General features: G+C 41.1%; 59 protein-coding genes, 3 pseudogenes and 1 riboswitch. Of the genes and pseudogenes, 9 read left to right on the forward strand and 53 right to left on the reverse strand.

Features of this window, described 5'->3' with window-relative positions; all coding sequences use genetic code 11:
- Positions 1–315: 315 nt before the first annotated feature.
- From QZ995_RS09110 to QZ995_RS09215, 22 genes are all read right to left on the reverse strand, one after another.
- Positions 316–1512 carry an MFS transporter gene (locus QZ995_RS09110; RefSeq protein ID WP_301805818.1) on the reverse strand — a complete coding sequence of 399 codons (1197 nt, stop codon included), beginning with the start codon at positions 1510–1512 and terminating at the stop codon, positions 316–318.
- Between the two features lie 481 nt (positions 1513–1993).
- Complete coding sequence (locus QZ995_RS09115; protein WP_301805821.1) at positions 1994–3817, reverse strand: ABC transporter ATP-binding protein; 1824 nt, start codon at positions 3815–3817, stop codon at positions 1994–1996.
- Between the two features lie 871 nt (positions 3818–4688).
- Complete coding sequence (locus QZ995_RS09120) at positions 4689–5093, reverse strand: hypothetical protein (protein WP_301805824.1); 405 nt, start codon at positions 5091–5093, stop codon at positions 4689–4691.
- Complete coding sequence (locus QZ995_RS09125; protein ID WP_301805827.1) at positions 5093–5530, reverse strand: hypothetical protein; 438 nt, start codon at positions 5528–5530, stop codon at positions 5093–5095. Before QZ995_RS09125 ends, QZ995_RS09120 begins: the two co-directional genes overlap by 1 nt.
- A complete protein-coding gene (locus tag QZ995_RS09130; RefSeq protein ID WP_301805829.1) occupies positions 5505–6032 on the reverse strand; it encodes a MauE/DoxX family redox-associated membrane protein in 528 nt (175 codons plus the stop codon). Before QZ995_RS09130 ends, QZ995_RS09125 begins: the two co-directional genes overlap by 26 nt.
- Positions 6033–6047: 15 nt before the next feature.
- On the reverse strand, positions 6048–6491 hold the full coding sequence (locus tag QZ995_RS09135) for a TlpA family protein disulfide reductase (protein WP_212930784.1): 444 nt from the start codon (positions 6489–6491) through the stop codon (positions 6048–6050).
- A 13-nt stretch (positions 6492–6504) separates the two neighbouring features.
- Positions 6505–6984, reverse strand: coding sequence for a TlpA family protein disulfide reductase (locus tag QZ995_RS09140; RefSeq protein ID WP_301805831.1), 480 nt, complete (start codon positions 6982–6984; stop codon positions 6505–6507).
- Between the two features lie 281 nt (positions 6985–7265).
- A complete protein-coding gene (locus QZ995_RS09145) occupies positions 7266–8498 on the reverse strand; it encodes a M20 metallopeptidase family protein (RefSeq protein ID WP_301805833.1) in 1233 nt (410 codons plus the stop codon).
- A gap of 214 nt (positions 8499–8712) precedes the next feature.
- Positions 8713–9171 carry a cupin domain-containing protein gene (locus tag QZ995_RS09150; protein ID WP_301805836.1) on the reverse strand — a complete coding sequence of 153 codons (459 nt, stop codon included), beginning with the start codon at positions 9169–9171 and terminating at the stop codon, positions 8713–8715.
- The gene (eutH, locus tag QZ995_RS09155) at positions 9172–10272 is read right to left on the reverse strand and encodes an ethanolamine utilization protein EutH (RefSeq protein ID WP_301805839.1); all 1101 of its coding nucleotides are present in this window, start codon (positions 10270–10272) and stop codon (positions 9172–9174) included.
- Complete coding sequence (locus tag QZ995_RS09160; protein ID WP_064016589.1) at positions 10269–10559, reverse strand: EutN/CcmL family microcompartment protein; 291 nt, start codon at positions 10557–10559, stop codon at positions 10269–10271. Before QZ995_RS09160 ends, eutH begins: the two co-directional genes overlap by 4 nt.
- Positions 10556–11359 (reverse strand): hypothetical protein, encoded by an 804-nt coding sequence (locus QZ995_RS09165; protein ID WP_301805842.1) that lies wholly within the window; start codon positions 11357–11359, stop codon positions 10556–10558. The genes QZ995_RS09160 and QZ995_RS09165 overlap by 4 nt, the downstream gene beginning before the upstream one ends.
- A gap of 5 nt (positions 11360–11364) precedes the next feature.
- Positions 11365–11991, reverse strand: coding sequence for a phosphate propanoyltransferase (pduL, locus tag QZ995_RS09170; RefSeq protein ID WP_366919688.1), 627 nt, complete (start codon positions 11989–11991; stop codon positions 11365–11367).
- A 117-nt stretch (positions 11992–12108) separates the two neighbouring features.
- Entirely contained in the window at positions 12109–12402 is a 294-nt protein-coding gene (eutM, locus tag QZ995_RS09175; RefSeq protein WP_003336346.1) for an ethanolamine utilization microcompartment protein EutM, read from the reverse strand.
- Positions 12403–12445: 43 nt separating this feature from the next.
- Positions 12446–13927 (reverse strand): acetaldehyde dehydrogenase (acetylating), encoded by a 1482-nt coding sequence (locus QZ995_RS09180; protein ID WP_301805850.1) that lies wholly within the window; start codon positions 13925–13927, stop codon positions 12446–12448.
- On the reverse strand, positions 13924–14577 hold the full coding sequence (locus QZ995_RS09185) for a BMC domain-containing protein (RefSeq protein ID WP_301805854.1): 654 nt from the start codon (positions 14575–14577) through the stop codon (positions 13924–13926). Before QZ995_RS09185 ends, QZ995_RS09180 begins: the two co-directional genes overlap by 4 nt.
- Positions 14578–14593: 16 nt before the next feature.
- A complete protein-coding gene (gene eutL, locus QZ995_RS09190; protein ID WP_031415192.1) occupies positions 14594–15247 on the reverse strand; it encodes an ethanolamine utilization microcompartment protein EutL in 654 nt (217 codons plus the stop codon).
- Positions 15248–15278: 31 nt separating this feature from the next.
- Complete coding sequence (eutC, locus tag QZ995_RS09195; protein WP_437124725.1) at positions 15279–16211, reverse strand: ethanolamine ammonia-lyase subunit EutC; 933 nt, start codon at positions 16209–16211, stop codon at positions 15279–15281.
- A 17-nt stretch (positions 16212–16228) separates the two neighbouring features.
- Positions 16229–17593: an ethanolamine ammonia-lyase subunit EutB gene (locus QZ995_RS09200; RefSeq protein ID WP_301805859.1), complete on the reverse strand. Its 1365-nt coding sequence runs from the start codon at positions 17591–17593 to the stop codon at positions 16229–16231.
- A gap of 19 nt (positions 17594–17612) precedes the next feature.
- Positions 17613–19046, reverse strand: coding sequence for an ethanolamine ammonia-lyase reactivating factor EutA (gene eutA / locus QZ995_RS09205; RefSeq protein ID WP_301805860.1), 1434 nt, complete (start codon positions 19044–19046; stop codon positions 17613–17615).
- 12 nt (positions 19047–19058) lie between these two features.
- Positions 19059–19499 carry a EutP/PduV family microcompartment system protein gene (locus QZ995_RS09210; protein WP_301805863.1) on the reverse strand — a complete coding sequence of 147 codons (441 nt, stop codon included), beginning with the start codon at positions 19497–19499 and terminating at the stop codon, positions 19059–19061.
- A gap of 2 nt (positions 19500–19501) precedes the next feature.
- A complete protein-coding gene (locus tag QZ995_RS09215) occupies positions 19502–19855 on the reverse strand; it encodes a BMC domain-containing protein (protein ID WP_003339475.1) in 354 nt (117 codons plus the stop codon).
- A 198-nt stretch (positions 19856–20053) separates the two neighbouring features.
- On the opposite strand from QZ995_RS09215, the gene QZ995_RS09220 reads away from it, so the two are divergent.
- Both QZ995_RS09220 and mgtA read left to right on the forward strand, forming a co-directional pair.
- Positions 20054–21211 carry a 1-propanol dehydrogenase PduQ gene (locus QZ995_RS09220; protein WP_301805868.1) on the forward strand — a complete coding sequence of 386 codons (1158 nt, stop codon included), beginning with the start codon at positions 20054–20056 and terminating at the stop codon, positions 21209–21211.
- A gap of 62 nt (positions 21212–21273) precedes the next feature.
- Positions 21274–21449: riboswitch (M-box (ykoK) riboswitch) on the forward strand.
- A gap of 323 nt (positions 21450–21772) precedes the next feature.
- Entirely contained in the window at positions 21773–24376 is a 2604-nt protein-coding gene (mgtA, locus tag QZ995_RS09225) for a magnesium-translocating P-type ATPase (protein ID WP_301805873.1), read from the forward strand.
- A 199-nt stretch (positions 24377–24575) separates the two neighbouring features.
- Here mgtA and QZ995_RS09230 read toward each other — a convergent pair whose 3' ends face one another.
- From QZ995_RS09230 to QZ995_RS09250, 5 genes and pseudogenes are all read right to left on the reverse strand, one after another.
- Positions 24576–24950 carry a DUF423 domain-containing protein gene (locus tag QZ995_RS09230; RefSeq protein WP_301805875.1) on the reverse strand — a complete coding sequence of 125 codons (375 nt, stop codon included), beginning with the start codon at positions 24948–24950 and terminating at the stop codon, positions 24576–24578.
- Between the two features lie 196 nt (positions 24951–25146).
- A pseudogene (locus tag QZ995_RS09235) lies at positions 25147–26014 on the reverse strand (DMT family transporter).
- A gap of 186 nt (positions 26015–26200) precedes the next feature.
- The gene (locus QZ995_RS09240) at positions 26201–26809 is read right to left on the reverse strand and encodes a GNAT family N-acetyltransferase (RefSeq protein ID WP_301805967.1); all 609 of its coding nucleotides are present in this window, start codon (positions 26807–26809) and stop codon (positions 26201–26203) included.
- A gap of 24 nt (positions 26810–26833) precedes the next feature.
- Positions 26834–27700 carry an AraC family transcriptional regulator gene (locus QZ995_RS09245; RefSeq protein WP_301805878.1) on the reverse strand — a complete coding sequence of 289 codons (867 nt, stop codon included), beginning with the start codon at positions 27698–27700 and terminating at the stop codon, positions 26834–26836.
- Positions 27701–27875: 175 nt separating this feature from the next.
- The gene (locus tag QZ995_RS09250; RefSeq protein ID WP_301805880.1) at positions 27876–28739 is read right to left on the reverse strand and encodes a hypothetical protein; all 864 of its coding nucleotides are present in this window, start codon (positions 28737–28739) and stop codon (positions 27876–27878) included.
- Between the two features lie 510 nt (positions 28740–29249).
- Here QZ995_RS09250 and QZ995_RS09255 point away from each other — a divergent pair.
- Both QZ995_RS09255 and QZ995_RS09260 read left to right on the forward strand, forming a co-directional pair.
- Positions 29250–30297, forward strand: a pseudogene (locus QZ995_RS09255) (IS1595 family transposase).
- Positions 30298–30780, forward strand: a complete 483-nt coding sequence (locus tag QZ995_RS09260) for an HXXEE domain-containing protein (protein WP_301805881.1) — start codon at positions 30298–30300, stop codon at positions 30778–30780.
- A 242-nt stretch (positions 30781–31022) separates the two neighbouring features.
- Here the strand turns inward: QZ995_RS09260 and QZ995_RS09265 are convergent, their stop codons facing one another.
- The 10 genes and pseudogenes from QZ995_RS09265 to QZ995_RS09310 all read right to left on the reverse strand — a co-directional run bounded on the left by QZ995_RS09265 (position 31023) and on the right by QZ995_RS09310 (position 40163).
- On the reverse strand, positions 31023–31238 hold the full coding sequence (locus QZ995_RS09265) for a hypothetical protein (protein WP_301805883.1): 216 nt from the start codon (positions 31236–31238) through the stop codon (positions 31023–31025).
- Between the two features lie 147 nt (positions 31239–31385).
- The gene (locus QZ995_RS09270; RefSeq protein WP_301805884.1) at positions 31386–31601 is read right to left on the reverse strand and encodes a hypothetical protein; all 216 of its coding nucleotides are present in this window, start codon (positions 31599–31601) and stop codon (positions 31386–31388) included.
- Between the two features lie 969 nt (positions 31602–32570).
- Positions 32571–33923 (reverse strand): glycosyltransferase family 2 protein, encoded by a 1353-nt coding sequence (locus tag QZ995_RS09275; RefSeq protein WP_301805885.1) that lies wholly within the window; start codon positions 33921–33923, stop codon positions 32571–32573.
- 204 nt (positions 33924–34127) lie between these two features.
- A pseudogene (locus QZ995_RS09280) lies at positions 34128–34276 on the reverse strand (IS5/IS1182 family transposase); the annotation flags it as partial.
- A 267-nt stretch (positions 34277–34543) separates the two neighbouring features.
- Positions 34544–34945 (reverse strand): hypothetical protein, encoded by a 402-nt coding sequence (locus QZ995_RS09285; RefSeq protein ID WP_301805886.1) that lies wholly within the window; start codon positions 34943–34945, stop codon positions 34544–34546.
- Positions 34946–34975: 30 nt separating this feature from the next.
- Positions 34976–35230, reverse strand: a complete 255-nt coding sequence (locus tag QZ995_RS09290; RefSeq protein ID WP_301805889.1) for a hypothetical protein — start codon at positions 35228–35230, stop codon at positions 34976–34978.
- Between the two features lie 7 nt (positions 35231–35237).
- The gene (locus QZ995_RS09295; protein ID WP_301805894.1) at positions 35238–35495 is read right to left on the reverse strand and encodes a hypothetical protein; all 258 of its coding nucleotides are present in this window, start codon (positions 35493–35495) and stop codon (positions 35238–35240) included.
- Between the two features lie 1405 nt (positions 35496–36900).
- A complete protein-coding gene (locus QZ995_RS09300) occupies positions 36901–37986 on the reverse strand; it encodes a BclA C-terminal domain-containing protein (RefSeq protein WP_301805896.1) in 1086 nt (361 codons plus the stop codon).
- Positions 37987–38563: 577 nt separating this feature from the next.
- Positions 38564–39604: a BclA C-terminal domain-containing protein gene (locus tag QZ995_RS09305; RefSeq protein ID WP_301805898.1), complete on the reverse strand. Its 1041-nt coding sequence runs from the start codon at positions 39602–39604 to the stop codon at positions 38564–38566.
- A 112-nt stretch (positions 39605–39716) separates the two neighbouring features.
- Positions 39717–40163: a hypothetical protein gene (locus QZ995_RS09310; protein ID WP_301805899.1), complete on the reverse strand. Its 447-nt coding sequence runs from the start codon at positions 40161–40163 to the stop codon at positions 39717–39719.
- A 376-nt stretch (positions 40164–40539) separates the two neighbouring features.
- Here QZ995_RS09310 and QZ995_RS09315 point away from each other — a divergent pair, with 376 nt between their 5' ends.
- A complete protein-coding gene (locus QZ995_RS09315) occupies positions 40540–41364 on the forward strand; it encodes a hypothetical protein (protein WP_301805901.1) in 825 nt (274 codons plus the stop codon).
- Between the two features lie 153 nt (positions 41365–41517).
- On the opposite strand, the gene QZ995_RS09320 is transcribed toward QZ995_RS09315, so the two are convergent.
- The 4 genes from QZ995_RS09320 to fdhF all read right to left on the reverse strand — a co-directional run bounded on the left by QZ995_RS09320 (position 41518) and on the right by fdhF (position 47802).
- Positions 41518–42507 carry an acrylyl-CoA reductase family protein gene (locus tag QZ995_RS09320; RefSeq protein ID WP_301805903.1) on the reverse strand — a complete coding sequence of 330 codons (990 nt, stop codon included), beginning with the start codon at positions 42505–42507 and terminating at the stop codon, positions 41518–41520.
- A 184-nt stretch (positions 42508–42691) separates the two neighbouring features.
- Positions 42692–43891: a dicarboxylate/amino acid:cation symporter gene (locus QZ995_RS09325; RefSeq protein WP_301805969.1), complete on the reverse strand. Its 1200-nt coding sequence runs from the start codon at positions 43889–43891 to the stop codon at positions 42692–42694.
- Between the two features lie 471 nt (positions 43892–44362).
- A complete protein-coding gene (locus QZ995_RS09330) occupies positions 44363–44857 on the reverse strand; it encodes a DUF1641 domain-containing protein (RefSeq protein ID WP_301805904.1) in 495 nt (164 codons plus the stop codon).
- Positions 44857–47802: a formate dehydrogenase subunit alpha gene (fdhF, locus tag QZ995_RS09335; RefSeq protein ID WP_301805971.1), complete on the reverse strand. Its 2946-nt coding sequence runs from the start codon at positions 47800–47802 to the stop codon at positions 44857–44859. The genes QZ995_RS09330 and fdhF overlap by 1 nt, the downstream gene beginning before the upstream one ends.
- A gap of 415 nt (positions 47803–48217) precedes the next feature.
- Between fdhF and QZ995_RS09340 the strand changes: the two genes are divergently transcribed.
- Together QZ995_RS09340 and QZ995_RS09345 are read left to right on the forward strand one after the other, a co-directional pair.
- A complete protein-coding gene (locus QZ995_RS09340) occupies positions 48218–48610 on the forward strand; it encodes an AT hook motif family protein (protein WP_301805905.1) in 393 nt (130 codons plus the stop codon).
- A gap of 30 nt (positions 48611–48640) precedes the next feature.
- Positions 48641–50092, forward strand: coding sequence for an MFS transporter (locus QZ995_RS09345; protein ID WP_301805908.1), 1452 nt, complete (start codon positions 48641–48643; stop codon positions 50090–50092).
- Between the two features lie 235 nt (positions 50093–50327).
- On the opposite strand, the gene QZ995_RS09350 is transcribed toward QZ995_RS09345, so the two are convergent.
- From QZ995_RS09350 to QZ995_RS09405, 12 genes are all read right to left on the reverse strand, one after another.
- Positions 50328–62930 (reverse strand): non-ribosomal peptide synthetase, encoded by a 12603-nt coding sequence (locus QZ995_RS09350; protein WP_301805911.1) that lies wholly within the window; start codon positions 62928–62930, stop codon positions 50328–50330.
- A gap of 179 nt (positions 62931–63109) precedes the next feature.
- A complete protein-coding gene (locus QZ995_RS09355) occupies positions 63110–99682 on the reverse strand; it encodes a non-ribosomal peptide synthase/polyketide synthase (protein ID WP_301805914.1) in 36573 nt (12190 codons plus the stop codon).
- 534 nt (positions 99683–100216) lie between these two features.
- Positions 100217–102007, reverse strand: a complete 1791-nt coding sequence (locus QZ995_RS09360) for an ABC transporter ATP-binding protein (RefSeq protein WP_301805917.1) — start codon at positions 102005–102007, stop codon at positions 100217–100219.
- A gap of 14 nt (positions 102008–102021) precedes the next feature.
- Positions 102022–103815, reverse strand: a complete 1794-nt coding sequence (locus QZ995_RS09365) for an ABC transporter ATP-binding protein (RefSeq protein WP_301805919.1) — start codon at positions 103813–103815, stop codon at positions 102022–102024.
- A gap of 853 nt (positions 103816–104668) precedes the next feature.
- Complete coding sequence (locus QZ995_RS09370; protein WP_301805922.1) at positions 104669–104800, reverse strand: hypothetical protein; 132 nt, start codon at positions 104798–104800, stop codon at positions 104669–104671.
- A gap of 214 nt (positions 104801–105014) precedes the next feature.
- Positions 105015–105821: an inositol monophosphatase family protein gene (locus QZ995_RS09375; protein WP_301805925.1), complete on the reverse strand. Its 807-nt coding sequence runs from the start codon at positions 105819–105821 to the stop codon at positions 105015–105017.
- 464 nt (positions 105822–106285) lie between these two features.
- On the reverse strand, positions 106286–107668 hold the full coding sequence (locus tag QZ995_RS09380; RefSeq protein ID WP_301805928.1) for a ribonuclease H-like domain-containing protein: 1383 nt from the start codon (positions 107666–107668) through the stop codon (positions 106286–106288).
- Positions 107658–109940 (reverse strand): DEAD/DEAH box helicase, encoded by a 2283-nt coding sequence (locus QZ995_RS09385; protein WP_301805931.1) that lies wholly within the window; start codon positions 109938–109940, stop codon positions 107658–107660. Before QZ995_RS09385 ends, QZ995_RS09380 begins: the two co-directional genes overlap by 11 nt.
- A 186-nt stretch (positions 109941–110126) precedes the next feature.
- Complete coding sequence (locus tag QZ995_RS09390) at positions 110127–110555, reverse strand: Rrf2 family transcriptional regulator (RefSeq protein ID WP_301805934.1); 429 nt, start codon at positions 110553–110555, stop codon at positions 110127–110129.
- A gap of 177 nt (positions 110556–110732) precedes the next feature.
- The gene (locus tag QZ995_RS09395) at positions 110733–111731 is read right to left on the reverse strand and encodes an inorganic phosphate transporter (RefSeq protein WP_064016223.1); all 999 of its coding nucleotides are present in this window, start codon (positions 111729–111731) and stop codon (positions 110733–110735) included.
- A gap of 17 nt (positions 111732–111748) precedes the next feature.
- Positions 111749–112369: a DUF47 domain-containing protein gene (locus tag QZ995_RS09400; RefSeq protein ID WP_301805937.1), complete on the reverse strand. Its 621-nt coding sequence runs from the start codon at positions 112367–112369 to the stop codon at positions 111749–111751.
- A 36-nt stretch (positions 112370–112405) separates the two neighbouring features.
- Positions 112406–112993: a TetR/AcrR family transcriptional regulator gene (locus QZ995_RS09405; protein ID WP_003336302.1), complete on the reverse strand. Its 588-nt coding sequence runs from the start codon at positions 112991–112993 to the stop codon at positions 112406–112408.
- A gap of 378 nt (positions 112994–113371) precedes the next feature.
- Here QZ995_RS09405 and QZ995_RS09410 point away from each other — a divergent pair, with 378 nt between their 5' ends.
- A complete protein-coding gene (locus QZ995_RS09410) occupies positions 113372–113452 on the forward strand; it encodes a hypothetical protein (protein ID WP_301805974.1) in 81 nt (26 codons plus the stop codon).
- A gap of 221 nt (positions 113453–113673) precedes the next feature.
- On the forward strand, positions 113674–115248 hold the full coding sequence (locus QZ995_RS09415; protein ID WP_301805939.1) for an FAD-dependent oxidoreductase: 1575 nt from the start codon (positions 113674–113676) through the stop codon (positions 115246–115248).
- Positions 115249–115343: the final 95 nt, after the last annotated feature.

Consider the following 115343-nt stretch of genomic DNA (forward strand, 5'->3'; position numbering starts at 1 on the left):
TTCACTCCTTTCAAAAGGGAACCAATCGTATATCAATTCTTACAATTCGTTTTATAAAGTCCTTTCATTCGAAACATTCTTTGAAATAAAAAAGCCTGCTGCCTCTTTACAAGACCTGACTACAGAGCGAAGTATAGCATTACAACGAGTAGTTTGCCATTCCTTCGATCAATCTGCCACAAGAAAGCCAAACATCCTAAAGCATCAGGAAGGAAATTTATCTTAATCGGGAACACTGTGCATACAAAAAATGGTGGCAATCGTAGTTACACGAAAACTACAATTCCACCATTTCTCTTTTACTTGCCGATAACATTAGTTGTTCTTGACCGAGATTGGTTCAACCACAAGCCCACGATGCGTACTCCAGACATAAATCGTCAACATAGCAACTACAAGGAATCCTACCCAATAAGGAGCTTCCGGCTGAATTCGGTATAATGCCGTTCCAACGATGGGTGCTACAAAAGAGCCCACCCCTGTTGCCGCCGTAGTCAAGCCTGCTGCTGCCCCCTGTTCCTCTTCTCCCGATGCCATCGAGACACCTGCTGTATAACCCGGCATGGCGAATCCGCCTCCAACACCCAGTAGTAAAAAAGCGAGGATAAAACTGAATAAATTGCTAATGAAAACAAGAAGCAACAGTCCTCCCCCCAGTATCGGCAGACCGATGCGAAGCAAGGTACGCGGCATGAAGGCGCGTTTCCGAATGACTACCATTTGGATCAATGCCATCATAAAACCGACACAAAACAAACTGATTCCAACCCACAGTGCTGTATCTGTGGAATTTAATTCAAATTTATCCTGAACATAAAAGCCTGCTGTCACCTGTAGCATAACGATGGCGCTCATCATACACAAGGCAATCAATAAATAAGGCCGTATACCTGGCTTACGTAGATTAAGCTTGTTTCTATTGCCAGATGACTTTGGTGTAAAACGCGGAATACGCAGATACACCAAAAGAGCAGCAAATAATGATAGAACAGCAGCAACCACAATGGGAAACAGGAGATGAATCCCTGATAATGCTGCCCCCATGGCTGGACCGATCAGAAAACCAATTCCACTCGCCGCACCAATCATCGCCATTCCCGCTGAGCGTTCATGCAATGAAGTTAAATCGGCCATCAGTGCTTGCCCGGAGGAAGTCATTGCGGGGAAAAACAGACCAAACAGCATCCGTGAAAGCAACAATAGGATAAAAAGCAAAGTCAGCTCTGTTCTCCCCTGTAAACCAATCCAAGAGAGCCAAGCAAAAAGCACCAAACTAAACGTAAACCCAACCAAACCAATAATCATAATCGGTTTGCGACCGAACCGATCACTTTGCTTCCCCCATATGGGAGCACCAAGTAACAAGATGAGGGCGGAAGCTGAAATGATCCAGCCTGCATGCATTTCATCGAGTCCCATCTCTCGAATTAATGGAGCCAGCACCGGATTAATAACTCCTAGGCCGATGTAACAAATCATTAATGACAAGAAAATAACACGTTTCGGTTCCATATAACCACCTCGATTAGTACTTGTATTTCTTGCAGCATTCTGTTCGTTGCAATTGCTTCAAAAACTCGACAGTAAAAGAGAATACCCCCTATTGCTGTTACCTTTTTGTGCATCTAAAAGCAACTTCTGCCCCATTAAGCTCTGACAGCCTTCCTAATACTACAAATCTGTATTTATTATCAATAAAAATTAAATGCTGTTCCGCCAGTAAACGGATGATTCTTAACGTTTAACGGATTATTTTCTATCAGATAAAACAAAAATTTGATTGAACTCACACTTAGCTATGCCCCTTCCAAATCAGAAGCCCTACCGAGTTTACTTATGTTATTGCATAGAAAAAGCCCATTTGTTATACAAAAGCCACCTCATGTAAGGAGCTAATGACAAACAAATGAGCTAATCAGGAATTTAGGTTACATTTTTGCCTTGAGAAAATAGCATCTCTTTTGGATTTTTTCAAATCATCTGCCCAGCGTTCTTACACTGTCGCATGCTCAGCTTCCGCATACCATTGTGCTTGCGACCGGAACATCTCTGCATACTCTCCATTTCTTTGCATCAGCTCCTCATGATTGCCTTCTTCAACCAGTTTGCCGTCTTTAAGAACCAAAATCCGATCAACATTTTTACAGCTTCCAAGTCTGTGAGTGATGAAAATAGCGGTTTTATTATCTGTAATCTCAATAAATTTTTCTAGAAGCTGTGCTTCAGCAATCGGATCTAATGCAGCTGTTGGCTCATCGAGAATAATAACCTCGGCTGGCTTAAACAATGCTCTGCTCAAAGCAATTTTTTGCCACTGGCCTCCAGAAATATCTTGTCCTCCAGCAAAGGATGTACCCAATTCAGTATCGTAGCCTTTTGACAGCTGTTTAATGACTTCATCTGCTCCTGTTTGACTGGTTGCACTCCTTAACCGTTCTTGATTATTGATATGTTGCACATCGGCTATCCCAATGTTTTCTTTGACTGTCAGGTTATAGGATACGAAATCTTGGAAAATAGCACTAATAATGTGTCTCATAGATACATGCTTAATATTGTGTTGATCATAATAAATATTACCTCCAGATACTTTGTAGAGTCCGACTAAACATTTGATTAACGTACTCTTACCCGCACCATTTTTTCCTACAATAGCAATCTTTTCTCCTTTATTAATCTGAAACGAAATGTTATGTAACGCTGGTTTTGTACGATTGGGAAAAGTAAAAGTCAGATTCTCGACCCGGATCCTTTCCTTTAGAGAAAATGTATGATCCACCGCCAGCTCCTGCTCTTCCTCTTCTAGTTCCATAAAATCAAAGAAATCCTTAATATAGAGGGTTTCGTTATATAGCTGCCCTAAATTATAGGCAATGAATTGAATAAGTGATATGGCAGAGCTAATGGCCTGTGATATTGATACATAGTCACCAATGGTTAGTTTCCCTTGACTTCCGAACCAAAGGAGCACAGCAATAAAAGCAGTTTCTGCAAAACTATTTATCCCGCCTTTCCCAAGCTCTGCCGAGACACTTTTTTTACGAAGCTGATAAACGGAATCCTCATATTTCCAATAGGTATTTCCCCATTTTTCTTGTAAATAATTCGTATGACCAAAAATACGCAATTCCTTAGCCGTATCACGTTCAATTAGCAGGCGATACAAATAGAAAATTAAACGATTGGTGCTTGTGAACTCCCGAGCTTGCGTATATTGCTTTTTACCAAGCCAGGTAGTGATGATAATAGGCGGAAATACCAGCAATAAAATACAGGTAAATAGAATCCAATGTAGTTGAACTAATATATACAAATAGCCTATTAAGGTTATTACATTTTTTACGACATCTAATACAGAGAAGCTCATTTTAAGACCTCGAGCTCCTATCCCAGCCGAAGCTCTATGTAGGTAATTATAATTTTCTGGATTTTCAAAGAAAAGTAGTGGCAGCTTAGAGGATTTTTCAATGATCAGCTTGTCAAAATAATAGCTTACCTTTTGAGACATGCGTAATCGTATCAAATCATCAAGATTATTTATAAAAAGCCCCACAACAACTAGCACCATCTGTAAAACTAGAAGGAACACTCCTTCGGTAAGGTCGGCGTTCTTGTTAATGATATCCATCGTCGTATTGACCAATGTTTTGGTTAGATAGATTTGTAAAAGAGGGATGACTGCTTTCATGATAGCCATCGAAATCGTTGTGATCATTAAAAGAGAAGTACACTTCCATATTAAAGGAAAGACCTTTTTCGTACACTGCAATGAAAATAAAATGCCCCAATCCTTCTTATCGGAACGCGATGAAGACATACAATCACCTCTTTCCTGTTTCATTATGGAAATGAAAGCTCCCTATCAAGAATGATAGGGAGTCTTCACTATAGGTTACTATCTAGCAACAACCTGCGTAATAACTTTGATCCCAATAGCAATCTGTTGTACTACCGCTTTTGCAACGTACGTAAACATGTCTCCATTTATTTGTTTTGCTACCGCATTTTACTGAATCGCATGTGTAATTATCATTGCAGCTTCCAATTGCAGTCCATCCTGAAGGGCATCCCATATCCAATACCTCCTTTAAATTTACACCTCATAGAATTCCATCATCATTTCATTCCGTGTAAAGCTGGTATGTACATCCCTTTTTTCATTACAGGAAATCGAATATTGGCAAACGACATCTATCGGTGAAAGCATTCCTTTTTCCTAAAATTCTAAAATAGAGGGATTACTTCCTATCAACCAGCTTTACTTTGCTACTTAGCAGCATCCTGCGTAGTAACTTTGATCCCAATAGCAATCTGTTGTACTACCTTTTTGGCAACGTACGTAAACATGTCTCCATCTATTTGTTTTGTTACCGCATTTTACTGAGTCGCATGTGTAATTATCATTGCAACTCCCAATAGCAGTCCATCCTGAAGGGCATCCCATTTCTTTCACCTCCTTTCAAATTTTCTTTGCTTCAACGTTACTACTCAGCAGCAGCCTGATTTGTACTGGTCATAATCGTGGCATTCAGTTGTACTACCTTTTTGGCAACGTACGTATATTTCTCTATATTCAGTTTTCGGTTCAGTACCGCATTCTAGAAAGACGCAACTGTATTTATCATTGCAACTTCCAATTGCAATCCATCCTACAGGGCATCCCATGTCTTTCACCTCCTTTCGATTTCCTATTCCTCACAGAACACGCTTACATAGCTTTCTGCCATTAATTCATTATCAATATAAAGCCGGTATGTATACACCCCTTCTTCCACTACAGGAAATCGAATATTTGCACGTATGTCGATCCCTGGAACCATCCCTTCTTTTCTAAAATTTTTGAGTGGGGGAAGTTCTTCATGACAAACCAATCGATTCTCTTGGTCCAAAACTTGAATAGATGGTTGCAGTGGCGGTGTATCCTCCTCAAAAAACACTTTCACAAGTACATCTGTGATAACGGCCGCTGGGAGTATTGGAACCGTAATAGCGTTTAGCACTTTTTCAACAGAGTGCATTTTTTCATACTCATGAAAATGAACCTTCTCAGCAATAATCATTTGTATTTTGAATGTGTCAAGCATAGTTTGCATCAGCTTATTAATTCCTCCTTTTCTGTCATAACAAACCGTAAGTACTCGTACGAATCCGAAAAATGAAATATCTTTTGATGTCTTTGCACAAGTACAGGATTATTATGTAGCAGAGGTGTAAACCAAGAAAACGAATTACTGTTTACAACAAGATGATTTTTCCATAATTTCGATTTGATAGTAATAAGCCAATCCGGAGCAGAAAAAAATACGATTATTTTTTTATTTTCACCTTGAGCCAGCAATTGATCTAGGCTCTTAAAATTAGGAGAAGCATAGTCCACAAGGATTATAGTAGAAAAGCTTGTTCCTAGCTGCTTTTGTAATGTGCGGATCAATCTCACTTCATGAATGAGGCGTTTCTTTGCTAACCAGACTCTTATGGAGATCATGAATAGCACAATAATCCCGCTAAAAATGATAAGTACGTTTATCATCGGCCGTAAGCTCCCTTACTTGTTTAGCTTCGCTCCAAATATCATAGGCGATTACAAAACAGACGATCATAGCTCCAGAGACTATCGATTCATCCAGTGAGAAGGTACGAGTGGGAAGAAACAATTTCCCTATCAACAAAGCAATCAGAACAAGATTTCGAACAATCGGAAATTTATTCAAGGAATGCACCTTGCCAAAGCATCCACAATCAGCCGCTTCACTAATCTTACGTTTTCTTTTAATAAACAGGATAAAGAAAGACAGCATAAGAATAACCAAAATTTCTTTCCATATGTATGCGCTACCACTTGTGAAGAGTAGGAAAATAGAAATTTCAGATATCAGCAACAGACAGGCTGAAATAGCTGTAAGCTGATAAGGGATCATTTGATAAGAGTGTATTTGTAACCTTAGATCATGAAAATGATAAACCTTCATATAAAAGGATAGAAAAAAGACTACAGCTATTATCATGTCTATGACATAGGTCAATACGGTCATACTCCAACCTTCCCATCATGTAATGAGTTGAAATAAACTATCTGTATCAGTTGAATGTATTCCTTTGATAACCTTTCCGTTTTTATCAATAAAGTACGAGAAAGGTGTAAACGGTATCCGTAAATCATCATAGCTGCCAGCATACGATAGAATTGGAAAATGAAATTCATGATATTTTGCTATCTCATCATTGTCCTCTGGTGTACCATCACTTACAAGTATAAAATTATCTGTATATCCTTTGAGAAACGCTGGAATTTGAGGTAATAAATCAATACAAAGAATGCAACTCAAAGAGATAAAACAAAATACACAGTTCGCTGAAGAATCATACTTCATTCCCAGCTTCTCAACAGGAAAATCTTCTCCTATACTGAAAGGCACAATCTCTCCGCTACTGCTTTCATTATTACTACTCTTCTTCTTCGTAAATAAATCTTTAAAATTTATACGACTCACAAAAGTTCCCCTCCTATGACAATATCCGGCGTAATGGTTCCATTAATTTGTTAAACCAATATAAGTCGGAGCACCCATTTGTAGAAAGAACTTGTCCAAGCTTGTTAATCGCATAACCCCTTGGCATGAAATAAACATTTAACTTTCGCGTAATCAATTCTTTTGGAACTGAGTAAATGTGTTCAATGCGATCCGTGAAGGCCGCCTTCATTAATTCAAAATTTTCCGGACTAGTATGAATTAAAACCGCAATATTGATTCCTGGATTCTCCTGAGTAAATTCATCCAAGGCTTCCATCGAAGCTAAGCAGGATTCGCAATCCGTGCTATAACACATCAACAGAAGGTAATCTGAAATAAGATCATACAGTTTTAGCTCTTTCGCTTGGTCTTCATAAATCTTAACATTTGGAATATAATCCCCGACTTTCAGCATTTCAAGTTTTTTATCCTTATAAAATTTTCTGTGGGCTGGTGTTTCTACGACACTCACAGTATTCCTCCTTTTATTGCGTATGGATTAGAATAGTAGGTAGGAAAATTAATTTGGATATATTTTCCTCTTATGTAATTATTTTACATCTAATATAAATAAATGTAAACTGTTTTTTCCAAATTTTACTTCTTTATTTTTTCCTTTATGCATATGCATTCTCTTCGTTTAGGATAAGGGAAACTATGTTTCTTTCAAAAACCAAAAAAAGAGAAGCCTCTTTTCACTCCGTTCTATCAAACAGAATGCCTATAAAAAGCCTCTCTTTTTATGATTTTTGCTCAAGACACTGAGTCTGTTATTCTCACCTTCGCTTCCTGTAACTTTGGAAGTACTTTCCCCTCCGTCAGATAATTCATAACAGCAGAAATAAAGAGCTTACCAGCCACAAGCATAGAGCGTTCATCTACGTCAAACATTGGGTGGTGATGTGGATAATTCGCCTGAATTTCTGGGTTTCGCCCTCCTACATAAAAGAATGTACCAGGTATTTTTTTTAGATAATAAGCAAAATCCTCCGCACCCATTCGAGCCTCTAGTATCTCTGTATGCTCCTCACCTACTAAAAGCTTGGCAAGCTGATGAATACGCTGTGTCTCTGTCTCATCGTTACAAACGGCTGGATAGCCCCGTTCATAGTCGATTGTGAACGTTGCCCCCGCCCCTTCACAGGTCGTTTTAGTAATTTGTTCAAGTGAGGTTTCAATCCTTTGGCGAACGTTTTCATCAAAGGTCCGTACCGTTCCTGATAAAGTAACGCTTTGCGGGATTACATTAAACGCTTTACCCGCGTGAAAGCTCCCCACTGTTAACACTGCCGCTTGAAGAGGATCGATCCGTCTGCTAACAATTTGCTGCAGGTTTAAGACCAGTTGGCTTCCAATCACTAACGGATCGATCGCTTTATGTGGATACGCGCCATGACCTCCTTTACCCGTTATCTCAATATAGAATGAATCTGCCGCGGCCATCATATAACCCGATTTTACTCCAACAACTCCTACAGGCTGATCTGATGAGACGTGGGCACCGTAAATAACATCTACACCATCAAGGCATCCCGCTTCAATCATGGAAACTGCACCACCTGGCAATAATTCTTCTGCAAACTGGTGAATAAAAACTACAGTCCCGGGTAAGTCGTCACGATACTCACTCAAAACCTTCGCGACACCAAGTAAACCCGCAGTGTGAATATCATGACCGCATGCATGCATCACCCCAGGTATCCGTGATTTATAGATAACATCCTTTTCATCCTGAATGGGCAGAGCATCAAAATCAGCACGCAAAGCCACGGTTTTTCCTGGCTTTCCACCTTTTAGAACTCCAAGTACCCCATTGCCACCTACCCCTGTTTTTACCTCCAGACCAATTTTGCGTAAATATTCCGCTATTTTTACAGGCGTATTTACTTCTTGGAAGGAAAGCTCCGGGTACATATGTAAGTCTCGGCGAAATTCAACTAATTCAGGATAAAGCTGTTCCAAGCGTTCTAGCATTGGCTTTATCATAAAAACGACCTCCTTTGAAATTTAGATAACCCTATTCTTCACAAAAAAAATTCTCCCGGACCGATTCTGCTTCCGGCACATTATGTCTATTCCTGCTTTTGTATAACTATACGTTTTGTATCATTAATCATCAACTGAAAATTCAGTCTCTTAAAATTGAAGAAAAATCGATGCCTTGATAAAGGGCTAAAGGCCACCGATCCTCTTCTTTTAATCATTCAAGCTCCTGCCAATTTGCTGGATACGTAACATATAAAAACTTTGCATAGGCTGGTACGGAGAACTGAATGCTCGTATTTTTGGGAATGAGAATAATATCGCCTGCATGTCCGATGATGCGACGACCATTAATTACAATTTCTAGTGTTCCTTCTATGATATAATCAATTTCATCATATTTTAAAGTCCAGTCAAATGTCGTTTCTTTCATTTCCATCAATCCACAGCCAAGCCGAGGACTCTCCTGTAAATCTAATGCATCTTTTAAATATACTCGATCGCCTGCTTTTCCCGTATCAAAAGGGTCCAATTTCAAGGAGTTCAATTTAACAGACATTACACCGCTTGGATCAATATTCTTATCTATCTTATCGGGTGATTGATTCATCTGTGCAAGCTTTTCCAAAACAATTTTACGAACTAACGCTTCAAGAGATGCTGTATCATGTTGCATTTATTTTTCCTCACTTTTCGCTGCTAGCTTTGATTTGGAAGCAATCAGAATAGCTACTAGCACTGCGGTGATTCCCCCCGCTAATTTCCCTACGATCATTGGGAAAATAAGATCTTTTTCTATACCAGCCGTAAATCCTAAATGATCTCCAAAGGTAAAAGAAGCACTGACTGCAAAGGCGATATTTATGATCTTTCCCCTTGTATCCATTTCTTTTAGCATGCCAAACATCGGTATGTTGTTGGCTAGAGAGGCTACTAACCCTGCGGCCGCTTTATCATTCATGCCAAGCAATGAGCCTAGCTTAAGTAACGGCTTTTGGAAAACTTTAGTAATGACATATACCATTGGAAATGCACCCGCAAGTACGATAGCAATAGAACCTACGATTTCAATGCCATCCCAAATACGAGTCATCCCAGGAATAATGACCACTCCTGTTAAGGTCTCAATAATGATAGCCGCTAATGCCAGCGTAATAATAATAACGACTGCTTTGCCAAAAACACTAAAGCCCTTGATCATCCCATTCGGGACTAGCCATAGCCCAACTCCAATAATTAAAGCTACGAGAATGATAGGAACTAAATTTCGCAAAATCATTCCAAGATCATAGCCAGCAACCAATCCACCTACTAAGCAACCAATCGGAATTGTCATGATTCCAGCTAGCACCCCGGTAGCAAGATATTTACGATCCTCTCTTTCAATAATGCCTAGTGCGACAGGAATGGTAAATACAATAGTAGGGCCAAGCATGGAGCCAAGAATAATACCGGCAAAGCGTCCTGCTTCCGGATTGCTTGCCATCTGCATTGCTAGCGGATATCCTCCCATGTCATTAGCTAGCAAGGTGGTGGCAAACATGGCTGGATCTGCACCTAATGCTGTATAGATAGGCACAACGATCGGCTTTAACAACGTCGCTAACACAGGTGCCAGCGAAATAACTCCCACCATGGCAAGTGTGAGCGATCCCATCGCCATAATTCCTTCCTCGAACTTATCCCCTAAATTAAATTTATTATCCAAGCATTTATCAATTGCCCCTAAGACCATGAAGATTACCATTATGTAAATGATAATTTCATTAATACTCATACACTGTCCTCCTTACACGAGTCTCTTAGCTCATAGCTGTCAATAATACCAACGATCGTTGCATCAATGGGTGCTTTTACTTGATCAAAGGCCGCTCTTGCCGAACCGCCCTTTGTTACCAATACCAAATCACCAATACCAGAGCCTGCACCATCCGCAGCTACAAAGGTCTTAGCTGGTTCACCGCCAAAAATTTCGGAGGGAGAGACAATCATAAGTTTCAGACTATCCAATTTTGCATCTTTTCTTGTGGCCCAAACGTTACCAATGACTTTTCCGATAATCATACAGGTTTGCCCTCCTGCTTTGTTTTCTTGACAGTAAGCTGATTCATACGTACAAAATCTTTAGCCAATGGAGTTAAGATGGCATTTGGTAAAATGGTAAACGATTGAGCCCCTAATAAGCATAGCTTTTTTAACACAGATTCAGATATGACTCTCTGCTCTATATGCCATACTTTTTCTTCGGCATCTAGCAAATGACTTGCCTCATTCGCATGTAAATCCTGCCCTCCTGCACAATTTGTATCCGACTGTTCAGAGGACCTTTTGCATACTGACTGCGTTATGGGTCTTTCCAGATAGCGCTCTTTCTGACCTAGCAGATGGATGTCTGCTTTTTTGATCAAAGTCACTCCAAAGGAAACAAGCTTCTGCTCGTATGATTGATACAGATCATATAAATGAGCTGGAGCGGTACGGTGGAATTGCCGATGCTCAAGACCTTCTTGTATCAGGTACACCTTTTTCCCCTGAAGCAATGCTTGAGTAATGAGATTCTTTGAGGGTATGAGCCCCAATGCTAGTGAAGCTAATGCGCAGCAATGTAATCCAGTTATCAAAATGAAGGCAAAGGATTGAACGTTACATTCCAAGAGATCATCAGGCCACTTTTGTGCCCAGGTTACATCATTGGTTACCACAGAATAAACGTCAAATTTTTTATTGAGGACCGGCTTTATGGCAAGCCATTCGCTTTCATGTGCAGAGATAACGATTATTTTTTGCTTGTTCTCTGAAGAAAGCGTGTCCAATCTAGATATAACCTCATTAGTAACGGCTTCTATTAGCTGCTGTATTTCCAAGCCTGTCACTTCCTAACAAGTCTAGCAACTGTCCCTTTTTGATACCCGCAAGCGTTAGCTTCATCATAATCGAGATGCATAAATGTACGAAAACGCGGACTAACTCGAATGGTTACATCTTGAAAGATAACCGGTCTTGTTCCAAGGACTTCCACACATACATTTTGCTTATCTGCAACACCAAACCATTGAGCATCCTCAACGGACATATGAATATGGCGTTTCGCAATGATTGCCGCTTTGACCGGAACGGATGCGAGCTGGGTAGCCAACGTAACTTCTGCACTTTCTGCTAAATTTCCAGATTCACGAAGAGGCGGCCTAATTCCCAGGGCAACTGCATCCGTCAAGGAAACCTCCACCTGTGTGTTTTGCCTTTCCGGCCCCAGAACAGCCACATTCTTAATCGTTCCTTTAGGGCCGGTCAAATCAACCCGTTCCACGCAGCTAAATTGCCCTGGTTGGGATAATTCCTTGGCTTTAGTAAGTTGATATCCCTCTCCAAACAAGATATCAATGATCTTGCGGGATAAATGGACATGCCTTCCTGAAGCTTCAACGGGAATAAACAGTTTTTGTTTAATTCCAGCCACTACTTTTTCTGCAATTTGATCAACCTGATCTTGTAACAACTCCACACCTCTTTTCAGTCATAAGCTTGTTTATGTAAAGAAGGCATACTATCCGCTATTTAGCCTTCAATCATTTTTATCAAAAGAAAGCTTGTAAGGGATAGTATGTTCCTGTAATTAGACTGGTTGTTGCTTGGACTTAGGAAGAATGCTATCCACCTCAGTGTGAGGGCGTGGAATAACGTGTACGGAAATCAGTTCGCCAATTCGTTCTGCTGCCGCTGCACCGGCATCGGTTGCCGCTTTTACTGCCCCCACATCCCCACGTACCATCACGGTTACCAAGCCGCCGCCTACCTGTTCTTTACCAACCAGCTCTACATTAGCTGCTTTCACCATGGCATCTGCTGCTTCAATCGCGCTCACAAGTCCTTTTGTCTCAATCATACCTAACGCATTTGTACTTGCCATTTCAATTCCTCCGTTTTTCATGTCATCTGTTTACAACAAAATGCTAAGAGATGCAGTTGCTTTGCTTCAATTCGACCAGGACTTTCTGGATTATGGAATTCACTAAATCATCATTAACTCCAAATCCTCCCCGTGTGTTACAAGACACTTGGTGTGGACGTAGTGCCTCTAGTTCCCTAACCCCATAAGCAATGCGTCGAATATTAATTAAATTCATAGGTCCTACGTTATCTGAAGTAGAATTGTTACCCACTGCTCCACAGCCCAATGTTAAAGCAGGTACTAAATTGGTTGTTCCCCCGATTCCACCTAATGCTGCTGGTGTATTTACTAAAAAGCGAGATACAGGTTGACGTAAACCAAAGTAACGAATAACCTTCTCATCCTGTGCATGAATAATACAAGTATGTCCTGCTCCCTCATGTAACAAAATTTCTTCACATAAATCGCATGCTTTCTCCATACTCTCCGCTGTGAAAAATCCTAAAATAGGAGCCAGTTTTTCCCGTGAGAACGCTACTTTATAGCCCACCTCTGTTTCCTCTGCAATTAAAAGTCTTGCGTTAGCGGGAACTGTGATCTTAGCTAAATTGGCAATATGTTGTACACTTTTCCCCACGATTTGCGGATTCATTGAACCATTTTCTCGCATAATCAATCGTCCAACTTTTTCCTTTTCATCTGGGGTTAGAAAATAAGCTCCCTGCTTTTTAAATTCTGCTATTACCTTCTCTTTCATGCATCTTTCCACGACGACTGACTGTTCGGAAGCACAAATTGTTCCATTGTCAAAGGTTGAACTATCTAAAATACGCTTGACTGCATTCTGCAAATCAGCAGATTTATCAATGTAAGCAGGCCCATTCCCTGATCCGACACCGATTGCTGGCGTACCCGAACTGTAGGCTGCTTTTACCATTGCCGAGCCGCCTGTTGCTAAAATCAGTTGTACACCTTTGTGTTTCATCAATTCGTTAGTACCTTGAATGGTAGGCATCTCCATACAAGTCACAATATCTTCAGGACCACTAGCCGAGGCAATTGCTTCTCGAATGATCTTAACCGTTTCCAAAATACATTTTTTCGCATTTGGATGAGGGGAAAAAATAATGGAATTCCCGGCTTTCATGGAAATAAGAGATTTATATAAGACAGTAGAGGTTGGATTCGTTGATGGAATTAATCCAGCGATGACTCCTACTGGCACCCCTACCTCGATGACTTTTTTCACTGTATCCTCGTTTAAGATTCCAATCGTTTTTAGATCCTTAATATGCTCATAAACTACCTGACTGCCAAACAGGTTTTTGATTACCTTATCCTCCCAGATGCCAAAGCCAGTCTCTTCTACCGCCAGCTTTGCCAATCGTTCGGCATGTGCGACGCCAGCATTTGCCACCGCTTTTACAATGGTATCAATCTGTTCCTGGGACATCTTACTCAAAGTCTTTAGAGCCATACTCGATCTCTTTATCAGATTTCTTACTTCTTGTACGGAAAGTAAGTCTTTATCAGAAAGCATCATGTATTTACCCCTTCTTTATGCAATTTGGTAATCTCCTGAACAAGCTGAGCTTTTTTGGCCTGTCTCATTTGTCTATCGTTAATCTTCACGATTCCTAGTCGTTTCGCTTCTTCTCTTAGCTCACCAACTGTCATTTTCTCTAGCTGTTCTGCCTGACTTTTAGGCAATGGGATCAAGGCGTTTTCCGATTTAGTCAACGGTGGCGATGCAGTATCAACAAGAGGCTCCCTTTGATCGGGAAGCAATTCACTATCAGGGTGTTGTAGCTCTTCGGTTGTCTTTGATTTTCCCGATTTTCCAAGCTCCTTCGGTTTTGAAGTTGTTTGGGTAATTTGTTTGGCCTGCCTGCGGTCTCTTGATTGGAATGGTAAGCTACTTGGCTGTTCCACCATTCGATATAAGTTATCATCTGGATTTGAGATCACATGCTTAGAAATTAGTGTGCCGACTCTAGTCACTGCTTCTGCCCCGGCTTCCACAGCAGCAGTAACCGCTGACACATCACCTGTAATTTTTACGGTAACAAAGCCATTTTTTATCTTCTCCAACCCAATTAAGGTAACATTAGCTGCCTTCATGGCTGCATCCGCTGCTTCTATAGACGCCAGCAGCCCCTTTACCTCAATGAGTCCTAAAGCATTTTTTCTCATAGGATCACCTTATTACTTAATAACTCTGTGGATTTTCAGCAACGTATTGGACGGCCTCGGCAAATGCATCACATGCTGCCTTGCAAGCGGATTGACTTCCTGTAAGCAATGCACCGCCGAAATTGGTCTCTGAGGGTGGACCGTAGAACGTTGCCAGCTTAACATCGGCAGCTTTCAAGGCAGCATCAAGGGCATACATCGCTTCCAAAGGGGGTGCAATCAGGTAGGCAATAGCTTCTGCATCCTCTAAATTTGCCATTTTGGACAAATACGTTCCTGGTCGAGAAACACAATGAGCAAAGTAAGCGATAGAATCATCATCATTAGCACTAATAAAATGAGCTCCATTATGAATGAAGTCGACCGCTGTATGTAAGCCACTTCGAATTTCTGCTGGATTTGGGCCAGCCAGTATTCCTATTACTTCGCCTGCCAGTTTCGAATTGGCATTGGCAGCTCCTGCATACATTGATTTGGCATATACGACATCAACGGCTGCCTCCTTTGTCGCTTCATCCAAAGCAGTATAGGTTACATCGTCGCTGTCAGCCGTTATAATCCCTAAGCTTTTTTGATTGGGTTGCAGCTGAAATGCTTTTACCATATCGGGAGCCACGTTTGGGATGATTTTTACACTTAACACATTCGCCCGAAGTGCATCATTCTTCATTCAAAATTCCCTCCTAAGGACAATGGGAAGTTTATAATTTTAAATCGATTCCGCTCGCTTTTTTCTCCAGCATAGTCTTAATCAGCTCTGCAATATGGGCACCCGCTTCTACAGGAGGCGTCCCGCCCTTGTGGATATTGGAAATAACTGTGCGGCGTGCTTCCGGCATATTAATTGTTGCTTTGTAGGCGATATAAGCACTCATTGACTCTGCTGTAACCAGCCCTGGACGCTCGCCGATTAATACACAGGTTACCTCTGCTCCAAGTACCTCGGAGATTTGATCCATGGCGCCCACACGACCTAGTTTTACAAAAAATGGTGTTCCCACCTGAATTTTATACCCCTCTAATCCTTGTATGATGGCTGGCAAAATATCCTTTGCATTCGCTTCTACCGCGGCAGAGCTTAGCCCGTCAGACACATAGATTTGAACTTGGGGCTGCTTCTGACAGTTTGCCTTAATCTTTTGCAAGCCCTCTTCGGATATTTTTCGTCCTAAATCCGGTCTGGTTAAATATTCATCCTTATCCTTGCAAAGAGTCTGTACGCTAAAGAGATTCATTTCTTGTAAGAACTGCTCATCCACATGTGAAAATACAGCGTCCTGTGCCGCAGCATGGTCCGCACGAAAGCGAAGCGTGGTTTCTGTCTTATAACGAGGACCTGCACGCCAAATTCCCAGACGGGCTGGGGTGCGTTCTTTCATTTTTAAATAACCTTTTGCATCTACTGGCTCAGGGACTAGCAATTGGCTTTTTAAATCAATTTTCGTAATATCATCGATAGCCCCATCGGAAGGCATCTGCGGTTGGACAACCCATCCACCGCCGACATTAGATTCAGGTCGAGGTTTGGCGGATTTAATTTCAATTTTTCCCTCCGTTCTCTCTGCACCTTCATTGGAGGTCAATTCCGCTAAAACCTGTTCTACTACTTTTCTGATGTCATTTTCTTGAAGCATGCTCTAGCCTCCATTCCTTACGCTAGGAAAACAGATGCATCCCCAGCGCGTTTTGTTAGCTTACCATTCTCGATGAATCCCATTTTTTCCATCCATTTCTCAAACTCACTAATCGGCCTTAAATGAAGTAGTTCACGCAGAGTTGCTGTTTCATGATAACCAGTTGTTTGATAGTTGAGCATCACATCGTCTCCATGGGGAATGCCCATGAAATAGTTACAGCCAGCCGCGGATAAGAGAACCGCCAAATTCTCGATATCGTTTTGATCCGCTTTCATATGGTTCGTATAGCAAGCATCACAGCCCATGGAAATACCGGTTAGTTTCCCCATGAAATGATCTTCCAAGCCTGCGCGAATAACCTGCTTACTGTTGTACAGATATTCAGGTCCAATGAATCCCACTACGGTATTTACCAGGAACGGGTCGTACTTCTTGGCAAAACCATAGCAACGAGCTTCCAGCGTTACCTGATCCACGCCATGATGAGCCTCAGAAGATAGCTCAGAGCCTTGTCCGGTCTCAAAATACATGACATTTGGCCCGGTTGCCGTTCCTTCTCTGTGTGCCAACTGACGTGCCTCTTCAATCATGTCGCCTGTAATTCCGAATGCTTCATTTCCCTTTTGAGTACCAGCAATACTTTGGAAAATAAGGTCGGCTGGAGCCCCCCTGCGGATTGCCTCCATCTGGGTAGTCACATGGGCTAACACACAGTTTTGTGTAGGAATTGACCACTTTTGCTTAAAATCCTCAAATCTCTTCAATACCCGACTTACACTTTCAACGGAATCATCTACGGGATTTAATCCAATAACAGCATCACCAATGCCAAAAGTAAGCCCTTCCATTAAGGAAGCTGTAATTCCGTCTGGATCATCTGTGGGATGGTTAGGCTGCAATCGAGCTGACAGAGTGCCCTCATAGCCAATTGTTGTATTACAGTGGGCCTGAATACGGATTTTTTTTGCTCCATAAATAAGGTCCAAATTCGACATAAGCTTCGTGACCGCGGCAACCATTTCGCTGGTTAGCCCCCTGCTGATTCTCTTGATATTTTCCTCTGTTGTATTTTCGTCAAGAATCCATTCACGTAGCTCAGAGACTGTCCAGTTCTTTATTTCGTTATAAATTTTTTCGTTGACTCCATCCTGAATGATCCGTGTCACTTCATCTTCTTCATAAGGAATAGCTGGATTATTACGCAAATCAGCCATTGTAAATTCACTCAGCACAATTTTTGCTGCTACCCTCTCTTCTGAGCTTTCTGCAGCGAGGCCAGCCAATTTATCTCCTGATTTTTCTTCGTTTGCTTTTGCCATGACGTCCATCACATTTTTAAATTGATAGTCATTGCCAAAAAGGGTTGTTTTAAGTTTCAACGCCGTCACCTCATAACTGTTAGGAATGAAATACTAGAGTTTTAATGATTACAGGCAGCACACGGCCGTTTGCCAGTGGTTTTCCTATATCGATGTAATCGCCGTTTTCTAAGCGGATGCTGTCAATGCATATAACCTCTTTCGAAAATTGCAGTTGCCTATGCATCGTCTGACCTAACACTTTGGCAAAATCCATTTCAACAATTACTACCATGGGCAAATCTGCTTTTATTAACGCCTCCATACCACCGATTAAAGCTTTGGAAAGCTCCTGAATTTCTGTAAAGCTTGGGCTTTTTTTCCCACGAATAGCAATGGCGACAGGTTGCCATTCGTTTTCTAATATGAACCAACGTAATTTTTCCTGTAGGACATTTTGTAAATGAGCAAATCCTTGTGACTCATCCTCTTCTGTCAGCTTTAAAATAGGCAGATTTTTCATAGGAAAGTTTTCCTCTGTGTATGTAATCGTGCTCCCACTTATCTCGGTTGTATGCGTCCCTGCTCCAACGACAGTTGCCCGGATCGTCTCTGCAGCTTGCACCAATTTCAGTTTTTCGCAAAGAGATGATTGGCGAATCGCTTGTCCTAGCAAAATTCCTATATCCCCGTAAGCTAGCACATCATCTGCTTCAGGATGATAGACATAATCAGCCACCCCGCCAGAGAAGGAGATGTATTGCGGGTGAATCCGCTCATCAATCCCATGATGGGTTACAATGGTTGAATAAAATGGGGTACGCTGTGTCAGATTGACAGATTGCTCCAGCAGGCTTACCATTTCTATTACTACTTTCCGCAACTGCTCGATATCAGCTGTATCCCCTTCTTTTACCTGTAAGTTTCTCTCGTTGATTAGCTGCTTGATTTTATCAGCAATGTAGGTAATTTTACGTGAAGAGGGTTCGATTTTTATGAGCCTGCCTCCAATATCCAAACACCCTGTATTCACCAATTCTCCGTCGTTAAATACAGCTAAATTGGTTGTACCACCTCCAATGTCTAAATTGACAAGACTAGCCCCCTTCTCTTCTGATACCTTGTCCATTCCAGCTCCCTTTGCCGAAATAATGGATTCAAGATCAGGACCGGCTGTTGCCACAACAAAATCTCCAGCGAAACCACTCAAACTCTGCAATACGTCCCTTGCATTTTGCTTTCGAGCAGTCTCGCCAGTGATAATGACAGCACCTGTTTGCACGTCATTGGGCCGAACATGTGCTTGCTGATACTCCTTTTCTACAATCCTGCGAACCGCGTCGCTATCAATCTCGGTCTGTGAACGTAACGGAGTAAAATGAATGTCGCTTCGATAGATAATCTCTTTATCCACGATCGTAATTCGCGGAACTCCAAAAGCAGATGCTGTATTTTCGATGCCAATCTTGCTAAATACAAGTTGTGTGGTTGATGTACCTATGTCTATTCCGACACTAAGCACTTCCTCTTTCATACTGTTACCACCTCAAGTGTTTCCTGCGAGCAATTCCTTGATCTTCTCAAGACCTTGTTTTTCATAGCTACTCACATGAAAAATTTGTTGTGCTCCTGCGTCACGTAAAAACTGTTCGGCACGCTCCAACTCTTCCTTTTGATTACACCGATCTACTTTAGTAACAATCCCAATCACTGGTTTAGCAAAGGCGCTAGCAAATTGAACCGGGAACAAACTAGCTTGATCCGTGCAAGCTTGTACGAATCCAATCAAATCACACTCTGCTGAGGTTACGATAAGTGCACGGTAATAATTACGGTTCTCAATATACTCACCAGGCGTATCAATAATATTTTCTACAGTTTCAATCATCTGTGTTTTATGGTAGCTGAGTTTTGTATTCATAAGAGCTTGAGTCAGAGTTGTTTTTCCACAGCCCGTCCTGCCTACTAGCATCATGATTTTTCCCATAGCTATGACCTCGTTATAGATGTAGCTGAAAAATGTAAAACTTCAGAGAGCATTTTCAGTACCTCTCGTAGCGCAGATTCCACACTTGAGATATCACCGGTAATGACAAGTGAACCACTGAATCTATCTACGAAACCAATAGAGACATCTGCAGATTTGGTGGCTACATCTGCTGCAATGATGGAAGCCTCGCTTGGCGTAATCGTAAGGATTCCAATCGCTTTGATATTTTCAGAGAGAAGCCCCAGCTTTTTGTATAGATCAGGATTGGGATTTGCAATCAAGTGGGCTAGAGTCACCTGCTTTCCTGGAACATATTCTTGAATGACACGTTGTTTCTCTTCCATATGCTTCATCACCACACTTCATAGTTAGTATGATTGTTAGCTAGACAAAGTATGCTTTATGTCAAACATGTATTTATGAAAAAATGGTTAAAATAAATCAAGCTGACGAAACATAAAATAACACTATGTCTGCTTATAAAAGGAGAAAGCTATTAAATCGGAATCCTACCTTGTAATAGAAATATGGTGAGCGGAAAGGAGACAGATATGAACCATTTTCAAATAAAAACAAGCATTCATTTTGGGACAGATGCATTATCTAGTCTTCAGCGTATAGAGAATAAACGTATTTTTGTGGTAACCGATCCCTTCATGATTAAGTCCGGGATGATTGATAAGGTAAAGTTTCAGTTAGAGAAAAAAAACGAACATATCACCATTTTTCATAATATCGTGCCAGATCCTCCCCTCGAAAACATCGTGAATGGCATACAGGTCATGAGTGCAGCCGACCCTGATGTCGTGATTGCTTTAGGGGGCGGATCAGCAATTGATGCAGCAAAGGCAATTTGTCTGTTTCAAAATCGCCTGAATCAAAAAGAAGCGATTACAAAAGAGGTAACATTCATCGCCGTCCCAACTACGAGTGGAACTGGTTCTGAGGTAACAAGCTTTTCAGTTGTTACAGATCGTACTAAAAATGTAAAATACCCGCTCGTCTCTGATGAAATGCTCCCCACTGAAGCAATCCTTGACCCAGAACTCGTAAAAACTGTCCCTCCATTTATAACAGCTGATACCGGAATCGATGTGCTCACACATGCTCTGGAAGCCTACGTATCTACGCTTGCCTCAGATTTTACGGACGCCTTCTCGGAGAAAGCCATACGACTTGTGTTTGCCTATTTAGAAAAATCATTTCAAAATGGGGAAGATGATCTCTCACGTGAGAAAATGCATAATGCCTCCTGTATAGCCGGCCTTGCCTTTAATGCGGCCTCGCTGGGTATTAGCCACAGTATGGCGCATATTATTGGAGCCAAATTTCATATCCCTCATGGGAGAAGCAATGGCATCGTGTTGCCGTACGTTATTGAATACAATGCCCACATTAAAGGGTATACAGATCGAAATTTCAGCATAGCGGCCAGTAAATATGCGGAAATCGCCAAGCTTTTGAATTTACCCTCCTCTGATACACGAAACGGAGTAAAAAATCTAATCATCGCAGTGAAAAAGCTTCGAAAGGATTTAGGAATGCCCGCGTCTCTAAAAGAAGCAGGAGTAAAAAAAGAGGAGTTTTATAAGGAACTGGATAATTTAGCCGAGATAGCTATGAAGGATAAATGTACAATTACGAATCCGCGTTCTCCTAGTATTGAGGATTTAAAGAATCTTTTTGAACAGGCTTATCTAGGAAATTAGGAACCAAAATTGATTTTGCTATTGACAATTCCGAATTGTACCAGTATCATTCACTTTAACAATTAAGTCCTCGTTAGGTGAGGCTCCTATACAAACATAGGCCACTGCCCAGAAATATCGAAAGATGCCCATGGGTAGAACAGGAACTGTCGGATTAAGGCTTTTCTTAAGGTGGCTAAGAGATTGTGTTGCTCTCTTTACGTTGTATAGTGCCAAAACTCGACTAGGGGGAGCGAAAATGCTTTTTTTGGCTATGCATATTTCAAAACCCTCTAGTTATCCTAGAGGGTTTTTCATTTTGTAAAGGGGGGATTCCACATGGAAGGCAGTCCTAGTAATCAATGCAGACAGCTATATCAATTATCTGTAACAAGAGAGAAGCATATTTTCTATGCCCTTACATGTTTGCTATGCTCTTTTTTCGCCCTCCTTTACCAACAACGCGGGTGTATGTAAGTATGTGTACATGACATGCGAGTGCATAGAAAAATAGTGCAGCTACTCTCTCTTTTACAGGGAGAGTTTTTTTGTGTCTATTTTTCACACTCGGGAGGTACTACCATGAAACAACCTAAACACATTACGAAAGCATCGTTGAACCACGACATTTCTTCTCGTCTCCTGGACGCATCCAGATCGAATATCGATAAGCTAATGGAAGCCTTGGCTACATCTATGACAGGATTATCAGCATCAGAGGTCAATAGGAGATTAAATCAATACGGTCAAAATCAAATTGCCCAAGAAAAACAGGCAGCCTGGTACATCCAGCTCCTGTTATGCTTCAAGAATCCCTTTATTCTAATATTGCTTGGGCTAGATATATTCTCTTATTTTTCAGATGATCTGGAAGCATCCATCATCATTAGCACGATGGTTTCCATTAGCGTTCTGATCACTTTTACCCAAGAGTTCCGTTCCAGACGGACAGCAGAAAAACTAAAAGCAATGGTCAAAACCACTGCAACTGTAACTCGCCTATCCATAAAACAAGAGATCGACATGGAGATGCTAGTGCCAGGAGACATCATTCACTTATCAGCCGGTGATCTTGTTCCAGCAGACGTCCGCATCCTTGATTCTAAAAATCTGATCGTAAGTGAATCGGCTCTCACCGGAGAAGCCTTCCCCGTTGAAAAACAGTCTACTGATGAACAATCTCTTCACGCATTAGAGTGTTCCAATCTTTGTTATATGGGAACCAACGTGATAAGCGGAGCCGCCACTGCCCTAGTGATAGCTACCGGGTCTTCTACTTACTTCGGTTCCATGGCAAAAACATTGGTCGATAAGCGTACATTGACAAGCTTTGATAAAGGAGTCAATAGTATCACCTTTGTCCTGATTCGCTTTATGCTGATTATGGTCCCTATTATTTTCTTCATTAACGGCTTTACAAAAGGGGATTGGTTGGAAGCCTTTTTCTTTGGATTATCCATCGCTGTTGGCTTAACGCCAGAAATGCTTCCCGTTATTGTAACGGCCAATCTAGCCAAAGGCGCAATTAACATGGCGCACAAAAAGGTAGTCGTAAAGAAGCTCAATGCGATTCAGAATTTAGGAGCTATGGATATTCTGTGCACCGATAAAACAGGAACACTTACACAAGATAAAATCGTTGTAGAAAAACATGTAGATATTCACGGTAATGATGATAAGAATGTATTGAAATATGCTTATTTGAACAGTTACCATCAAACAGGACTAAAAAGCTTGCTCGATGTTGCCGTCGTAGAGCATGCTCTACAAAGCGATGTTACGGGGATCGAGGAAAAGTACCAAAAAATAGATGAAATCCCCTTCGACTTTCATCGCCGTCGCATGTCAGTGGTATTAAAAAACAATGAAGAACGTATTCTCATCTGCAAAGGAGCTGCAGAAGAAATTCTGGATCATTGTTCTCAAGTATCTAGTAACGGACAGCTCATGCCTCTCACATCACAAGCAGCGGATAACATGAAGAAAACGGTGCATGATTTAAACACAGATGGTCTACGTGTCATCGCCGTTGCCGTCAAATCTTGTGATTCTCGGGATCATGCGTACAGCATCGAGGACGAAAGTGAATTAATTCTGGTTGGTTTTCTTGGGTTTTTAGATCCACCAAAGGAAAGTGCCGCAAGCGCCATCAAAAAGCTGCATGCTAGCGGACTCAATGTTAAAGTCCTTACCGGAGATAATGCAGTGGTTGCTCGTAAGCTTTGCACAGACTTAGGCCTTCAGGTTGATCAGGTAATTATTGGGAGCGAAATTGATGATGTAACGGATGAGATATTAGCTGATTTAGCTGAAAAAACAACTGTGTTTGCCAAGCTAAATCCGTTACAGAAGGCAAGAATCGTTCGTGTGCTGCAATCCAAAGGACATACAGTAGGGTTTATGGGGGATGGAATCAATGATGCTGCATCCTTGCGCGAGTCAGATGTGGGAATTTCCGTGGATTCAGCAGTTGATATTGCAAAGGAATCGGCAGACATCATTTTATTAGAAAAGAGCTTGTTGGTTTTAGAAGATGGAATAATGGAAGGGCGTAGAACATTCGGAAACATTATTAAATATATCAAAATGACAGCTAGCTCCAATTTTGGCAACGTATTTAGCGTATTAGGCTCAAGTGCATTTCTCCCCTTCCTTCCGATGTTACCCATTCATTTATTAATTCAAAATTTATTTTATGATATTTCACAGCTGTCCATTCCTTGGGACAATATGGACAAAAAGTTTTTGCAGACTCCAAGAAAATGGGATGCGAAATCGGTAGGGCGTTTCATGCTTTTCATTGGCCCTATTAGTTCAATCTTCGACTATGCAACTTATTTCGTCATGTATTATGTATTTGCAGCCAATACTATTGCCGATCAATCCTTATTCCAATCCGGCTGGTTTATCGAAGGCTTATTGTCGCAGACGCTTATTGTGCATATGATTCGTACAGAAAAAATACCATTTATTCAAAGCCGAGCTAGTTTACCCGTTTTACTTTTATCTAGTCTCGTGATGATAGCAGGTATCTATATTCCATTCTCTACTTTTGGAGCAAGTGTTGGCTTACAGCCGTTACCACTCGAATATTTCCCTTGGCTGGCTGGCATCTTACTTTGCTATGCACTTCTCACCCATCTCATAAAAAAATGGTACATTCGTACTTTTAATGAATGGCTATAAAGTAAGCCCATCATTCTGGCAAAGCTACTTACTTGCTTTGGGTCCACAGCTACCATGCCTTATGGACCCAAAGCAGATTACCTGCCTAGTACGTAAATTAATTATGAATATCACTCATTTGAGGAGCTTCTGGACTATTCACCTAAACGTTAACCGTAAACGAACGTTTGGTGAGGGACAAGCTGCACCGGTGCTCCTCTTATGATTTCTTCCTCACTGCCAGAATCACAAACAACCAGCCTAACAAGAAGCAGACACCACCGATCGGAGTGATAGCACCTAGCATTTTGACTCCCGTTACACATAAGAGATACAAGGAGCCTGAGAAAATGAGAATCCCAGCCAATAAAAAAGTACCAGCCCATTTCAGCATGGCGGTTTCCCCTACTTGCTTCCCTAACAACCCAACGAATAGCAGGCCTAGGGCATGATACATTTGGTAACGCACTCCTGTTTCAAAAGTGGTTAAACTTTTGGCATCTAGCATCTTTTCAAGTACATGAGCACCAAAAGCTCCCAAAGCTACACCCAACAATGCTAGTATAGCGCCCGCTGTTACGTAACGTTTTAGCATAAAGTCCCCCTTACTTGTCTCTAACACTTCTCATTTTTTGTCAGAAAGCATGCTTAATCCTATCATAGCATCTCTTCTTGTATAGAAAAAACAGAAGGGACCCATAATCCATGGAGAAAACGTGACGAAAAAACAAACTGATTTCTACACAAAAAAGCTGATCAGCAAGTGATACCGATCAGCTTTTTCCTGATGTTTATCCTTCGCGAATGACCAGTATTACACCAATAAAGATTAATATCGTACCTATCCAAAAAGAGAAACCAATCTGTTCACCTAGTAATATCCACCCTAAAAAAGTACCGACGATTGGCTGGAAAAAGAAAAATAATCCGCCACTTGAAGCATTAAGCAGTTGCAGTCCACGATTCCACAGGAAAAAGGCACATGCAGTCGAGATAACCCCCAAGTATAAAAGCCCGCCCCAAATAGTTGGATGCGTCATGGTTTGAAAATCGAGCTTAGCTAATCGACCAATCGTAAAAGGGGTTAGCACAACAATCGCAACAAGAATGGCATAGCTCGTTACGACAATTGGCGAATAATGCTCCGGTACACGTTTAATCAGAACAGACATAAGTGACCACGTCAGTGCGGCAATAAGCAGCGATAAGCCCCCAAGTATGAGACGAATCAATATGCCCATTTCCAACAATAATACAAACACCAATCGTTGCTAAAAAAATAGAGATTGCCTTTTTATACGTAATTTTTTCTTTTTAAAAAATACGCGCAAATAGCACCATAAATGCAGGTGTCGTTGAAGTGATAATAGCCCCTGTTTGTGCAGTAGAAAGCATCGTGCCAACTTCCTGAGTCACGATTGAAAGGGTATTTCCAATAAGGCCAATGATGATAATGGATGGCCAGTCTCGTTTTTCAATCCGCCATGATTGTTTTGTTGTAACGCCAATCATTAGCAATGCACAAATGGCAATTACATAGCGAAACCATACTAATTCAAGCGGTGGTACGAGGTCTACCACTGCTTTTACAACTACGTACATCCCGCCCCAAATGCTAGCAGCGAGTGATAAATATAAAGAGCCTAATAATTTTTTCATGTTGTACCCTCCGTTTTAGATGGACAATTTCTGTCCTTAACGGAGATGCAATTATTCTACCGTTAAGGAAGAATAACTACAGGTACATCATTTTCAAATAATGGTGACCACATCATCAGCTAACAACTCCCATTTCAAAGCGTTTAGCTTATCGTACAATACTTTTGTTGCTTATGGAATACGTATTCATCGGAAATCCTCATCATTTGAGATATTCCTGATGTTACGATTGATGTAGTCCCCCTTTAGTAATCCATATATTTCTAAATCGATTACACCTTTACCAGACCATAAAAAAGCTTGCCTTAATAACCCTTCTTTTATAAATCCATTTTTTACGATAACTTTCTTTGAAATCTGGTTTTCAGGCATGATCTCTGCTTGGATTCTATTAACATCAACCTCTTCAAATAAAAATCTTACCAATTCTCCAACCGATTCAGTTGCAATGCCTTTCCCCCAGTATTCCTCTGCCAAAAAGTATCCAATCGATACCATATTCACTTTTTGATTAAAATCCATACATTCCATAATTCCAACCAGCTTATTCTCTTGATTTTTTTGAAAAATCCCCCATTTAATTCTGCTTTTTTTATGATAATCTCTATCAAAATGGTCAATCATTTTCCTTACAGTTTGTAAATTATGCTTAGGAATAATCCCACAATATGCAAATACTTTATCATTGCCGTAGATTGTATAGACTTCATGTAAATGCTCCTGTTCTATTTTTTTCAATATTAAATGTTCAGACTCCAATACTGGAAAATCCCCAAAAATCTTTCCAAGATTCATTTTATTCATCTCTCCCTTAGAGTATTAGATTGGTATATATATTTTCATTTTCATTTCATTTGGATATCTTGAGTTCAAGACATCTGTAATCTCAAAATCAGGCCCCTCTCTTCTGTCATATTTAAAGTTTAGTAACCATGTACCATAAATGTATCTTCTTGTATTTTGAACTAAATCAGTGGTGCCGCTGACCTTGAATTTAGCATATTTACCCCCGGGAATTTCAAGATTCACGAAACCCTTTTCTAATTCTGTATTTATTTCCTTCACTTCTTCCCCAATAATAAAAGAAAAATGACCTTCATCATGAAAATTTGTCGATATACCAAATGACATATTAGGTGAAGTTCTCCTTGGAATCCTCTGATAATATCTGTTTTTTCCAAAATCAGTATAGAATGTAGGAATTTCCTTAAAATATTGTTCATGATTTAAATTCGTTTTGTACTCATAACCAATAATATGTTTCTTATTTAAAACAACAATTTCAGGTTTATTCATAACAAGCTCACCTCTCGTCTTATTTTTGTAATCCAAAAAGTTAATTTTTTTTTGGTGTTTTATCATAGTTCCCCCTCTTCTATATTTAGCTGGGGTCAATCCAAAACAATTTATAAATGCTCGGGTAAATGCTTCTTGGGAACCATATTGAAAAAATAACGCTATTTCCAATATGTTCTTTCGTGTTTCCTTCAGTAATACAGCAGCTTCTGAAAGTCTTCTGCTTCTTATATATTCCTGTACAGAAAAACCTGTAATAGCTTGAAAAATTCGTTGGAAATGAAACGCTGAAAAACAAGATTTCGCAGAAATTTCACTAATTTTCAGTTCCTCTTGCAGATTCTTTTCGATGAATTCAATGGAATCTTGTATTCTTTCGAAGTAATCCATTCGTCAACACCTCTTGGATATTAATCTTACACTTCCTGCAGAAAATATTTTTGATAACTTGTGCTACATTTCAAGGTAAGGTGATTCATTTTTTATGTAAAATAAAATTGACCCTCTAGGGCTTCCTAGAGGGTATTGTATGTATAAATAAAAGCTCTACCTTATTTTAAAAGTATCAACTTTGCAAATAGACTGTCATCCAAAGACCCTTGGATCCATTATCAAGAATACTCTTTAAGTATGCAGTCTTTAAACCAATAAAATCAATCTTGCCTTTACTTGTCACACGTACAAAGGCTACTGTTCCATCCGTTTTCTCCATAATGTAAGAACTATACCTATGTCTGTATGCTGACTTGAAGTCATTGCCATCCATTCCAAAAACCTTCTCCAAAATGATTTTAGCCTTTGGCGTTACTTCAGAACCTGATATTTCTTTATCTGGCAAATCAAAATCACTGGAGGTTAAGTGCAAACTATAAACCCGACCTGTTTTTGCTCCTACAGTGATACTATCACCATCTACAGTTTCAAATTTCCAAACATCTGTTTTGTAACTACTTCCATCCCCTCGCAACGTTTCGTTTGAACGTACAGCTTCTCGTAACTGAGAAATTAACCCGATGGAACCTAATGCTTTCTTAGCAATGTTAGCATACTTCTGATCTGCATACTTTGCATCCATGCGAATATGGTACTCCTTCATTTTTCCTGTAGACAAATCGATTTCTATGAAGTTAGGGTTACCGTTGTAGTTAAGTGTAAAGAAACTTGCTGTATGTTTTTTAGTATGTTTTTTAGTATGTTTTTTAGTATCTTCTCTATTATCAATCGTAATGTTCACTCTATTAAATTTCATTGCGTTTTCATTAATTTGTTTTACATATGATTGAACATTTTGGATCCGGTCGGAACGTAAATCATTGAATGGAAGAAATATTCGGGCATTGAATATTCGGCCTGTTTTTTCTTCTATTTCGACAGTAGCACTTCCACCTTCAATTAACCAATCAAAAGATAAAATTACTCTCCTATCCAATCCTTCTACTAATTCAAACTTTTTTACTTTCTCTAGTTTAAATTATTTTCCATTTTTTAACAACCGATTCACTTCATTTTTTGCACTCGATAAAATCATAGGATTAATCTGCTTTACATCTACGACTCTCTGGTTTTCAGTGGGGAAATTCTTCAGCTCCTCTTATTTTTTGGTTGCTGAAAAATCATTTTTATTGGTTGGGTATAATCTCAACTTATCAATCTAATATTGTATTTTTTAAGCAATTCATCTTCTTGTATAATACCATTCGCCGCACCACTTCCATCCTGATACTGTTCTGAAACCGAAGCATTTGGAAAACTATGTTCATATCCGTTACCACGTTCATAATCGCCCATATAATACCAAGCCAGTCCTGGTTCATAATATACTACTTGGCTTAATGTTTTTTTGTTATTGGCTCTGTTAAAAGTAAATGTTGATATTTGAACCTGTCTGAAATCTTGATATAATTAACATAGGAACAAGCATTCGGGGGAGGGTTTCGAGGTGAGCAAAGCGTTTAGCAACTTGTTAAGGTATATCAATAAATTACCACACACAAAAAAGAACAATTATATCAATGGGTTAAAGGCTATGTTGAACCTTCTTCCTCTGCTGGTGGTCGTTTAATCAATGAAATGAGGGAAACTCGCTTCAAGGAAGGATTCGAGTGTCCTCATTGTGCATCTGAACACGCTGTTCGGTTCGGAAATATAATGGTCGGCAACGGTATCGATGTAAGTGTTGCAACAAGATTTTTACCGACACAACCAACACCGTTTTGTACCGAACTCGAAAAGGCAATGAATGGATTACCTTTGTTGAATGTATGTTTAAAGGATATTCCTTGCGAAAATCGGCTGAAATCATAGGGGTTACTTGGATTACTCTTTTTTATTGAAGACACAAACTGTTAAACGCTTTGAAACAAATGGATTTCGAGAATTTTGAAGGTATCGTTGAAATTGACGTGACCTGTTTCCTATACTCTCAAAAAGGGCAATGTGGCGGTAAATCCAAACATAGAGGAATAAGCCACGAACAGGTTTGTGTTCTCGTTGCCAGAGACCGAACAAAAGCAACCGTCTCCCAAGTTGCTTGTATGGGGCGTATATTAAAGCGAAAGTTGATACATTAATTGGTGCTAAACTTTCCAACGAAAACGTGCTTGTAAGCGATGCTTGGAGGGCTTACAAAACCTATGCAAAAGAAAAAGGTTTAGAACATTATCGGATAAAATCAGACGATGGAAAACACGTTATTAAGGGCTTGTATCACATCCAAAACGTCAACGGACTCCATTCACGTTTAAAACAATGGTTAGACCGATTTAAAGGCGTAAGCTACAAAATATCTTGATAACTACCTTGCTTGGTTTTTATTTGTTGATATTCGCAGTAACGAAAGCACTAAACAACATATCAAGGAATTTCTATCAACATCATATGTATTTGAAATGACCGACATATATGAAAGTTTGAGACTATCAAAATTCAATATGTTATTCTTATTGAATGAACGATGTAAGTTTCTTTATGGGTGGGGGAAAAGATAGATGGATTATTATCTCGTAGTATTTTTTTGTTTTGCTATTACACTTCATAATATCGAGGAAGCAATTTGGTTGCCTAAGTGGTCACAGCACTCTTCAAAGTTTCAAAAGCCAGTTACTTCGAGTGAATTTCATTTTGCTGTCATTTTTATAACAATTTTGGCTTATTTATCTGGATTTAGTTATTTATATATGCCAGAATCAGATATTGCAAAATGGATTTTTATTGGCTTTTTAGGTTCAATGATTTTTAATGCTATTTTTCCACACCTGATTGCGACCGTTTTGATGAAAAAGTATGCACCTGGACTTCTTACTGGCTTATTACTTAACATTCCAATAAATTCATTAGTTATCTATCAAATGTTTTCAAAGAATTTGATTGTATGGAAAGAGTTAGTCGTATCTACATTTGTTGTAGGAATTATTTTATTGGCACTTATTCCGTTATTGTTTAAAGTTGGTGGAAAAATAACTCCTTCTTAAATGTTGATTGAGAACTATAAGATATAAATTGATTGGAATTGAGTAAATTAAGGGAAACCATCTAAATTGGGTTTCCTTTAATTTACTCAATTTATCGATACTAAGATATAACAGAGCCTTGTTATTAAATGCTATTCCTGGAGCACCATCCGCATTTAATAAAAGTACTTTTTGATTTCCGCTACCTAGACGTTCCTTCCATTTACGGTATTTCCCATTCATCCATTTCAATTCCGTCGCACTCACATCAAAGTATCTTCAATTACTTTCGTTTCTCCATTAATCATATAAACTAAGCGAAACAAAAACTCACCGGATGTGATTTCAGGTTTTGTTGGATTTGGAAGTGAGGAAATTCCCAAAGATATCATAATCCACGGCCAAACAGTAAAATATACTATTACTGAAACAACAGCTATCAACACAATAATCGAAGCTGAATAAATGTTAATCCTCAAGTATACCCTACCTCCTTTAGCACATTTTTGACTGAGTTCATCAGATGATTTTTTATCCTATCAATAGTGCTTGTTTGCCGAAACTTAGATCCTATGTCCTCGGTACTGTTGAGGCAAATAAACCACTTTGTCTATAAGTTCACGCAACTACGTTTCTAAAAGGTCAAAAAAGAAACCCCACATTTCTACACTAAAATCATCATCATGGAACAGCAAGTAATCAGCTCCTGATAGACAGAATGTTTCATTTATTATAATCAATAAGTTATGCTTTGCCGATCCCCTCTTGTCATAAAAGTAAACTTGCTGGGTCAATCCATGTTTTAAACGTTTTAAAAAAAAATAACCTTGTTGCAAAGCCAAACAGTGGAATACCCATTCCAATCTAGCTTATGACAACAAGGCTCTCCTTTTACATGAAAACTACATACGAACGCGTGCCCTACGCAAATAGTAAGATCCAATCGCTGCTAAAATCCCTAGAGTAGTAAATCCTGCATAATACCGAATAAATCCCTCTCAATGACAGTTGAGGAAAAAGACCACCAAGCAAGGCAAAGCACAGAATAGCCCCTCCATAAAAACAGGCTCTAACGCTGAAAACATAATAACTTTGCCATTCTTCTCGATTACGCTGATATAGGAAGATACCAAGCCCTAAAATGTAACAAGTAAATGAATACTCGGAATTAATAAAGGTGATGATAGCTTTCCAAACAGATTTATTAATGCTACAGGACTTATCAATAGAACGAGATTTATTGGAAATACATCAAAATTCAATTTGAGGCATCCATTAATTAAGAAAACAATTCCAATAGGAAAGATATTAAAAATGAAGGACAGCATAGCTTGAACCATTGTTCCCCAGCCAATTTTGAAAATGCCTGAAGAGACTTTCTGCTTAATATGGCTAATAACATGTCGTCGATTCCTTGCTTTTTAACTAGGTCAGTAGAAAGTGACGGAGCTTGTAAGCTTCTAATCATTGTTTATGTGCTCGTATGTTAATCCTATCTTATTTTGTTAAAAAAGTTTTCTTAGATTCAATATACCGCTTACTTTCTATACCAAGTAAATCTACATATTTTTTAATTTCTTTTTGAGTTACCTTAAATTTTTTAGCAGAGATTTTTATTGCATCTTGCTTGGTGCAATTTAAATCAGTCATACGTTTACATGCAGATAAGATAGATTTGAACAAATTACTATCCAGAAACTCGTTACGTTCTATTAAAATCTTATGTAGACGGGAATACAAATATTTGACTGCTACTTTAGCTTGCTGAACTAATACACCCTAAGCTAATGGTTCATTCTTCAATAACTCTCTTACTTCCAGTTTCTTTTAAATTTAAAAAATTCTTGTATATAACCATACACAGAGATAGGTGACATAATCATTTGATAGCCAAGAATAAAGAAAATAAAGCCTATAAAGTTTTTTCTAATTCTAAGATTTAAAGGTTTAAATACAAAATTTCTTTGATAAAAATAAAGAATACTATAACTGATTAGGGTTAAAGGTAAAACAAGAAGTGTCATTGGACCAACAATCCAGTAATAACCGAAAAAAGTCAATATCAGCCCAGGAAGCCAACATAGTGTATAAGTAAGATCTAAATAAGGCATGATTAAATTAATTCCAGTTAAGTATTTAACAAATACTTGAGGCTGGTTCCATGGCTTTATTTCAATTAAACCTTCTATCATACCTCTTGCCCATCTTGCTCTCTGTCTGACAAAGTACTTAAGGGAACTAGGTACTTCAGTAAATGAAACTGCCAATGGCTCAAAATAAACTTTCCACTTTTTCTCAAGTAAACGCCATGTTAAAACAATATCTTCACCTATAGCATCTGGCCAACCACCGACTTCTTTTACACATTGTGTTTTATATATACTAAAGGCTCCTTGAGCAACTAAAGTTCCTTGATATAGGCCTTGAAGTCTTTTAATGGACGCAATACCTAAAAAGTAATCCCATTCTTGAATTTTTGTCCAAAAGTTTTCTCTGCTGTTTTTGGTCAGAACCGAGCCAGCAACAGCACAAACATTTTCTGGACTAGATTTCATACGCGCCACAAGATAACGTATTGAGGATTTAAGAAGCAGTGTATCTGCATCGATCGTAATGACATAAGGAGTTTCGACAAATTTTAGAGCATGGTTCAAGGCATGGAATTTTCCCGGCATTTCTTCATGAAGTAACGCAATTTCAATACCTAATTCTTTTTTTGCTTTTATGATTTCGTGAACTGTTTGATCAGTAGAACAATTATTAATAACAAATACCTTAATTTTCCCGTGATAATCTTGTTTATTTATATATTGCAAAGTTTGATAGATTTGTCTCTCTTCGTTATAGGCAGCTATAAGAACGGTAATCTCATCATGAGGAAATTCATTTTTGAAAGCAGGCTGACGATCAAGAATTAAACTTATTACTAAAAAGGCATTCATATAGCCAGGAATGTATGATATACCTCCGATAATTAATAAAGCTAAAGGAAAGGATACAATATGCGCAAGGTCTTCTAACCATGGAAGCGCCAAGTAAATAGAAAAGCACATCCAAAGAAAAGCACCTGCGTGACTGATCCAGAATTTTGTTATTACTGGGATATACGTTTTCTTATAGGTATGTCCTGTATGGGGGTTAATGGGATTCAATTCAGGTTTCATAAGCTTATCCCCTCTTTTAGATATAAGATGCAGTAATAAATACCTATAAAAAATACTATACATACAATTGAAAGTAAAAATGTATTTTTTGGAAATTTAACAATTTAATAGCAGGCTGTCGAGAAACCCGATTTATTAGTTAACCTCAAGCAGTATTTGATTGTCTTGTTGCACGAAGTACATAAAAAAAGATCGTTCTCTACCTTAGCTACTCTTAGCGAGGTGAAGAGCGATCTTTTTTATGTTCTGTACAGTTGCCATCAGTAGCATCTGCGCCTGTTAATTTGTTTTTCCCGTAAACGGCTGTAGTGAAGTCCATGCAGTTCTTTCGAATCTGCAAAACTTCGCCCTATCAAGTGCATGCTTGGACTTGAGGCTGAAGCCAAGGCTCTAGGCTGTATGCTACTAGTTGTACTCTTTCCTTTTGGTTTCTCCTTGTCTCTCCAATCCTGTAAAGCCTGAATGGCACTAGGGGCATTTTGCTCTAACAGCTTTACTTTTTCCACTGATAAGTTGGAAATCTGGCCCATGACCTGTTCATCATTCCACGTGTACAGCTGATTTATCTCTTCTTCTGTTAAAAATCGATGTACGTCTGTATAAAAATAGGCAACGATACATCATTTAAGCTGTATTTTGATCCAAGCAAGAGTCCTTTTCATTTTAATATGATAAAAGACTCCTAAAATTACGTTAATAAGATAAATACAGATTGGTACGATAAAAATATAGTTTTCTTGGTTATACATTTTAATGAACAACAATAACTCTGCTAATGAAATTATAATAAAAGTCAAGGATAAAGAAGTGGTTATATTCCTTCTAATATAAGCCAACATAATTAAAAAAATAACTACTATTGCTCTACATACTGTTAGGATTGAGTTATTTATAAATTCATTCCACACAGTCAATCCCTGTTTTATTCCATCGGACATGGCAATATAGAATGTAAGATCAGCTATCAGTCCTACAACCAGTAATCCGATACAAAAAGAGGTCAGTACGTTTTGTCTTCTCATTTTATTTCCTCCTTAATGGCATGAAATCTCTTATTCAAATATGTAATTAATATTATCCCAGTTTCTTCCTAAATAATCCATAAGGAAACGCTCACTATCGTCTTCACCTATATCTGCTATATCGGTATGTGAACGAAAGCTTTTTAATGCCCGTATGATGTCCTTTCCAACCCCTGGAATAATTGACGCAATTTTCTCGCCTAATCTTGCTACTTTATCTGGAACAGCGTGACAAACAATTTCCGCTGCAACAGAACCAGTACCTGCCCCAAACGTCTCTCCCATTTCTGATTTATATTTTTTCCTTAGTTTCTAGTTTCTTAGCTAAGTCATATACGTTATCGATATCGTCTATTATTAATTTTTGGAGGTTAGAATCAATCTTTACACGGATAATTCCTTCATCCCTTCTTTTGTCAATTTGGTACGTAATTCTAAAGCCAGCAACATTCATTTTTTGCCATGGACCTTCTGGATCGTAGCCAAACGCTAAAGAGTATGCTTTCATTGCCTCTGAACTTATTTCAACGCTGTTTTGCTGTCCCCCCATTTTGTCGAATTATATTAAATGTTTCATCTATTTATAATATATGGATAAAATGAAACGATGTGTAATATAAAACAGGAAAAGGAGGAATTTTAATCTAGTTAGGAGGAAATATGCAAAATCAGTATTCAGTATTTATATTTTTTGTTTCAATAAGCCTTTTTATAAAACTTACTTCTTTGGTAGATTCATTAGTGAATCATTTCTATCTTGCATCAGTGATTGAATTTTTACTAATCTTAGTAATAATGGGTCTTCTTGATACATTTCTAACGAACCTGGTTAGAAACCTTTGTGAAAAATTTAATATCAAGCTCCCCTATCTCTATGTGATCTACATCGTGTTATATGTAATTATTTTCACAAAATAATACATTCTAGAAATGAAAGAACCCCTGTCTTAATTGTATACTTAACGGGCCCGTCTACTTGTCATTTTCAAAGGTACTCAGGTTCACGTTTGCATCGCATTGGATTTTATATTCGTTCTTTTCCGTTTTTTTTATATAGATGGATCTCTTGGATTATATTTGTAGTCCCATTTACGTTTTTCTCCCTGTTCGTTCGCACCTTTAAAACATTCTATCCACTGCTTTTACATAACTAGGACACCGATGAAACGCATTGACACTTTACCAGCTTTTGAAAAGTTGGTTTCTGTCATGCATGGCTACTCTTATAGAATCCTTTGACGAGTAAACTGGAGGTTTTGACGAAAAAAGTCCCCGTCACATTTTACTGGCAGGGGCCTGAACTGATCACATCTTCTACACGTATCCAACAGAAAACCTCATCATAAAAAAGATATATCTTGAGATCACCCATTTGAAATAGAGGGATAAGAAGTAGTGTGCATCGTATTATTGTCGGTCAGAATCCAGGAGCCTGCTTGCGAACCGGTCTGTACGTACTAATACATATTTATTAACAAGGATATACTTTGCATATTAAACACCAGTTTATAACGAGTTTTTCTACAGCTTTTTTCTTGTCTCTTGACCAGCAGCAACCCTTAACTCATTTGCCAATTCCCCGATCCTCACAGCCCTATCCTTTATCCCATTTGATTAAAAATAACTTTTATTTATGTAAATGGCTAATAAGTTCATTCTATTATTTCTAGATTCACCGATGTTTCCTCCTTGTCATATTTAGCTATTCCAACCATAATACTTTGCAAGAAAATGACTTTCGATCTAAATTATTGAAAAGAAAAATCGTTTCCGTATTTCTTAGGAAACGATTTTCTTCATTTTATCTCAACTCTGTATTTTTCTATCATTGCATGAATTTGTATCAAATAGGTACATGTTTCGGGTTCCTGACAAGCTTATAACGGGTATGTTCAAACTGGTCGTTAGCAGTTTTTTAACGATCGAAATGATAAACAGTTTTTGAAATTTTCTTATTATTCCAGGCGTTGGATGGTTAGAAAAGCCCCTTCTATACCGCTTCCTAAAAAACTTACAGCGACATTATCACCAATTAACTGAAGGGTAATTTTATCTCCTTTCAATAAATTCTCCTGAGTTTCAGCCCCAAACGTATTAGTCTGTTTCCCTCCACTTTTAGAGGTATTAATTTCAACTGTGTTATTTCTTACTAATCGGGTAATAAGAGTAAAAGAGCCGGATGTGGTGATGTTATATCTGAGTATATAACGTCCATTTTCTGGAACGATGAAAACTCTGTTCTCGTCTTCAACTGTGAAACTATCCAATTCTTGATTGTCCGGCAAAGGGAGATTTATCCCTTCCGGTGGTACAACAATAACAAAGGGACTAGCAGGGGGAGTTAAAGTGGCAGTCATCGTGTTGACGTTTAGATTTGGTCCTATTGCTCCTGTTGGGCCTGTTGATCCGGTTTGCCCCATTGGTCCGGTAATTCCTCTCGCCCCTGTTGTTCCTGTCGCTCCTGTGGTTCCCGTTGGACCTGTTTCTCCCGTTGGTCCTGTTTCTCCCGTTGGTCCTGTTGGTCCTGTTGCTCCAGTGGGTCCAGGAGGACTAAAAATTCCTGATTGTGTTGAACCTTTGTGTCCTGTGGCTCCTACGTCACCAGTAGATCCCGTTGCCCCTGTTTCTCCTGTTGCTCCGGTAGAGCCTGTTGCCCCTGTTTCTCCTGTTGCTCCAGTGGGTCCTGTTGCTCCAGTGGGTCCAGGAGGACTAAAAATTCCTGATTGTGTTGAACCTTTGTGTCCTGTGGCTCCTACGTCACCAGTAGATCCCGTTGCCCCTGTTTCTCCTGTTGCTCCGGTAGAGCCTGTTGCCCCTGTTGTGCCAGTTGCTCCGGTAGATCCCGTTGCCCCCGTTGTTCCTGTGGCTCCGGTAGGTCCCGTTGCTCCTGTTTTTCCACGTATAAATGTGCAACAAAATGTAGACCAAGAGGATATAGAACTTGAACGCTTCATGTGCATTGGATTTTTCTTAGTAAACTTATCAAGATCAGTATTTTTAATTTCATCCCATATTCTTTTTATATCGTGTAATTCTTTCACTATCCACACCTCACTTTTTATATCAAGATATTCTATACATAAGGAATACTCTTGTACAAAAAGAACCCTACCTTAAAATTGGTGTATTATACAATATACAGTAAAAAATATCTACGAATTGAAGGAAATCTTCTTTTACATGATTAGGGCTCTATCTCAAATTAACTAAAACTAAGTAATTTGCTGCTTTTGTTCCACTGTTAATCACTGTTTGTCATATTTATTAGCTAGACTGTGCCTTTCGGTGTTTCTTCCTTATGCTTAACATGGCAGCTCAAATATCACAGCTTCTATAAAATAATAGTATTCGTTAAAATATATCATTTTAATTCTTTTATAATCTATGTCAGTTTGATTCCTCTTTTTAAATAATGGGTTATAGAAGAAAAATCGTTTCCTTATTTCTTAGGAGACGATTTTTCTTGATTTAACCCTTGTTTTAGCTCATGCTGCCATTCATGTCATTTACTAAGCTAGTAAACTGATAGGTTTTGAGATTTCCAATATCTAAGCGCTTTAGCGTATTTACTAGAATCATATAACGAGATCTGCTAAACTAGCATCTAAAAATTTTTGATTATTCTAGACGTTGAATGGTTAGAAAAGCCCCTTGTATACCGTTTCCTACAAAATTAATATTTACATTTTCACCCATTAACTGAAGAGCTATCTGATCTCCTTTTATTAAGTTTTCCTGAGTTTCAGCAGAAAACTTATCAGACAATTTCCCTCCACTTTTAGAGGCATTAATTTCAACTGTGTTATTCCTTACTAATCGGGTAATAAGAGTAAAAGAATCAATTGTGGTAACGTTATATCTGAGTGTATAACGTCCGTTTTCTGGAACGATGAAAGCTCTGTTCTCATTCACAGCGATAAAACCATCTAATTTTTGATTGTTAGGCAATGGGAGGTTTATCCCTTCCGGCGGTACAAAAATAACAAAAGGACTAGTCGGGGGGGCTAAAGTAGCAGTCATAGAATTTGCACTTATATTTGTACCTGTTGCTCCAGCTAAACCTGTTGCTCCCGTTGGTCCACAAGGGCCTTTAATTCCTGTAAATCCTGTGGCTCCTGTGGCTCCTGTCTCACCTGTCGCACCAGTAGGTCCAGTAGGTCCTGTTGCTCCCGTTGCTCCTGTTGGCCCAGTTTGCCCCATCGGCCCAGTATTTCCTGTGGCCCCGGTAGGCCCCGTTGCTCCGGTAGGTCCAGTTGCCCCTGTTTCTCCAGTAAGTCCCGTTGCTCCGGTTGCTCCGGTAGGCCCTGTTGCTCCGGTGGCTCCAGTAGGTCCAGTAGCTCCGGTGGCTCCGGTAGGCCCTGTTGCTCCGGTTTCTCCAGTGGGTCCAGTTGTTCCTGTTGCTCCAGTAGGCCCTGTTGCTCCGGTTTCTCCAGTGGGTCCAGTTGTTCCTGTTGCTCCAGTAGGCCCAGTTGCTCCCGTTCCTCCAGTGGGTCCCGTTGCTCCTGTTTTTCCACGTATAAATGTCCAACAAAATGTAGACGATGAAGAGGAAATACAACATGAACTCTTCATCTGTATTGGATTTTTCCTAGTAAACTCTTCAAGATCGGTATTTACAATTTCGTACCATATTCTTTTTATATTGTGTAGTTCTTTCACTATTCACACCTCCCTTTTATAATCAAGATATTCAATGCCTGAGGAATTTTCTTGTACAAACAGTACCTTATCTTAAAAAATTGGCAGTTCTCTAAAAAATTCAGCTTTTTTATCAGGTTTCTCCAATGTCCTCAGTCATTTTTTTAAATATAGACATTGTGGCAAGAGAGACATGATAGAAAATTAGTGAGCCAACTATATAAACAACATAAGCTTGATAGTTCCATATTTTTTGTAGAATCTCCCCTTTAGTTAATCCGAAGAAAACCAAAGCTATGACAATACCTGCTGACGAATATAATCCAAGTTGCACTAAATAAAGCTTACTTTTGTTGGATATTCCCATTCTATTTGTAATAAGATCGATTAAGATCGTGCATGGAATTCCAATAAGCAAGAATATGGGAACAGAATACACTATATAAATGATCACTAGAGTCATAAAAGGAAAATAATAGGTATTTGGCTCGCGTGCTATCATTGGAGTATATTCTGATACTGCAAGAACTAGACAAAAAAGCATTGCGGTAACGACCCCAGTAAAGATTCTATGTAACATTGTCTTTCCTCCTTTTTGCTAGCCTGCTAATAGTTCGTATTCATTGATTTGACTAAGGTGAAAAAATTGGTGGTGTAAGGGCTCCCAGTATTTCAGCATTTCAATCTCTTATGCTCCTCAAATTGTCGCGGGAGTCTCTGTGACTTTTTTTGTTTTTATTTAACAAGTAAACGACATTTCATAAGCCCCAAAATCTATTTCAAAAAATAAAAGCCCTGCAACACAATAAACTTACTTTTATGATTTTTCGACCATTTCGATACAGGTCTTATACCGAAGGAACTTCAGCTCAAAAAATAAATCTCACATGTTTAGTTTCATGCATACTAAGTATAGAATATATTGAAAATACTAACACTTATTTAGGAGGATACATATGCAACATTTCATCTGCACTACCTGCGGAGTTCAATATTCTAAAAGCAAGGAAGCCCCGCCTTTTTGCCTGATTTGTATGGAGGAAAGACAATTTGTAAATCCTCTTGGACAGGCGTGGACAACACTCGGGGAGCTCCAGCAAAATGGGGACTATACGAATGAAATTGCGAAAAAAGAAGACGGATTATTCAGTATTACGACAAAACCAAAGTTTGCTATCGGACAGAATGCGTATCTCTTGCAAAGTAATGGTTTTCAGCTTTTATGGGACTGTATTACCTATTTGGATCAATCAACCATTGAACAAATACATATTCTAGGCGGCATTCAAGCAATTGCTCTTTCTCATCCGCATTATTACTCGACTCAGGTAGAATGGGCTGAAGTCTTTAACGTACCAGTCTATGTTCATGAAGATGATAGAGAATGGATTACTCGTCCTAGTGAACATATCGTGTATTGGTCAGGAGAATCTCATAACGTAACCGATCAATTGACTATTCATCGCTTAGGGGGACATTTTAAAGGAGGGTCTGTCCTACACTGGAAGGCTGGGAATAACGGAAAAGGCATTCTTTTAACAGGAGACATCATTCAAGTAGTAGCCGACAATTCTTGGGTGAGCTTTATGTATAGTTATCCAAATTTAATTCCATTGCCAGCTAAAAAAGTAAGAGAAATAGCCGATAAAGTACAGGGTTTACCATTTAACCGTTTATATAACGCGTTTCATGGAATCGTTGCCGAGGATGCTGATGAATCCGTACAAAAGTCTGCAAATCGCTATATCAGGGCTTTAGAAGGAAGCTTATTTGAAACCTGATACATTCATATGAAAAATGCAATACAAGCAAGACTATTGGGACTGCCAGCCTTGCTTGTTTGTTTTTTGGCAAAATGAACCTTAAGCTCTCATACATAACACCTAGTGCTTTCCTCTTATTTTGCCTATAATTATGCCTTCATTTAGATGTTACTACAATTTCACTATCGTCCGTCCACGTATCTTCCCCTCTAATATTTGAGAAAGCGTCTTAGGCAATTCCTCCAAGGTAATTTCCTTAACCATTTGATCTGTCAAATGCTTTGGTTTCATATCGGATGCTAGACGTTCCCATACCATTTTGCGTTGATCCATCGGGCAATAGACGGAATCGATTCCAAGCAGATTCACGCCACGTAAAATGAAGGGATATACACTTGTAGACACATCTGCTCCACCCGTCAAGCCACTTAGAGCAACAGAACCCCCGTACTTCATGGTCGAAAGGAGATACTCTAATGTTTTCCCCCCAACAGGGTCTACTGCACCAGCCCAAAGCTGCTGGCGCATTGGCTTGTCGTCCACAGCAACAACCTCATTACGGTGTAAGATATTTGTAGCGCCTAGTTCTTTTAAATAGGCATGCTCACTTTCTTTTCCTGTACTAGCCGTTACCTCGTATCCATTTTTGGCTAAAATATCAACTGCAACGCTGCCTACACCACCTGTAGAACCAGTCACCAGAACAGGTCCCTGCTCTTTCGACAAACCATTCTCCTCAAGTCGAATAATAGATAAGGCTGCTGTAAAGCCCGCGGTTCCCAAAATCATTGCTTCCTTCATCGTCAAGCCATCGGGTAAGGGTACAACCCATTTAGCTGGAACCCTAGCTACTTCACTAAATCCTCCTGGATGAGATACACCTATTTCGTAGCTCGTAGCGATTACCTGATCGCCTACTTGATAACGTTCATCCGTAGAGGCTATTACGATTCCCGCCAAATCAATTCCTGGAACCATTGGGTATTTGCGAATGATACGATTCGGAATTGTCGCCATGCCATCCTTGAAATTAACACTGGAATAGGCAACACGAATTGTCACTCCTCCTCCTGGTAAATCAGCTATAGACCGTTCTTGTATCTGCATGCTGGATTGACCATTTACAACATCCAGCACGAGTGCGCGATAGATATCCTGCATGAAATCTACTCCTTACATGATTGCTTTCCCTATGAAGTATAAATTGAATTACCTTTTGTGAAAAGAAAACATCTAGCAAACTTTTATGTATCCATTCATTTTTTCTAGTTTTTCCAATAAAAATACGATCATTTTTCAAAGCAAAAGGACTCTACCCCAACTAAAGGATAGAGTCCTTTGATTTTTATGCGATGGGTTCCATCTGTTCTACTGGCTGCTGTGCTTTTCCTCCGCCTTTAATACGATCTACTATAATTGCAATGGCGCCATCTCCTGTTACGTTACACGCTGTACCAAAACTATCTTGTGCAATGTAAAGAGCAATCATTAATGATGTCAGTGATGGACTAAACCCAAGCATTAATTGCAATAAACCAATTGCTGACATTACGGCTCCACCTGGTACTCCTGGGGCAGCCACCATGGTAATGCCCAGCATTAGGATAAATGGAAACATAATCCCGAAAGTAGTAGGCATTCCATTCAGCATCATTACAGCCATGGCACAGCTAACCAGCGTAATCGTACTGCCGGATAGATGAATGGTTGCACACAGGGGAACTACAAAATCTGCAATCTGATCGCTTACTCTGTTTTTCTTCACTTGACGTAGGGTTACAGGTATTGTCGCCGCTGAAGATTGTGTTCCAATCGCTGTCATGTATACAGGAAGCATATTCTTCATTAAAGAAATATAGCTTTTACGTCCGAATTGTCCAGCGATAAAATACTGCGCGAGAAGATATAAAATATGCAAAGCAATAATAATGATAAAGACTTTAAAGAATACGGATATAATCAGTTGTACTTGTCCAGCATATGTGAGATTGGTGAACACACACATGATATGCACAGGCAATAAAGGTACGATTACAGATGAGATTACTTTTTCAACAATTGTTCTAAGATCAACCATTACTTTGAGGAGAGAATCTCCCTTAAGGGAAGCAGACCCCAATCCCAAAGTAAAAGCAAGCACAAGTGCGCTCATAACGCCCATGATTGGCGGGATTTCAATCGTAAAATAAGCCCGAGTTAGCGCTTCCTCTGGATTTTTAAAAGCACTGGTTAGCGTCCCAACCTCTAAAATATGCGGGAAAAAGTTGGTGCTTACAAAATAAGCGGCCAAGCCTGCTACAATCGTAGAACCATATGCGATTGCTGTCGTTAATCCTAAGAGCTTTCCAGCACCCTTTCCAAGCTCCCCAATACCAGGAGCAATAAATCCGATAATAATTAATGGAATAATAAAGTTGAGAAAATTACTAAAAATACTGCTAAATGTTGCAAATCCTTTGACGATCCATTCAGGCGAGGTAGAGCCAATAATTATCCCTAAAATGATACCTAGAATGATTTTGGGTAAAAGACCTAATTTCTTCATCATTTCACTTCCTTATGTTTCTTGGTGTTGAAGTGTACACGTCAGGTGAACACTATTCCGCCAGGTATGGATTACTGTTAACGTACCACAGCAGCTTTATTTTGTCATCCGTAATTTTTATAATATAATTGTTATGAATTTTCCGTTATTGATCGAAAAACCTTGTTAGTAAGCCTTTTTTAACCGTAACACACAAACACTTCTACATTCTTTATAAAAAAAAGAGGCCGTTTTTCATAAAAATAAATTTTTGTAAGAGTTTTCAACATACAACGGAACGTACGTTTGTTTTTCTCAGGTGGATATTTGTCATTTTTAGATAACTAGCTGAACCAACGTTTTCCGTCCTACAATTGATAATTGCAGGAAAATCCCTTTTTAATTTCTTTCCTATTCCTGTTAGGCTGACAGTAAAAAAAGGCGGTTTGGATTCCGCCTCTTTTACCCATCCTTCCATTACTTCCCTATCTTTTATTTCTGCCTCTCTTGCTCTTTGAGATTTTCTCCTATCCCTTTTAGCAAATGTATGCCAAAAGAAATTGCACGATTGATATCAGGGTCTTGCAGTGCTTTGAACAGATCAAACATACCAATTTTGTTCTCTTTGGCACTGGCTTCTTCTGCTTTTTGTAGACCATGTGTAAGACTTGAGACCAGCTTCTTGGTCATCTCTGGCTCTATTTGACCTAGCGCTTCTGTTAATGCCATGACGTTATTAATTGATTTCGTTACATTTGGCTTTACCAACTGCTTAACAGCAATGCCAGCCATCTTTTCCTTACTTTGAACCATAGATTGCACAGTTTCTAGGACACCCGCTTGGTGCAGCTCATCCAATAGTTTCACGGATTGACGAATACTTTGTGCATGCATGGCGATCTCTTCTTTTAATTGAGTAAGTTGTAACTGCTGCTGCTCCTCATTTGTGATGGTTGGTTTAGCTATTTTTGTAATTGGTCTGGCCATTATTGCTTCCCTCCTGCTACATTCACATCGGCGATAGGCTCGTAATCAGCCCGTGCCCATTTGCGGTCTACCTGAACACCTAGCTGCGGGTTTCGTTTGGCATTGCGTGGATTATTTTTTGGCAATGGATTTTGGCCGCTTTGCTCAAGTACTTCCAAACGTACCTTGGTTTGTTTATAAGCTGGTGTTTGCGTACGAATATCGCCTATATTTCCTGTTAGGATATTAATGGCATTGTCGCTGCTGACGGAGTTCATTGGGACATACAGCTCTTTTCCGTGTACACGATTTGTTACAACTGCTCGTAATTTGATAGCTCCATACGGTGATACTAGACGCACTAAGGAGCCGTCATTAACCCCGCGTTCACAAGCAAGCTCAGGCGACACCTCCACAAATACTTCCGGCACTTTATATTGAATACCTTTTGACTTATTTGTCATGTTCCCTTCATGAAAGTGCTCTAATAAACGACCGTTATTTACCACTAGATCAAATTCCGCAGAATAAGAAATAGGTGGCACATATTCTACTAAGGACAGGCGTGCCTTACCATCTGGGAAATTAAATCGATTGATATAGAGTAACGGTTCATCTGTTCCGTCAGGCAATACAGGCCAGATCAGGCTGTTCCAATTTGCCAATCTTTCATAGCTGACCCCTGAGAAAAGCGGACTTAAGCTGGCAATTTCGGCCATAATATCACCGGGGTGAGTATATTCCCAATTAGCGCCAAGGCGGTTTGCAAGCTGTGTAATGATCCACCAATCCGGCTTGGAGTCCTCCCAAGTAGGCAATGCTTGATAGAGTCGTTGAATCCTTCTTTCGGTATTGGTAAACGTACCGTCCTTTTCTAAAGAAGGTGCTGCTGGCAAAATAACATCTGCAAATTGGGCCGTCCTTGTAAAGAAAATATCTTGTACGACAAAGAAATCAAGTTTACTCAAGGTCTCTTGAACATGATTCGAATTGGAATCAACCCAAGCCATATCCTCCCCAATCAGATACATTGCTTTTAATGTGCCTGCTTCTACTGCCTCTAGCATCTGAATGTTCGTATAACCCGGCTTATTAGAAATTTTGACATCATACGCCTTTTCAAATTTTTGCCGTGCCTCGTCATCTGAGATGGACTGATAACCCGGTAGCCAATTTGGCAATGAGCCCATATCACAAGCTCCTTGAACGTTATTATGTCCGCGCAGTGGATACGCACCTGCACCATGTCGGCCAAAATTTCCTGTGATTAATAAAAGGTTGGCAATTGCTGCGGATGTATGAGAACCTGCTACGTTTTGGGTAACTCCCATACCCCACAGTACGCATGTACCATCTGCCTCACAAATCATTCTTGCTGTTTCCTTTAGTTGCTCTTGAGAAATTCCCGTCACTTTTTCAGCATATTCGAGTGTGTAGCTTTGAATGGCTTTCTTATACTCTTCTAGGTAATTGACGCGTTTTGCTAAGAAGTCAGCATCATGCCAGCCCTGATCAATGATATATTTGGCTACCGCAGTTAACCAGACAAAATCTGTCCCTTGATTCGGATGTAAATACAAATCCGAACGTTCTGCCATTTCATGCTTGCGCAAATCTGAAACAATTAGTTTTTGACCATGCAATTTCTTTGCACGCTTCACCCGCGTCGCCAAAACTGGGTGACCTTCTGTTGGATTCGCTCCAATGATAATGACTAACCCGGCTGCAGCAATATCACTAATTACACCTGAATCACCGCCATAACCGACAGTTGACAATAACCCGTCTGTAGCTGGAGATTGGCAATAACGTGAACAGTTGTCTACATTATTTGTTTCAAAGACCTGCCGGGCCAATTTTTGTACCAAATAAGCTTCCTCATTGGTTGTTTTTGATGAGCTAACGAAACCGAATGCGTCTCCTCCATACTTTTGCTTCAACTCTTTCCACTTAGACGCAATCAATGTAAACGCTTCCTCCCAGGTAGCTGGAACAAACTCATCTCCCCGTCGAATTAAAGGTGTTGACAGCCGTTCATTGCTGTTGACGAAATCCCAACCGAACTTGCCTTTAATACAGGTCGAAATGCTATTGACCGGCGCTTCCTCAGATGGTTCGATTTTTAAAATTTGGCGTCCTTTCGTCCAAACCTCAAAGCTACAACCTACCCCGCAAAATGTACATACTGTTTTCGTCTTTTTAGTTCGAGCTTCGCGCATGGCTGCTTCTGCTTCAGAAATGGCCAATATTCCACTGTAACCAGGCTCTACTTCCTTGACTATTTCAATCATGGGATCAAGCAATTCCTTCCCCATCTTTGTCATGAAACCAGCTTCACCCAGCATCGTTTTTTCCATTAAAGCATTACATGGGCATACAGTGACGCAATGCCCGCAGGAAACACAGGAGGATTCATTAATGGGTTTATCCTGATCCCAGATAACGCGCGGCATTTCTCGTTCCCAATCAATGGTTAGTGTCTCGTTGACTTGTAAATCCTGACATGCTTCTACACAACGCCCGCACAAGATACATTGATTGGGGTCATATCGGTAGAATGGATGAGACATGTCTACCTCATAGCCCTTCTCTCTAAACGGTCGCTCCTGATGTTCCACTTCCATCAGCTCAACAGTATTATGTACACGACAATTGCCATTATTATTATCACACACCGTACAGTACAGCATATGGTTTTCGAGCACACGATCCATCGCTTGTTTTTGCGCTTGTTTTGCCCGTGAAGATGAAGTCTGGATATTCATTCCTTCCTCCACAACAGTAGAGCAAGCTCGCATTAGTTGACCGTTAATTTCGCAGGTACAAGTATCGCACGTTTGAATGGGGCCTAAAATAGGTGAATAGCAAATATGAGGATGCTTGATGTCATGCTCAAGCAGATAATCAAGAATTCTAGTTCCCTCTTTTGCTTGGTGTAACGTATCATTGATGGTAAATGAAATCATTTTGTTCAAGGGTTATTTCCTCCGTTTCCTTCTCCATCTGCTTCAAAAAATAAAAATAACCCACCACAAAACAACCAGCGCAAACGTAAAACGTGTTGCCCAAGCTGTTTTATGGTGGGTTAATACTTAGCAGTGGTATATACCAGTTATCAAGCCCTCCATACTCTGTACGCGCATGCGTAAAAGCACAGGATGAATAGAATGACTGTAATCAGCCAGACTTAGACATCAATGAACTTCTTTTTTAATAATAACCAAACTTTCAGAAATTGCAAGAGAAGAGCCTATTTTTTTCCGCTTTATGCTGATTCAACAACAAAAAAAGAACTTTTACATTTTTTGCAAAATAAATATATTGCCTAATTTTGGAAATGAGTTTATATTTTTTGTAGAACAAAAAAGGGTGGAATTATTTATGGATAATCGATACAGCTCTTTTCAAGAATTCGCTCAGGCATTTGAGAAAAAATGGGTAACCACAGCAATAGAACATGGATTAATGGATGAGCCAATGGATATATATCTAGCTAAGGTCCGTAAAAAAGCGCTTTTTGTCTGGAAGAAAAATAAAGGGGATGAATGGATAGAAAGACAAGGATATACCATTGTTGACAGAAACCTCGACAAGGAAGAAATTTTCGATAAAAAACTAGGGCGCGGTCGTCCGCGAAAGCATGAGGACGATCGGCTACATCATGCCATCCATGTCAGACTAGACGAGGAAACATATCAAAAATTACTATCCCTGTGTCAAAAAAATAATCTTGACCTCTCTGAGACTATTCGTATGCTCATAAAAAAAGGGTAAACCGTTTCGCTATGTAAAGGAGGAATTAAGATGAGTCAGGAAGGTCAGTTGCCTACCATCAGGACTGCGCTTCGCTGGTGGATACTTGCTAATGTGTCTTTGGGAATCTTTATGTCAACATTGGATGGTAGCATCACAAATGTAGCTCTCCCTAGTATTTCGGGTACATTAGACGTCCCCCTGCACATTGTACAATGGGTTGTAACAGCTTATTTATTAGCGATCGCTTCCCTTTTACCCATTATTGGAAAATTATCGGATCTTTTTGGACGCGGTAACTTATACAATTTGGGATTCTTAATTTTTTTGATTGGATCTGCTTTATGCGGTTTATCAAAATCCATTTGGATGTTAATTGGCATGCGTGTCCTGCAAGCTGCTGGCGCCGCACTGCTGATGGCTAATAGTCAAGCTATCATAGCTGCCACTTTTCCTAAAGAAGAACGCGGCCGCGCCCTTGGAATAACCGGTATGGTGGTATCACTTGGTTCCTTGTCCGGTCCAGCCATCGGTGGCATTCTGGTTGATTCGTTTGGCTGGGAATCTATTTTTTGGATTAACGTACCGATCGGTTTAATCGGATTTATAGCAGCATTACGTATCATGCCGAAACAGCACCAAAAACGTGTGGGAGAGCCTTTCGACTACATTGGTTCTATTATGTATATGACAAGTATGATTACCTTCCTATATATCATTTCTAATGCAGAGGAGCATGGATGGGCAACGGGAATTACCTTAGGTGGTCTTCTCTTTTCAATCATCATCTTTGTCTTGTTTTATCGACGTGAAACCAGAATCTCACATCCTATGCTTGACTTCTCTCTTTTTAAGATAAGAACTTTTCGTTCAGGAAGCTTTGCGACACTCCTGTCCTTTCTCTCTCTTTTTTGCATAACCATTCTCATGCCGTTTTATATGCAATTGGTACTAGAATACCCTCCGAATATCGTGGGTTACGTTATGATGGCAAATGCTGTGATGATGGCGATCGTTGCTCCGTTCTCCGGTTGGCTGTCTGATAAAATCGGATGCTATTATTTAACGATCTCAGGCTTGGTGATTAATGCGATTTCCTTTGTTCTGCTAACGAAGCTTACGACAAATGAACCGGCATGGCTTGTCGCAACGCATATGGGCATATTTGGAATTGGAACTGGTCTTTTTCTATCTCCCAACAATGCAAGTATTCTAGGATCAGTTCCGCCCAAACTATTAGGAACAGCAGGCGGCCTAAATGCATTAGTCCGCAATATCGGGATGGTATTAGGAACGACATTTGCTATCTCACTATTCTCTTTTCAATTGAATAGATTAACAGGAAATCAATCTGAATCTAGCAGCACTGATATCCTAAATGTGGATGCTTACATGACAGCTCTTCATTCTGTTTTTTGGGTAGCAGCCGTGATTTGCCTATTTGCAGCCGTACTCTCTTCTATGCGTGATAAGCCTCAACGACAGAAAAGGAAAGTGGCGTAGTTTTGCTCTACTTACATTTGTATAGTCCCCTTGAAAACGAATAGCCTAGCTGAAGGGTAGGCACACATCATTGTAAGCAAATTATCTTTCATCGGATCGAAAGCTGGGGTTTATCATATGTTGCAAAAAAATACGGGCGTGATGCGCACGAATTCCGATTCGCGGCATCATGCCCGTAGCTTTTATACTTCTAGCCTATGGTTTTTGTAAAAAAGAATCCTATTAGCCACAGCATTTAACGAAAATCATTCGTTGCATGGGGAGAGACAGCATAAATTTCATCGATGATGTTCTGTATGATCATGCGGACTATCCTTGTATTACCCTCAATCATTTCAGGGTCAAGCAATTCTTCATGGGTTCCCAATGCTTGATATTGAATATGATTTCCATGAGTTGCCCGTTCCCATGACCAAGGAGATTCTACTGTCGGGTTCACTTTCTGAGAATCGGATGCTAGTAATTCATGGATATTGGCTTGAACCATTCCCTCATTAACAAGCTGATTCCGATATCTAGCGTACGAATAAATTCTATTCGTATAGGAAGGCGTCACAAGATGTTTGTACTGTTCGGGTGTGTCTTCTAAGAGAGTATCGATTTCCTGTAGGGCGTCCTCTTTTGAGGATACAGATTCTCTACTCCTGAAAATGGAATCTAGCATGATAATATCTTTTACTTCGTAGCCTCTTGACTCCATGGCTTTTGCCACTTCAAAAGCCAAATTACCGCCTATTGAATAACCTAGGAACACATACGGTTGATTTCCCTGTACATCAGTGAGGAGTTTGACATATTGCTCCATTAATTCCTCGTCATTTGTATAGTCCTCAATAAAATCCATACCGTACAATACACACTGATGTTCAAGCAATTTTGCCATTTCGATGTATGCCATGCCATACCCGATTGCTGGCGGGAAGCAGAACACATGTAAGCGTCCATGCTCGTTTAATTTTGTAATTGGTTTCCTATTATTTTTTGCAAACATAGATCTTACTATTTCTTCGGCCATCGCTTCTACAGTTGGCATCTCGAACACTACACGTATAGGGATTTCGACCCGAATATCTGTGTAGATCTTCCTGATTAATTCAAGTACATGTAAAGAATGTCCACCCAATTCAAAGAAGTTGTCCTTCTTACCAATTTTAGGTACACCCAATACTTCTTGCCAAATAGCGGCCAGTTGCATCTCCGTTGGTGTCTGTGGAGCGATGTACTCCACTCCTAGATGAATATGTCCTTCTGGAGTCGGGAGTGCATTTCGATTAATTTTGCCGTTTGGAGTCAATGGCATCTGTTCAAGCTGGATAAAAAAGGATGGAATCATATAAGCAGGTAAATCTTGTGACAGCGAATTTCTGATTTCACCTACTGTAAGCTGTTGATTTGCCACAAAATAAGCACACAACTGTTTCTGTCCTGCTTGCTCCTCTCTTGCAATAACCACCGCTTCCTGAATAGAAGGGATTTGCAGGAGCAGGGCTTCAATTTCACCAAGTTCAATCCGGTAACCTCGAATTTTTACCTGGTGGTCAATTCGTCCCAGATACTCAATGGTTCCATCAGGTAGCCATTTTGCCAAATCTCCTGTACGATACAATTTTTCCCCGGTGACAAATGGATTGTCTTCAAATTTTTCTGTTGTTAGCTCAGGACGATTCCAGTAGCCTTTTGCCAATCCTTCTCCTGCAATGCACAGTTCACCTGCTATCCCGATCGGTTGGAGGTGGTTTTCAGCATTCAAAATATAGAAGGAAGTGTTTACGAGCGGTTTACCAATTGTTATAGGTTCTCCTTCTATCAGTTCTCCCACCGATGACCACACCGTTGTTTCAGTTGGGCCGTACATATTATACAGACGTGCCTGAGTGGTCTTTTGCAGGACTTTTATTAGGGAAGCTGGAAGTGCTTCTCCGCCGAGCATAATTTCTTGTACGCCCTGTAAGCAGCGAATGTGCTCCGAGGATAACAACATTTGCATCCGAGAAGGCGTCATTTGGATCATGTCCACCTGCTGTTTTTGAATCACATCACATAATGCTCCCGGGTCAGTTTGCTGAAGGCTACTTGCTAAAATTACCCTTACACCTTTACACAGCGGCAGCAGAGTCTCTAGCACAAAAATATCAAATGAGATCGTCGTCACTGAAAGAATTGATTTTCCTTGGGTAAAGTCGATCTGATCGGTTATGCCTTGTAATAGGTTTACGACTGCATGCTGTAAAATCATGACGCCTTTTGGCTTACCAGTTGAGCCCGACGTATAAATAACATAGGCCAAATCAGCAGGTCCGCTAACAGGTTCAAGATTAGATTGCTCATGCAGATCTACAGACTCTTTATCCATAAGTATCAAGCTTCCTGCAAAAGCTATCCGCTCTTGCAAATGACTGTGTGTCACTACCCATTTAGCCTTCGAATCCTCCAGCATGTAGCGGACCCGTTCGTCCGGATAATCTGGGTCAATTGGAACATAGGCTCCGCCAGCTTTCAAAATCCCCATTAACCCAATCATCATGTCTAAGGAACGATCCACCATAATTCCAACTAACTGATTGGCTCCCACACCTTCGGATCGCAGGGTTCGTGCCAGTTGATTTGCTCGCTCGTTTAATTCCCGGTAGGTGAGCTGTTCATTTTCGTAAACGACAGCTATCTGATCAGGTGTACGTTCCACTTGACTCTCAAACAATTGATAAATGGTTTTCTCTCTTGGATAATCTCCTGCTGTATTATTAAAGGCTTGCAGAAGCAACTCTTTCTCTTGCGAAGTAGCAATTTCAATGGTAGAAAGCTTTGCGTTTGGATCTGCCACTATGCTGTCAATGACCTGTAGAAAATGCTCCGACATTCGTTTGATTGTGTCACGCTTAAACAATGAAGTAGCAAACTCGAAAGTACACACAATGTTTTTATCATCTTCATTGGCATATAAGCTTAGATCAAATTTAGAGACAGTATGCTCTCCTTCATATGGTCTGAGCTGTAAGCCTTCGATGGTCTGATTACCTTGCTCCACGTTTTGTAAGGCAAACATTGTATCAAACAGCGGATTGCGACTAAAATCGCGCGCTACCTGTAATTTTTCTACTAGCTCTTCAAATGGATATTCCTGATTTTCATAGGCTTGTAATGCATGCTCTTTGACTTCTTTGACATATTCGTAAAATGTTTTTGCTACCATTGGCTGAGTACGAATCGCTAGAGTATTAATAAATATGCCAATCAGGCTTTCAAGATCTGCATGCGGTCTTCCCGCTATTGGAGTTCCTACAATAATATCCTCTTGTCCACTGCTTTTGCTTAACAAAGCGGTATATGCAGCCAATAAGACCATAAACAAGGTGGAGCCTGTTTGTGAAGCAATTTGTCGAAGTCCTTCACTTCTTTGTTGGTCGATGACAAATTCAAAGATATCTCCCTGATAGCTTTGCAAGGCGGGTCTTGGATAGTCCGTTGGCAAATTAAGAACCGGAATTTCATTTCCATGAATGTTCAGCCAGTATGCTTCTTGATTTCGGACTCGTTCGCTTTGCACTTCTTCCTGTTGCCATACGGCGTAATCCTTATATTGAATTCGGAGCGGTTCTAGTTCCTCGCCTGTGTATAACTGAACCAAATCTTGAACCAAAATGCTTAATGAAGCCGCATCAGAAATGATGTGATGCGTGTCAAACATTAAAATATGTCGATCTGCTTCAAGTTCAATCAAGCCTACCCGTAAAAGTGGAGCTTTTGCCAGATCAAACTCACGCACAAATGCTTGAATGAGGCTAGCTATCTCTTCCTCTTTTGCCAGCATGTATTCAATTTCAAATGTCACATCACGATAAATCTGTTGGACTGGTTCCCCGTTTATCATCGTAAAGCCTGTTCGTAAGGTCTCATGGCGATTGATTAATTTCTGGAATGCTTCTTCAAGCGTTTTCCGATCAAGCTGTCCCTCTACCACTAGGACGGTTGGCATGTTATAGCTGAGCCCTCCACCCTCAATCTGATTTAAAATATATAATCGTCTTTGAGCAGAGGATACCGGATAAAACTCTCTTTCTAAAATTACAGGAATTGAGAAATGCGTCACGTGATCGATCTCAGATACTCGTTTGGCCATCTGTTCAATCGTAGGATATGAAAAGACATCCCGCAGAGGAAGATTCACTCCCATTTCTTTATGCATCTTGGCAACGAGTGTCGTAGCTCGCAAGGAGTGTCCACCACTATCGAAGAAGTTATCTCTCACCCCAATATTATTAACTCCTAGAACCTCCTGCCAAATACCGGCGATCTGCTCTTCCAACTGTGTCTGTGGCGCTGCGTATTCCACTCCCGTTTGCAGGTTTCCTTCAGGTACAGGTAATGCTTTACGATCAATTTTTCCATTTGGTGTTAAAGGCATTTGCTCCAATTGGACAAAGTAGGAAGGAATCATATAACCAGGTAGCTTTTGCAGCAATGTGCTTCTTACATCGCTTACAAGTAATGGTTGATCTGCTACAATATATGCGCATAAATGCTGCAGCCCAGCATGGTCTTCCTGTGCGATTACCACTGCTTCCTCAACCTCTTTAATGTTCCTGATCTGTTCTTCAATCTCTCCAAGTTCAATGCGGTAGCCCCTCACCTTTACCTGGTGATCGATTCGACCTAGATACTCAATGGTTCCATCAGGAAGCCATTTTGCTAAATCACCCGTTTTATACATCTTACTTCCTGGTAGGAATGGATTTTCTACAAACTTGTCCATCGTTAGTTCGGGACGATTCCAGTAGCCCCTTGCTAGTCCCATACCAGCAATGCACAGCTCTCCAGCTACCCCTACTGGCTGAAGATGACCTTCCATACTCAAGATATAAAATTGTGTATTTGTTATTGGTCTGCCAATTGTTATAGGCTGGCCCGCAGTCACTGATCCAATCGATGACCATACGGTTGTTTCAGTCGGACCATACATATTATACAGGCGTGCCGGCGTATGCTCATGCAGCGCATTGATTAGGGAAACAGGAAGCGCCTCGCCGCCAAGCATTATTTCCCGGACATGCTGCAATTCTTTGAACGGCTCAGTACTATCTGCCGACGCTAACAACATCTGCATACGAGAAGGCGTCATTTGGATCATATCGATTTTTTGCTCAGAAATGACGTTTCTTAAGGCCTGTGAATCCGTCTGTTGAATTTCGCTAGCCAATACTACTCTTATTCCTTTACTAAGCGAAAGGAGCGTTTCTAGCACGAAGATATCAAATGAAATGGTAGTAACACAAAGAAGAGATTTTCCTTCTGCAAAGTCAATCCGATCCGTTATGCCATGTATCAGGTTGACAACTGCCTGATGCGTAATCATAACACCCTTAGGCATACCGGTCGATCCTGATGTGTAGATGACATAGGCCAAATCAAACGGGCTACTTCCTGGTTTAAGATTAGACGCGTCCTTCTGATAAGAAGCCTCTTCCTCTATTACAATACATTTTCCCTGATATCCATCGAAGCTGATCTGATCCTGCAAGTGACTGTGTACAACTACGAACGTAACCCCCGCATCCTCTAGCATGTAGCGAATGCGATCTTCTGGATAACCTGGATCAATTGGTACGTAAGCTCCGCCAGCCTTCAGGATGCCTAACAGTCCAACTAACATGTCAAGAGAACGCTCCACCAAAATACCGACTAGTTGATTCGAGCTTACCCCTTCTGCTCGCAGTGTTCTTGCCAGTTGATTTGCTCGCTCATTTAACTCGCGGTACGTCAGTTGTTCACCTTCATAAACGACTGCTGCTTGATCCGGTGTTCGTTCGACCTGCATCTCAAATAATTGGTGGATGGTCTGGTCCGCTACATCATGTACTGTTGTATTGTTGAAAGTTTCGAGAATCAACTTCTTCTCATCCGCTGTCAGCATCTCGATGGCGGACAGCTTCTCATGCGGTTGACTTACAAGTCCATCTACCAATTGGACAAAATGCTTCGCCATACGTTCGATCGTTTCTCGTTTGAATAGTCTTGTCGCATATTCAAAGCTGCACAGGACTGTATCTGCATCCTCCATTGCATGTAGAGTTAAATCAAACTTGGAAATAGTTTGTTCACTTGCATATGATGAAATGCGTAAGCCCTCTAGCTCCTGCTCTTTCTTCTCTAAATTTTGCAGGACGAGCATCGTATCAAACAATGGGTTACGACTCATATCCCGATTTACATCTAGCTTCTCTACCAGCTCTTCGAATAGGTAGTCTTGATTCTCATATGCCTTTAAGGAAGCTTCTTTGACTTCGTGCAGATATTCGTAGAACGTTTTTTCACCCGCTGGATAGTTACGTATCGCAAGCGTGTTTATAAATATGCCAATCATACTTTCTAAATCCGGATGAGGTCTTCCCGCTATCGGAGTTCCAACAATAATATCCTCTTGCCCACTATATTTACTCAGTAGAGTCGTATAGACAGCCAATAACGCCATATACAGCGTAGAACCGGTTTGAGCTGCGATTTGCCGTAATCCATCACTGCTTTTTTGGTCAAGAACAAATTCAAACGTACTTCCCTCAAAGCTTTTCATAGCTGGTCGGGCATAATCGACTGGCAAGTTGAGTACAGGAATCTCTCCTTGGAAAACTTCAAGCCAATAGGCTTCTTGTCGCTGTATTGCCTCACGCTGAACGCCTTCTCGTTGCCAGACTGCATAATCCTTATATTGAATACGAAGCGGAGGTAACTCTCCTTCCGCGTACAGGCTGATAAATTCTTGCATGAAAATACCTGTGGAAACACCATCTGAAATAATATGGTGCATGTCAAACATCAGAACATGGCTGTCTTTGTCTATCTTAACAAGCCCAACACGGAGTAACGGAGCTTGCTCAAGGTTAAACGGACGAACAAAGCCTTGGATGATCGTTTCGAGTTCTTCCATACTGGCTTCAGCATATTCTATAGAAAAATCTACATTTGGGTGTACTCGTTGCATCGTTTCTCCGTTTACCAGTTCAAAACTAGTTCGTAAGATTTCATGACGCGAAATCAGCTTCTGGAAGACGATCTCTAAACGTCCTTGATCGAGTTCTCCATCTATCCTTACCACGTTTGGCATATTATAACTAATTTCTCCACCAATTAATTGACTTAAAATATACAATCGCTTCTGGGCTGAAGAAACCGGATAGAATTCTCTCTCTTCAATAATGGGAATGGAAGCATAGGCAATTTTTTCTCTTCCTGTTAATATTTCTGCCATTCGCTCAATAGTCGGATTTTGGAAGACATCCCGTAACGGCAGGTTTTGATTTAATTCTTTATAAATTTTGGAAATCAAATGAGTAGCTCGCAGGGAATGACCACCAATATCAAAGAAATGATCCTTTACCCCTATCATGGAAAGACCGAGAACCTCTTGCCAAATCTGAACAAGCTTCGATTCCATCCATGTACGCGGCGGCACATATTCTGCTCCAGTTTGGATAGCGCCATCCTCTGGGGCAGGTAAAGACTTTCGATCTAGCTTTCCATTTGGTGTATGCGGGATTTGTTCCACCTGTATGAAATAAGACGGTACCATGTAGCTAGGAAGCTGATGGGCCAGTCTGCTTTTTAGCTCACTTATCATCAATTGCTTTTCCGAAACAATATATGCACATAAGTGCTGCAGTCCGGCATGGTCTTCCCGAGCGATAACCACTGCTTCTTGGACCTCTTCCATGCTTATGATCCGTGCTTCTATTTCTCCTAGCTCAATCCGATATCCTCGGATTTTAACCTGATCATCTGTTCTTCCCACATATTCCATATTTCCATCTGGCAACCAACGCGCGAGGTCCCCGGTTCGATACATTCTTTCCCCGGGCCTAAAGGGATTTTCTATAAATTTTTCCGCGGTTAGCTCAGGTCGATTTAAATACCCTCTGGCAACCCCATCCCCTGCAATGTACATTTCTCCGATAGAGCCAATTGGCACTGGCTGCAGGGCTTTATCTAACACATATATCCTTACATTGTCGGCTGGTACACCAATTGGTACAGAGTCCTGATAGGTATGATTCGGATCAAAGGTATAGAGCATGCAACCTACTACTGTTTCGGTAGGCCCATATTCATTCATAATTTGGACATGCCCACCAAAATTACGATGAATTTTGCTAGCCAGTTGCGTGTGCAGGTTCTCGCCGCCGACAATAAATCTCTTCATGTTACTATTCGTGCCGTCATAGTCTTCTATTAATTTTAGATGGGTAGGTGTTAGCTTCATAATCCCAACCTTATTGTCTGCAAGGATGTCTTGGATGACCTGTACCTTGTCTTCTCCTCTATAAATATAGATCGTATTACCAGAAATCAGAGGAGTATAAATTGACGTGACGGTCAAATCAAACGAAATGGACGAATAAAGCGGGAAATGGACAGTCTCATTTTGCACATACACCTTTTTAGCCCACCAAATATAATTAACAAGCCCCTGATGAGTGATCATAGCTCCCTTCGGATTTCCAGTCGAGCCTGAGGTATAAATGATATATGCTAGATTACTCATGTTGTTTACATGTTCAAGATTAGTGGTACTTCCCTGATAGAGCTCTTGATTGTCCAGGTAAAGAATTTTTTTGTTATAAGTAAGTTTTTCGGAGAACTTCTGCTGTGTGAGCAAAATAGTTGTTTGACTATCCTCTAGCAAATACTGAATTCGATCCTCTGGATAGTCTGGATCAATCGGTACATAAGCCCCTCCGGCCTTTAAGATACCTAGCAATCCAACCACCATATCCAATGAATGCTCCATCAAAATACCGACTAGCTGATCTGAGCTTATACCTTCTGCTCGCAGTGTTCGTGCTACTTGATTTGCCCGCTCATTTAACTCACGGTATGTCAGTTGATCACCTTCATAGACAACAGCCACTTGATCTGGTGCACGTTCGACCTGCATCTCGAATAATTGGTGAATGGTTTGCTCCTCTACACCTTCTACTGTCGTATTGTTGAACGTTTCGAGAATCAACCTCTTCTCATCTGTTGTCATCATCTCGATAGCGGACAGCTTCGCATGTGGATCATGTAAAAGCCCATCTATCAGTTGGACAAAGTGCTTTGCCATACGCTCGATGGTTTCTCGTTTGAATAGTGTTGTCGCATATTCAAAGCTACACAGGATCGTATCCGCATCCTCCATCGCATGCAGAGTTAAATCGAACTTGGAAATCGTATGCTCACTTACATACGGTGTGATGCGTAACTGCTCTAGCTCCTGTTCCTGATTTTCTAAATTTTGCAGAACAAACATCGTATCAAACAATGGGTTGCGACTCATATCCCGGTTTACACCGAGCTTTTCTACCAGCTCTTCAAATAAATAATCTTGATTCTCATATGCCTTCAAGGAAGCTTCTTTCACTTCCTGCAGGTATTCATAGAATGTTTTTTCAGCCGCAGGATAGTTGCGAATTGCAAGTGTGTTTACGAACATACCAATCATGCTTTCCAAATCGGCATGAGGTCTTCCTGCTATCGGAGTTCCAACAATAATATCCTCTTGTCCACTGTATTTACTCAGCAGGGTGGTATAAACAGCCAATAGCACCATGTACAACGTAGAACCGGTTTGGGCTGCAAGCTGCTTTAATTCCTCACTGGTTTGTTTGCCGAGTCTAAATTCCAAAAGACCTCCGTCAAAGCTTCTAATAGCGGGACGGGTATAATCAGTAGGGATTTGAAGTACGGGCAGCTCATTTGAAAATACTTGTAGCCAGTAATTTTCTTGTTGCTGATACCACTCACTTTTCATCTGCTGCTGTTGCCAAGAAGCGTAGTCCTTGTACTGAATTCGTTGTGTCGGCAATTCCTCTCCCTGATACAAGCCGGCAAATTCTTGAATAAGAACATTCATAGAGGTTCCATCAGAGATGATATGGTGCATGTCAAACAATAAGACATGGCGATCATAGGCTAACTGAATGAGTCCTACACGCAATAACGGAGCGCTTTGCAAATCAAACATTCTTGTAAAAGAACGAATGATTCCTTCCGCCTCTTCTTCATTGGCAACCTGTACATATTCCAAGGAGAAAGGAACCTCTTTATGTACGCGTTGAATTGGTTCACCGCCTACCAGCTCAAAGCTAGTTCGTAAGATTTCATGACGCGCAATCAGTTGCTGAAAAGCTGTTTCTATACGTTCTCGATCTATCACTCCATCCAGCAACATAGCATCCGGCATATTATAGCTGATTTCCCCGCCTGCTAGCTGGCTTAGAATATAGAGTCGTTTCTGAGCGGACGAGACAGGATAATAAGGTTTTTCCTCAATAATCGGTATAACTGAATAAGCTGTTTGCTCTATATTCTCAATTACCTGAGCCAGTCGTTCGATCGTCGGATGTGAAAACACATCTCTTAGCTGGATATTCTTATGCAGCTCCTTCTGAATCGTAGACACCAGGGCTGTTGCTCGTAAGGAATGCCCGCCTCTTTCAAAAAAGTTGTCTTTTATGCCAACCTTGGATAGTCCTAAAATCTTCTCCCAAATTTCCGCTAATTTTTCTTCCAGCAAAGTACGGGGGGCTACATATTCTTCAATTGGCATCGTCTCCTCAACAGAGGGGAGCATTTTTCGATCAATCTTCCCGTTCGGAGTAAGCGGCATTTGGTCAAGTGGTATGCAATAATCAGGAACCATATATTCAGGTAATTTATCTGACAGATTTTTGAGTAATTCTCCTGGCTGAATAGACTCTTTTCCTACGTAATAGGCGGCTAAATATTTATTTCCATCCTTTATTCCATCCACCACAATGGCTTCGTTGACCTCTGGGAATGCTAAAAGAGCATTTTCAATTTCTCCCAGCTCAATACGGAATCCTCTAATTTTTACCTGCTTATCTATCCGGTCTAAAAAATCAATATTTCCGTCTGGCAGCATCTTCACTAAATCGCCTGTACGATACATGGGAGTTCCGGGCACAAACGGATTATCGACAAATTTTTCAGCACTTAGCTCTTCTCTGTTGAGATATCCAGTCGATAACCCCTCACCTGCGATGCACAATTCACCTGGAACCCCTATCGGTCTGAGGTTATTGAATTGATCCACTACGTACACCAATGTATTAGCCAGAGGTTTCCCAATCGGAACTGTAGCAACATCTTCATCAAAAGGAGTATTAATGGGATAGAAGGTGGTAAATACCGTGCTCTCGGTAGGACCATAGACATGAATGAGTCGTTCTCGGCCCAAATATTGGAATGCCTTGCGAATATGAGCAACAGATGCACGCTCTCCCCCAAATAAAACTTTGCGGACATTTGTAAAGCATGTCAGCTGATTGTCAACAAGCGTATTGAAGAATGCAGTAGGTATAAAGAAGATCGTTACATTCTGTTGCTCGATTACGCTACTAAGCTTAGCAAGGTCAAGCATATCTGTTTTTTTTAGGAGGATCAGCCTTGCCCCATTTAACAAAGCGCCGTAGATGTCAAAAATAGAGCCGTCAAATACATAATTAGAAAGCTGTAATAGTGTATCTTCTTCACTTATTTCGATGTAATTGGTCTTTATTACCACTCTAGTGGCGTTGAAGTGTCTGATTTGCGTACCTTTAGGTGTTCCAGTCGATCCGGAAGTATATATCACATAAGCCACATCTGTTGCTTCTGCTGCTGGCTCTAGGTTGGAGCTATCGTCGCTGTAAGCCTTTGAATCATCCAGGAATACGCACGTTCCCTCGAAATCTGCACGATGACGTATATGACTTTGTGTTACAAATACTTTTGCTCCTGAATCCTCTAGCATATAACGAATACGATCATTCGGATATTCTGGATCAATCGGTACATAGGCTCCCCCCGCTTTTAAAATCCCGAAAATTCCGATGATCATTTCCAAGGAGCGTTCAACCATGAGCCCGACTAATTGTCCTCTAGTGACTCCCTGGTTTCGTAGCGTTCTTGCTAGTTGATTAGCCTTTTCATTTAATTCTTTATAAGTTAGTTGCTCATCATCTAAGACAATTGCTACCTGATTTGGTGTGCGCTCTGCCTGTTCTTCAAACAACTGTTGAATGGTTTTCTCTCTGGGATAGGCGGTAGCCGTATTATTAAACGTACGCAGAAGCTCTTCCTGCTCTTTTTCTGATAACAGTTCAACCTGTTCTAGTGAAAGGTCTAGATCAAATAGGACAATGGATAAAATGTGAGATAAGTGCCTGCTGACTTGGTTAATCAGCTCTTGATCATAACGATTTTCGTTATAAATTGTATTTAATTGAAGAGAGCCATTTTCCAAACCAAATTGAAAATGGATGTCAAAAACAGCATGTTCCTCAAAATCTAGTGAATGGATCTCCTTTAACGATACGATAGTATTAATAATCGGAACTCGATTCGAATCGTAATGTACATTCAGAGTATCAATAAAATTCCAAAAAGGGAGACTCTGATGTTTCATTGCTTCACTAATGGAGGATTTAATTTGGTTTAATAAAGATTTGAAAGTATTCTTGCTATGTACTTCATTTTTTAAAATGATAAGCTGATTTGAAAGTGGTTGGGCATCAGGCGAAGCACCAAATCCTGGAACGCCCACAATGATGGTTTCTTGGCTAGTATATTTGGACAATAAGGTTTCTAAACCAGCTAATAAAATCATAAAGATAGCGATATGTGACCCGCCTGCTATAGAACTGATTCTTTGGAAAATCTGAGGCGGCAATGTATTGGAAATGCTTTGGTAGCTGTCGGTATTTTTATGAATAGTGGAAAATCTGTTATACGGAAGAATTACGATTTGATCATCGGCATCAAACTTGCTACTCCAAAAAGCTTTTTCTTTTTCAAATAGAGCTTTCAATTACATCACTCCAAGTTTTTAGTCACATTTGAACGCTAAACAACAGCGAGGTGTCTGACTATTGCATCCACACCTCTGATCGAATTGAAATTCATAAAAAATGAATGAGTGCAAAAATGAAGGGTGAGCGTGTGCAATGGAACCCGCCCAAAACACACGCTCGTAAACCTATTTTTTCCTTAGAAATCAAATGTAATAGATTCTACTAGGTCATGGTTGCTAGCTGTATTCTCTACTAGCTCTAATTCCCCTAGCTTTTTGTCTGGAGTGGTAACAACCTCAGATAGTATCCGTACAAAATCATTTGCTAACTGTTCAATCATGTTTTTATTGAAAAGTTTTGTGCAATATTCGAATGCTCCTCTAATCTCTCCCTCTTCTGTGCTCATTGACAAGGTTAGGTCAAATTTAGCTACAGTGTGGTCTTGTACATAAGGAGTAACGGCTAACGATCCAATGGTTGCTTCCTGATCCTCCGTATTTTGCATAACAAACACTGTGTCGAAGAGTGGATTTCGGCTTGGGTCCCGCTTCACATTCAGCCTATCCACTAATTCTTCCAACGGATATTCTTGGTTTTCAAAGGCTTGTAGCGTGCGCTCTTTCACCTCTTCAAGGTATCCTTGGAACGTCTTATCCTTCTGCGGATAGTTACGAATTGCTAAGGTGTTAACAAACATGCCGATAAGTGGTTCTAATTCGGCAGAAAGTCTTCCGCCAACAGGAGTACCAACAATGATATCCTCTTGTCCACTGTACTTAGAAAGCAAGATTGTATAGGTAGCCATGAGAAGCATATATAATGTGCTTCCGCTATTTTCAGCCATTTGGGTTACTTGGTCTGCCAAAGCACGGTCAATGACAAATTCATGCTCAGCGCCCTCAAAACTGCGTACCGCAGGTCTCGGATAAGCAATCATTAAATCCAAGACAGGCAATGGACCAAAGAACTCGCCAAACCAATAGTTTTCTTGCTGTTCATATAACTCACTCTTGGCTCGTTGCTGTTGCCAAACCGCATAATCCTTGTACTGTAGCCGCAATGGGGACAATTCCTTGCCCTCATACAGCTCGGCCACTTCCTGTATAAGGATACCCATCGAGATTCCATCAGAAATGATATGGTGCATGTCATAGAGCAGGATATAGCGATCTGGCTCTATTTCTATCAGGCCGGCTCTGATCAACGGTGCTTGCTGAAGATCAAATTTCCGCACAAAACTGTTAATCTGTGCATCCACTTCCTCTTCTGTTGCTTGTATCTTCTCTAAGGTGAACTCCACATCTTTATAGATCCGTTGAACTACCTCTCCATCTACCATTTCAAAGCCTGTGCGTAATGACTCATGACGATCAATTAATTGACGGAATGCTGTCTCTAGCTTCATCCAATCAAGCTGACCTTCAATTCTCATCACACCCGGCATATTGTAGCTAAGCTCTCCTCCCTCGACGTGACTCAAAATATAGAGACGTTTTTGAGCTGAAGACACAGGATAGTAGTCTTTTTCCTCTGCGACAGGAATGGATATATAAGCTTGCTTCTCTGTATTGGCAATGTGATCAGCCATCTGCTCAATCGTTGGGATTTGGAATACATCTCGCAGTGTAATGCTTGTGTCTAATGCTTGATGTATTTTGGCTACAAGGGTCGTAGCACGTAAGGAATGTCCGCCGATCTCAAAGAAGTTCTCTGTAATCCCTACTTGCGATAACCCTAGGACTTCCTGCCAAATTTGAGCTAGCATCGCTTCCACCCGGGTTCTAGGTGCAACATATTCTCTACCTGTTTGCATACTTTCTTCTGGTGTTGGCAACGCTTTACGGTCTAGTTTACCGTTTGCAGTCAGAGGCATCCGTTCCATTTGGACGAAATAAGCTGGAATCATATAGTCCGGTAACTGTTGTGACAATGCTTTTCTTAGTTCGCCTACAGTCAGCTCGTGATCTGCGACAAAATACGCGCATAAGTATTTGTCGCCGCTTGCATCTTCATGTGCTATCACAATCACTTCTTGCATGGATTCGATGTTTAGAAGCTGCGTTTCAACTTCTCCAAGCTCGATGCGATAGCCGCGAATTTTGACTTGATGATCAATTCGTCCTAAATACTCAATATTGCCATCTGCCAGCCATCTCGCTAGATCGCCAGTCTTATACATACGTTCACCAGGTACAAACGGATTAGGAACAAATCGCTCGTCCGTCAACTCCGGACGATTTAAGTACCCACGAGCCAATCCTTCACCAGCAATATACAATTCTCCCTTCACTCCTACAGGTTGAAGGCGCAAATGCTCATCGAGAATGTAAGCAGATAAGGTTGGGATTGTTTTACCGATATTGCTTTTCGCCTGAGAAATTTCTACTTCGGTAATTTCCTTGTACGTAACATGGACAGTGGTTTCTGTTATTCCATACATGTTGATTAGTTTGACTTGTGGGTATTTCGCCTTCCAATCCTTCAATAAAGCTGGACTTAACGCTTCCCCACCGAAAATCACATTTCGTAAGGACAACTCTTTTCTATCATCCTTTGCTTCTTCCTGAAGCAATTGATAGAAATAGGTTGGTGTTTGATTTAATATCGTTACTTGCTGATCCTGAAGTAACTGAAGGAATTGCTTCGGACTCTTCGCTGTTAACGGAGGCACGATAACCAATTTTCCACCGTATAAGAGTGCTCCGTACATTTCCCAGACAGAGAAATCAAAGCAGAACGAATGGAATAGCGTCCATGTATCAGAATCGGTAAAATCAAACAGATTTTTGCTGTTAAATAACAGACGAACCACGTTCTTATGCTCGATCAAGGTACCCTTTGGCTTGCCTGTAGTCCCTGACGTATAGATCACATACGCCAGATTTCTTGGTCCAGAACGCAGTTCCAGATTAGAGTGATCAGTCTGGTAGGATTGTTCGTCATCTAGTAACAAGACCTGCTTATCAAAAGCTGCACGTCCTAGTAAATGGGACTGCAACAATAGCAGATTCACATTGGAATCCTCCAGCATATAGGCAATCCGCTCTTCTGGATACTCTGGATCAATCGGTACATAGGCTCCTCCTGCTTTGAGGATCGCAAGGATTCCTACAACCATATCCAAAGATCGTTCAGCCATGATGCCTACTAAATCATCAGCTTGAACACCTTGAGCTACTAATGATCTTGCAAGTCGATTTGCCTTCTCGTTTAGATCACGATAAGAAAGCTGTTCCCCCTCAAAGACGACTGCGACATGATCTGACACAAGTGCTGCCTGCTCTTCAAACAACTGATGAATTGCCTTCTCGCGTGGATAATCTGCCTCTGAATCGTTAAATGTTTCAAGAATTGCAGTTTTTTCATATGACGTAATCATCTCGATAGAGGAAAGCAGTGCCTCTGGATTTAAAAGAACAGAATCAATCACCTGCATGAAATGTTCGATCAGTCGTTCTATGGTTTCGCGCTTGTACAGGGAGCTTGCAAAATCAAAGCTGCATACGATGCTATCCTCAAGCTCTTCGGCATTTAAGGTCAAATCAAACTTAGCTACGATTGGTTGTTCCCCGTAAGGTTTTAGTTGCAAGCCTTCAATGGACAGATCTCCTTGCTCCGTGTTTTGCAGCACAAACATTGTGTCAAACAGCGGGTTACGGCTTAAATCTCGTTTCACATCCAGCTTTTCTACTAATTCTTCAAATGGATAATCCTGATTTTCAAAAGCTTGCAACGAATTGTCTTTGACCTCTTGCAAGTAAGTCAAGAAGGATTTATCCGCTTCTGGGTAATTCCGAATTGCTAAGGTGTTAACAAACATACCGATAATTGACTCAAGATCAGCGTGTGGTCTTGCTGCAATCGGCGTACCTACAATAATGTCTTCCTGACCGCTCTGTTTAGCAAGCAATGTGGTATAGACTGCAAGTAACACCATATACAAGGTAGACTCATGATCGGCTGCGAGTTTTTTCAATCCTTCACTTCTCTGTTTGTTGATTACGAATTCGACGGCTTCTCCCTCAAATTTTCTGTTTGCAGGTCGTTGATAATCAATTGGCATGTCCAGAACAGGTATTTCACCAGCAAAGACTTTTATCCAGTATGCTTCCTGCTTGCTCATCCACTCGCTTTGCATGCCTGCTTGTTGCCAAGCGGCATAATCCTTGTATTGGATACGCAGTGGAGAAAGCTGTTCTCCCCGATAAAGCTGGACAAATTCTTGCATGAGAACGCCCATAGAAACGCCGTCAGAGATAATATGATGCATATCAAATAGCAGGATGTATTGATTCACATCGACTGAAAGTAAGCCTACCCGCAATAGTGGAGCCTGTTTGAGATCGAACGCACGTACGAACCCTTCAATAATTGGTTCTGCTTCCTCTAAATTGGTTTCCCAATACTCCAGCTTAAACGACACTTCATCGTGTACTCGTTGCATTGGTTCCCCATTTACTAGCTCAAAGCCTGTGCGTAATGTTTCGTGACGTTGCGTTAATTCTTGGAAAGCCGCTTCTACACGGTCCTTATCTAGCGAACCCTCTAGCATCATAATGCCTGGCATGTTGTAGCTTAGCTCTCCACCCTCAAGATGACTTAGAATGTACAGTCTCTTTTGAGCAGAAGAAACCAAGTAGTACTCACGGTTCTCTATGACAGGAATGGAGGCGTATGTGTTATGCTCCATGCTAGCTATCAACTGAGCCAACTGTTCAATCGTCGGATATTTGAAAATGTCCCTCAGTGGTATCGCAACATTCATCTCTTTATGAATCTTGGCAACCAAAGTAGTTGCACGTAGCGAATGTCCTCCCACATCAAAGAAATTCTCTGTCACTCCAACAGTTGAAAGACCAAGCACCTCTTGCCAAATCAATGCCAAGGCTGTTTCCACTGGTGTCCGCGGAGCAATATACTCGTTTCCAGTTTGAATACTTTCTTCAGGCACTGGCAAAGCTTTTCGATCAATTTTTCCATTAGGAGTAAGAGGCATTTTGTCCAATTGTACAAAGTAAGATGGAACCATAAATTCAGGAAGAACCTGATTCAATGCTTTTCGAAGTTCATTTACCTTCAACTGATCTTCAGAAACAAAGTAGGCGCATAACTGATTTTGTCCAGCTTCTCCTTCTTTTACAATGACGATCGCTTCCTGAATAGGAGCCACCTTCATTAGCTGTACTTCCACTTCACCAAGCTCAATACGATAACCTCGAATTTTCACTTGATGATCAATTCGGCCTAAATACTCAATGTTGCCGTTTGGTAGCCATTTGGCCAAATCACCTGTTTTATACATCCGTTCACCGGCTACAAACGGATTATCCACGAATTTCTCCGCTGTAAGCTCTGGTAGGTTCAGGTATCCCCTAGCTAAACCACTTCCCGCAATGCATAACTCTCCGGCTACTCCAATTGGCTGAAGCTGATTATGAACACCAATGATATAGACCAGTTTATTTGCTATCGGGCTTCCGATAGAAATTTCCTGTTCTGGGTTCGTAATCGTCAGAGATGTAGAGACTACGCTGCTCTCTGTCGGACCGTATTCATTGCAGATTTCAATGCTTGGATTCATCTCCAGCACTTTGTTAACTAGCGACGAAACGATCTTTTCTCCTCCAACTACGATATTTTTTACAGACTTCAGATCCTCTGGATTCATCGTATCCACAATACTCCATAAGAAACTAGGTGAGCTTTGCAGATGCGTAATGCTCTCTTGCGTAATAGCATTTTTAATAGCAACAGGGTCTTTGCTTTCTCCATCCGGCAACAAATACACCGTTGAACCAGATACCAATGGACCAAACAAGTGTGTCAGGAATGGATCGAAGACAAATGGAGTAATCATCAGCGCCCGGTCGTTTTTCGTAAACCCGAATGTATTAGCTTTCCAATGGATTGTATTTGCAATACTTGCGTGTTCGACCATGACCCCTTTTGGTTTGCCCGTTGTTCCTGAGGTATAGATCACATAGGCTAAATCACTTTGTCCATGGATTGGCTCCAAATTGGAACGCTCAACCTGATAACTTGCAGAATCATCAAGAAGAACAAGCCTTTCTGCAGCAAAGAAGGAAAGCTGATCTAGCAAATGTTGTTGGGTAACAACCAACTTCGCATCTGCATCCTCTAGCATGTAACGAATGCGATCCTCTGGGTATTCAGGGTCAATTGGTACGTATGCACCGCCAGCCTTCAAGATTGCCAGCATGCCGACGATCATTTCTGTGGAACGTTCAGCCATAATGGCCACCAATTGATCAGCTTGTACACCTTTCACTCGTAATGTTCTTGCAAGTTGGTTTGCTTGATCATTTAATTCACGATAGGTCATTTGCTTATCCTGGCATACAATGGCTAGCTGGTCTGCCGAGAGTTCTGCTTGCTGTTCAAACAATTGATGAATCATGTACTCCTGCAGATAAGGAACTGCTGTATGGTTGAATTCCTTGATAATCTGCTCTTTTTCCTGCTCTGTTACTACTTCCACCATATTCACAGCGATGGCAGGGTTATTGATCACTTGCTGCATAACATGAACGAAATGCCCGAGGATTCTCTCAACACCCGCTTGATCGTACACAGCCGCATTGTACTCGGCATGAATTCTAATTTCTTCACCAGGAATTACTATGAGATTAAAGTCATAGTTGGTTTGTTCGACCATCTTGACGTTTGTAACCTCAAATGCCGTTTCGTCTTCTTTTCCTACCTGCTCCATCTGCTCTTCAACAGGATAGTTTTCAAACACCATAATATGATTGATCAAGTCCTGTTTTTGTTCTGTCAGAGCCTGAATTTCGTAAAGTGGATGGGTGTCATATTCATGAGATGCCAAAGCTTTTTCTTGATTTTGCTTTAATAAATCGGCGAAAGAAATGCTTTCCTCACAATGGATACGAACAGGAATTGTATTGATAAACAAGCCGATCATATTCTCAACGTCTCGAATATCCGCTGGTCTACCAGAAACTACACTTCCAAAGACGACATCATCCGTTCCATTGTACTTTTGAAGCATGATGCCCCATACCGTCTGCATTAATGTATTGATTGTCACCTGATGCTGTCTTGCCAGATTGTTCAACTGTGCGGTCAGATCTTTATCTACATCGCAGAAGCTCGTTCTAAAGATTTGCTCAGCTTCTTTATCTGGCGACTTCGCTTTTGGAACGATTGTTTGTTGCTCATAGCCTGCTAAATAATTGCTCCAATAGCTAGAAGCTTCTCTACCGTCTTGGTGCTCCAGCCATTCAATATAGGCACTGTATGGCGAGACTTCAGCCAATTGTGGGGCTCTTTGCTGCAGAATGGCAAAGTAGCATTCAAACACCTCTGATGCAACTAAAGATAAGCACCAGCCATCCATTAAAATGTGATGGGAGCTCCAAATTATTTTGTATTCTTCATCCTCTGTCCGAAGAATAGAAACACGCATCAATAAATCCTGACTTAAGTCGAAGCCTGTTTCCCTGTCCTTCTTGATAAAGGAGGAAACGTAAGCATTCCGCTCTTCTACATTCATCACCATCAGGTCCTCATAATATAGAGAGCTATCTTTCTCTCGATATACGACCTGTAGCGGCTGCTCCTTCCATCCCTTGTAGAAATTCGTTCTAAATATCTCATGTCTTTGGAACAGCATGCGTAAGCTTGTTTCAAAAATGTCTTCATGGAAGTTTCCACGGATGTCAAACGTCGTTTGTTCAAAATAAGCTCCAGACTGCGGGTCCATCAAGCTATGGAACCACATTCCCTTTTGCATAGGTGTCATCGCATAAATGTTTTCCACTTCACCTACATGACTGGTCTGTTCAACGATCTGTTCCAATTCATCAACAGTCAGTCCACGCAACAAGACATCGCTTGGCGTTAATTCTGGCCGCTCCTTGGCTACGCAGTGATTTAGAACTTCTCGGAGGCTTGCTTGCAGTAATGGGGCTAGCTGCTCCATCGTTTCTCTCTGGTACTCTTTTCCACTGTAAGTAATTTCAATGGATAGAGCTCCTTCTGAGATCAAACCATTCATGTCTAGTGTAAATGGCATGGTTGCATTCGGGCTTGTCTCTGCACCGCTTGCGTACGGAGATAGCTTGATATCATTGTTTTGCAAATCCTGGTCAAATTGTCCCAGATAATTAAAGCTAATCTCAGGATCTGTAAAAGCACGATCCTCGTTTCGCTTAGACAAATATCTGTGAATACCGTAACCAATTCCCTTTTGCGGGATATGACGAAGCCCTTCTTTAACACTCTTGATTTGCTGGGAAACATGTTTTCCTTCATGAAGTGTCAGTACTACTGGATATTGACTTGTAAACCAGCCTACTGTTCGGGTAATATCTATGTCTTCAATAATAGATTCGCGACCATGCCCCTCTAGGCTCACATGGATTTGTTCTATTCCAGTCCAAGAATGTATAGCCATGCCGAGCGCTGTGAGCAGCAAATCATTCACTTCTGTATTGTAGGCACGATTCGCTTGTTTCAGCAGTTGCTCTGTTTCCTCTGCTGTCCAATGCACCATAATAGACTGGCTGTCTTTCATAAGCGAGGCAGCTTCGTCATTATCTTTTGGCAGCGGAGTCATTGGAATTTGTTCAAGGTGTTGCCAATACTCTCGCTCTTGCTCCATCGCATCTGAATTAGCATACAGAGCCAATTGTTGTGCCCACAGCTGGAAGGAATCTGTTTTGTGCGGGAGGCTTATGTCCTCATTGTTTTGCGCTTGTTCATATCCATTCGCAATATCTTCGAACAGAATGCGCCATGAAACCCCGTCTACTACTAAGTGATGAAGTATGATCAACAAATGGTCCCCATTCTTGCAACGGAACAAGCCCAGCTTCATAAGCGGTCCTTCGCCTAAATTCATGCTGCTTTGCATCTCACTTGCCTTTGCTTCGACTGCTGTCGCTTCGTCAGATACATCTCGGAAATCAACAACCTCCAGGCTGTAGAGTTCGCCTTCCTCAATGCCACGGTTCCGTGCTTTATACCCGTTTTCCGTCGGGATATATACGGTCCGCACAGCATCATGGTGTTCAGCAATCTTTTGCATCACCTTGCGAAGCGCTTCTTCCTCAAAGCCTTGCTCTTTAAACAACATAACGGACTGGTTATAGTGACGTTGTTGTGTGTACGATTGCTCAAAGAACCAGTGCTGAATCGGAGTTAATTCCACTTCGCCTACCACTTCACCTTGATCCGCCAATCGGGTGATCGATCGAATCCGTTTGCTCAATTCGGCAATGGTTGGATACTGGAACAAGTCCTTCATTTCCAGCTTATAGCCTGCTTGGAACAAGCGTGATGATACCTGGATAGATTTGATAGAGTCACCACCAAGATCAAAGAATTTATCCATGATCCCTATTGCATCCGTTCCAAGTACTTCTTGCCAGATTGAAACAAGCGTCTTCTCAACCGGTGTACGTGGAGCTACGTAATCTGCACCTGTTTGTACACTTCCTTCTGGGGCAGGCAAAGCCTTGCGGTCAATTTTACCGTTTGGCGTCAGCGGCATCTCGTCCAATTGAATAAAGTAGGTTGGAATCATGTACCCTGGCAATTCTTGAGATAGTGTGTTGCGAAGTTCGCTTAGGGTCAGACTTTTCGCCGCTACAAAATAAGCGCACAACTGCTTAACCCCAGCCCCATTTTCTTGAGCAACTACGATAGCCTCTTGCATGAATGGCGTCTTCAAGAGCTTGGACTCAACTTCCGCTAGTTCAATCCGATTACCACGAATTTTTACTTGGTGGTCGATTCGGCCAACATACTCCATGTTTCCATCCGACAGCCATCTTGCCAAATCCCCAGTTCGGTACATTTTCTCTCCCGGAACAAACGGGTTATTCACGAACTTTTCTGCCGTTAGCTCTGGTCGATTCAAATAACCTCGCCCTACTCCTTTTCCGCCAATATACAGTTCACCTAGCACACCAATCGGCAGCATAGCACGGTTCTCATTTAACACGTACATTTTAACGTTAGGCAACGGTTTCCCAATAGGTAAGCTTACTGAAGGTACAGTCGTTACTTGTTCGAAATAACTTGAATCGATGCACGCTTCTGTAACACCGTAACTATTTAAAATACGCATTTGTGAACCAAATCTACTCACCAATTGAGCAAAGGCATCTGAAGGGCATTGATCTGAGCCTACAATTAATGTTTTCAAAGAACGAATGTCCAAGCTGTTTTCATACACGTACTCCATAAGTGGAATAACGATGGCTGGCGTAGATTCGAAAATGGTGATTTTGTACTCTTTCATCAATCCATAGATACGAACAGGATCTAATCTGGACTGACTCGGGCAAATCACTAATTTTCCGCCATGTAACAAAGCTCGAACATAATCACCAGTAAATACGTCAAATGAGAAGCTTGCCCATTGCAGCAATCGAACGGCATTCTCTTCTAATCGGTACGCTTTGTTCCAAGCAGCAGCGATTGAAGTAACCTGATTGTGCTCAATCATGACACCTTTAGGCTTGCCTGTTGTTCCTGATGTATAGATGACATAAGCAAGATGCTCCGGGCCCGATGCTGCTGTTAGATTCGTTCCATCCTGATCGTAGCTGTCGGAATCATCTAACAGTACAAGTTTTCCAGTAAAGGATACGCGTTCTGCTAAATGACTCTGCAAGACTAATAGTTTCGCTTCAGCATCCTCTAGCATATAGCTGATACGTTCTTCTGGATATTCAGGATCAATTGGTACATACGCACCGCCAGCTTTGAGAATTCCCAAGATTCCAACCATCATTTCCACCGATCGATCAACCATTATTCCTACTATCTGATCGGCTTCAACACCTTTAGATCGCAATGTTCGGGCTAGTTGATTCGCTCGCTCATTGAGTTCGCGGTAGGTTAATTGATCACCCTCATGTACAATCGCTACTTGATCTGGAGTACGCTCCACTTGCTCTTCAAATAAGCAATGTATCGTTTTTTCGCTTGCATAATCAATAGCCGTAGCATTAAACACATCTAAAATTGCTTCTTTTTCTGCCAAAGTAATCATGTCGAAAGATCCTAGTGTATTTTGAGGATTTTGGACAATGGCTGAAATGATTTGTTTGAAATGCCCCACCATGCGCTCAGCAGTCTCTCTCTTGAATAGAGCCGTAGCATATTCTAACGTGCATACAATTCCTTCTTCTCTCTCCATTGCTTCTAGTGTCAGATCGAATTTAGCCACGGTATTTTCACTTGGATAAGGCTTAACATGCAATCCTTCCATCTGTAGCTTGCCTTGCTCCAACGTGATAAATTCAAACATCGTGTCAAACAGAGGATTTCGGCTTAAATCTCGGTTTACTTTCAGCTTTTCTACCAATTCTTCAAATGGATAATCCTGATTTTCATAAGCTTTGAGAGCATTTACCTTCACTTCTTGCAGATATTCATAGAAGAATTTGTCTTTAGACGGATAGTTGCGAAGCGCTAAGGTATTCAGGAAAACACCAATCATCTCTTCAAGCTCAGCATGTGGTCTTCCAGCAATCGGAGATCCCACAATTATATCCTCTTGGCCTGTATATTTATGCAGGAGCGTAGTATATGCTGCTAGCATGACCATGTGTAAGGTAGAACCCGTTTGGGCCGCGAGTTTCTTTAATCCCTCCCTCTCATGATCCTCTATTACAAATTCAATCGTTTCACCAGCAAAGCTTTGTAGAGCTGGTCGAACATAGTCGGCAGGCAGATCTAGTACAGGAATCTCTTTGCGGAATGCATCCAGCCAATATGCTTCCTGCTGTTTCATTTGCTCACTGTGAACATTTGTATGTTGCCATGCAGCATAATCCTTGTATTGGATACGAAGCGGTGACAGCTCTTCTCCTGCATATAGTCGAGCGAATTCTTGAATAAGATTGCCCATTGAAACCCCATCAGAAATGATATGGTGCATATCAAATAGCAAGAGGTAACGATCAGAGTTGGTTTCAATCAAACCAACACGTAGCAATGGTGCCGTTTTCAAGTCAAATTCGCGAATAAATCCATGTACATGCTCTTTTGCTTCTTCAAGACTTGCCCGTACATACGAAATAGAGAAGTCAACCTCTTGATGAACTCGTTGTACTGGTTCTCCATTTACCATTTCAAAGCTGGTTCGCAAGGTTTCGTGACGCTCGATCAGTTTCTGGAAGGCTTCCTCCACCCGCTGTTTGTCCAACGAGCCTTCAATCATCACGATATCTGGCATATTGTAGCTAATTTCGCCGCCTGTGAACTGACTTAAAATGTATAAACGTTTTTGTGCAGAAGATACAGGGTAGTACTCCCGCTCCTCAGTAACTGGAATTGAGGTATACGTACTTTGCTCCTTACCAGCTATTACGTTGGCCATTTGCTCGATAGTCGGGTATTGGAATACATCCCGAAGAGGAAGATTTTTGTTCATTTCTTTATAAATCCTCGCTACCAGGTTTGTTGCTCGTAAGGAGTGCCCACCGATTTCAAAGAAGTTATCTCTTATTCCGACGGTTTCTAGTCCTAGTACCTCTTGCCAAATTTGTACCAGCTTAACTTCCATCCAAGTACGAGGCGCCGCGTATTCTGCTCCCGTGTGAATGCCTCCATCTGGGGCAGGAAGTGCGTTACGATCAATTTTTCCGTTTGGGGTAAGTGGCATTTGTTCCAGTTGAATAAAGTAGGACGGAACCATATAGCTTGGCAATTCCTGAGACAATTGGGCTTTTAGATCATGGACAGTCAGTTGCTGCTCCGCTACAAAATAAGCGCATAACTGTTGCTGACCCTCTTGATCTCCACTTGCAATAACCACTGCCTCCTGTACCGAGCTTACATGTAATAGCTGTGTCTCTATTTCACCTAGCTCGATTCGATGGCCTCTAATTTTTACCTGATGGTCAATCCGACCAAGATACTCGATCGTGCCATCTGGCAGCCATTTGGCCAAATCTCCTGTTTTATAAATTCTTTCTCCCGGTACAAGCGGGTTCTCCACAAACTTCTCTGCCGTAAGCTCAGGACGATTCCAGTAGCCTCTTGCCAATCCTTCACCAGCGATGCACAGCTCCCCTGCAACCCCGATCGGTTGTGGCTGACCTTCAGCATTTAACAGATAGAAGCGTGTATTGAGAAGCGGCTTACCGATTGTTATTTGCCCCTCATCTGTTACATCTTCGACTGACGACCATACAGTGGTTTCCGTTGGTCCATACATATTGTACAGATTTGCAGATGTATTCTTGCGCAACGTCTCCATCAAGGAAGTAGGCAGCGCTTCTCCTCCGAGCATAATTACTTGCAGCTGTTGCAAGCAATCGAGATAGTTAGACGATAGCAACATCTGCATACGAGATGGGGTCATTTGAATCATGTCTATTTGTTGTTCGACAATCGCGTCACTCAATGCTTTTGGATCTGTTTGCTGATCTGTATTAGCTAGAACGACTCTTACTCCTTTACTTAATGCTAGGAACGTTTCTAACACGAAGATATCAAACGAGATCGTGGTAACAGATAAGAGGGACTTGCCTTGAACAAATTCAATTCGATCTGTGATACCTTGTATCAGGTTTGCGACCGACTGATGCTGAAGCATAACCCCTTTTGGTTTGCCTGTTGATCCAGACGTATAGATGACATAAGCCAAATCATCGGAACTGCCCAGCGCATCTAGATTTGAGCCGTCATGATGATAAGTGGTTTCCTCATCTAACGATATACGTCTGGTTACAAAAGTGAGGCGATCGCGCAATTGGTTTTGCATGACGACCAGCTTGGCTCCAGCATCCTCCAGCATGTAACGGATACGTTCTTCTGGGTATTCCGGATCAATCGGTACGTAAGCCCCGCCGGCCTTCAGGATACCTAATAATCCGATCATCATTTCTAAAGAACGTTCCACCATAATGCCGACTAGCTGATCCGGCTGCACACCTTCAGCACGTAGTGTGCGTGCCAATTGGTTAGCTCGTTCATTTAGTTCACGGAATGTCATCTGCTGTCCTTCGTAAACCACGGCCACCTGATCTGGTGTGCGCATCACCTGATCCTCAAATAACTGGTGAATCGTTTGTTCCCGAGGATATTCTGCTGTTGTATCATTAAACGTTTCAAGAATGAACGCTTTCTCTTCAGCTGTTATCATCTCTAGGCCAGCCAGCTTTTCATGTGGATCATTAATGATACCATCGATCACCTGTAGGAAATGCTCTGCCATCCGTTCTATGGTCTCACGTTTGTATAGTGAGGTAGCATATTCCATTCCGCATCTGATGCCATCTGCTTCTTCCATTGCATTCAATGTTAAATCAAATTTGGCAACACCATGCTCATCTGCATAAGGAGTAAATGTCAAGTCTTCAATAGCAAACTCCTCATTCTCCATATTTTGCATGATAAACATTGTGTCAAATAATGGATTTCGACTGAAGTCACGCGCTACTTGCAATTGTTCAACCAGTTCCTCAAACGGATACTCCTGATTCTCAAATGCTTCTAACGCATGTTCCTTGACTTCTTGCACGAACGCATAGAAGGATTTTTCCTTTGCAGGCTGAGTCCGGATCGCTAATGTATTAATAAACATACCAATCAAGTTTTCTAAATCAGCATGAGGTCTACCAGCAATTGGCGTTCCGATGATGATATCTTCTTGTCCGCTATATTTGTGAAGCATAGTTGAATAGCTAGCCAGTAAAACCATAAATAAAGTAGAACCGGTCTGAGCTGCGATCTCTTTTAATCCCTTAGTACGTTCTTTATCAATGAAGAAATCAAAAGTCTCTCCTTGATAAGTTTGTATCGCAGGTCTGACAAAGTCCGTCGGCATATCCAAGACTGGAATTTCTCCCCGGAAAACATCTAGCCAATATTCTTCCTGCTTGTTCATTTGCTGGCTTTGTACTTCCTCTTGTTGCCACACTGCATAGTCCTTGTACTGAATCCGAAGCGGTGGCAGCTCCTCACCTTTGTATAATTGAACGAACTCATGTATCAGAATGCTTGAAGATGCACCATCAGAAACAATATGGTGTATATCAAACAGGAGGAGGTGTCGATTTATGCCAAGCTCGATGAGTCCAACTCTGAGAAGCGGCGCTTTTTCCAAATCAAATGCGCGAACAAAGGCTCTAATCAGATGTTTTGCTTCTTCTTCAGTTGCCTGTGCATACTCTATTTCAAACTCTACTTCCTGATACACTCGCTGAATTGGCTCTCCATTTATCATTTCAAAGCCAGTTCGCAGTGCTTCATGTCGTTCAATCAATTTTCTAAAGGCTTCCTCTAAGAATGTTCGATTAAGCGGCCCCTCTATTAGAAGGACGCTCGGCATATTGTAGCTGAGCTCTCCACCTTCCATCTGACCTAAGACATACAATCGTTTTTGTGCGGATGAGACAGGATAGTAATCTCTTTGCTCAACAATAGGTACAGAAGCATACGCAGCTTGAGCTTTTACATCTGTAATTTTTGCTGCCATTTGCTCAATCGTTGGAGAACTAAATACATCCCGTAACGCTACATTTAGCCCCAACTCTTTGTGTATTTTAGCCACTAAAGTTGTCGCACGTAACGAGTGGCCTCCAATATCAAAGAAGTTGTCCTTAACTCCAATGTCTGATACTCCCAGTACCTCTTCCCAAATCTGCGCCAAGGAAAGCTCCAGTGAAGTACGCGGTGCTACATGCTCTACTCCCGTTTGCAGACTACCCTCTGGGGCAGGTAATGCTTTTCGATCAATTTTTCCGTTTGGTGTTAGTGGCAGCTCCTCAAGCTGTACAAAGTATGACGGGATCATATATGCAGGCAGCTCTTGCATAAGGGTTGCTCTCAGATCGCTCACGATAAGCTGATTTTCAGCTACAATGTAGGCGCATAGATGCTTTTGTCCAACTGAATCCTCCTGAGCTATCACCACAACTTCTTCAATCGAATCGATCTTTACTAGCTGTGCTTCTATTTCACCTAGCTCAATTCGGTTTCCACGAATTTTGACTTGATGGTCGATTCGACCTACATATTCGATGTTGCCATCTGGCAGCCATCTGACTAAATCGCCTGTTCTGTACATTCTTTCGTTGTCAATAAATGGATTGTCTACAAATTTTTCTGCTGTCAGATCAGGGCGATTCAGGTAACCACGCCCCACACCTATTCCAGAAATATACAGCTCACCTGGAATACCTACAGGCTGTATAGCACGATTCTCATCTAATACGTACATTTTTACGTTAGGCAGCGGTTTTCCTATCGGCAGATTCAACGACAAGAGAGTTGTCGTCTGCTCATAGAAGCTTGAATCAATGCACGCTTCTGTCACACCATAACTGTTAAGAATGCGCATCTGGTCACCAAATCTGCTTAGCAACTGAGCAAAAGCCTCTACAGAGCATTGGTCTGAACCTACAATCAGCGTTTTTAATGTATGGATATCTAGCTTGTTCTCGTAGACGTAATCCATAAGAGGAATCACGATAGCTGGTGTTGATTCAAAAATGCTAACCTGATGCTTACTAATGAGCTCATAGATGCTAGCAGGGTCCAATCTGGCATGACTTGGGCAAATAACTAATTCCCCGCCATGTAAGAGAGCACGTACATAATCACCTGTGAATACATCAAAGGCAAAACTAGCCCATTGCAAGACTATTGGATGTTGTTCATGTAACCCATAGGCTACTTTCCAAGCGTTGGACATAGCAGTCAATTGCTTGTGCTCAATCATTACACCTTTTGGTTTGCCTGTTGTTCCTGACGTATAGATGACATAAGCTAGGTGATTTGGTCCTTGTATCGGTTCGAGATTTGAGCGATTTTCACTATAAGACTCTGGCTCATCCAGAAGCACCATGCTTCCCGTAAAGGCAACACGATCTTGTAAGTGACTTTGTGTAACAATTAGGCTTGCTCTCGCATCCTCTAGCATGTAGCTGATACGTTCTTCTGGATACTCAGGATCAACCGGAACATAAGCAGCACCTGATTTTAGAATACCTAAAATCCCAATCATCATCTCAACAGAACGCTCAACCATGATCCCAATCAGTTGATCGGCTTGTACGCCCTTACTTCTCAAGGTTCTGGCTAACTGATTTGCTCGTTCATTCAGTTCACGGTAAGTCAACTGCTTGTCTTCACACACAACTGCCACTTGATCTGGTGTACGCTCTACCTGATTCTCAAACAATTGCTGGACAGTCTTCTCTTCCTGATAATCAGCTATTACGTTGTTAGATTGATGTAAGATTTCCGCTTTTTCTTCAACGGTTACCAGCTCCAGTTGATCTACAGATACCTGCGGATCATTGACCACTTGCTGCAGCATGTGAACAAAATGGCCCAAAATCCTGTCAATTCCTGCTTGATCAAAGACAGACGCATTGTACTCGATATGGACTCTAATTTCGTCTCCAGGGAGAATATTTAGATTAAAGTCATAGTTTGTCTGTTCTACAATCGAAACGTTCGCAATCTCAAAGGCTTCCGGATTATTACCGCCGACTTGCTCCATCTGTTGTTCCATTGGATAGTTTTCAAATACCATAATATGGTTTATCAAATCTTGTTTTTGTTCAGACAAGGCTTGGATTTCATAAAGTGGATACGTGTCATACGCATGGGATGCTATTGCATGCTCTTGACTTCGTTTCATCACCTCAGCAAATGTATCACCCGCCTCGGAACGAACACGTATCGGGATGGTATTAATGAACAGACCAATCATGCTCTCAACATCTGGAATATCAGCCGGTCTTCCTGAAACAACGCTTCCGAAAACAACATCCTTACTACCATTGTACTTCTGAAGCATCAGCCCCCACACAGCCTGCATTAACGTATAGATTGTCACCTGATGTTTTCTTGCGAGCCCATTCATCTGCACAGTCAGTTCTCGACTCAAATCGCAGAAACGATGATCGAAAACAGGAAGTTCTTTTCTTGGAAGCTTGTCTTTTGGCACTGTCGTTTGTTGGTCATACTCAGCCAAATAATTGCTCCAATAGCTAGACGCTTCTTGCATGTCCTGACGTTCTAACCATTCGATATAAGCACTATATGGCGGAACCTCAGTCAATCTCGGTTCTCTGTTTTGCATGATGGCAAAGTAGCATTCAAACACCTCTTGAGCAACAAGAGATAAGCACCAGCCATCCATTAGAATATGATGAGAACTCCAGATGACCCTGTATTCCTCCGTGCCTGTTCGTAAAACGGATATTCGCAACAGCGTATCCTGGCTAAGATCAAATCCCGTTTCTTTATCCTTTTGGATAAAGTCTTTCAAGTACAATTCCTGTTCAGCTTTATCCATTCCCAATAGCTCTTCATAATGCAGGACATGGGCTCTATTTTGGAATACAACTTGAACTGGTTGATCCTTCCAGTCGTTGTAGAAGCTTGTTCTAAAAATCTCGTGGCGTTGGAACAGCATTTGTAAGCTTTGTCCGAAAACGGTAGCATCAAAGCGTCCAAGCACATCAAATGCCGTTTGTTCAAAATAAGCTCCTGATTGCGGATCCATGAGACTATGGAACCACATTCCCTTCTGCATTGGCGTCATTGCATAAATGTTTTCAATTTCACCAATGTGCTTGGTTTTTGCTTCAATCTGTTCAAGGTCTTCTACCGTCAATCCTCTTAGTAAAACATCACTTGGCGTCAGTTCTGTACGTTCTTTTGATACGCAGTGCTCAATTACTTGACGTAGACTCTCTTGTAAAAGCTTAGTGAACTGCTCCACCGTTTCGCGATGATACTCTTTGCCGCTGTAATGGATTGTTATTGACAAGGCGCCATTCGAAATCACGCCATTCATATCCATTGCATATTGCATCGTCGCATTTTCACTCATGTCTGAGCCTTTTGAATATGGAGACAGCTCGATAGCATTATTTTGCAAGTCCTGATCAAACTGACCGAGATAATTAAAGCTAATCTCAGGCTCAGATGTGAATGCATGCTCCTCGCGGCTGTCAGATAAATATCTTAGGATTCCGTAGCCAATTCCCTTTTGAGGTATTTGGCGAAGCCCCTCTTTAACCGTTTTTATTAATGTAGACATCTGTTTGCCAGCATTCATCTGTAGCAGGACAGGATATTGACTCGTAAACCATCCTACGGTACGTGTGATGTCGACATCTGAAAGAATAGCCTCTCTGCCGTGTCCTTCCATATTTATCAGCACATGTTCCATTCCTGCCCAAGAATGAAGCGCTAAGCTTAAAGCTGCCAGCAATAGATCATTTACTTCTGTGTTATAAGCTCGGTTTGCCTGTTTTAACAACTGCTCGGTTTCCAGCTCTGTCCAATGAACAGTGACAGACTCAACATCCTTCATCACGGAAGTAACTTCTCGGTTATCTTTTGGTAATGGGGAGGTTTTTGTTTGGTCGATTTGCATCCAGTATTTACGCTCTAGCTCGATTTGTTCACTATTGGCGTATTGGGATAACTGCTCTGCCCATGTGCGGAACGAATCTGTTTTATACGGGAAGCGAATGGCTTCTTCCTTAACAGCTTGTTCATAGCCACTTGCAATATCCTCAAACAAGATTCTCCACGAAACCCCATCCACTACTAGATGATGGATCACAATCAGCAAATGATCTCCATCCTCGCAGCGGAATAACCCAAGCCTTAGAAGCGGCCCTTCACTCATACTGATGCTCGCCTGCAACTGTTTTGCTTTCTCTTCGATCGCTTGAGCGCAGTTGGTCACGTTTTTGAAATCAAAAATATCGAGACTATAGGCTTCCCCTTCGCCTACCCCGCGGTACCATGCCCGATACTCACCTTCAGATTCGCGAATGACCATCCGTAGTGCATCGTGGTGTTCCGTGATTTTATCCATTACTTTATGAAGAGCGGTTTCATCAAAGCCTTCTGCCCGGTATAGCATCATCGCTTGGTTATAGTGATCGGAGTCCGCATAGGATTGCTCAAAGAACCAGCGTTGAATCGGAGTTAACAACGCTTCCCCTATTACCTCTCCTTGATCAGCTATTCTTGTAACCGAATGAATATGCTTGCTTAGCTCAGCTATAGTTGGATAGCGGAATAAATCTTTCATCTCCAGCTTATAACCTGCCTGCAATAAGCGTGAAGAAACCTGTATAGATTTGATCGAGTCGCCGCCAAGATCAAAGAAATTATCCATGATCCCGATTGCTTTTGTACCCAAAACAGCTTGCCAAATGGAAACCAGCATTCTCTCTGCCGCTGTGCGAGGTTCCACGTATTCGATTTCATTCTCGATATTTCCATCTGGGATAGGCAACGCTTTGCGATCGATTTTTCCATTCGGTGTAAGCGGTAATTGCTCTACTTGCATGAAATACGAAGGAACCATGAAACTCGGAAGTACTTGTGACAAAGCCTCTCTTAGTTCACTTGAAGATAGTTTTTGATCTGCTACAAAATAAGCGCACAAATACTTTCTTCCTGCTTGGTCCTCTTGTGCAACGACGACATTTTCTTTTATCTTCGCGATTTTTAAAAGCTGTGTTTCTACTTCTCCTAATTCAATTCGGTTCCCGCGGATTTTTACCTGATGATCGATCCGACCCAGATATTCAATATTGCCATTCGGTAACCACCTTACCAAGTCGCCTGTTCGGTACATCCGCTCTCCTGCAACAAACGGATTTTCTACAAACTTCTCTGCTGTCAGCTCTGGACGGTTCAAGTAACCTCGTCCCACACCTTTTCCGGCTATATACAGCTCGCCTGGTATCCCGATAGGCTGCATCACATTGTTTTCATGTAAAACGTACATTTTAACATTAGGCAACGGCTTACCAATCGGTATATTCATAGCGAAAAGAGAGTCAGTCTGTTCAAAGAAGCTAGAATCAATGCATGCCTCAGTTACCCCATAGCTGTTAAGAATACGCATGTGCGAGCCAAATCGAGTTAGCAGGGTCGCAAACGCATCTGGCGGACATTGATCGGAGCCAACAATTAGCGTTTGTAAGGAAAGAACATCCAATTTGTTGTCATAAATATAATCCATGAGCGGTACGACAATGGCGGGTGTTGATTCAAAAATAGTAACCTTATGTCCTCTGATTAGCTCATAGATGCTCGCAGGATCTAGTCTGGAATGACTTGGACATATAATCATTGTTCCGCCATACAGTAGTGCCCGGACATAATCTCCTGTAAATACGTCAAAGGAGAAGCTTGCCCACTGCAATACTGTTGGTCGCTCTTCACCTAATCCATAGGCTACTTTCCAAGCATGAGCCATCGCTGCCAATTGTTGTTGCTCAATCATGACACCTTTTGGCTTACCTGTTGTTCCAGATGTATAAATCACATACGCTAAATGATTTGGACCTTGAATTGGTTTTAGATTGGAATGATCGTGACTATATGCTTCTGCATCATCCAGCATAACGATGCTGCCTGTAAAAGCTACACGCTCCCGCAAATGGGTTTGCGTTACCAGCAGCTTGGCTCCCGCATCCTCGAGCATATAGCTAATGCGTTCCTCAGGATACTCAGGGTCAATCGGTACATAGGCTGCGCCGGCTTTTAGAATCGCAAGAATACCGACTATCATTTCTAATGAACGTTCAGCCATGATCCCTACCAGTTGATCAGCACGTACTCCAGCAGCTCTCAATGTATGAGCCAGTTGATTTGCCTTTTCATTTAGTTCACGGTATGTTAGCTGACTTCCCTCATAAACAACCGCTACCTGATCCGGAGCATTTTCTACCTGTGCCTCAAATAGCTGTTGAATGGTCATTGCATGAGGATAATCCATGTCCGTATCATTAAATACTTCTAGGATTTGTGCCTTTTCTGTATCTGTAATTAATTCCAGCTCGTTTACACGAATGTGTGGATTGTCCGCAATTTGCTCCAGAATGTGTACAAAATGTCCTAAAATCTGTTGAATGCTATCCTGATCATAGACAACTGCATTGTACTCGGAGCAAATATCCATATTTTCCCCTGGAATAACAGATAGGTTGAAATCATAGTTGGTTTGCTCCATGATCTGGATATTTGCAATCTCAAAGCCCTCTTCATCGCCATTGCCCAACTGCTCAATTTGTTCTCCCATTGGATAATTTTCAAACACAATAATATGGTTGATCAAATCCTGTTTTTGTGCAGATAGCCGTTGGATGTCGTATAGCGGATGAGTATCAAATGCTTGAGATACAAGAGCCTGCTCCTGTCCACGAAGCATTACATCTGCAAAAGATTCTTCCTTTGTGCAACGAATGCGAACAGGAACTGTGTTGATAAATAACCCAATAATGTTTTCAATTCCAGGAATTTCGGTTGGTCTTCCAGAGACAACACTTCCAAAAACAACATCTTGGCTATCATTATATTTTTGCAAGGTAATTCCCCATGCTGCTTGTACCAGCGTATTAATTGTTACTTGTGTTTGTTTTGCTATCTGATGCAAGCGCTCGGTTAGCTCCTTGCCAAGCTGACGAGTGAACTTCGATGCAGAATAGCCCTCAAGTTTGTTTGACACCTTTCCTTTTGGCAGTAAGGTTTGCTGGTCGTAACCAGACAGATACTCACTCCAGTAATCAGATGCCTTAGCCTCATCCTGATTTTCCAGCCACTCAATATAGTTACTATAAGGTGTTACATCTCCAAGCTCAGGCTGCCTATTTCCTCGAATGGCAAAATAGCTGCCAAACACTTCTTTTGTCAAAAGAGATAAGCACCAGCCATCCATCACGATATGATGGAAGCTCCAGATCATGTGATACGCTTTTTCATCTGTACGCAAGATGGACACCCGAATGAGTGAATCTTGGGCCAAATCAAATCCTTTCGCCTTATCTTCAACAGCGAAATTAGCGAGATATGCATCACGCGTTGCCTTATCCATTTGACGCAAATCTTCATAATAAAGCTCACTGCGTTTGTTTCGATAAGCCACTTGTACGGGTAGGTCTTTTAAACCATTGTAGAAATTTGTTCTTAATGCAACATGCCTTTGCGTTAAGATATCTAAACTTTTTCCAAAAGCAATGACATCAAAGCTTCCTTTTAAATCAAACGTCGTTTGTTCAAAGTAAGCTCCAGACGATGGATTCATCAGGCTGTGGAAATACATCCCCTTTTGCATCGGTGTCAACGGATAAACGTTTTCAATCGCACCAAGGTGTTGTGTATCCTCCACTAATCGTTCCAGTTCTTCAATCGTCAGACCTTTTAATAAAAGATCACTTGGAGTCAATTCTGGACGTTCCAAAGCTATGCAGTGTCGAATTACCTCTTGCAAGCTAGAACGTAACAGCTCAGCAATATGCATAATGGTTTCGTGCTTATATTCCTTGCCGTTAAAGCCAATCGTAAGCTCTAATACACCTTTGGAAATCAAACCATTCATATCCAGAGTGTATCTGCGTTCCTTATCTTGGCTGACAGCTTCTCCACTTGAATAAGGCGAGAATTGCATATCATTGCGTTGTAGATCCTGATCGAATTGTCCCAGATAGTTAAATGTGATCTCAGGCTCCGCCATAAATGTCATACCGTCTTTAGGTTCAGATAGATATCTTAGAATGCCGTAGCCAATACCTTTTTGCGGAATTTGACGCAGTCCCTCTTTACTAGTCTTAATCAGCTGGCCGATATGTTTGTTTGCGCTGGTTTGCAAAACGACTGGGAACTGACTGGTAAACCAACCAACTGTACGTGAAATATCAATATCTGGAACGATAGATTCCCGACCATGGCCTTCTAAATTCACCAATACTTGTTCCGCACCTGTCCACGCATGAATAGCCATTCCAAGCGCAGTTAATAACAGATCATTTACTTCTGTATTGTAGGCACGATTTGCCTGTTTTAAGAGCTGTTCTGTTTCTTGCTCTGTCCAGCGTATGGTAACGATTTCTCCATCTCTTACATATGACTTGTCCAGAACCTGATCTTTCGGTATCGGTATCGTCTTAATTTGTTCAATTTGATTCCAATAAGCTCGCTCCGCTTCCATCGTCGGACTGTTGGCATAGTGAGACAACTGTTCAGCCCAAGTTTGGAAGGAATCGGTTTTTTGAGGGAGACGGATCTCTTGTCCATTCCATGCTTGTTCGTAACCTGATGCAATGTCCTCAAATAAAATTCGCCAAGAGACGCCATCAACGGCCAAGTGGTGAATTACGATCAGCAAATGATCACCATCTGAACATTTGAAAAGTCCAAGCTTCATTAGTGGACCTTCTGTTATGTTGATGCTGCTTTGAATCTCATTTGCTTTCGTCTCAATTATCTGGGCCACTTCACGTTCGTTTCTCAAGTCAATTATTTCAAGACTGTATAGCTCTCCTTCATCTACCCCGCGATTCCAAGCCTCATAACCAGCTTCGGTTTCTTTGAAAACCATTCGCAAAGCATCGTGATGCTCTACAATCTTTTGCATTACTTGACGCAGTACCCCTTCATCGAATCCTTGCTTTTGATACAGGGTGACTGCTTGGTTAAAATGGTGCGGCTCTGCCGATTTTTGTTCAAAAAGCCAGTGATGAATTGGCGTTAACTTTATTTCCCCAACTACTTCTCTTTGGTCTGCAATTTTGCTAACCGCTTGAAGATGCGGACTTAATTGAGCTATAGTTGGATATTTGAACAAATCTTTAATCTCTAGCTTGTAGCCTGCTTGAAGCAATCTGGAAGAAACCTGAATAGCTTTGATAGAGTCTCCCCCAAGGTCTAGGAAATTCTCTAAAACACCGATCTGTTGACTTCCCAAGACAGACTGCCAAATCGAAACCAATGTTTGTTCAACCGGCGTACGAGGCTCTACATGCTCAACTCCTGTTTGTACGCCGCCCTCCGGTACAGGTAGTGCCTTGCGATCAATTTTTCCGTTTGTAGTAAGAGGCATTTGTTCTAATTGTATAAAGAAAGCCGGAATCATAAAGCTAGGCAATTCCTGAGCCAGTGCGTTTCGAATCTCACCCACAGTTAACTGCTTATCAGCTACGAAATACGCGCATAGGTGCTTCTGCCCCTCCTGCTCTTCACGTGCAATCACAATAGCCTCTTGCACAGATTCGATTCGTAACAGATGTGCTTCCACCTCGCCAAGCTCGATCCGATACCCGCGAATTTTCACCTGATGGTCGATACGCCCTAAATATTCAATATTTCCATCTGGTAACCATCTCGCCAAGTCTCCAGTCTTATACAGCTTCTCTTCTGGAGCAAATGGATTATCCACGAACTTCTCTGTTGAAAGCTGTGGAAGATGCAAATAACCTCTGGCCAATCCTGTACCTGCAATGCATAGCTCTCCCGCTACGCCCACCGGCTGAAGCTGATTATGCTGATTTAGGATATACACCTGTTTATTTGCAATTGGCCGGCCAATTGATAGCTCCTGTTCTGGCTGGGTTATGGACAGCGATGTAGTAACTACACTGCTTTCAGTAGGACCGTATTCATTGCAAATTTCAATGCTTGAATTCAATTCCGCCACTTTTTTTACAAGGGAGGCAACAATCTTCTCTCCACCAACTACAATGTTTTTTACTGACTGTAAATCTTGGGGATTCATTGTTTCGACAATTGCCCATAAAAAGCTAGGTGAGCTTTGGAAATGGGTCATTTGGTGCTGAGTAATTGCTTTTTTGATCGCTTCCGGGTCCTTACTTTCTTCGTCACGCAACACATATACGGTTGAACCGGATGCCAGCGGTCCAAATAAATGGGTAAGGAATGGATCGAATACGAATGGAGTTACCATCAGCACGCGATCTTCTGGTGAAAACTGATAGGCGTTCGCCTTCCAAAGAATCGTGTTGACAATGCTTTCATGCTCTACCATAACACCCTTAGGCTTACCTGTTGTTCCAGACGTATAGATAACATAAGCCAAATCTTGTGGTCCATGAATCGCTTTAAGATTAGAAGCTAGTGTCTGGTAGGAGGTTTCCTCATCTAACAATAGGATTTTACCTGTAAATGATACTCTCTCCTGTAGATGACGCTGTGTCAGGAGTAGGGCAGCTTTCGCATCCTCAAGCATGTAGCTGATACGTTCCTCAGGATAATCAGGATCAATTGGAACATAGGCCCCGCCAGCTTTTAAGATGCCTAAGACGCCGATAATCATTTCTAGCGAGCGTTCAGCCATAATACCAACTAAATGATCGGCTTTTATCCCCTGCTTACGCAATGTTCTTGCTAATTGATTAGCTCGTGCATTTAGTTCACGGTAGGTAAGCTTTTCATGTTCGCAAACAATTGCTATCTGGTCAGGTGTACGTTTTGCCTGACGTTCAAACAATTGATGAAGCATGATGTCCTGCGGATAATTCTCTTTTGTATCATTGAACACTGTTAAAATTTGTTCTTTTTCTGCCGCAGTTACCAGTTCTAATTCGTTCACACGCAATTGTGGGTTAGACGTAATTTGCTCTACGATATGGACAAAATGGCCCTGGATTTGTTCAATGCTGGTTTGATCATATACCAAGGTATTATAGCCGTAGCAAATCCCCAGCTCTTCTCCAGGCATGATAATCAGGTTAAGGTCATAGTTCGTCTGTTCCACTGTCTCGATATTTCCAATTGCAAATTTAAATTGTCCAGTGCTTCCCAATTGCTCTATCTGCTGTTCCATTGGATAATTTTCAAACACCATAATGTGATTGATTAAATCCTGTTTTTGTTCTGTGAGCGCCTGTATATCATAGAGTGGATAGGTATCATACGCATTCGATGCCAATGCTTGCTCCTGAATTCTTCTCATTACCTGTGCAGCCGTTTCCTCTGCTTCACAACGAATACGGACCGGGATTGTATTAATAAACAAACCAAGAATGTTTTCGACGCCAGGAATGTCAGCCGGTCTTCCAGAAACCACACTGCCAAAAACGGCATCGTGATGATTATTGTATTTCTGGAGCATAATTCCCCATGCAGTCTGCATCAACGTATTGATTGTTACTTGATTCTGCTTAGCTGCTTGATCCAATCTCTTCGTAAGCTCTTTACTAAATGTGAAGTGTAATTTGGTTGCCGCATAAGCTCTGTCTTCCTTACCCTGTTTCTTATCATGAATCAGTAGGGTTTGTTGTTCATATCCAGCTAAATACTCGCTCCAGTAACTAGCTGCACTCTCCTGATCTTGGCGTCCCAGCCATTCAATATAATGGCTATACGGTGTTAGGGAAGTATATTCAGGTTGTCTATTTTCCCGAATTGCGTTATAGCCACCAAATACTTCCTTAACCATGATAGACACGCACCAGCCGTCCATCACTATATGGTGGAAACTCCAAATAAGGCGGTACTTTTCATCCTCCATACGAAGAACAGATACACGAATCAAGGAATCCTTGGCTAAATCAAATCCTTTTGCCTTGTCTTCTTTCTTATAATTGGCAATATAGGAATTACGGGCTTCCGCATCCATTTCGCGTAGGTCCTCGTAATAAAGTTCACCATTTTTATGACGATACACCACTTGTACAGGCTGATCTTTAAAGCCATTGTAAAAATTTGTCCGCAGTGCCTCATGCCGCTGCACCCATGCATCTAAGCTTTTAGCAAACGCGGTGAGATCAAAGCTTCCTGTCAAATCAAAGGATGTTTGCTCAAAGTATGCACCTGAATGAGGATTCATCAAGCTGTGGAAATACATACCCTTCTGCATCGGTGTTAATTCGTATACGTTCTCGATTTCACCTGTTTCTTTCATTAATTCTACTAACTGATCAAGCTCTTCAATGCTTAGACCAGCTAATAAAACATCACTTGGAGTAAGCTCTGTGCTTTTTCTCGCCACGCAGTGTGTAATCACATTTTGTAATGAAGACTGCAATAGCCTAGCTACTTCTTCCATTGTTTCTTTCTTGTATTCTTTATTACTGTATCTGATGGTCATCTCCAAGCGTCCATTAGAAATCATGCCGTTTATATTTAACGCGGTTTTCATTTCTAGCTGTTCACTTACAACATCTCCAACAAAATACGGTGATAATTGCATCTCATTATTTTGATAATCCTGATCAAACTGCCCCAGATAATTAAAGCTAATCTCAGGTTCTAGCTTGAATATTGGTTTACCTTGCAGTTTTGATAAATACCTTAAGATGCCATACCCAATTCCTTTGTTAGGAATCTGACGCAAACCTTCCTTTACCGCCTTAATTTGATGAGACAGATTCTTTTCCGCTTGTACTTCTATAACTACTGGATACTGACTTGTAAACCAACCTACTGTACGAGTAATATCAATATCCTCAACGATATCCTCTCTACCATGCCCTTCAAGATTTACGAAGATTTGCTCCATACCCGTCCATGCATGGATAGTCATACCAAGGGCAGTGAGCAGCAAATCATTTACTTCTGTTCCATATGCGCGATTTGCTTGCTTGAGCAATTGTTCCGTTTCCGGTTCGGTCCATTGAACGGTTATCATTTCACTATCGCGTGCTAGCTTCTTCGCTGGTGAATGATCCTTAGGAAGTAATCCCATCTCCATTTGCTCTAGTTGCTGCCAGTACTTTTGTTCCTTCTCCATAGCCGCATTATTCGCATAAAGTGATAACTGTTCGGCCCATGCTTGGAACGAATCTGTTTTTTGCGGTAATTGAATGACTGCTCCATTCACTGCTTGTTCATAGCCTGTAGCAAGATCTTCAAATAAAATACGCCATGAAATTCCGTCTACTACCAAGTGATGAATAACCATTAATAAATGATCTCCATCTGAGCAATGGAACAAACCAAGTTTCAGAAGCGGCCCCTCATTTAGATTGATACTGCTTTGAATCTCGTTCGCCTTCTTTTCAATCGCCTTGGAGCAATCCGGATTTCCTTTGAGATCAATCACTTCTAGAGTATATAGGTCCCCTTCATCCACTCCACGGTTTCGTGCTTCGAATCCACTCTCCGTCTCTTTAAATACCATTCGTAAGGCATCATGATGAGTGATTAGCTTTTGCATTACTTCACGAAGCGCAGACTCTTCAAAGCCTTGCTTACGATATAACATGTAGGCTTGGTTGAAATGATGCGGTTCAACTGGCGTCTGCTCAAAGAACCACCGCTGTATTGGTGTAAGTTCTACTTGACCTGCCACTTCCCCTTGATCCGCCATTTTGCTGATCAGTTGGAGATGCGGGCTTAACATCTCTACTGTTGGATATTTAAACAAATCCTTCATTTCCAGCTTATATCCGGATTGAAGCAGGCGAGAAGAAACCTGGATTGCTTTGATAGAGTCTCCACCCAGATCAAAGAAATTATCCAAGATACCGACTTGCTGACTGCCTAAGATTGTTTTCCAAATAGATGCCAAGAGTTGTTCGACTTCATTGCGCGGGGCTATATACTCAACCCCAGTGTCTACCTTTCCTTCCGGTGCAGGTAGCGCTTTGCGATCAATTTTTCCATTTGAGGTAAGTGGCATTTGCTCTAATTGCACAAAATAGCTTGGTATCATGTACGTCGGTAATTCATGAGATAATTCGCTTCTAAGCTTGGCCATACTCAGCAGGCTTTCAGCAACAAAATAGGCACATAAATGCTTTTGTCCTGTCTCGTCATCTCTTGCGATGACAATAGCTTCTTTAACCGTATCTACCTTCAGCAGCTGCGCTTCAACCTCACCCAGCTCAATACGGTACCCACGGATTTTTACCTGATGATCAATTCGACCCAAATATTCAATGGTGCCATTTGACATCCATCTAGCCAGATCGCCCGTTTTGTACATTCGTTCTCCTGCTCTAAAACGGCTATTCACAAATTTCTCTTCAGTAAGCTCTTGCCGATTCAGATACCCGCGTGCTAACCCGACGCCAGCTATGCATAGTTCGCCTGCAACACCAATGGGCAGCAAATGACCTTCTGCATCAACAATGTAAATGCGATGGTTCTTAAGAGGTCGACCGATAGGCACAACCTTTTCAGACATAGACTCGCGATCATAAGACCATACAGAGGAGCAAATCGTATCCTCAGTTGGACCGTAGGCATTAAAATACGACACGTGATCTTTCCATTTCTGCACTAATTCAACAGAGGAAGCAGACCCAGCAGTGATCAGTGTTTTTAAACTAGGCATATTGCCTGGCTCCAAATAAATTGCATAAGTAGGAGGCAATGCCGCGACAGTAATTTGATTGGTAGTAATATAGTCCTCGAACAAACGATAATTCATAATGACGGAGGTAGAAGGTATATAGAGGGTTCTGCCACATATAAAGGCTTTGAAAAATTCTGCGCACGCTGCATCAAAAGACATGCTGGCAAACTGAACGATTCGATCATCCGAGTTAAGTCCCAAATTGTATTCAAAATACGTTTTTAAATTGCACAGCCCATGATGCTCTACCATAACACCCTTTGGTTTACCCGTAGTTCCAGATGTGTATATGACATAAGCCAAATCATTTGGTCCAGTAATTGATTCAACATTAGCATCATCTGCGCTGTACGCTCTCTCATCATCTAGCATTAGGAGGGTTCCATTGAAGGCGATTTGCTCCAGTAAATGGCTTTGGGTGAGTAACAGCTTAGCACCGGAATCCTCCAGCATATAACGAATCCGCTCTTCTGGATATTCTGGATCAATAGGAACGTAGGCGCCTCCAGCTTTTAATATCCCAAAGATACCTATGATCATTTCTAGCGAACGTTCTACCATGATACCGACTAGTTCGTTTTTCTGAATTCCCTCTGCTCGCAGGGTTCGTGCCAGTTGATTTGCTTTCGCGTTCAATTCACGATAAGTTAGTGATTTTTCTTCATAAACAACTGCCGCTTTATCTGGGTTTTTCGCAGCGTGTTCTTCAAACAACTGGTAAACCGTCTGTTCACTTGGATAGTCAGCCTGCGTATCATTGAACACATTGAGAATCTGCTCCTTCTCAATAGGTGTTACTGCTTCTAATTCATTTATTCGGGCATCTGGATTTTCAATAATCTGCTCCAGCATATGAACAAAGTGCATCGCAATTCGCTCAATGCCAGCTTCATCAAATACATGTGCATTATAATCCAGCATGAGCTTCATCTCTTCGCCCGGCACGACAGCTATGTTGAAATCATAGTTTGTTTGTTCGGTTACTTTTACATCTGCAATTGTGAAATTGGCTTGTTTTCCAATCCCCAACTGCTCCATCTCATGATCGATAGGATAGTTTTCGAATATCATAATATGGCTAATCAAATCTTGTTTTTGTTCCGTCAGTCCTTGAATTTCATAGAGCGGATGCGTATCGTAAGCATGCGATTGCAGAGCTTGTCCTTGTACCTTTCGCAATACTTCACCTAACGTATCTGTTCCCTCGCAACAAATCCGAACCGGAATGGTGTTAATAAATAAACCAATTACACCTTCAATTCCTGATATATCAGCTGTTCTTCCTGACACGACACTGCCAAAAACAACATCGTGATTACCATTGTATTTCTGCAATAAAAGCCCCCATGCAGTCTGCATGAACGTATTAATTGTTACCTGATGCTGTTTAGCTACTTGATTCATTCGCTCTACAAGTGTCTTATCAAGAACGTTGATCAGTTTCTTAGCAGAATAACCTTCTTTATTTTGTTGTTTTTCTTTGGGCAAGATCGTTTGACCCTCGTATCCTGCCAAATACTCGCTCCAGTATTTCATTTTCTCTTCTTCATTTTGATGCTCTAACCAATCGATATACTGGCTATATGGCGTTACAGCTTCCCATTTAGGTTGTCTGTCTTGCAGGATAGCAAAATAACCTTCGAACACCTCTTTGGTCATAATTGGCAGGCACCAGCCATCCATCACGATATGATGGAAACTCCAAACAAAGTGATAAGTATCTTCTGTCAAACGGAAAATGGATACCCGCATCAAAGAATCTTCTGCTAAGTCAAAACCTCTGATTTTATTCTTTTTGGTAAAGCTACTCAGATATTCCTCATGTACAGCTTCGTTCATTTCTCGCAAATCTTCATAATATAGCTCACTATTTTTTTGGCGGAATACAACCTGAACAGGATCATCTTTTAAGCCATTATAAAAATTGGTTCTCAGCGTCACATGCCTTTGGGTAAAGGCATCTAGACTCTTCCCAAAAGTGATAACATCAAAGCTTCCCTTTATAGTAAACGTTAATTGCTCAAAATACGCCCCTGAGTATGAATCCATCAGGTTGTGGAAGTACATCCCCTTCTGCATTGGTGTTAAATAATAAACATTCTCAATTTCACCAATATGCGCTGTCTGTTCTACTAATCGCTCAAGCTCTTCAACTGTCAGGTCTTTTAATAACAGGTCACTTGGTGTTAGCTCTACCCGTTCTTTTGTAACGCAATGCGCAATTACCTGTTGCAGGCTGGCTTGTAAGCATTTTACTAACTGCTGCATAGTTTCGGTACGATATTCTTTATTGCTGTAACTAATCGTAAGCCTTAACGATCCATTGGTGACCATTGCATTCAAGTCAAGAGTATATTTTCTCTTCGCCTGCGGACTCACAAATGCTCCACTTGAATAATGGGAAAGCTGAAGATCATTATGCTGTAAATCCTGATCAAATTGCCCCAAGTAGTTAAAACTGATCTCAGGCTCCAATTTGCTTATGTCCTGCTTCCCGGATTTATCCAAGTAGCGTAAAATGCCGTATCCTAAACCCTTGTGCGGAATTTGACGCAGCATTTCCTTGACCTGCTTAATCCGACGAGAGATTTCCTGATCCCCATCCATTTGGAGCATGACAGGGTACAAGCTTGTAAACCAGCCTACCGTCCGAGTAACATCGATATCTGAATTAATCGATTCGCGACCATGGCCCTCTACATTCACCAAAAATTGATTATTGCCCGTCCAATGGTGCAAAGCCATTCCTAAAGCAGTAAGCAATAAGTCGTTAACTTCCGTGTTGTAAGCACGATTGGATTGTTTCAATAACTGTTCTGTTTCTTGTTCAGTCCATTGAATTTCTACAATTTCACTATCCGCAATGACTGACTGTTCTTGGTTAAAGTCCTTTGGCAAATCTGCTTTTGTAGCTTGTTCGATTTGATTCCAGTAGGCTTTTTCACGCTGCAATTCATCTCTATTAGCATAATCAGAGAGTTGCTCCGCCCACTTTTGGAAGGAATCTGTCTTTTGAGGGAAGCTGATTGTTTCCCCTCGAAGTGCTTGTTCATAACCGCTCGCAAGATCCTCGAATAAAATTCGCCACGAAACTCCATCAACTGCCAAATGATGAATAACAATCAGCAGGTGATCTCCTTCTTGGCACTGGAACAGCCCCATTTTCAGAAGCGGACCTTCAGTCAGAGAAATACTGCCTTGAATTTCATTTCCTTTAGTCTCGATAATTCGGGCGCAGTCTGTTTCACTTCTCAAATCTAATACTTCAAGACTATACAACTCGCCCTCTTCTACTCCTCGATGCCACGTTTCATATCCATTTTCTGTTTCACGAACAACCATTCGTAGCGCGTCATGATGAATGGTGATCTTTTCCATGACCATCCGAAGCAGTGTTTCATCAAACCCTTTTTCCATGAAAAGCATGAAAGCTTGGTTATAATGGTGTTGTTCAACCAGTTTTTGCTCAAAGAACCAGTGCTGAATCGGGGTCAATAAGGTAGCCCCTACTGCCTCACCTTGATCAGCAACCCTCGTAACCAGCTGAATATGTTGACTTAATTGTGCAATGGTTGGGTAAGTGAACAAATCCTTCATTTCCAGTTTATAGCCTGCCTGAAGCATCCTAGAAGAGATCTGAATAGACTTGATAGAGTCTCCTCCCAGGTCAAAGAAATTGTCTAATACACTAATTTTCTTCGCTCCTAGAACAGCCTGCCAAATGGATGCCAATGTCTGTTCCATCGAAGTACGAGGTGCTACATACTCTACACCCGTTTGGATACTCTCCTCCGGTGCTGGTAGCATTTTACGATCAATCTTGCCATTTGGAGACAGCGGCATTTTATCCATTTGAACAAAATAGGATGGAACCATATATGTAGGTAATTCTCGGGAAAGGCCGGCTCTTAGCTCACCTACAGTCAGTTGCTTGTTCGCTACATAATATGCGCACATTTGCTTTTGACCGCTTGCATCTTCTCTAACAATTACCACAGCTTCTTGTATAGCTTCCATTTTCAATAGCTGCAACTCGACTTCGCCAAGCTCAATACGGTAGCCACGGATTTTTACTTGGTGATCAATCCGCCCCAAATATTCAATATTTCCATCTGGTAACCATCTTGCTAAGTCTCCCGTTCTATACATTCGTTCTCCTGGGGCAAACGGATTTTTCACAAATTTCTCATCCGTAAGCTCCGGTCGATTGAGGTACCCTCTGGCTAAACCGACCCCAGCAATGCATAGCTCACCTGCTATCCCAATCGGTTGAAGGTTCACAGAATCAGCTTGGACAATGTAAAGTTGGGTATTATATATAGGTTTACCGATTGGAATTACAGCTATTTCCTCAACTGTATCACAATCAAAATACGTAACATCTACAGTAGCCTCAGTCGGTCCATATAAATTGATCAATCTAGCTTGACATACTGAAGAAATTGCTCGGCGGAATCTATCTACATGTTGTGGCGGCAATGCCTCACCACTCGCAAAAACCTGACGTAAAGACTGAAGCTTTTCTTTTACAATCTCAGGTGATTGTTGCTCAACATAATCCAAGAAAGCGTGCAACATTGCCGGAACAAAATGCATTGTTGTAATGCGATGTTCGGCTATTGTCTTTAAGATTTGCTCAGGGTTCTTTTCTCCTCCTACAGATAATAGGCACATTTTGGAACCCACCATCGACCACCAGAATAGCTCCCATACTGATACGTCAAACGTAATCGCTGTTTTTTGCATAATGGTGTCAGCGGAAGAAATAGGGTATTTTGCATGCATCCACATCAGTCGATTTATAACTGAATGATGTTCTATCATGACTCCTTTAGGCTTCCCTGTAGAACCTGATGTATAAATAACATAAGCTAAGTGATTCGGACCATTTATCGCTTCCAAATTTGACCCATCTTGGTGATAGGTTTGAGCATCATTGATATCTACTATTTTCCCGGCAAAAGTTACTCGTTCCAACAAATGATTTTGAGTCAAAAGCAGCTTTGCATTTGAATCTTCTAGCATATAGCGGATTCTTTCCTCTGGTAATTCCGGATCAATCGGCATATATGCACCGCCAGCTTTTAAAATCCCAAAAATTCCAATCATCATCTCTAATGATCGTTCCGCCATGATTCCAACTAATTGATCGGCTACTACTCCTTCAGCACGTAGCTTTCTCGCTAACTGATTCGCTCTTTCATTTAGCTCCCGGTAAGTGAGTTGCTTTCCCTCGAAAATTACAGCCGTTTCATCGGGTATACGTGCTGCTTGTTCTTCAAACAGCTGATGAATCAACTTTTCCCGCGGATAGTCAACTAACGTATTATTAAATTCAGATAAAATGACATTCTTCTCTTCTTCCCCAAGCAAGGATATGTCCGCAATTTTTGAAGTTGGATGATGAATGATTGTTTCAATGATGATAGAGAACTGTTGAACTAGTTGTTCCATCTCTTCATCTGTAAACAACTGTGCTCGATAGTTTAGTTGAAGATTAATCTTTTCATTATCTAATTCAATCACGTTCATTTCAAAGTCGTTGATAACGTCTCCACAAAAATTTTCAACAACTTCGACTTTCACGTTTTCAGATTGCAGGTAATCCATCGCCCGGTACTGTACAGATACGCCAAAAAGACGTTGAAGATCCTTAAACTGATGCGTTTCCCGCAAGTCTTGCATCAGTTGATTGTATGGGAACCTTTGATGGCGCAGGATCGAAATCTGCTCTTTAGATACGGCCTGTAGAAGCGCTAGCAGGTCCATGTCAGGATCTACAAATACTCGTGTTGGCACTGTACTAACGAACATTCCTACCATTTCTTTTTCCTTTTTGGTTGTTCTATTTGCATAGAATGTCCCAATCGAAACATCATTCTGCGCTGTCTTTTTATGCATGTAAATGTACAACGCAGTCATAAAGACTGTGAGCATACTGCTATTTGTTTGTTTGCAAAAATCGGACAAACTATGATACAAACTGTCTTCAAGGATGATATCTTTTCGTTTGCCAGCAGTGCTTTGGGTAACCGGATTATAAGTTTTAAACCCAATCACTTCAGGTAAAGTGCTGAATTTATCAATCCAATACGCTTTATCCTTTTGATAACGGTCTGATATCTCATAGTCCTGCTCGGTTTGTATAAAGTCGAAGTAGGCATGATTTGCAGCTATTTCTATAGGTTCACCATTTGCAATCTGAGAATAGCATTTGTTCACTTGATTCATGAACATTTTTGCAGAGATTCCGTCGCAAACGATATGATGAATTTTGAGGTTATACCAATATTCTTGATCGCTAATCTTGCAGATGGTGACATTAAACAACTCCGAATGGAAAAGCTCAAAAGGCGTACGATTATGTTCATCCAGCCACTTCAATGCTTTAGCTTCCCCGTAAACACCAGAAAAATCTAAACATTCAAACTCTTTGTCGCTATGCTCCTCCACATATTGCTGAGGAAATCCATTCTGAGAAGTTAATTTAATCCGGAGGGAATCATGCAGGCCAATAATCATATTAAGGGCTTGTTGCAGGGCACTTAGGTTAATATTGCCTCTCAGCTTAACGGTCGATGAAATCGACGACACGCCCGTATTTGGATAAAGCAATTCAGAGTACCAAATCCTTTGTTGAGGCTGAGTCAACGAAAATAATTGAAGCAAATCCTTATTCATATTGCTGCACCTCTTGTTAGACATTATAGTTTCTGATAAAAAATACTATGATTGCTTACTATGTAGATCCTATCGACATGCTGCAGGGTTTGACTGTATGTTAGTAAAGATTAACGTAATCTATATTACGGGAGTTATGTCTAGGAATGTAGGAAAGGTTTGAGGCAAAAAACGAAAGTTATGAAGAGGAATCATCATGATGTGAAAGAATTTTAGTTTATAGATAAAGTTAATACATATGCACCATCACCTCTTTGTTCAAGGATAATTGAAACGGTTGTATGCTGCCATAATTGGCCTCCTCTCTTTATGCATAACATATTTTTTCAGCGAAAAACGTGAAGCTATCGTATAACCACAATCACATATTTCATAAAAATATATTTTAAGAACAAATAAACACTTGGAACTTATTATAACATATCAGTATTATTCTTCCATCTGTTTTTTTGTAAATTTTATGAACTTCAAATTATATCTCTATGAATCCCAAGATGAAAATATTTAGCAAATCCTAAACATGATCGACCTGTATTAGTGGATCGTGATAGTTTTGTTAGAATCGTTTTCCTCTGCAAATAAACGTTGGTACGGGCCTTCTCTCGTTTTTACCTCATTAGGTGAGCCATGATCCACAATAGCCCCCTGTTCCATCACAAAAATGACATCTGCAATTTCTGCTGTTTGCCTTTGATGTGTTACAATCATAACCGTACGTTGACCTTTTAATGCACGAATCGCTTCCCGTACACATGTTTCTGAATGTGAATCTAGAGCAGACGTAGGCTCATCAAATAAAACAATGGGAGCTTTTGATAGTAAAGCGCGGGCAATGGCAATTCGCTGGCGTTGTCCTCCTGATAAACGTGCCTTGTCCTCTCCAATTCGTGTTTTGTATCCATCAGGCAGCTCCAGTATAAACTCGTGAGCAAATGCGGCCTTAGCTGCTTCGACAAGCTCCTCTATTTCTGCATCTGGTCTCCCGAATCTAATATTTTCTTCAATGGTCCCTTCAAATAAATGCGGGTCCTGAGGAACATAGGCGATCAATTCCCTCACCTGTGTAAGCGTATGATCTTTTGCATTTTTAGCAAAGTAATAAATATCGCCTTCCGCAGGGGGATAAAATCCTAACAGCGCTTTTAATAACGTACTTTTACCAGAACCACTTGTTCCGACAACCGCAGTTAGTTCACCGGCCCTAACTGACAAAGAAACATGATTTAATACCTGATTCACGCCGCGTTGTAGGACAATATCCTGTAACGAGAATGCCTCGGTAGATGAACAACTGTTGACATGATCAAACTGTTTTTCAGATTCTTCACGAGAAATGACCAGATCAATTTGTTCAACAGGGTGATTCAACAGACCATACACTCTGGCTGAGCCCGATAAGGAATGTTGCAGGGAAGCAATAATTCTGCCAAACTCTAGGAAAATAAACACCATAGTCGTCTGTAACTGCACGAGTTGTCCCAAAACACCTAGTTCATTTTTGGTATAGATAAACAAGCCAACAACTAACATACCTCCGAACATGACAAAACTAAACAAAAAATTGATAGCATCTAATAGCCCTGTCTTAAAACCCTGGCTATTTGCGGTTTGCGTTAGCTCCTTATTTGTATCAGCTAGATCCTCTCTAACCGTTTTCCCTGCAGAGAAGGTTTTAATAATTGGCAATCCTTCTATAAACCCTGCTATCTTTGCTGTTATTTCTCCCAATTTTGCTTGAAGCCGATCATTTGTCTCCCTTAACGGCTGAACAAACCGAATATTTACAAAAGTGATTCCAATTCCCAGCACGATAAAAATAAGAGAGAACCTCCAATCCATGATCAGCATTGTGGTAGTTACCATCACCAAAGTCATCACATTTTGCAAAATATTGCGCATACTTTCTCCATACGCCTCTTCCATGTTGTGTGCATCGTTTATGATACGAGATACCATTTCACCAGGATGATTAGCTTCAAAATAAGAAACGGGCAACTTGGTAAGATGTTCGTACAGCGTTACTCTAATATCGGCCATCGTCTTTTTTATGATTCGTTGCAGATTATAGTGAATAAAAGGAACTGCTGCGCTAAAAAAAAGAAAGGTTAGACTAATCAGAATGGAGGATCGAACCAATGACTCTAAGCTGCCATTTACTGATGCCGTAATTAGTTCGTTAAGCGCAAAGCTGATCGCTACTGGCAATGCCCCCATAATGGTGCAGTCGGCCAGTAAAGCGAAAAGATAGGCTCGCCGTCGTGATTTTAGAAATATTAGCATATCCTTCCATTCCAAGTAGGCCTTTTGTAGTCCGTGTAATCCCATTGTATTCCTCCCATTTACTTCACTGAAAGACTAGGCTGTATGAGACAGTGATCCTGAACCTGCGGATCGTAGAGCTTTCGATACAATCCGTTTGCCTTCATTAATTCGCGATGTGTTCCCCGTTCTACAATATTTCCACGATCCAACACCCAGATTTCATCACAATGTCGAATGGAAGAAAAACGATGTGCCACCATCACAACGGTCTTTTTTTCTAAAAGCTTTTTAAGTCCTTCTTGGAACAAAAGCTCTGACTGAGCATCCAAAGCCGAAGTAGGCTCGTCCATAATAATAAAGGGTGCATTCTTAATAAAGGCGCGTGCAATGGCTATCCGTTGTTTTTGACCACCGGATAATTGGAACCCCCCCTCACCCACAACAGTTTGGTAGCCCTGAGACAATCCCGAAATAAATTCATGTGCATTCGCCAGTGTTGCTGCCTCTACAATTTCTCCAAGGGTTGCATCTTCTTTTCCAAAGGCAATATTTTCCGCAATCGACTTAGAAAACAAAAAGACATCCTGCGGGACATAGGCAATGAAGGATAGCAGCGATGCGACATCCCAATTTTGTGAATAAGAATGACCGCCATTGACCCGGAAATGTCCCGTATTTGGAACATAAAGGCCGCAAAGCAGCTTCACAATCGTTGATTTTCCGCCCCCGCTTGGCCCAACAACGGCGATATGCCTGCCCGTTTTTAGCTCAAAATCTAAATTATGTAACACGGGAGGCTTTTGTTCATCATATGTAAAGGAGATTTGGTTGAATTGTAAACAAAAATCTTTCGATAAATAATCCTTGGGTATCTCTGAGGGAATGATTTCCTCTTCAGGTAAAGACAAAATCTCCCCCGTGCGTCTATACGATCCTAGTGCTTGTTGAAATTGAATAATTAATTCGGGAAGAACTGAAACAGGCTGTATAATATGTCCCAAGAAATAAATAAAGGCGATTAACTCTGCTGGTTTCAATTCCTGGTGGGCAATTAGATAAGCTCCAAACAGAATGCAAAACACCAGCGGACTTGACATAAATATAATATGAAGCGGATTTAGCCAAGCATGTCTGCGTTCAATCTTTAAATTCAGTTGTAGCATTTGTTCGATTGACGTTTTGAATCTTCGAAAGAAAGCTTCATATAAATGAAACACTTTAATGATTGGAATTCCTGAGATAGTATCTTTCATAATAGAGGCTGTTCGGCCGACCTGCTGTTGTAGTTCGTAGGAGTAGGCATTTAGAGGTTTGCTTATCAAAGCTGCAAAAAGTAATGCAAACGGAACCAAAGACAAGCTAAAAAGGATAAGTTTCCAGCTAATCAAGAAGAGGTACACAAAAGCAGCGATAAACATAAGAGGCTCAATGATTAGTTTTGGAAAGTGTTCAGTCAAAAATCGTTGTACAATTGTTAAATCATTAGAGAATCGGGATAAAAGATCCCCAGTGCTGTATTTTTCTACAGAGGCAAAGGAGGCATGCTCTAATTTTTCGGCAAAACGATTTCGTAAATCTCTAATAATGGAAGAACTAAATTTGGTAGACAACCATTTCACTAGAAAGTGAGCAATCATCCCGATCATGACACAAATTCCAAACACATACAATAAATTGTTCATATGATCCTGAGTGTCAACGATAGAATACGAAACCATCTGCTGAATATTGTATCCGATCACAACTTCTACAAGAACAGCTACAATGCTACAGACCACAATTAATACCAGCAAATACCAGTATGTAAAAATTGTTGCTACTATTTTTCCCCACATTGATTCTTGTAATTGACTACGTATTCTTTTTAACAAGTTGTTCTCTCCCCAAGATTTCCCTGATTTCTGTTACCTATAAATAAGAGTACACTATTTTTCAGCAGTTGTTTAGTTAATTTTTTACAAACATTCTTCAAATTTTAAATTAAGCAATTTTTTATACCTACCCATCTTTCCTTTCAAAAAGGTTTATTGGTAAAAAATAGTTATCTACTGTTAGTAATCTTGTATCATTGTAAAATTAGCTAACTCATGAAGGAGTGGACGATGGAAAAGAAAGTTTACTCATCAGTCCTATGCCTGTTTCATTATCCAAAATTCGATTCTCTCGATCCCGAGCCTTTTCTGTCGTAGATTACAGCCGGCTTCATCCAGTTAAATGGAACAGTTTATAGAAGATAACGAAGAAGAACAGTTTATCAAGCTTCTTTGTTATCAAGCATGGTTGCGGAACAGATTTGTCACATATTAGATACTCATGCTAGCATCGCAGGCCATCATGGTAAGCTGTAATGCCGGACAAAAAGTTGCAGTCTAACCTTAACAAAATAAAGCTAATATGCGAAAAAAAGCTCGGTCATCATACCAAGCTTCTCGACGTGAACAAATCTTCTTTTCTTTACGACCTGTTGGAGGGGTTTTTATACTGCATGCTTTAAACAACTCTTTACTTATAAAAGAAATAAAAGAAAATTCCCAAAAAAATAACGGTGCATATGACGTAAAACATTGTTAATCTGGTTAAATTTCTTTTTGTCTTCGTACCATAATTATGATCCTTTGGCTTTATCCCTACCAGGATAGTCCCAATGGCAGCTACCAAAACGATCAAAAAAATGAAAGGTATGAGATAAGTCATTCGTTTCAACTCTTTCTGCCGTTTTACTTATCATACCTCATGATTGTAATAGTCGCGACCATCCACTTTGCGTTTATTTTGCCCATCCAGTTCGTTACGCTTTGTTATTGCGTGCTTGATTTCATTTGCTTCTCTTTTTAAATGATCTGGTCTGAGAGTCATTTTGAAGCCACTTCTTATCTTCCTCTGCTAATTTCCTAACGAGTTACTTTTTCGCTTTGCAAAATCCCTCTCTCCTCAGTAAAATCATATCATTTTGCCGAAAATGGGAACAATGATTGTCTTCCCTAATAATAAAAAGGAGTGGATTTGCAGCTTTTATGCTCTGCGTGTCCACCCTTGCTTCGCTTTATTACCTCTTGTTCTTTTACAACTCCTACAACACCATTCGCAATTGGTTTTGCATTTTTTGCTGAACATTATTGTTAGCCGCAATAATTCCAAATGTGCCCCAAGTAAAATTCTTACCTCTGCTATCTGTGACAACTCCCCTTGCTTCTTGCACTAATAATGCACCTGCTATCCAATTATAGAAGTCGTAGCCAAATTCATAATACCCGTCTAAACGTCCACTCGCTACATAAGCAAGCTGAAGAGACACAGAGCCAAGCATTCGAACTGCGAATACCTTTGGAGTCATTTGGTTGAAGCCTTTAAACGTTAAAGCAGTCACTTCTTCATCTTTTTTTGCATAAGAAGGAGGTGTTGTCGCAATAATGGAATCCTGCAATTTTTGCTTTTGTGCCACTCCAATTCTTTTACCGTTTAAATAGGCCCCTTCATTAGCAATTGCATGAAAAAATTCTTGATGGGACGGATCGTAAACAAAAGAAAGAACAGGTTGATTATTACGGATTAGACAGAGCGTTATCGCAAACGAATAAATACCTTGTAAAAACTGCACCGCACCATCTATGGCATCACATACCCAATATTCCCCCTGAAATTCTGCACAGTTCTGACGATTTATTGCAAATTCCAAATCAGACCAGAGAATATGCGGATATTTTTTGGCAAGTGCCTCCTTGATTTCAAAGGTTGACCATCTATTCGATTCTTCAAATTGCTGAAATAAGTCCTCAACCGTAGTTGATCGATACTCTTTCTTCAAATTTTCATACAAACCTGTCCCTACTCTTCTTAATAGCTCTTCACAAAAACGAATATCAATGGCACTCATCATAAATCCCTTCCTTTTATACTGTGAATGATAGTAATTCAAAATTGTGTTTCAATTCATGCATACCAGGTCAGATTTATTGCTTAGTAAAAGCTGTTTTCCTCCACCTTATTAGTAGTATTTTAAAATACCTCTATAGAGAAGCATGTTAAAATACTACTATTGTTCTTCAAAAAATTCAATAAAATAGGACAATCCTGGTGCGTTACAGCAGAGCATTCTCCCATTTTATATGCCGTAAAAACTATGGAATGACGCCCTGTCGTAGCTATATAATCAAAAAGTGTTATTCTTTACTAACATGATACCCTCGAAGGAAAATTTGAAAATTTGAGATTCAACTGGATTGGACTTTTCTATCTCATAAAAAAAGACATTCCCTCCAGTACAACTACAGATTACTTGAGGAAATGTCCTTTGTTAAACCATATAAATTGATAAAATGACAACACATTCCTAACACCAATTCATCTTGTAGCCTCTTCATCAAACAAGCTCTCACTTACCTGCCCCAGCTTTTTCTCTATGCGCAAAAGCCTTTTTTCATACATTTCGCGTTCGGTTTTATTCCTTTGCCGCAAATATGCCGTTTTCTTTTGCCAGCGCTCAAAGGCCATTTTGGTATACGCATATGCCTTGTCATACTCTTTTAATTGATGCTCACAAATCTTGGCTGCCTCGATACAAATCTCCTCGGTACCCCATTCTTTGTCCTGTAAGCAGGCATCATAGCAATAAAGAGCCTTACTCCATTCCTTTTGACGCTTAAATATATGCCCTAGCGCAGCTTTTGCCCGCCCAGCATAAGGATGTTTGCTCCGAGCCACTTCCTTGTAATGTGACAGAGCCATGTGCTCCGATCCGATCGCCTCATACCAGCGTGCCACTTCATATCGCTCTTCCATAGACATCGCAATAGTCTCTGCAGACAACAGCATATAAGAGATGTGAATATAGAGTGTAATAAGGGATAGAACATCTACTTCATTATGCTGAAGCACACCAGCAATATGTTCTGGATTCTGCTCTCTGACGTATTCAAAATATAGCATTGGGGCTAGTGAACCAGGTATGTCTTCCAAGCGTCTGATTCCTAGTTTTTGTTGTTCTACGATCGACAAGCGACAAGAAACAAGTTCATTTTTCCATAGCCTTCTCGCGCCATGCAACAAATCGATATGACCAAACACAGGCAAGGCTGGCACATCGTTTCGTACCAGCGTATGTCTAGTTTTTACCTGAGGCCAATCAAACGCCTTTCCATTATAGGTGACAAGTTGTTTGGATTCTTTTACATCTGCTAAAAATGACTGATACAACGTAATTTCAGAAAAAGGATCGGTTAAGAAATGCTGACGAACAACCACCTCATCCTGTTCCCATTTACTATAACCCAATAAGAAGATGGTATTACCCACCCCACCGTGTAAACCAGTTGTTTCTGTATCAAAGAATAGTAAATCCTCTGGGCGTTTGTTAGCAGCAGACAGAGGATGCTCCAGGCCGCTTTCGTTCCATTTGTCGATAACATCAAGCAACGCCGAAAATTCATAATTCCCATGAATCATGTCTAAGGGATAACGAACTTCTCGTACCATAGCGTATTCCTCTTCGCCAAAGAATGGTTTGGCTTGAAGACGTCGCCACGTATCTGCATAAGGAATCTGAAATTGGGGTGATTCATAAACGCTTCGTTTACATTCCGACTGCTCTGATCTTTGTATGCTGGACGCGGGTATGTCACTCTGTTGTTTGGACTCTGCATGCTTTTCCTGCTGATCCGACTGCTCATTATTACTTTCGAGCGTCAGGTGCTTTTTCATTCGTTGCAATTTATTTTTAAGAGACAAACGCTGTTCCCCCTTGCGCCACCCGCAATAGTGATAGTGCCAGCTCTTTTCCGTCCCGCTCCACATATCCAATACACGAAGGACATCCTGACGCACATGGACATGAGCTAATCATCTCTTCTGCTTTAGCAAGTATGGTTTCCATCTGGTGATACACCTGTTCGCTAAGGCCAATGCCACCTGGATATCGATCATAGAAGAATATTGTTGGTTGACTCGAATGGACAGCTTTTCTCTGTGAGATTACATGCAAATCTTTCGGATCGCACATCACCCATAAAGGAGCAACGTGTTGCAGCACATGTCCTGCCCCAACCAGTCCAAGCTCTACCTCCTCTTGACCAATTGTTTGCAGAATAGATTCTGGAAAACCAATCCAAGCCGCATTCGTATGCAATTCCTCTTCTGGTAAATGTATCGGTCCCGACCCGATGTTCTCATGGGTTTCGAACTTAATTTTTTTAAAAATCGTAGCCATCGCATTAACCGCTACTTCCCCATAAGCCAATTCAGTCTCGTTCTGCTTCCGCGTAAAATCCGAATCTAGAACCTTTACCTGAACCGCTAAATTAGCATCTGTGTAATAATCGACCTTAACCTCGCGAATATAGGCCTTTTTCTCTTCATAATCCAGCTTTTCTACCTGGTACTGCACACCCTGATGCAGATAAATCGCTTCCTCATGCAGCAATGTCATCGAACTGAAACGATCCATTTCTCCAATGACCTTCTCCCGTCCACGCTCGGTAATATCGACAATCACCACGTTTTCCTGTGAAGCAGAGCGCAAGCTGATGTTATGAGCTGGGAAAGAATCGTTCATCCAGAACCACTTCCCCTTTGAGAAGTGCAGGATCTGCTCCTCCGTTAAAAATTCTAGAATTTCTGCTATTTCTGCCCGTCCAAAAGCATCTCCTGCCGCAAAAGGCAGTTCATATGCTGCACACTTCATATGATCCACCAGAATGATCAGATTGTCAGGATTAATACGAGCTGACTCAGGATTTCGTTCAAAGAAATATTCTGGATGCAAAATAATGTACTGGTCAAGTGGAGAAGAGCTACCAACCATAACCACGACAGACTCATCCTGCCGACGTCCAGCTCTTCCTGCCTGTTGCCAGGTACTAGCTACGGAACCAGGATAACCTGTAATCACACATGCCTGTAATTGGCCAATGTCTACTCCTAGCTCTAGTGCATTCGTACTAACCACCCCGACAATATCACCTTGTCGCAATCCTCGTTCAATTTGTCTCCTTTGTGTTGGTAAATATCCGCCTCTATAGCCTTGAATTGTTTTAGGCCCCAGTTTCTTTCGAATTAGCTCCTGTAAATAGGTAAGAAGGATCTCCACACGCACACGGCTTCTCGCAAATAAAATCGTTTGCACTCCATTTGTCAGAAAAGTAGATGCTATGTCCCGCGCTTCTAATGTTGCACTCCTACGAATATTTAGCTGATGATTCACAATAGGTGGATTGTAAAATATAAAATGCTTCGTCCCTGACGGAGCTCCATTGTTATCTACAAGCTCCATCTGTTCCTCTGTGATTTGTTCTGCTAATTGCACTGGATTAGCAATAGTGGCAGAAGTGCAAATGAATTGCGGTCGAGAACCATAGTATGCGCATATACGCTTTAACCGTCTTATCACATTGGCAACATGGCTCCCAAATACACCTCGGTAGGTGTGTAGCTCATCAATTACCACATATTTCAAATGTTCAAAAAAAGCCACCCATTTCGTATGGTGAGGCAGGATCGCAGAATGTAGCATATCCGGGTTTGTAATGACAATATTGCCGGCCTTGCGGACCATCTGCCGTATAGCAGCAGGTGTATCGCCATCATAGGTCTCCGATTTAATGCTTAGTCCCATATCGTTAATCAATTCATGTAACTCACTCTTTTGATCCTGAGCAAGCGCTTTAGTAGGAAACATGTATAATGCCCTCGCTTGCGCATCATTAGCCAACGTTTGCAAAATTGGCAGGTGATAGCACATGCTTTTTCCTGAAGCGGTTGGAGTCACAGCCACAATATGCTTCCCATCCTGAATATGGCGAAAGGCTGTTGCTTGATGTGTATATAAAGATGAGATTCCTCGTCTACACAACGCTTGGGCAATCCGTTCATCTATTTGCTCTGGAAATGGTACCACCTGTGGATCGCGAGGCGGAATCGTAGTCCAGTTTATAATGTTTTGTTTCATCCGCTCATCAGTACGGAACTCTTCTAAAAGTTCCGACATGGTTTTCTTTCGTAACATGTATTGATCACCCTCTCATTTTCTATTGTACGTAGAGTGTCAAGGACAAAAGAGCTCTCTGCCTTCCTGATATGTGCAGTTTTCCCCTGATTAGAAATAGCTAAAAGCTAACAATCTTTCTTTTCAGACCGATCGCTAGCTTTCGATGAACAATATATGGAGACTCCTCATACTCGGCGATGAGGTCTATTCTTTCACATTTTTACCCATACCCATTCCACTTAACACATCTGCCACGGTTTTGCTTGCTAATTCTTGCTCCATCGCCTGCTGGGCACTTAAAAAAACATCAGTCAGGGTGTGTTGAATCTGCCTTCCGATTGGACATGCTGGATTGGGCTCCTCATGAATTGCGAATAGCTCATCAGGGCTTTGTACTGCTTTGTAAACATCAAGAAGAGTTATCTCTTCTGGACTTTTGGTTAACGTAGCTCCTGGGGACCCGACCTTAGACTCGATCATTCCCGCTTTTTTTAACATGCTGCTAATGCGGCGAATTACCACCGGATTTGTATTTACACTCCCAGCTATATAAGCTGATGTAGCCTGTCCACAGGGAGTGGATGCTACTATTGAAAGAATATGAATAGCTACTGCAAAACGACTATTTACCATCTGCGTTTTCCCCCCTATTCCATGATTAGATAGTCGCTACCCCTACTTTATACCTTTTCTGCCACAAAAAAAACACCTAAAAGATATACCTCAAGGTACATGTAGAGGGTAGCATTCAAACAGACTCTGTTCCTTTATGAACATGATCGGTTTACTTTATCTTTTAGGTGTATTCTTTTACACGAATAGCATGACTACCTTGTATAAACATGCTGACAACAGTGCAGTAATCGGCATAGTGATTATCCAAGTAAACACGATCCGTCGTGCTACTCCCCACTTTACGTCTTTCACACGCTGTGCTGATCCTACCCCCATAATGGATGAAGAAATGACATGTGTTGTACTAACAGGCAAGTGTAGGAAAGTAAATCCAAAAATGATAAAGGCTGACGACAAATCTGCTGCCGCACCGCTAACCGGTTTTAATTTGGTAATCTTGCCTCCAACTGTTTTAATAATCCTCCATCCGCCTACCATGGTGCCCAGTCCCATTGCTAATGCGACAGAGACACGAATCCAGGTCGGAATGTCTGTAGTTGTCTGGAAGCCTGCTGTGATCAAAGCCATCGTCATAATCCCCATGGTTTTTTGCGCATCATTGGTTCCATGGCTAAATGATTGCAATGCAGCCGTCATGATTTGAAAAATGCGAAATCCCTTGTTCGTTTTAGCCAGATTAGAATTGCGAAATACTACCTTGAATAAAGACATAACTAAAAATCCAATAGCCAGCGCTGCAACAGGGGAGATGAGCAATGCTTCCAATATACGAATAAACCCTGAATAATTTAAGCTCCATAAACCTTCCGAAACGATAGCAGCACCAGCAATCGAACCAACTAGCGCATGGGAAGAACTACTGGGAATGCCATAGTACCAAGTAATTAGATTCCAAGCTATCGCACCAATAAGGGCGCATAAGAGGACGATCGAACCATTTTCAAGAGAAAAAGGATCGACTATATCTTTCGTAATGGTTTGAGCTACACCAGTAAACAATAAGGCACCAAAAAAATTCATTAATGCTGCCATCACAATTGCTACTTGGGGAGGCAATGCTCTTGTAGAAACGGAAGTGGCAATTGTATTGGCTGTATCGTGAAACCCATTAATAAAGTCAAAAGTTAAACCCAGAATGATGATGCAAACCAAAATAAAAAGTACACTATCCATCATGGAACCCCTTTTCTTTAGACATTTCTCATGATGATCGTTTCAAGTGCATTGGCTACATCCTCACAGCTATCTGCAACGCCTTCGAACATCTCATAAATCTCTTTATACTGCATAATGGTAATCGGGTCCTTTTGAGAAGCAAAAAGTTGACGAATACTTTTATCTAATACCGCATCCGCTTTTGATTCTAGATCGTTAATTCTTACTACATAAGGGTGAATCTCGTTCATTTTCTTCTGGAACAACAGATCAGTCGCTCCTGCAATCTCCTTAGTAGCTGCAAGCAATAGAACTGTAAACTCCTTCATGTGCTCGTCCCACTTCTGGATATTATAAATCTCCAAGCGAGAGGAAAGCTCTTCAAAACCATCCAGTACGTCGTCTAGCTTCACAGCCAATGCCAAGATGTCTTCGCGCTCAATCGGTGTGATAAAGGCCTTGTTTAACTCCATAATTACTTTATGTATGTGTGTATCTGCCTTATGCTCGTAGTCTTTCATGACACTAGAGAAGGTAACCAGATCTCCATCGTTCTTCTCAGGAAATTGGGCAAAATACTGAGCAGACTCCTCAATTATACTTACAATCTGGCTTAACGTACTAAAAAATTTATCGTCTTTTGGTCTAAAAATCATAAATGCTCCTCCTCTTTCTCCAAATCTCGTGCAAAACTATTCAGAAGGAGTCCCAGGTGATATCCCTCGGATGAATGTGTTTATAGTATGGTGCATTATTTCTTGCTCATTCAACGTAATTAACGAACGACACAGACTGAATCGCATAAAAAAGTAGCCCGTCGTGAGACAAATAAATAATTCTGCCGTAGCAACACAATCAATATCAGCTATCTTACCCTTTTCCTTCATTTTAGCAAAATAATCAGTCAACATTTGTTTAAACTGATTTGGCTGGATCGAGATTTTTTTCACAAGCTCAGCAAACACAGTCGGGTCACGAAAACTAATTGAAATAATATCCTGCATCTCAGTAAGTTGCCGCAAAAAATATTGGCCGATATGTAACAGGTCCACTTCCAGTTCCCATGTGAAGTAATCTCTTATGATGTCCATCTGAAAAGTGTGCCTTTGCACGATCATTTCCATAATTTTGTCTTTACTGCCAAAGTTCCTAAATATCGTCACTTCGTTGACTCCGGCTTTTTCGGCAATTGCTTTTGTAGTCGTAGCTCTGTAGCCCTGTTCCTTTAACAAGTCTATCGTAGCCTGCAGAATTTTATCATTTGTCGATTCTTTCCTCATCTCTTTTCACCCTAATTTTATGAATGCAAGCACTTACTTGCAAAGAAAAGTATAGTTCACAGACAGAACAGATGTCAATTTGTTAGAAAACTTAGCTGTGTCAGAAATGAAAAAGATAGAATCGGCTTTCATACAAACAGCTTTCTCCCCGCAAAATAGCCTTCGTTGGTTCCAAACCTATCCCCTTCTGTACCTGCTTACATACAGAAAAATTTTTCAAAAATAAATCGTAATGATTTTAAAACGCTTTTCTTTAGCATTTTGCTGGAAGCTATTCCATTTGTGTTGATTGGTGTGTTTTTTTCTGCATTATTATAAACCTTCGTTCGTGACGAAACCGTTCGAAACTGGACACCTAAGAACCCATTAATTGCTAGCATTTTCGCTACCCTGCTAGGATTTATCTTTCCTGTCTGTAAGTGTGCCATCGTACCAATCGTGCGCCGATTGATTTTATAAAGGTATGCCTGTTTATGTGGGAATGATTTTCTTATTAGCAGACTCAGCAAATCTCACAAGTATCAGCACCAAAAGACCCTTATATCTATTATTCTGCTCTCCTTACTAATTAGATTTTAAAAATATTTTATTTTTTTACAATTTTAGGTTTCATCTGCCTCTTTTTGTGTTAAAACCAATACATACCCTGTTTTTCATATACACTAAAGGAGGTCGTTTAGATGCATAAGGAATTAGAAACAGAGGTTGCCATTATCGGCGGTGGTGTAGGTGGATTTGCAGCGGCTTTAGGCGCCGCACGGCTTGGAAAAAAAGTAATACTTACAGAGGAGACAGATTGGATTGGCGGGCAATTTACTAGTCAGGCCGTACCACCTGATGAGCATCGTTGGATTGAACAGTTTGGTTGCACCCAAACCTATCGACAATTTCGTAATCAAGTACGCGACTACTACCGTTTGCACTTCCCGTTGACGACAGATGCACGTTTAAAATACAATCTTGATCCTGGTAATGGCAGTGTTAGTCGACTATGTGCTGACCCGCGCGTCTATTTGTCCGTTATGGAAGAAATGCTAGCACCTTATGTGCATAGTGGGCTAGTTACGATTTTAACTCGCTTTAAGCCGACTTCTGTTGAAACACACGGTGACACCATTTGCTCTGTTACGCTTTCCCAATGTGACAGCGGGATTACCCTTACGATAAAAGCCCCCTATTTCCTAGATGCTACAGAATGTGGAGATCTTTTACCAATGGCTAATGTCGAATATGTCACGGGGGCTGAATCTCAATATGAAACGGGTGAGCCTCATGCTATAGACGGGGATGCAAGACCTTTTGACATTCAGGCCTCGACATATGTGTTCGCGATGGACTATGTGGAAGGAGAAAACCACGTTATAGATAAACCAGCAGACTACGATTTTTGGCGAAATTACAAGCCTGACTTCTGGCCAGCTCGTCAGCTCAGTTTTACGGCAGCAGACCCCAGAACATTGCAGCCAATTGAATATTCCCTGTTCCCGGATACAGAAAAATTTTCTTTATATACGTATCGAAGAATCATTGATCAATTAAATTTTGTTCCCGGTACCTTTTCTACAGATATTACCCTAGTAAACTGGCCACAAAACGATTATTGGCTGGCCCCTATTTATGACCTTCCAGAAGAAGCGGTCTCAAAGCATCTATATCAGGCAAAACAATTAAGCTTGTCGTTATTGTACTGGATGCAAACAGAGGCACCCCGCCCTGATGGTAAGGAAGGATATCCTGGATTACGATTACGTCCAGATGTGATGGGAACAATGGATGGATTAGCTAAGTACCCATACATTCGAGAATCTCGCCGGATTAAAGCAGCATTTACTGTTCTTGAGCAGCATGTGAGTGCAGAATGTAGAGGTAATGAGGGTGCCGAACCTTTCCTTGATACAATTGGGATTGGCAGCTATCGCATTGATTTGCATCCAACCACCGAAGGTACAAATTATATAGATGTGGCTTCCTTGCCATTTCAAATCCCATTGGGTGCGCTCATCCCTATTCGTGTAAATAATCTTTTGCCTGCTTGCAAAAATATCGGGACCACTCACATCACGAACGGTTGTTACCGACTCCATCCCGTTGAATGGAATATTGGAGAGTCAGCAGGGATGCTAGCCGCTTTTTGTGTTGAAAAAGGATATCAGCCTAGAGAAGTGTGGGAGGATACTGCTAAGCTTGCTGATTATCAACAATTGCTCACCAAGCAGGGAGTAGAGCTGTACTGGCCTAAGCTCTCAGCCGTTTAAGCATTTCCCCTTCAACCGTTACAAAATTACATTTCATTTCCAATTAAAGCTCGGCTACTAGTCTGCACAAGCCCCTATTCACTCTTCACTCAGGG

The sequence above is a fragment of the Brevibacillus laterosporus genome (assembly GCF_030489605.1).
GTDB classification, from domain to species: Bacteria; Bacillota; Bacilli; order Brevibacillales; family Brevibacillaceae; genus Brevibacillus_B; species Brevibacillus_B laterosporus_E.

Bases quoted from the DNA above. Each gene is read 5' to 3' on its own strand.
- QZ995_RS09110 (WP_301805818.1), bottom strand. From the start codon at position 1,512: ATGGAACCGAAACGTGTTATTTTCTTGTCATTAATGATTTGTTACATC.
- QZ995_RS09115 (WP_301805821.1), bottom strand. From the start codon at position 3,817: ATGTCTTCATCGCGTTCCGATAAGAAGGATTGGGGCATTTTATTTTCA.
- QZ995_RS09120 (WP_301805824.1), bottom strand. From the start codon at position 5,093: ATGCAAACTATGCTTGACACATTCAAAATACAAATGATTATTGCTGAG.
- QZ995_RS09125 (WP_301805827.1), bottom strand. From the start codon at position 5,530: ATGATAAACGTACTTATCATTTTTAGCGGGATTATTGTGCTATTCATG.
- QZ995_RS09130 (WP_301805829.1), bottom strand. From the start codon at position 6,032: ATGACCGTATTGACCTATGTCATAGACATGATAATAGCTGTAGTCTTT.
- QZ995_RS09145 (WP_301805833.1), bottom strand. From the start codon at position 8,498: ATGATAAAGCCAATGCTAGAACGCTTGGAACAGCTTTATCCTGAATTA.
- QZ995_RS09150 (WP_301805836.1), bottom strand. From the start codon at position 9,171: ATGCAACATGATACAGCATCTCTTGAAGCGTTAGTTCGTAAAATTGTT.
- eutH (WP_301805839.1), bottom strand. From the start codon at position 10,272: ATGAGTATTAATGAAATTATCATTTACATAATGGTAATCTTCATGGTC.
- QZ995_RS09160 (WP_064016589.1), bottom strand. From the start codon at position 10,559: ATGATTATCGGAAAAGTCATTGGTAACGTTTGGGCCACAAGAAAAGAT.
- eutM (WP_003336346.1), bottom strand. From the start codon at position 12,402: ATGGCAAGTACAAATGCGTTAGGTATGATTGAGACAAAAGGACTTGTG.
- QZ995_RS09180 (WP_301805850.1), bottom strand. From the start codon at position 13,927: ATGATGCTTTCTGATAAAGACTTACTTTCCGTACAAGAAGTAAGAAAT.
- QZ995_RS09185 (WP_301805854.1), bottom strand. From the start codon at position 14,577: ATGAGAAAAAATGCTTTAGGACTCATTGAGGTAAAGGGGCTGCTGGCG.
- eutL (WP_031415192.1), bottom strand. From the start codon at position 15,247: ATGAAGAATGATGCACTTCGGGCGAATGTGTTAAGTGTAAAAATCATC.
- eutC (WP_437124725.1), bottom strand. From the start codon at position 16,211: ATGCTTCAAGAAAATGACATCAGAAAAGTAGTAGAACAGGTTTTAGCG.
- eutA (WP_301805860.1), bottom strand. From the start codon at position 19,046: ATGAAAGAGGAAGTGCTTAGTGTCGGAATAGACATAGGTACATCAACC.
- QZ995_RS09210 (WP_301805863.1), bottom strand. From the start codon at position 19,499: ATGGGAAAAATCATGATGCTAGTAGGCAGGACGGGCTGTGGAAAAACA.
- QZ995_RS09215 (WP_003339475.1), bottom strand. From the start codon at position 19,855: ATGAAGCATATGGAAGAGAAACAACGTGTCATTCAAGAATATGTTCCA.
- QZ995_RS09220 (WP_301805868.1), top strand. From the start codon at position 20,054: ATGAACCATTTTCAAATAAAAACAAGCATTCATTTTGGGACAGATGCA.
- mgtA (WP_301805873.1), top strand. From the start codon at position 21,773: ATGAAACAACCTAAACACATTACGAAAGCATCGTTGAACCACGACATT.
- QZ995_RS09230 (WP_301805875.1), bottom strand. From the start codon at position 24,950: ATGCTAAAACGTTACGTAACAGCGGGCGCTATACTAGCATTGTTGGGT.
- QZ995_RS09240 (WP_301805967.1), bottom strand. From the start codon at position 26,809: ATGAATCTTGGAAAGATTTTTGGGGATTTTCCAGTATTGGAGTCTGAA.
- QZ995_RS09245 (WP_301805878.1), bottom strand. From the start codon at position 27,700: ATGGATTACTTCGAAAGAATACAAGATTCCATTGAATTCATCGAAAAG.
- QZ995_RS09260 (WP_301805881.1), top strand. From the start codon at position 30,298: ATGGATTATTATCTCGTAGTATTTTTTTGTTTTGCTATTACACTTCAT.
- QZ995_RS09275 (WP_301805885.1), bottom strand. From the start codon at position 33,923: ATGAAACCTGAATTGAATCCCATTAACCCCCATACAGGACATACCTAT.
- QZ995_RS09285 (WP_301805886.1), bottom strand. From the start codon at position 34,945: ATGAGAAGACAAAACGTACTGACCTCTTTTTGTATCGGATTACTGGTT.
- QZ995_RS09290 (WP_301805889.1), bottom strand. From the start codon at position 35,230: ATGGGAGAGACGTTTGGGGCAGGTACTGGTTCTGTTGCAGCGGAAATT.
- QZ995_RS09295 (WP_301805894.1), bottom strand. From the start codon at position 35,495: ATGGGGGGACAGCAAAACAGCGTTGAAATAAGTTCAGAGGCAATGAAA.
- QZ995_RS09310 (WP_301805899.1), bottom strand. From the start codon at position 40,163: ATGTTACATAGAATCTTTACTGGGGTCGTTACCGCAATGCTTTTTTGT.
- QZ995_RS09315 (WP_301805901.1), top strand. From the start codon at position 40,540: ATGCAACATTTCATCTGCACTACCTGCGGAGTTCAATATTCTAAAAGC.
- QZ995_RS09320 (WP_301805903.1), bottom strand. From the start codon at position 42,507: ATGCAGGATATCTATCGCGCACTCGTGCTGGATGTTGTAAATGGTCAA.
- QZ995_RS09325 (WP_301805969.1), bottom strand. From the start codon at position 43,891: ATGAAGAAATTAGGTCTTTTACCCAAAATCATTCTAGGTATCATTTTA.
- QZ995_RS09330 (WP_301805904.1), bottom strand. From the start codon at position 44,857: ATGGCCAGACCAATTACAAAAATAGCTAAACCAACCATCACAAATGAG.
- fdhF (WP_301805971.1), bottom strand. From the start codon at position 47,802: ATGATTTCATTTACCATCAATGATACGTTACACCAAGCAAAAGAGGGA.
- QZ995_RS09340 (WP_301805905.1), top strand. From the start codon at position 48,218: ATGGATAATCGATACAGCTCTTTTCAAGAATTCGCTCAGGCATTTGAG.
- QZ995_RS09345 (WP_301805908.1), top strand. From the start codon at position 48,641: ATGAGTCAGGAAGGTCAGTTGCCTACCATCAGGACTGCGCTTCGCTGG.
- QZ995_RS09355 (WP_301805914.1), bottom strand. From the start codon at position 99,682: ATGAATAAGGATTTGCTTCAATTATTTTCGTTGACTCAGCCTCAACAA.
- QZ995_RS09360 (WP_301805917.1), bottom strand. From the start codon at position 102,007: ATGGGATTACACGGACTACAAAAGGCCTACTTGGAATGGAAGGATATG.
- QZ995_RS09370 (WP_301805922.1), bottom strand. From the start codon at position 104,800: ATGACTCTCAGACCAGATCATTTAAAAAGAGAAGCAAATGAAATCAAG.
- QZ995_RS09375 (WP_301805925.1), bottom strand. From the start codon at position 105,821: ATGATGAGTGCCATTGATATTCGTTTTTGTGAAGAGCTATTAAGAAGA.
- QZ995_RS09385 (WP_301805931.1), bottom strand. From the start codon at position 109,940: ATGTTACGAAAGAAAACCATGTCGGAACTTTTAGAAGAGTTCCGTACT.
- QZ995_RS09390 (WP_301805934.1), bottom strand. From the start codon at position 110,555: ATGGTAAATAGTCGTTTTGCAGTAGCTATTCATATTCTTTCAATAGTA.
- QZ995_RS09395 (WP_064016223.1), bottom strand. From the start codon at position 111,731: ATGGATAGTGTACTTTTTATTTTGGTTTGCATCATCATTCTGGGTTTA.
- QZ995_RS09400 (WP_301805937.1), bottom strand. From the start codon at position 112,369: ATGATTTTTAGACCAAAAGACGATAAATTTTTTAGTACGTTAAGCCAG.
- QZ995_RS09405 (WP_003336302.1), bottom strand. From the start codon at position 112,993: ATGAGGAAAGAATCGACAAATGATAAAATTCTGCAGGCTACGATAGAC.
- QZ995_RS09415 (WP_301805939.1), top strand. From the start codon at position 113,674: ATGCATAAGGAATTAGAAACAGAGGTTGCCATTATCGGCGGTGGTGTA.